Source organism: Halalkalibacter krulwichiae (assembly GCF_002109385.1).
GTDB lineage: Bacteria > Bacillota > Bacilli > Bacillales > Bacillaceae_D > Halalkalibacter > Halalkalibacter krulwichiae.
Window position 1 is genome coordinate 2021887 of the sequence record NZ_CP020814.1, and the last position, 115343, is coordinate 2137229.

At 36.7% G+C, this 115343-nt stretch carries 111 protein-coding genes, 1 other RNA gene, 9 pseudogenes and 2 riboswitches (2 of these 123 only partly in view); of the genes and pseudogenes, 96 read left to right on the plus strand and 25 right to left on the minus strand.

Going from position 1 to position 115343, the window contains the following annotated elements; all coding sequences use genetic code 11:
• The 15 genes from trpB to BkAM31D_RS10210 form a co-directional block, all read left to right on the plus strand.
• A protein-coding gene (gene trpB, locus BkAM31D_RS10140; RefSeq protein ID WP_066151495.1) for a tryptophan synthase subunit beta crosses the window boundary here: on the plus strand, window positions 1-1047 show its 3' portion. The gene continues 156 nt to the left of window position 1, outside the view; the window shows 1047 of its 1203 coding nt (coding positions 157-1203); its start codon lies beyond the left edge, outside the window; the stop codon is at window positions 1045-1047.
• Entirely contained in the window at window positions 1037-1840 is an 804-nt protein-coding gene (gene trpA, locus BkAM31D_RS10145) for a tryptophan synthase subunit alpha (RefSeq protein ID WP_235820322.1), read from the plus strand. Before trpB ends, trpA begins: the two co-directional genes overlap by 11 nt.
• 42 nt (window positions 1841-1882) lie before the next feature.
• Complete coding sequence (gene hisC / locus BkAM31D_RS10150; protein WP_066151493.1) at window positions 1883-2983, plus strand: histidinol-phosphate transaminase; 1101 nt, start codon at window positions 1883-1885, stop codon at window positions 2981-2983.
• A gap of 68 nt (window positions 2984-3051) precedes the next feature.
• Window positions 3052-4149, plus strand: a complete 1098-nt coding sequence (locus tag BkAM31D_RS10155) for a prephenate dehydrogenase (RefSeq protein ID WP_066151491.1) — start codon at window positions 3052-3054, stop codon at window positions 4147-4149.
• 11 nt (window positions 4150-4160) lie between these two features.
• Window positions 4161-5450 carry a 3-phosphoshikimate 1-carboxyvinyltransferase gene (gene aroA, locus BkAM31D_RS10160; protein ID WP_066151489.1) on the plus strand — a complete coding sequence of 430 codons (1290 nt, stop codon included), beginning with the start codon at window positions 4161-4163 and terminating at the stop codon, window positions 5448-5450.
• Between the two features lie 282 nt (window positions 5451-5732).
• The gene (locus BkAM31D_RS10165; protein WP_066151487.1) at window positions 5733-6692 is read left to right on the plus strand and encodes a hypothetical protein; all 960 of its coding nucleotides are present in this window, start codon (window positions 5733-5735) and stop codon (window positions 6690-6692) included.
• A 114-nt stretch (window positions 6693-6806) separates the two neighbouring features.
• A complete protein-coding gene (locus BkAM31D_RS10170; protein ID WP_066151486.1) occupies window positions 6807-8060 on the plus strand; it encodes a tetratricopeptide repeat protein in 1254 nt (417 codons plus the stop codon).
• A gap of 105 nt (window positions 8061-8165) precedes the next feature.
• A complete protein-coding gene (locus BkAM31D_RS10175; RefSeq protein WP_066151485.1) occupies window positions 8166-8711 on the plus strand; it encodes a ReoY family proteolytic degradation factor in 546 nt (181 codons plus the stop codon).
• A gap of 131 nt (window positions 8712-8842) precedes the next feature.
• Window positions 8843-9301, plus strand: a complete 459-nt coding sequence (locus BkAM31D_RS10180) for a YpiF family protein (protein ID WP_066151483.1) — start codon at window positions 8843-8845, stop codon at window positions 9299-9301.
• Between the two features lie 186 nt (window positions 9302-9487).
• A complete protein-coding gene (locus BkAM31D_RS10185; protein ID WP_084372042.1) occupies window positions 9488-9988 on the plus strand; it encodes a Rieske (2Fe-2S) protein in 501 nt (166 codons plus the stop codon).
• 15 nt (window positions 9989-10003) lie between these two features.
• Window positions 10004-10675, plus strand: a complete 672-nt coding sequence (gene qcrB / locus BkAM31D_RS10190) for a menaquinol-cytochrome c reductase cytochrome b subunit (RefSeq protein WP_066151480.1) — start codon at window positions 10004-10006, stop codon at window positions 10673-10675.
• Window positions 10676-10767: 92 nt separating this feature from the next.
• On the plus strand, window positions 10768-11547 hold the full coding sequence (locus BkAM31D_RS10195) for a menaquinol-cytochrome c reductase cytochrome b/c subunit (protein WP_085449783.1): 780 nt from the start codon (window positions 10768-10770) through the stop codon (window positions 11545-11547).
• Between the two features lie 64 nt (window positions 11548-11611).
• Window positions 11612-12211: a lipoprotein heptaprenylglyceryl N-acetyltransferase LhaT gene (lhaT, locus tag BkAM31D_RS10200; RefSeq protein ID WP_066151477.1), complete on the plus strand. Its 600-nt coding sequence runs from the start codon at window positions 11612-11614 to the stop codon at window positions 12209-12211.
• 148 nt (window positions 12212-12359) lie between these two features.
• Window positions 12360-13148: a sporulation protein YpjB gene (gene ypjB / locus BkAM31D_RS10205; protein WP_066151476.1), complete on the plus strand. Its 789-nt coding sequence runs from the start codon at window positions 12360-12362 to the stop codon at window positions 13146-13148.
• Window positions 13149-13266: 118 nt separating this feature from the next.
• Complete coding sequence (locus BkAM31D_RS10210; protein WP_066151474.1) at window positions 13267-13944, plus strand: zinc metallopeptidase; 678 nt, start codon at window positions 13267-13269, stop codon at window positions 13942-13944.
• Window positions 13945-13978: 34 nt separating this feature from the next.
• Here BkAM31D_RS10210 and BkAM31D_RS10215 read toward each other — a convergent pair whose 3' ends face one another.
• Complete coding sequence (locus tag BkAM31D_RS10215) at window positions 13979-14851, minus strand: YitT family protein (RefSeq protein ID WP_066151473.1); 873 nt, start codon at window positions 14849-14851, stop codon at window positions 13979-13981.
• Between the two features lie 185 nt (window positions 14852-15036).
• Between BkAM31D_RS10215 and BkAM31D_RS10220 the strand changes: the two genes are divergently transcribed.
• The 13 genes and pseudogenes from BkAM31D_RS10220 to BkAM31D_RS10280 all read left to right on the plus strand — a co-directional run bounded on the left by BkAM31D_RS10220 (window position 15037) and on the right by BkAM31D_RS10280 (window position 27681).
• Complete coding sequence (locus tag BkAM31D_RS10220) at window positions 15037-15384, plus strand: nucleotide pyrophosphohydrolase (protein WP_066151472.1); 348 nt, start codon at window positions 15037-15039, stop codon at window positions 15382-15384.
• Window positions 15377-16177 (plus strand): 4-hydroxy-tetrahydrodipicolinate reductase, encoded by an 801-nt coding sequence (gene dapB / locus BkAM31D_RS10225; protein ID WP_066151799.1) that lies wholly within the window; start codon window positions 15377-15379, stop codon window positions 16175-16177. The genes BkAM31D_RS10220 and dapB overlap by 8 nt, the downstream gene beginning before the upstream one ends.
• Before the next feature lie 29 nt (window positions 16178-16206).
• Complete coding sequence (gene mgsA / locus BkAM31D_RS10230) at window positions 16207-16614, plus strand: methylglyoxal synthase (RefSeq protein WP_066151470.1); 408 nt, start codon at window positions 16207-16209, stop codon at window positions 16612-16614.
• A complete protein-coding gene (bshB1, locus tag BkAM31D_RS10235) occupies window positions 16611-17336 on the plus strand; it encodes a bacillithiol biosynthesis deacetylase BshB1 (RefSeq protein WP_066151468.1) in 726 nt (241 codons plus the stop codon). Before mgsA ends, bshB1 begins: the two co-directional genes overlap by 4 nt.
• Window positions 17326-18453, plus strand: a complete 1128-nt coding sequence (gene bshA, locus BkAM31D_RS10240) for an N-acetyl-alpha-D-glucosaminyl L-malate synthase BshA (protein ID WP_066151466.1) — start codon at window positions 17326-17328, stop codon at window positions 18451-18453. Before bshB1 ends, bshA begins: the two co-directional genes overlap by 11 nt.
• Before the next feature lie 12 nt (window positions 18454-18465).
• Window positions 18466-19599 (plus strand): CCA tRNA nucleotidyltransferase, encoded by a 1134-nt coding sequence (locus BkAM31D_RS10245; RefSeq protein WP_066151465.1) that lies wholly within the window; start codon window positions 18466-18468, stop codon window positions 19597-19599.
• Window positions 19593-20573, plus strand: coding sequence for a biotin--[acetyl-CoA-carboxylase] ligase (locus tag BkAM31D_RS10250; RefSeq protein WP_066151464.1), 981 nt, complete (start codon window positions 19593-19595; stop codon window positions 20571-20573). Before BkAM31D_RS10245 ends, BkAM31D_RS10250 begins: the two co-directional genes overlap by 7 nt.
• Window positions 20574-20863: 290 nt before the next feature.
• Window positions 20864-21702: pseudogene (gene panB, locus BkAM31D_RS10255) on the plus strand (3-methyl-2-oxobutanoate hydroxymethyltransferase).
• Complete coding sequence (panC, locus tag BkAM31D_RS10260) at window positions 21699-22541, plus strand: pantoate--beta-alanine ligase (RefSeq protein WP_066151461.1); 843 nt, start codon at window positions 21699-21701, stop codon at window positions 22539-22541. The pseudogene panB and the gene panC overlap by 4 nt, the downstream one beginning before the upstream one ends.
• Window positions 22542-22554: 13 nt before the next feature.
• On the plus strand, window positions 22555-22938 hold the full coding sequence (panD, locus tag BkAM31D_RS10265; protein ID WP_066151460.1) for an aspartate 1-decarboxylase: 384 nt from the start codon (window positions 22555-22557) through the stop codon (window positions 22936-22938).
• A 63-nt stretch (window positions 22939-23001) separates the two neighbouring features.
• The gene (locus BkAM31D_RS10270) at window positions 23002-23982 is read left to right on the plus strand and encodes a tetratricopeptide repeat protein (protein WP_066151458.1); all 981 of its coding nucleotides are present in this window, start codon (window positions 23002-23004) and stop codon (window positions 23980-23982) included.
• Between the two features lie 21 nt (window positions 23983-24003).
• A pseudogene (gene dinG / locus BkAM31D_RS10275) lies at window positions 24004-26816 on the plus strand (ATP-dependent DNA helicase DinG).
• 19 nt (window positions 26817-26835) lie between these two features.
• On the plus strand, window positions 26836-27681 hold the full coding sequence (locus BkAM31D_RS10280; protein ID WP_066151455.1) for a ComEC/Rec2 family competence protein: 846 nt from the start codon (window positions 26836-26838) through the stop codon (window positions 27679-27681).
• 191 nt (window positions 27682-27872) lie between these two features.
• On the opposite strand, the gene BkAM31D_RS23535 is transcribed toward BkAM31D_RS10280, so the two are convergent.
• On the minus strand, window positions 27873-28022 hold the full coding sequence (locus tag BkAM31D_RS23535; RefSeq protein ID WP_157076766.1) for a hypothetical protein: 150 nt from the start codon (window positions 28020-28022) through the stop codon (window positions 27873-27875).
• Window positions 28023-28130: 108 nt separating this feature from the next.
• Between BkAM31D_RS23535 and BkAM31D_RS10285 the strand changes: the two genes are divergently transcribed.
• From BkAM31D_RS10285 to BkAM31D_RS10325, 9 genes are all read left to right on the plus strand, one after another.
• Window positions 28131-28301 carry a YpmA family protein gene (locus BkAM31D_RS10285; protein ID WP_084372041.1) on the plus strand — a complete coding sequence of 57 codons (171 nt, stop codon included), beginning with the start codon at window positions 28131-28133 and terminating at the stop codon, window positions 28299-28301.
• A gap of 9 nt (window positions 28302-28310) precedes the next feature.
• On the plus strand, window positions 28311-28793 hold the full coding sequence (locus BkAM31D_RS10290) for a cell wall elongation regulator TseB-like domain-containing protein (protein WP_066151453.1): 483 nt from the start codon (window positions 28311-28313) through the stop codon (window positions 28791-28793).
• Window positions 28794-28886: 93 nt separating this feature from the next.
• On the plus strand, window positions 28887-30071 hold the full coding sequence (locus BkAM31D_RS10295; protein WP_066151451.1) for a pyridoxal phosphate-dependent aminotransferase: 1185 nt from the start codon (window positions 28887-28889) through the stop codon (window positions 30069-30071).
• Between the two features lie 124 nt (window positions 30072-30195).
• Window positions 30196-31488 (plus strand): asparagine--tRNA ligase, encoded by a 1293-nt coding sequence (gene asnS / locus BkAM31D_RS10300; RefSeq protein ID WP_066151449.1) that lies wholly within the window; start codon window positions 30196-30198, stop codon window positions 31486-31488.
• A 140-nt stretch (window positions 31489-31628) separates the two neighbouring features.
• The gene (locus BkAM31D_RS10305; RefSeq protein ID WP_066151447.1) at window positions 31629-32336 is read left to right on the plus strand and encodes a DnaD domain-containing protein; all 708 of its coding nucleotides are present in this window, start codon (window positions 31629-31631) and stop codon (window positions 32334-32336) included.
• Between the two features lie 21 nt (window positions 32337-32357).
• The gene (gene nth, locus BkAM31D_RS10310; RefSeq protein WP_066151445.1) at window positions 32358-33014 is read left to right on the plus strand and encodes an endonuclease III; all 657 of its coding nucleotides are present in this window, start codon (window positions 32358-32360) and stop codon (window positions 33012-33014) included.
• Window positions 33011-33508, plus strand: coding sequence for a YpoC family protein (locus tag BkAM31D_RS10315; RefSeq protein WP_066151442.1), 498 nt, complete (start codon window positions 33011-33013; stop codon window positions 33506-33508). The genes nth and BkAM31D_RS10315 overlap by 4 nt, the downstream gene beginning before the upstream one ends.
• Window positions 33509-33808: 300 nt before the next feature.
• On the plus strand, window positions 33809-36946 hold the full coding sequence (locus BkAM31D_RS10320) for a dynamin family protein (RefSeq protein ID WP_085449785.1): 3138 nt from the start codon (window positions 33809-33811) through the stop codon (window positions 36944-36946).
• Window positions 36916-37383: a hypothetical protein gene (locus tag BkAM31D_RS10325; protein ID WP_085449786.1), complete on the plus strand. Its 468-nt coding sequence runs from the start codon at window positions 36916-36918 to the stop codon at window positions 37381-37383. Before BkAM31D_RS10320 ends, BkAM31D_RS10325 begins: the two co-directional genes overlap by 31 nt.
• A gap of 53 nt (window positions 37384-37436) precedes the next feature.
• On the opposite strand, the gene BkAM31D_RS10330 is transcribed toward BkAM31D_RS10325, so the two are convergent.
• Together BkAM31D_RS10330 and recU are read right to left on the minus strand one after the other, a co-directional pair.
• A complete protein-coding gene (locus BkAM31D_RS10330) occupies window positions 37437-40049 on the minus strand; it encodes a penicillin-binding protein 1A (protein ID WP_066151439.1) in 2613 nt (870 codons plus the stop codon).
• Between the two features lie 25 nt (window positions 40050-40074).
• Window positions 40075-40683, minus strand: a complete 609-nt coding sequence (recU, locus tag BkAM31D_RS10335; RefSeq protein WP_066151437.1) for a Holliday junction resolvase RecU — start codon at window positions 40681-40683, stop codon at window positions 40075-40077.
• 158 nt (window positions 40684-40841) lie between these two features.
• Here recU and BkAM31D_RS10340 point away from each other — a divergent pair, with 158 nt between their 5' ends.
• The 3 genes from BkAM31D_RS10340 to BkAM31D_RS10350 all read left to right on the plus strand — a co-directional run bounded on the left by BkAM31D_RS10340 (window position 40842) and on the right by BkAM31D_RS10350 (window position 43198).
• Window positions 40842-41783, plus strand: coding sequence for a DUF2515 family protein (locus BkAM31D_RS10340; RefSeq protein ID WP_066151435.1), 942 nt, complete (start codon window positions 40842-40844; stop codon window positions 41781-41783).
• 444 nt (window positions 41784-42227) lie between these two features.
• The gene (gene racA, locus BkAM31D_RS10345; RefSeq protein ID WP_066151431.1) at window positions 42228-42773 is read left to right on the plus strand and encodes a chromosome-anchoring protein RacA; all 546 of its coding nucleotides are present in this window, start codon (window positions 42228-42230) and stop codon (window positions 42771-42773) included.
• Between the two features lie 44 nt (window positions 42774-42817).
• Complete coding sequence (locus BkAM31D_RS10350; protein WP_066151429.1) at window positions 42818-43198, plus strand: YppE family protein; 381 nt, start codon at window positions 42818-42820, stop codon at window positions 43196-43198.
• Between the two features lie 34 nt (window positions 43199-43232).
• On the opposite strand, the pseudogene BkAM31D_RS10355 reads toward BkAM31D_RS10350, so the two are convergent.
• Window positions 43233-43873: pseudogene (locus BkAM31D_RS10355) on the minus strand (trimeric intracellular cation channel family protein).
• Window positions 43874-43946: 73 nt separating this feature from the next.
• On the minus strand, window positions 43947-44144 hold the full coding sequence (locus BkAM31D_RS10360) for a hypothetical protein (protein ID WP_066151426.1): 198 nt from the start codon (window positions 44142-44144) through the stop codon (window positions 43947-43949).
• Window positions 44145-44381: 237 nt separating this feature from the next.
• Between BkAM31D_RS10360 and ilvA the strand changes: the two genes are divergently transcribed.
• The 8 genes from ilvA to BkAM31D_RS10400 all read left to right on the plus strand — a co-directional run bounded on the left by ilvA (window position 44382) and on the right by BkAM31D_RS10400 (window position 49853).
• Window positions 44382-45629 carry a threonine ammonia-lyase IlvA gene (ilvA, locus tag BkAM31D_RS10365; protein ID WP_066151424.1) on the plus strand — a complete coding sequence of 416 codons (1248 nt, stop codon included), beginning with the start codon at window positions 44382-44384 and terminating at the stop codon, window positions 45627-45629.
• 269 nt (window positions 45630-45898) lie between these two features.
• Window positions 45899-46531: a YitT family protein gene (locus BkAM31D_RS10370; RefSeq protein ID WP_066151422.1), complete on the plus strand. Its 633-nt coding sequence runs from the start codon at window positions 45899-45901 to the stop codon at window positions 46529-46531.
• Window positions 46532-46668: 137 nt separating this feature from the next.
• Entirely contained in the window at window positions 46669-47190 is a 522-nt protein-coding gene (locus tag BkAM31D_RS10375; protein WP_174521900.1) for a type 1 glutamine amidotransferase domain-containing protein, read from the plus strand.
• A gap of 9 nt (window positions 47191-47199) precedes the next feature.
• Window positions 47200-48111 carry a ribonuclease Z gene (rnz, locus tag BkAM31D_RS10380; protein WP_066151418.1) on the plus strand — a complete coding sequence of 304 codons (912 nt, stop codon included), beginning with the start codon at window positions 47200-47202 and terminating at the stop codon, window positions 48109-48111.
• A gap of 65 nt (window positions 48112-48176) precedes the next feature.
• Window positions 48177-48437, plus strand: a complete 261-nt coding sequence (locus tag BkAM31D_RS10385) for a DUF2524 family protein (protein ID WP_066151416.1) — start codon at window positions 48177-48179, stop codon at window positions 48435-48437.
• Window positions 48438-48559: 122 nt separating this feature from the next.
• Entirely contained in the window at window positions 48560-48901 is a 342-nt protein-coding gene (locus tag BkAM31D_RS10390; protein WP_066151414.1) for a thioredoxin family protein, read from the plus strand.
• A 16-nt stretch (window positions 48902-48917) separates the two neighbouring features.
• Window positions 48918-49355: a BrxA/BrxB family bacilliredoxin gene (locus BkAM31D_RS10395; protein ID WP_066151412.1), complete on the plus strand. Its 438-nt coding sequence runs from the start codon at window positions 48918-48920 to the stop codon at window positions 49353-49355.
• Window positions 49356-49427: 72 nt separating this feature from the next.
• Complete coding sequence (locus BkAM31D_RS10400) at window positions 49428-49853, plus strand: TlpA disulfide reductase family protein (protein ID WP_066151410.1); 426 nt, start codon at window positions 49428-49430, stop codon at window positions 49851-49853.
• Here BkAM31D_RS10400 and BkAM31D_RS10405 read toward each other — a convergent pair.
• Window positions 49850-50572, minus strand: a complete 723-nt coding sequence (locus tag BkAM31D_RS10405) for a metallophosphoesterase family protein (RefSeq protein WP_066151408.1) — start codon at window positions 50570-50572, stop codon at window positions 49850-49852. The two genes, BkAM31D_RS10400 and BkAM31D_RS10405, sit on opposite strands and share 4 nt — an antisense overlap.
• Before the next feature lie 166 nt (window positions 50573-50738).
• Here BkAM31D_RS10405 and BkAM31D_RS10410 point away from each other — a divergent pair, with 166 nt between their 5' ends.
• From BkAM31D_RS10410 to BkAM31D_RS10425, 4 genes are read left to right on the plus strand one after another with little or no spacing between them, the layout of a single operon-like run.
• On the plus strand, window positions 50739-51866 hold the full coding sequence (locus tag BkAM31D_RS10410) for a conserved virulence factor C family protein (protein WP_066151406.1): 1128 nt from the start codon (window positions 50739-50741) through the stop codon (window positions 51864-51866).
• 10 nt (window positions 51867-51876) lie between these two features.
• Window positions 51877-52095: a hypothetical protein gene (locus BkAM31D_RS10415; protein WP_066151404.1), complete on the plus strand. Its 219-nt coding sequence runs from the start codon at window positions 51877-51879 to the stop codon at window positions 52093-52095.
• A 20-nt stretch (window positions 52096-52115) separates the two neighbouring features.
• The gene (locus BkAM31D_RS10420) at window positions 52116-52592 is read left to right on the plus strand and encodes a PH domain-containing protein (protein WP_066151402.1); all 477 of its coding nucleotides are present in this window, start codon (window positions 52116-52118) and stop codon (window positions 52590-52592) included.
• The gene (locus tag BkAM31D_RS10425) at window positions 52585-54093 is read left to right on the plus strand and encodes a PH domain-containing protein (RefSeq protein ID WP_066151400.1); all 1509 of its coding nucleotides are present in this window, start codon (window positions 52585-52587) and stop codon (window positions 54091-54093) included. Before BkAM31D_RS10420 ends, BkAM31D_RS10425 begins: the two co-directional genes overlap by 8 nt.
• Before the next feature lie 42 nt (window positions 54094-54135).
• Here BkAM31D_RS10425 and BkAM31D_RS10430 read toward each other — a convergent pair whose 3' ends face one another.
• The 4 genes from BkAM31D_RS10430 to BkAM31D_RS10445 form a co-directional block, all read right to left on the minus strand.
• Complete coding sequence (locus BkAM31D_RS10430) at window positions 54136-55122, minus strand: DUF2777 family protein (protein WP_066151398.1); 987 nt, start codon at window positions 55120-55122, stop codon at window positions 54136-54138.
• 84 nt (window positions 55123-55206) lie between these two features.
• Window positions 55207-56166, minus strand: coding sequence for an MBL fold metallo-hydrolase (locus BkAM31D_RS10435; protein ID WP_066151396.1), 960 nt, complete (start codon window positions 56164-56166; stop codon window positions 55207-55209).
• Window positions 56167-56265: 99 nt separating this feature from the next.
• Window positions 56266-57168, minus strand: a complete 903-nt coding sequence (locus BkAM31D_RS10440) for a hypothetical protein (RefSeq protein ID WP_066151395.1) — start codon at window positions 57166-57168, stop codon at window positions 56266-56268.
• A 43-nt stretch (window positions 57169-57211) separates the two neighbouring features.
• Window positions 57212-58216 carry a toxic anion resistance protein gene (locus BkAM31D_RS10445; RefSeq protein ID WP_066151393.1) on the minus strand — a complete coding sequence of 335 codons (1005 nt, stop codon included), beginning with the start codon at window positions 58214-58216 and terminating at the stop codon, window positions 57212-57214.
• A gap of 158 nt (window positions 58217-58374) precedes the next feature.
• On the opposite strand from BkAM31D_RS10445, the gene BkAM31D_RS10450 reads away from it, so the two are divergent.
• From BkAM31D_RS10450 to BkAM31D_RS10465, 4 genes and pseudogenes are all read left to right on the plus strand, one after another.
• Window positions 58375-59136: an NRDE family protein gene (locus tag BkAM31D_RS10450; RefSeq protein ID WP_066151392.1), complete on the plus strand. Its 762-nt coding sequence runs from the start codon at window positions 58375-58377 to the stop codon at window positions 59134-59136.
• A 277-nt stretch (window positions 59137-59413) separates the two neighbouring features.
• Window positions 59414-64008, plus strand: a pseudogene (gltB, locus tag BkAM31D_RS10455) (glutamate synthase large subunit).
• Window positions 64009-64125: 117 nt separating this feature from the next.
• Window positions 64126-65613 (plus strand): glutamate synthase subunit beta, encoded by a 1488-nt coding sequence (locus BkAM31D_RS10460; RefSeq protein WP_066151391.1) that lies wholly within the window; start codon window positions 64126-64128, stop codon window positions 65611-65613.
• 107 nt (window positions 65614-65720) lie between these two features.
• Window positions 65721-66377 carry a YpjP family protein gene (locus tag BkAM31D_RS10465; RefSeq protein ID WP_066151795.1) on the plus strand — a complete coding sequence of 219 codons (657 nt, stop codon included), beginning with the start codon at window positions 65721-65723 and terminating at the stop codon, window positions 66375-66377.
• A 469-nt stretch (window positions 66378-66846) separates the two neighbouring features.
• Here the strand turns inward: BkAM31D_RS10465 and BkAM31D_RS10470 are convergent, their stop codons facing one another.
• Entirely contained in the window at window positions 66847-68196 is a 1350-nt protein-coding gene (locus BkAM31D_RS10470) for a cytochrome P450 (RefSeq protein WP_066151389.1), read from the minus strand.
• A gap of 567 nt (window positions 68197-68763) precedes the next feature.
• Between BkAM31D_RS10470 and BkAM31D_RS10475 the strand changes: the two genes are divergently transcribed.
• From BkAM31D_RS10475 to kapB, 6 genes are all read left to right on the plus strand, one after another.
• Window positions 68764-69261 carry a hypothetical protein gene (locus BkAM31D_RS10475; RefSeq protein WP_157076763.1) on the plus strand — a complete coding sequence of 166 codons (498 nt, stop codon included), beginning with the start codon at window positions 68764-68766 and terminating at the stop codon, window positions 69259-69261.
• A gap of 1 nt (window position 69262) precedes the next feature.
• Window positions 69263-70297 carry an alpha/beta fold hydrolase gene (locus BkAM31D_RS10480; RefSeq protein WP_084372035.1) on the plus strand — a complete coding sequence of 345 codons (1035 nt, stop codon included), beginning with the start codon at window positions 69263-69265 and terminating at the stop codon, window positions 70295-70297.
• A 181-nt stretch (window positions 70298-70478) separates the two neighbouring features.
• The gene (locus tag BkAM31D_RS10485; RefSeq protein WP_066151385.1) at window positions 70479-70853 is read left to right on the plus strand and encodes a hypothetical protein; all 375 of its coding nucleotides are present in this window, start codon (window positions 70479-70481) and stop codon (window positions 70851-70853) included.
• A gap of 88 nt (window positions 70854-70941) precedes the next feature.
• Window positions 70942-71193, plus strand: a complete 252-nt coding sequence (locus BkAM31D_RS10490; RefSeq protein ID WP_066151384.1) for a hypothetical protein — start codon at window positions 70942-70944, stop codon at window positions 71191-71193.
• A gap of 12 nt (window positions 71194-71205) precedes the next feature.
• The gene (locus BkAM31D_RS10495; RefSeq protein WP_066151382.1) at window positions 71206-71391 is read left to right on the plus strand and encodes a hypothetical protein; all 186 of its coding nucleotides are present in this window, start codon (window positions 71206-71208) and stop codon (window positions 71389-71391) included.
• Window positions 71392-71421: 30 nt separating this feature from the next.
• A complete protein-coding gene (kapB, locus tag BkAM31D_RS10500; protein ID WP_066151380.1) occupies window positions 71422-71799 on the plus strand; it encodes a kinase-associated lipoprotein KapB in 378 nt (125 codons plus the stop codon).
• Between the two features lie 27 nt (window positions 71800-71826).
• On the opposite strand, the gene BkAM31D_RS23940 is transcribed toward kapB, so the two are convergent.
• Together BkAM31D_RS23940 and BkAM31D_RS10510 are read right to left on the minus strand one after the other, a co-directional pair.
• A complete protein-coding gene (locus BkAM31D_RS23940) occupies window positions 71827-72123 on the minus strand; it encodes a PucR family transcriptional regulator (RefSeq protein WP_180319899.1) in 297 nt (98 codons plus the stop codon).
• An 8-nt stretch (window positions 72124-72131) separates the two neighbouring features.
• Window positions 72132-73511, minus strand: a complete 1380-nt coding sequence (locus tag BkAM31D_RS10510) for a PucR family transcriptional regulator (protein ID WP_085449788.1) — start codon at window positions 73509-73511, stop codon at window positions 72132-72134.
• A 161-nt stretch (window positions 73512-73672) separates the two neighbouring features.
• Between BkAM31D_RS10510 and BkAM31D_RS10515 the strand changes: the two genes are divergently transcribed.
• The 6 genes from BkAM31D_RS10515 to BkAM31D_RS10540 all read left to right on the plus strand — a co-directional run bounded on the left by BkAM31D_RS10515 (window position 73673) and on the right by BkAM31D_RS10540 (window position 80874).
• A complete protein-coding gene (locus BkAM31D_RS10515; protein ID WP_066151791.1) occupies window positions 73673-74857 on the plus strand; it encodes a cystathionine gamma-synthase family protein in 1185 nt (394 codons plus the stop codon).
• Between the two features lie 18 nt (window positions 74858-74875).
• A complete protein-coding gene (locus BkAM31D_RS10520) occupies window positions 74876-76060 on the plus strand; it encodes a M20 metallopeptidase family protein (RefSeq protein ID WP_066151377.1) in 1185 nt (394 codons plus the stop codon).
• Complete coding sequence (locus BkAM31D_RS10525) at window positions 76050-77087, plus strand: homoserine dehydrogenase (RefSeq protein ID WP_066151375.1); 1038 nt, start codon at window positions 76050-76052, stop codon at window positions 77085-77087. Before BkAM31D_RS10520 ends, BkAM31D_RS10525 begins: the two co-directional genes overlap by 11 nt.
• Before the next feature lie 15 nt (window positions 77088-77102).
• Entirely contained in the window at window positions 77103-78554 is a 1452-nt protein-coding gene (locus tag BkAM31D_RS10530) for an aldehyde dehydrogenase family protein (protein WP_066151373.1), read from the plus strand.
• Between the two features lie 35 nt (window positions 78555-78589).
• Entirely contained in the window at window positions 78590-79789 is a 1200-nt protein-coding gene (locus tag BkAM31D_RS10535) for a M24 family metallopeptidase (RefSeq protein ID WP_084372033.1), read from the plus strand.
• A gap of 158 nt (window positions 79790-79947) precedes the next feature.
• On the plus strand, window positions 79948-80874 hold the full coding sequence (locus BkAM31D_RS10540) for a DMT family transporter (RefSeq protein ID WP_066151371.1): 927 nt from the start codon (window positions 79948-79950) through the stop codon (window positions 80872-80874).
• 188 nt (window positions 80875-81062) lie between these two features.
• Here BkAM31D_RS10540 and dapA read toward each other — a convergent pair whose 3' ends face one another.
• Window positions 81063-81950 carry a 4-hydroxy-tetrahydrodipicolinate synthase gene (gene dapA / locus BkAM31D_RS10545; RefSeq protein WP_066151368.1) on the minus strand — a complete coding sequence of 296 codons (888 nt, stop codon included), beginning with the start codon at window positions 81948-81950 and terminating at the stop codon, window positions 81063-81065.
• 130 nt (window positions 81951-82080) lie between these two features.
• A riboswitch (Lysine riboswitch) is annotated at window positions 82081-82264 on the minus strand.
• Window positions 82265-82347: 83 nt separating this feature from the next.
• Window positions 82348-82494 (minus strand): aspartyl-phosphate phosphatase Spo0E family protein, encoded by a 147-nt coding sequence (locus BkAM31D_RS10550; protein ID WP_084372031.1) that lies wholly within the window; start codon window positions 82492-82494, stop codon window positions 82348-82350.
• A gap of 275 nt (window positions 82495-82769) precedes the next feature.
• On the opposite strand from BkAM31D_RS10550, the gene BkAM31D_RS10555 reads away from it, so the two are divergent.
• A complete protein-coding gene (locus BkAM31D_RS10555; protein ID WP_066151366.1) occupies window positions 82770-83480 on the plus strand; it encodes a YhcN/YlaJ family sporulation lipoprotein in 711 nt (236 codons plus the stop codon).
• Between the two features lie 37 nt (window positions 83481-83517).
• Here BkAM31D_RS10555 and BkAM31D_RS10560 read toward each other — a convergent pair whose 3' ends face one another.
• Window positions 83518-84081, minus strand: coding sequence for a hypothetical protein (locus tag BkAM31D_RS10560; RefSeq protein ID WP_066151364.1), 564 nt, complete (start codon window positions 84079-84081; stop codon window positions 83518-83520).
• Between the two features lie 118 nt (window positions 84082-84199).
• Here BkAM31D_RS10560 and BkAM31D_RS10565 point away from each other — a divergent pair, with 118 nt between their 5' ends.
• From BkAM31D_RS10565 to BkAM31D_RS10590, 5 genes and pseudogenes are all read left to right on the plus strand, one after another.
• Window positions 84200-84385, plus strand: a complete 186-nt coding sequence (locus BkAM31D_RS10565) for a hypothetical protein (RefSeq protein ID WP_066151362.1) — start codon at window positions 84200-84202, stop codon at window positions 84383-84385.
• Window positions 84386-84826: 441 nt separating this feature from the next.
• The gene (locus BkAM31D_RS10570; RefSeq protein ID WP_066151360.1) at window positions 84827-85798 is read left to right on the plus strand and encodes a YbgA family protein; all 972 of its coding nucleotides are present in this window, start codon (window positions 84827-84829) and stop codon (window positions 85796-85798) included.
• Between the two features lie 811 nt (window positions 85799-86609).
• On the plus strand, window positions 86610-86813 hold the full coding sequence (cspD, locus tag BkAM31D_RS10575; protein WP_034633915.1) for a cold-shock protein CspD: 204 nt from the start codon (window positions 86610-86612) through the stop codon (window positions 86811-86813).
• Between the two features lie 291 nt (window positions 86814-87104).
• Window positions 87105-88993: pseudogene (locus tag BkAM31D_RS24845) on the plus strand (penicillin-binding transpeptidase domain-containing protein).
• A 212-nt stretch (window positions 88994-89205) separates the two neighbouring features.
• Complete coding sequence (locus tag BkAM31D_RS10590) at window positions 89206-89640, plus strand: hypothetical protein (protein WP_066151356.1); 435 nt, start codon at window positions 89206-89208, stop codon at window positions 89638-89640.
• A gap of 165 nt (window positions 89641-89805) precedes the next feature.
• On the opposite strand, the gene BkAM31D_RS10595 is transcribed toward BkAM31D_RS10590, so the two are convergent.
• Window positions 89806-89991: a hypothetical protein gene (locus BkAM31D_RS10595; protein ID WP_066151355.1), complete on the minus strand. Its 186-nt coding sequence runs from the start codon at window positions 89989-89991 to the stop codon at window positions 89806-89808.
• A 210-nt stretch (window positions 89992-90201) separates the two neighbouring features.
• Here BkAM31D_RS10595 and BkAM31D_RS10600 point away from each other — a divergent pair, with 210 nt between their 5' ends.
• The 8 genes from BkAM31D_RS10600 to BkAM31D_RS10635 all read left to right on the plus strand — a co-directional run bounded on the left by BkAM31D_RS10600 (window position 90202) and on the right by BkAM31D_RS10635 (window position 97873).
• Window positions 90202-92460 carry a DEAD/DEAH box helicase gene (locus BkAM31D_RS10600; RefSeq protein ID WP_066151354.1) on the plus strand — a complete coding sequence of 753 codons (2259 nt, stop codon included), beginning with the start codon at window positions 90202-90204 and terminating at the stop codon, window positions 92458-92460.
• Between the two features lie 24 nt (window positions 92461-92484).
• Window positions 92485-93735 carry a ribonuclease H-like domain-containing protein gene (locus BkAM31D_RS10605; RefSeq protein ID WP_235820331.1) on the plus strand — a complete coding sequence of 417 codons (1251 nt, stop codon included), beginning with the start codon at window positions 92485-92487 and terminating at the stop codon, window positions 93733-93735.
• Between the two features lie 383 nt (window positions 93736-94118).
• The gene (locus tag BkAM31D_RS10610; protein WP_066151349.1) at window positions 94119-94526 is read left to right on the plus strand and encodes a spore coat protein; all 408 of its coding nucleotides are present in this window, start codon (window positions 94119-94121) and stop codon (window positions 94524-94526) included.
• Window positions 94527-94608: 82 nt separating this feature from the next.
• On the plus strand, window positions 94609-95169 hold the full coding sequence (locus tag BkAM31D_RS10615; protein ID WP_066151348.1) for an SLOG family protein: 561 nt from the start codon (window positions 94609-94611) through the stop codon (window positions 95167-95169).
• Between the two features lie 80 nt (window positions 95170-95249).
• Entirely contained in the window at window positions 95250-95561 is a 312-nt protein-coding gene (gpsB, locus tag BkAM31D_RS10620; protein ID WP_066151344.1) for a cell division regulator GpsB, read from the plus strand.
• 11 nt (window positions 95562-95572) lie between these two features.
• Window positions 95573-95965 (plus strand): reverse transcriptase-like protein, encoded by a 393-nt coding sequence (locus BkAM31D_RS10625; protein ID WP_066151342.1) that lies wholly within the window; start codon window positions 95573-95575, stop codon window positions 95963-95965.
• 63 nt (window positions 95966-96028) lie between these two features.
• Window positions 96029-96417, plus strand: an RNA gene (rnpB, locus tag BkAM31D_RS10630) — RNase P RNA component class B.
• 307 nt (window positions 96418-96724) lie between these two features.
• On the plus strand, window positions 96725-97873 hold the full coding sequence (locus tag BkAM31D_RS10635) for a THUMP domain-containing class I SAM-dependent RNA methyltransferase (protein WP_066151338.1): 1149 nt from the start codon (window positions 96725-96727) through the stop codon (window positions 97871-97873).
• Window positions 97874-98245: 372 nt separating this feature from the next.
• Here the strand turns inward: BkAM31D_RS10635 and BkAM31D_RS10640 are convergent.
• Window positions 98246-99189: pseudogene (locus BkAM31D_RS10640) on the minus strand (IS30 family transposase).
• Window positions 99190-99965: 776 nt separating this feature from the next.
• Between BkAM31D_RS10640 and BkAM31D_RS10645 the strand changes: the two are divergent.
• A complete protein-coding gene (locus BkAM31D_RS10645; RefSeq protein WP_066151336.1) occupies window positions 99966-100220 on the plus strand; it encodes a DUF2564 family protein in 255 nt (84 codons plus the stop codon).
• 57 nt (window positions 100221-100277) lie between these two features.
• On the opposite strand, the gene BkAM31D_RS10650 is transcribed toward BkAM31D_RS10645, so the two are convergent.
• Window positions 100278-100586: a HesB/YadR/YfhF family protein gene (locus tag BkAM31D_RS10650; RefSeq protein WP_066151334.1), complete on the minus strand. Its 309-nt coding sequence runs from the start codon at window positions 100584-100586 to the stop codon at window positions 100278-100280.
• Window positions 100587-100726: 140 nt separating this feature from the next.
• On the opposite strand from BkAM31D_RS10650, the pseudogene BkAM31D_RS10655 reads away from it, so the two are divergent.
• From BkAM31D_RS10655 to BkAM31D_RS10685, 7 genes and pseudogenes are all read left to right on the plus strand, one after another.
• A pseudogene (locus tag BkAM31D_RS10655) lies at window positions 100727-102243 on the plus strand (carboxypeptidase M32).
• A 60-nt stretch (window positions 102244-102303) separates the two neighbouring features.
• Window positions 102304-102603, plus strand: a complete 300-nt coding sequence (locus BkAM31D_RS10660; RefSeq protein WP_066151330.1) for a hypothetical protein — start codon at window positions 102304-102306, stop codon at window positions 102601-102603.
• Between the two features lie 136 nt (window positions 102604-102739).
• Window positions 102740-103072 (plus strand): hypothetical protein, encoded by a 333-nt coding sequence (locus tag BkAM31D_RS10665; RefSeq protein ID WP_066151328.1) that lies wholly within the window; start codon window positions 102740-102742, stop codon window positions 103070-103072.
• 166 nt (window positions 103073-103238) lie between these two features.
• Complete coding sequence (locus BkAM31D_RS10670; protein WP_066151325.1) at window positions 103239-103733, plus strand: small multi-drug export protein; 495 nt, start codon at window positions 103239-103241, stop codon at window positions 103731-103733.
• A 12-nt stretch (window positions 103734-103745) separates the two neighbouring features.
• Entirely contained in the window at window positions 103746-104468 is a 723-nt protein-coding gene (locus tag BkAM31D_RS10675; protein ID WP_066151323.1) for a hypothetical protein, read from the plus strand.
• A 12-nt stretch (window positions 104469-104480) separates the two neighbouring features.
• On the plus strand, window positions 104481-104864 hold the full coding sequence (locus tag BkAM31D_RS10680) for a GntR family transcriptional regulator (RefSeq protein ID WP_066151321.1): 384 nt from the start codon (window positions 104481-104483) through the stop codon (window positions 104862-104864).
• Window positions 104864-105745, plus strand: a complete 882-nt coding sequence (locus BkAM31D_RS10685) for an ATP-binding cassette domain-containing protein (RefSeq protein ID WP_066151320.1) — start codon at window positions 104864-104866, stop codon at window positions 105743-105745. The genes BkAM31D_RS10680 and BkAM31D_RS10685 overlap by 1 nt, the downstream gene beginning before the upstream one ends.
• Before the next feature lies 1 nt (window position 105746).
• Here the strand turns inward: BkAM31D_RS10685 and BkAM31D_RS10690 are convergent, their stop codons facing one another.
• The 3 genes from BkAM31D_RS10690 to uvsE all read right to left on the minus strand — a co-directional run bounded on the left by BkAM31D_RS10690 (window position 105747) and on the right by uvsE (window position 108193).
• The gene (locus BkAM31D_RS10690) at window positions 105747-106463 is read right to left on the minus strand and encodes a YwaF family protein (protein ID WP_066151317.1); all 717 of its coding nucleotides are present in this window, start codon (window positions 106461-106463) and stop codon (window positions 105747-105749) included.
• Complete coding sequence (locus BkAM31D_RS10695; protein WP_066151314.1) at window positions 106463-107095, minus strand: 3'-5' exonuclease; 633 nt, start codon at window positions 107093-107095, stop codon at window positions 106463-106465. The genes BkAM31D_RS10690 and BkAM31D_RS10695 overlap by 1 nt, the downstream gene beginning before the upstream one ends.
• A gap of 156 nt (window positions 107096-107251) precedes the next feature.
• Window positions 107252-108193 (minus strand): UV DNA damage repair endonuclease UvsE, encoded by a 942-nt coding sequence (gene uvsE / locus BkAM31D_RS10700; RefSeq protein ID WP_084372029.1) that lies wholly within the window; start codon window positions 108191-108193, stop codon window positions 107252-107254.
• Between the two features lie 173 nt (window positions 108194-108366).
• On the opposite strand from uvsE, the gene BkAM31D_RS10705 reads away from it, so the two are divergent.
• The gene (locus BkAM31D_RS10705) at window positions 108367-109029 is read left to right on the plus strand and encodes a Crp/Fnr family transcriptional regulator (protein WP_235820312.1); all 663 of its coding nucleotides are present in this window, start codon (window positions 108367-108369) and stop codon (window positions 109027-109029) included.
• 64 nt (window positions 109030-109093) lie between these two features.
• On the opposite strand, the gene ric is transcribed toward BkAM31D_RS10705, so the two are convergent.
• Window positions 109094-109807, minus strand: a complete 714-nt coding sequence (gene ric, locus BkAM31D_RS10710; RefSeq protein WP_066151310.1) for an iron-sulfur cluster repair di-iron protein — start codon at window positions 109805-109807, stop codon at window positions 109094-109096.
• Window positions 109808-109998: 191 nt separating this feature from the next.
• Here ric and BkAM31D_RS10715 point away from each other — a divergent pair, with 191 nt between their 5' ends.
• Window positions 109999-111090, plus strand: coding sequence for a TIGR04053 family radical SAM/SPASM domain-containing protein (locus BkAM31D_RS10715; RefSeq protein ID WP_066151308.1), 1092 nt, complete (start codon window positions 109999-110001; stop codon window positions 111088-111090).
• Between the two features lie 32 nt (window positions 111091-111122).
• Here the strand turns inward: BkAM31D_RS10715 and BkAM31D_RS10720 are convergent, their stop codons facing one another.
• Window positions 111123-111833 carry a YwiC-like family protein gene (locus BkAM31D_RS10720; RefSeq protein ID WP_066151306.1) on the minus strand — a complete coding sequence of 237 codons (711 nt, stop codon included), beginning with the start codon at window positions 111831-111833 and terminating at the stop codon, window positions 111123-111125.
• A 200-nt stretch (window positions 111834-112033) separates the two neighbouring features.
• Between BkAM31D_RS10720 and BkAM31D_RS10725 the strand changes: the two are divergent.
• The 4 genes and pseudogenes from BkAM31D_RS10725 to BkAM31D_RS10740 form a co-directional block, all read left to right on the plus strand.
• Window positions 112034-113019 (plus strand): annotated as a pseudogene (locus BkAM31D_RS10725) (acrylyl-CoA reductase family protein).
• Window positions 113020-113130: 111 nt separating this feature from the next.
• A riboswitch (TPP riboswitch) is annotated at window positions 113131-113232 on the plus strand.
• A gap of 94 nt (window positions 113233-113326) precedes the next feature.
• Window positions 113327-114615, plus strand: a pseudogene (locus BkAM31D_RS10730) (acetylornithine deacetylase).
• 2 nt (window positions 114616-114617) lie between these two features.
• Entirely contained in the window at window positions 114618-115292 is a 675-nt protein-coding gene (gene tenA / locus BkAM31D_RS10735) for a thiaminase II (protein WP_066151300.1), read from the plus strand.
• A protein-coding gene (locus BkAM31D_RS10740; protein ID WP_066151298.1) for an ABC transporter ATP-binding protein crosses the window boundary here: on the plus strand, window positions 115285-115343 show its 5' portion. 718 nt of this gene lie beyond the right edge of the window; 59 of the gene's 777 nt are visible here — the first part of the coding sequence; its start codon is at window positions 115285-115287; its stop codon lies beyond the right edge, outside the window. Before tenA ends, BkAM31D_RS10740 begins: the two co-directional genes overlap by 8 nt.

A 115343-nucleotide genomic window follows, 5' to 3' on the forward strand; every position in this document is an offset into this window, starting at 1 on the left:
AAGGAATATGCTGGACGACCAACAACTTTGTCATATGCGGAAAATGTGACGAAGGAACTAGGAGGAGCCAAAATATACTTAAAACGTGAAGACTTGCTTCACACAGGCGCGCACAAGTTAAATAATGCAATGGGACAAGCACTTCTAGCTAAAAAGATGGGGAAAACAAAAATAGTCGCAGAGACAGGTGCAGGCCAGCACGGTGTAGCTTCAGCGACGATTGCAGCTAGATTTGGCCTTGAGTGCAAAGTATTTATGGGTGCCGAAGATATGGAACGTCAAGCATTAAATGTGTTTCGAATGGAGATGCTTGGAGCGGAGGTTGTTCCTGCGACGTCAGGAAGCAAAACATTAAAGGATGCCACAAACGAGGCGATTCGTTATTGGGTAGCGAACGCTGAAGATACATTCTACTTAATTGGATCAGTAGTTGGTCCTCATCCGTACCCGAAGATGGTTCGAGATTTTCAAAGAATCATTGGTGATGAAGCAAAGGCACAGTTTTTAAATAGAGAAAAACACCTCCCAAATGAAATAATTGCATGTGTAGGTGGAGGTAGTAATGCAATTGGTATGTTTTACCCGTTTCTCGAAGATGAAGTTACGTTAATTGGAGTAGAAGCCGCTGGTTTAGGTGTGGAAACAGATAAACATGCTGCCACAATCACTCATGGTCGAAAGGGAGTAATACATGGCTCTCTAACCTATTTATTGCAGGATGAAGCCGGCCAAATTATTGAGCCATATTCGATTTCTGCTGGGTTAGATTATCCGGGTATTGGACCTGAGCATGCCTTTTTAGCGAATAATGGACGGGTTAAATATGAGGCAGTTACTGATCAGCAAGCACTTGATGCTTTGAAGCTACTATCGGAGAAAGAAGGGATTATTCCAGCAGTTGAGTCAGCTCATGCTTTAGCTAAAGCATTTGAACGTGCGCAAGAACTATCACCAGATGATACAATTCTTGTTTGTCTATCAGGGCGTGGAGACAAAGATGTTCATACTTTAATGAAACATTTCCGAGGTGAGACAGATGGCAAGTAATCGTATGCAAATAGCAACAGAAAGTGAGAAGCCATTATTCATCCCTTTTATCACGGCGGGGGATCCAACGGCAGAAGTAACAGTTGAAATTGCTCTAAGTTTAGAAGAAGCTGGAGCGAGTATTTTAGAACTTGGTATTCCATATTCAGACCCTCTCGCTGATGGACCTACAATTCAGGAAGCATCAAAGAGAGCACTAAGTTCTGGAATGTCATTAGAAAAAGCTTTAAAACTAGTTCCTTTAATGAGAGAACGAGGGTTATCAATACCAGTGGTTATTTTCACTTACTATAATCCATTGTTGCAATATGGGGAAGAGCGCTTTGCGAGTGTTGCAGCTGAGTTAGGAATTGATGGGGTGCTTGTCCCAGATCTACCATATGAAGAAAGTGAATATTTAGACCAACTATGTGAAAAGAACCATCTTTCCTTAATTTCTTTAGTTGCTCCTACTTCAAAGCAACGAATGATTAAAATAGCAAAACGAGCTAAAGGATTTTTATATTGTGTTTCATCGTTAGGTGTAACAGGGGTACGTAATCAATTAGACCCTCGTATTTATGACTTTTTAAAAACAGTAAGAGAAGCAAGTACGATTCCGACAGCAGTCGGCTTTGGGATTTCGTCAAATGAGCAAGTGAAAGCGATGAGTGAGCATGCCGATGGTGTCGTTGTTGGTAGTGCACTTGTAGCCGAAATTGGTGCGAGACAAAAAGAACTTACCGATAGTAACACGCGTCCTGAAGCACTTCAAGAAATAAAAAGGTTTGTTTCGACACTGATTTCATCGTAACATAATAATGTAGGACATTTCTGATAAATGAGGTGCTAATGAATGCAAGCAAAACCACAGTTGCTTGGTTTACCTTCGTATAAACCAGGTAAACCGATCGATGAAGTAAAAAGAGAGTTAGGATTATCTAAAGTTATAAAGCTAGCTTCCAACGAGAACCCATATGGTTCATCCAAGAAAGCATCAGAAGCAATTCAAAGTATAGCTTTCGATACGGCCATTTATCCTGATGGATATGCGGCTACTATTCGTGAAAAAATTGCGGCTAAAATAGGTGTTAATGAGAACCAACTTGTCTTTGGCAATGGTTCAGATGAGGTCATTCAATTTTTATGCAGAGCGTTTCTAACGCCAGACACGAATACGATAACAGCCGATCCAACTTTTTCACAATATAAATTAAACGCAACGATTGAAGGGGCTGAGGTGCGTGAAGTACCGTCTGTAGACGGTGTTCATGATCTTGAGGCAATGTTAGAGGCAATTGACGAAAATACTCGTATTATTTGGGTGTGTAATCCGAATAACCCTTCTGGTACATATGTGAATGAGGATGCGTTTGTTGACTTTTTGGAGCGTGTACCTGAACATGTTCTAGTCGTATCTGATGAGGCTTATTATGAGTATGTTACTGCTAATGATTATCCAGAGACAGTTCCTTTACTTGAAAAGTTTGACAACTTAATTATTCTACGTACTTTTTCAAAAGCTTATGGATTAGCAGCTTTACGAATAGGATACGGAATAGCTAATCCACAATTGATTTCAACACTTGATCCTGTAAGGCCGCCATTTAATAACACAACTTTTGCTCATGCAGCTGCTGTTGCTGCTTTAGAGGATGAAGGTTTTATTGCAGACTGTGTAGAGAAAAACACGAAATCATTGAAGCAGTTTGAAGATTTTTGTGATAAATATAATCTTAAATATTACCCATCACAAACAAATTTTATTTTAATTGACTTTAAACGCTCTGGTGATGAGGTATTTAACTATTTGTTAAAGAAAGGTTTTATCATTCGTTCAGGCGAAGCACTTGGTTTTCCAACGTGTGCTCGTATTACTGTAGGAACAGATGAGGAAAATAAAGAATTGTTCTCAGTATTAGAGGAGATGCTTACGGCCCACCCAGTAGAACAATGATTCAGGATAAGAAATCGTCTTTCTAACTGAGAGACGGTTTTCTTACTAGGTGTTGAGGAGAGTATAAAATGGAGCGAACGGTTTTCATTGTTGGCCTTGGATTAATTGGCGGTTCTATTGCTCTTGCTATTCGTAAAGAGCATAACGTTAACATCTGTGGCTTTGACATTTCAGAAGAACAGCTGAAAATGGCTTTGTCTCTTAAAGTAATTGATGAGGCATTTCAGACGATTGAAGAAGGTGTAAAGAAAGCGGATTTAATTATTCTTGCGACACCTGTTACAAAGACTGAACGTTTAATGCGGGAAATATCGACTTATGAGTTGAAACCTGGTGCAATTATAACGGATGTTGGTAGTACGAAAAAACGTATCGTTAAAGAAGCAAGTTGTTTAAAAGAAAAAGGCGTTACTTTCATTGGTGGTCACCCTATGGCAGGTTCACATAAAAGTGGAGTTGAAGCTGCAAGAGAGCATTTATTTGAGAATGCATTTTATATTTTAACACCAGCTGAAGGTACGGATGTCCGCGCAATCATTCAGCTTCAAAATTGGCTTAAAGGAACAAGAGCGACTTTCATTGAATTAACGGCTGAGCAGCATGATAGATTAGCTGGTGCGATTAGTCATTTTCCACACGTAATTGCCGCAAGCCTTGTTCATCAAATTGCAAAAATTGAGGGAGAAGATCCACTCGTTTCAAGGTTGGCTGCAGGTGGATTTCGAGACATTACACGGATAGCCTCAGCAAGTCCAACGATGTGGCGTGATATTCTTTTACATAATAAAGAAAGTCTATTGCAACTTCTTAAATCATGGACTAATGAAATGGAACATGTCAAAACTTTAATAGAAGAAGAGAGTGCAGACGAAATATTTTCATATTTCCAAGTAGCTAAAGAATTTCGGGATGGCCTTCCAGTAAGGGAAAAAGGCGCAATTCCATCTTTCTATGATTTATTTGTCGATGTTCCAGACCACCCTGGTGTTATTTCTGACGTGACGAGTATTCTCGCGCAACATCAAATTAGTTTGACAAATATTCGTATTTTAGAAACAAGAGAGGATATCATGGGGGTTCTTCGATTAAGTTTTCGTTCAGAAGAAGACCGGGAAAGAGCACAAATAAAACTACATCAAGAAATGTATGATACGTATATTTTGTAAGGAGTGGTAAAATGAGTACGACAATCGTAAAAAAAGTAGAAAGTGGCCTTACAGGATCAATTAAGATTCCTGGCGATAAATCTATATCTCATCGAGCGGTCATGTTTGGTGCTATCGCAAACGGAACAACGACTGTAGAAGGTTTCTTACCTGGGGAAGATTGTCTCAGTACAATTGACTGTTTTCGTAAACTTGGAGTTAAGATCGAACAAGAAGAAGAGAAAGTAACGATTGAAGGGAAAGGTTGGGAAGGACTAACAGAACCTTCAGAAATTCTAGATGTAGGAAACTCAGGAACAACAACTCGCTTAATGCTAGGTATTTTAGCTACACGTCCATTTCATTCAGTTGTTATTGGTGACGATTCAATTGCAAAAAGACCGATGGCGCGAGTGACAGACCCTCTTCGTAGTATGGGTTCAGACATTGATGGAAGAGATAATGGCAATTACACCCCTTTATCAATTAGAGGCGGAGAAACAAAAGCGATTGCTTTTGAGTCTAAAGTTGCAAGTGCCCAAGTTAAGTCTGCCATTCTGTTGGCTGGTTTGCAAAGTGAGGGAGTTACATCCGTTACTGAACCTGCACTGTCTCGTGATCACACAGAAAGAATGCTTGAAGCTTATGGGGTAGAGGTAAAAAGAGATGGTTTAACGGTTTCAGTTGAAGGTGGCCAAACATTAACTGCTCAACATATTGTAGTTCCTGGTGACATCTCATCTGCTGCGTTTTTCTTAGTGGCAGGTGCTATTGTCCCTAATAGTAAAATTACTTTAGAAGCAGTTGGTCTTAATCCAACCCGCTCGGGAATTATTGATGTTTTGAAACAAATGGGAGCAGACCTTGTCATTCATAATGAAAAAATGGTTGGTGGAGAACCACTTGCAGATGTCACTATTTCAACTTCGCATTTAAAAGGAATTGAAATTAGTGGAGATTTGATTCCAAGGCTAATTGATGAAGTTCCAGTGATTGCTGTTTTAGCAACTCAAGCAGAAGGGCAAACGGTTATCCGTGATGCAGAAGAACTAAAAGTAAAAGAAACTAACCGAATAGATACGGTTGTAAGTGAGCTTAAGAAACTTGGAGCAAACATTAAAGCAACTGAAGATGGCATGATCATCGAAGGTAGAGCTTCTTTAAATGGTGCATCGGTTAGCAGTCATGGAGATCACCGTATTGGAATGGCGATGGCGATTGCTGGATTAATTACAAACGGAAATGTTACGGTTAATAGAAGTGATGCCATAGCGGTTTCTTACCCTAGCTTCTTTGAGCATATTGAGGCATTAAAAAAATAAATAATCTGGGATAAAGCTTAGATCTAATGATTTAAGCTTTTTTTATGTGGAATAAAAAAATCTCCTTATCAAAAACGAAAGCGTTTTCAATAAGGAGTTTAGCAAAAGCTAAAATTTGTATGGATAGGAGTGGAGAGAAACCATACGCTTAATTCATATTATAGACGAATTGAAATTATTGTCAATAGAGTTATTAAAAATTCTGAAATCATTTATTCCCTGTTCTGATTTTTCATTGCTATACATAGCTTGTCTATAACATGTTTGATAGGAGGAGTGGCGATGTATTTATTAGATAAGGCAATTAGAGTTGAAGACTGTAAAAGAACGTTACGTTCCTATTTAATTAAAGATGGACAAATACAATATGTAACGAAAACATTTGAAAAGTGGAATAAAAGAAGAGTAGCAATGAATGGAATTGCGATGGCTGATGGAAGAGTTATGTTTGATGATGGTATCTTAAAATGTACGGACTTTCATGGATTTCAAAAACGACAGATCGAATTGATACGAAAGGGCTGTACAACCATTGCTGCGGCTCCTAACGTGAAATATGAAAAGGATATTGAAGCTGAATTGAAAAGAGCAAAACATTCGATGGCAAGTAGCACGCTAGACTATACTATCGGTTTAACCATTCCTATAAAGTTATTACGGCCATCTCTTTTAAGAGTTTGCCAACAACATCGTATCCCTTTTTTAAAGGTGCAAATTGAATCATTCTCTGACATTAAACACTTACCTTGGACACACATATCTCAAACACTTCTCACTTACCATTCTGTCTTGATTCCTGATTTCAACTTGGTTTCTGAGAAGTTCAAGGACCTAGCATTTAAAGAATGGATGAGATGTTGTGAAAGATTTCAAATTCATACAGATGCTCCTATGCAATCATTAAAAAGGTGGTCAAAAACTAGTTTACAAAAAGTGGGGTTATATCCTAAGAAAGGGGTATTGCTCAATGGAAGTGATGCAGATTATTTATTATTCCATATAAATGAAACTCAAAATCAAATTTCGCTAGAGCAAAATGTTGCACGTCAAGCGCAGAATGTTTATGATGAGAAAGAACCGGTTATAGTAGTTTTAAAAAGTGAAATTATAAAATCGAATGAACAGATTACCCTTCGTCCTGGTTTTGGTCGTTTGGTTGAAGTGAAAAGGCCTGGACGATTTCTATCTTTATCGGACGTTTCGTATTATGAACAACTACACCGGCAGCTAAGTAGTAGTTGAGTCAAATTTTTATGTGCCGTCATTCCTAGAATGATGGTTTCTTCATTTTTTGCAAGGGTTCCGGGGAAGGGCTGTCGAAAAAGTCTAGACGGTAAATACATTGGAGGAATATAGATGAATGCAATTGAAAGGGCAATTCAGGAAATAGAAAACGGGCATATTGAAGAAGGGCTGAGTAAGCTTAATTCTTTAGAGAAAACAGCCGATCATCAAATGAAGTATGATATTGCTCAAGTGTATCATGAATTAGGGCATATCGAAAAAGCTAAAGAGATTATTGATGAATTATTAATGTTGTACCCTGATGAAGGGAGTTTATACGCGCTGGCTGCTGAATTATTGATTGATCTAGATCAAGAAGATGAAGCAATTGAACTTCTTTTAGAAATAAAAGAGGATGATCCCGCTTATCTTCAAGCGCAATTATTGCTTGCTGATTTGTATCAGATGCAATCTTTAGATGAAGTAGCAGAGCAAAAGTTACTTTTAGCAGCAAAAAAGGCACCTAATGAAACGATTATTTCATATGGACTTGGGGAATTTTATTTAGAGCGCGGCGATTACATAAAAAGTATTCCTTATTTAAAAAAAGCTGTTCATGCAAAAGGGGAAATCCCTAATCTTCATGTGGAGTTACTATTAGCTGAGGCATATAGTGCTAGTGGTCAATTTGAAGATGCTCTACATTATTATAAAGAAGGATTACAAGATCACCTAGATGCGAATGCATTGTTTGGTTATGCTTTTACCGCCTATCAAATTGGTGATATGATCTTAGCGATAGAGCAGTTTGAGGCTTTGCTCGCTCTTGATCCTGATTATTCTAGTCTATACCCTTACTTAGCAAAAGCATATGAAGCTGAGGGAAGGTTAGAAGATGCTAATGAAGCCCTTGATAAAGGCATAAGTGTTGATGAATACAATGAGCAACTTTATGTCTTAGCAGGAAAATTAAACTTTAAACGTCAAAACCCCGAAGATGGAGAGCACTATTTAAGAAAAGTGATTGCATTAAATCCATCAAATGTCGAGGCCGTACATACATTAGCAGCATACCTTAAGCATAGTGAACAATATGATGAATTACTTGAGTTGATGGAACATATGAAAGAATATGGTGAAGAAGACATTTTATATACATGGTTTAAGGCGAGTGCTTTAAAAGAACTAGATGATTACGAAGCGGCATATACGTGTTATCAAACCATTGAACTTGCATTGCAAGAAGATATTGACTTTCTGGAAGAATATGGTTACTTTTTATTGGAATTTGGAATGAGAGAAAAAGCAAAACTTACATTCGAAAAACGATTAGCGATTCAACCAGAGAACCCAGACATTATTGAGCTATTACATTCATTAGAATAATTTTTAAACATAATAAAGGAAATAAAAGAAATTTAGAGAATATATCATCATACAATCTTATTCATGAATAACCATGAAATGAATGACCTTAAGGAGGGGTGAAGCGTGGGCAACATCATTCCAGTTGTAGATAAAAAGGAGTTTCTGAAAAGTTTTTTACAACAGTTTGAGTTGAAGCGGCGTGAATGTGCTTGGTTATTAAATTATTTAATGAGTGACGATGAATTAATGGAAAGAGTTCATTTTGTTGAACAAGCGGCACATTCTCCTAAAGCCTTAATAATCTCAGCAAAAGGGGTCGATAGCATACCGTTTTCTTTCCATAAAGAAAAGCATATAACCACCGATGCAGAAAAAGCATTTCATGATATTCGTTTAAATCAACATGAAGATATTTATATTGAGTTGCATTTCAATGGGGCTAAACAGTATCCTCCTTATTTGGTTGTGTTGGAGGATAATCCGCATATACCTGAAAATATGGAATTAGCTGCTGCTTTTCAAAGAGAAGCCGAGTTGTTGTTGGAACGCTCTATTCGAACATTCAGAAAAGAGCAACTTTTAGCTGAAATTGACCGTGCTCTTGATCACCAGAATGAAGCTTACTTTCGAATACTTGTAGAACAATTAAAGATGTTAGATGAACAATAAATGTCCTAACAATTAAGTTGATGAGGGCATTCAAAAGTTTTTTACTTTTGAATGCCCTCTTTTATTTGTTTGTTTTGATTTTTATAGGTAAAATAATAGAATGAAATTTTTTGGAATATGAGGTGTATCAAATGAAATGGCAGGCAACTGAAATGGATACCTATTTAAAGGAGAAAGAATATGTTGATACAGCATTAATTACATTAACGCCTATTTCGTGGGAGAAAGATGTAAAGCAAACTGTGGCAATGGGAGAATTTATTTCGATCATTGCATTAGAGGTTGAAAAACAGTTCCACGGTCGAGTGATTCAGTTTCCCGAATTTTCCTATTTAAAAAAGGAAGATCGAACAAGCCGCATTGATAGAATGAAAAGTTGGGAGGAAGAATTGAAGGCGGGAGGGATCAAGCACCTTATATATTTAACATCAGATAGTGATTGGAAGATCGTTGAAGATGAGCTAGGAGGAATGTTAGTCTGGCTCCCGACTTTGCCACTTGAGCATATGGATTCTGAGTATAAGCGTGATGTTGTAAAAGATCAAATGAAGCAACTAATTCCTATCATGACAAATAAGTGGCGAGAATAATAACGAGATAAGGATAGAGTCAAGAAACAATGAAATAGATCACAGAAAATATGCCGATTTTGTGCCAAATTGCGGAAATTGTTGCTTATTACTTCATGTTGTATTATCATGGGTATGTCCTAGTATAATATGTGTTTAATAATGCCCATTAGTGGGTTTACCTATTGTGTAAGGGGGGGAAGACGAGTGAGCGAAAAAGACCACAAAGTTTCACGAAGACAATTTTTAACGTACACACTTACAGGTGTAGGTGGTTTTATGGCTGCGAGTGCAATCATGCCTATGGCACGATTTGCATTAGATCCGGCATTAAAGGCTGGAGCAGAAAGTGACCTTAAGTATGTATGTGATGTTGCAGAATTAACGGAAGATCCTCAAAAGTTTAGCTTCTCATTTGAGCAAGTTGATGCTTGGTATGAATCTGAGGTTACTCGTGAAGCGTACATTTTCATTCGTGATAATACAGTAACAGCTTTATCACCGACATGTACCCATTTAGGTTGTACCGTAGCCTATGGTACTCAAGAAGAACATCCAGACCGTTTCTTCTGTCCATGTCACTTTGGAATGTTTGATAAAGACGGTATTAACATTCCAGGTACACCTCCGCAACGTCCACTAGATGTGTATGATGTTGTGGTTGAAGATGGAAAAGTCTACTTAGGTCAAATTAATCAGCGAACATAAGGAGGGGCGTAATCGATGCTTCAAAAAATTTACGACTACGTTGATGAGCGTCTAGATATTACGCCTATGTGGCGCGATATTGCTGACCATGAAGTTCCTGAGCACGTTAACCCGGCTCACCACTTCTCTGCGTTCGTTTACTGTTTTGGAGGTTTAACTTTCTTCATCACAGTTATTCAGATCTTATCTGGAATGTTCTTAACGATGTATTATGTTCCGGATATTGTCAACGCTTATCAATCAGTAGCATACTTACAAAATGAAGTCGCTTTCGGTGTGATCGTACGTGGTATGCACCACTGGGGCGCAAGTTTAGTTATCGTAATGATGTTCTTACATACATTGCGTGTATTCTTTACAGGTTCATATAAAAAACCTCGTGAATTAAACTGGGTAGTTGGTGTCCTTATTTTCTTTGTTATGCTTGCATTAGGAGTAACGGGTTACTTATTACCTTGGGATATGAAAGCATACTTTGCTACAGCAGTTGTTCTTCAAATTGCTGAAAGTGTACCTTTAATCGGTGGATTTGCTAAGACGCTACTTGCCGGTGGTGAAGTGATCGGTGCAGCTACACTAGCACGATTCTTTGCGATTCATGTCTTCTTCTTACCAGCAGCATTGCTTGGTTTATTAGCGGCTCACTTCTATATGATCCGTAAACAAGGTATTTCTGGTCCGTTGTAAAAAATATTAGGTTTTGCAAAAGAGTAACCAACTGACAAAGTTTGATTCTCTTTTGTACATACTTGCAGACAAATGAAAAAGGAGGGAACGAGATGGAACGTGGTAAAGGGATGAAGTTTGTCGGTGACTCTCGTGTCAAGGCAAACAACCGAAAACCCAATATTCCTAAAGACTACTCGGAGTATCCAGGTAAAACAGAAGCGTTCTGGCCGAACTTCCTCTTGAAAGAGTGGATGGTTGGTGCTGTTTTCTTAATGGGTTACTTGCTTATTACAGTTGCTCATCCAGCGCCGCTAGAGCGTATGGCTGACCCTACTGATGCTGGATATATTCCGTTACCTGACTGGTACTTTTTATTCTTGTATCAACTTTTAAAATATCAATATGCTTCTGGTGACTATAATGTTATCGGAACAATCGTTATGCCAGGTTTAGCTTTTGGTGCTTTATTACTTGCTCCTTGGTTAGACACTGGTAGAGAACGTCGACCGTTTAGACGTCCTATTGCAACAAGTATGATGCTTCTAGGATTTATCTCTGTCTTCTACTTAACATGGGAATCAGTGGACCAACACGATTGGGAAGCCGCTGCTGAACAAGGTGCAATTGTAGAAGAAGCAGACATTAATACAGATGCTGAAGGATATTCTATTTATGCTGTTCAATCATGTATTGGCTGTCACGGTGACACAATGGCTGGTGGAGCTGGTGGTCCTTCAATCCTTACTACTGAGAAAAATGCTGAAGAAGTTAAGGATGTCATTATTAATGGTATTGGTGCAATGCCAGCAGGATTATTCGATGGATCTGATGAAGAGCTTGAGATTCTAGCAGAATACATCGCAGCACATGGTAATCCTGAAGACGAATAAGATTTAGTAGAGCTGACTGTTACAGTCAGCTCTTTTCATATCATGACAGAAGGTAGGATACGCGATGATAACAAATTTACTTCGTTTTTTTGGTCAAAAGTGGGTTATCATTTTAATGCTAGTAATAAATATTCCAGGAACGATCTTTGGATATGTTTGGTATGGAAAGCAACTCGAGCAGACCCCTTGGTACTTTTTACTTTTTGTACCTGATAGTCCAACAGCAAGTTTGTTTTTTGTCTTTGTTTTAATTGCCTTCTTATTTCATAAGAATTGGCCGCTAATGGAAGCGTTAGGTGCTGTAACTTTGATTAAATATGGCATTTGGGCGGTTGCCATGAATATTTCTGGTGGAATTGCTGGGGCAACATTAACTTTTGATAATTATATGCTGATCTTTTCTCATTTAGGAATGGCAATTCAAGCTGTCCTCTATGCACCTTATTACCGAATGAAACTTTGGCATTTGCTTGTTGCGGCAATATGGACGTTACATAATGATATAATCGATTACGTATTCATGATGCATCCATGGGTGTCGCATCAGTTACTTCCGAATATTGATTTAATTGGTTATTTTACATTTTGGTTAAGTATTATTTCTATTTCTCTCGTATATGTTATTGGTGTTAGAGGAAATCGTTTAACTCTAGAAATCAAATAGAGCAGATTATTCAAGGGAGCTTACTAGTGAGCTCCCTTATTTTTGGTGATTTCTTACAATCTCACGTTAATGTAACGTTTGTCTCTCTTTCTTGGTCTACTCTTGTCCATTTCTTCATAGGATGAAAATAGAAGAAGGAGGGACAAACATGCGTAAACGAATCATATTAATGATCTTAATACTAGTATTCTCTGTACCACAAAGTATCTTAGCTGATGAAAATTCATCCGTACATACATGGAAAAGTTTAAACAACACATCTGATCAAATCCTTCAGCTAGTCAAACAACAAGAATTTGAAGAAGCGAAGCAATTGTTGGATTATTTTTCAGCTTCTTTTCTTGAAGTTGACTTCCAAAAAGAAGGGGTAACGATGAGTGCTTTACGAACAGTGACTAGCTCTTTTGAAAGTGCTGTAGAAGCTGTTACAGCTATGGATATGTCTCTTGATCGGAGGATTTATAAAGTGACAGCGTTTAGGTTAGCTGTGGACGCCTTGTCGAGTGATTACCATCCTCTCTGGCTTCACACGGAAGAATCCATTATGAATGCACTGTCAAGGATGAAAGAAACAGTAGAAGAAAGTGAAATACAAGCATTTCAACATCGTTTTAATGAATTTTTGCGACACTATGAAATGATAAGACCAGCATTGTTTATTGATATCGAACCACAACAATTACAAAGAATCGATTCACAAATCAATTATTTAGAAAGTATAAGATCGGGGCATGTAGATGAAGATAAAGTATTGTCTCACTTAACGATTATGGAAAGTGAATGGAGTAATCTGTACAAGAGAGTGAAGGAAGATAATGCGGACCCTTCACTCTGGTGGGTCATGTTTTCTATTGGCGGAATGATTACTCTATCTCTATCGTATGTCGGCTGGAAAAAGTATAAAGCAGAAAAACAGAAAGTTAGACAGAAAGACTAATGTGACAAAAATGTGAGAACTTCACGAAGCCACTACGTGAATAGTGTTTTTGTTTTGACTTTGTTTGATATTCCTTTTAAAATAAATAGTAAGAAATACTTATAGAGGTGATACATCAATGGCTTTTTTGATTTACTTTATCTTGTTGCTCATCATCCCGATTTGGGCACAAATGAGAGTAAAAGGCGCTTATCGCAAATATTCTCAAGTACATGCTTCATCAGGTTTAACGGGAGCGCAAGTAGCTAGAAAGATTTTAGATGATAACGGTTTATATGACGTGAGAATTGAAGAAACACGTGGAACATTGACAGACCACTATGATCCTCGTTCAAAGGTTGTTCGTCTCTCCACGGATAACTATCATGGAACGAGTGTTGCAGGTGCAGCAGTTGCTGCTCACGAAGTCGGTCACGCAATGCAGGATGCAGAGGGGTATGCTTTCTTAAGATTCCGTCATGCATTAGTTCCGGTTGCAAGTTTTGGTTCCAATGCATCCTTTTTCTTAATTCTTGCAGGTATTTTGATGGGCGCTTCTGGTTTTATACTATTAGGAATTTTTGCGATGGCAGCAGCAGTTCTTTTCCAGCTTGTTACATTACCGGTTGAGTTCAATGCATCTAGTCGAGCGATGGAACAGATTGTATCGACTGGTGTAATTCGAAACGATGAAGAACGTGAGACTCGCAAAGTGTTAAATGCAGCAGCTTTAACGTATGTTGCAGGTGCACTTGTAGCGTTATTAGAGTTAGCTCGTTTTATCCTTATGTATATTGGGATGAATAATGATGATTAAGAAGCTTGGGGCATTAGCTCCAAGCTTTTTTTGTTTATATGTTTAATGGTTTTTTATTTTCATCTAAAGTGAAACCTTCTCCAATGACATCTTGAACATCATTTACAGTAACAAAGGCATGTGGATCGATTCTCTCTACCAGGGTCTTTAGGCGAATCAATTCATTACGACCAACGACACAATAGAGGATTTCTTTATCAGTACCAGTGAAGCTTCCTTTGCCTTTAAGTATTGTAGCTCCACGGTCCATCTCTTGCATGATGGCTGATGCAATTTCTGGAACTTTATCTGAGATGATGTGAGAAGCTTTTGCTGAATAAGCACCTTGTTGGATAAAATCAATTACTTTTGCAGCGACGAAAACAGCAAGAAGTGTATACATAGCTTCACGATAATTTAAGTATATTAAAGAAGTTGCAATCACTAACGCATCAAACATAAACATTGTTTTTCCCATACTCCAACCTAAATACTTATATCCAAGTTTGGCTATTATATCAACCCCACCTGTTGTCCCGCCATAACGAAAAACAATTCCTAATCCAACGCCAATAAAGACCCCAGCGAAAAGAGCAGCTAATGTCATGTCGTCATGTAAAGGGATATTGATTACACGATATCGTTGAAAAATTTCAAGAAAAAGGGAAACACCAACTGTCCCGATAATTGTATAAATAAAAGTAACTTTGCCAAGGACTTTCCATCCAATGAAGAAAAGAGGTATATTTAAGATAAGATTTGAAATCGCTGGATTAATAAGAAAAATAAAATAAAGTATTAGTGTAATGCCTGTAAAGCCACCGTCAGCTAAATTATTTTCCATATTAAAATAAACAAGTCCAAAGGATAAAATGGCAGAGCCAAACAATATAAATAATATATTTTTTATACGCACCTTATAAGCCATGAAGACCTCCTTATGATAAAATAATATTGGAATTTCATGCCTATTATATAGAAACTATCTGACAACGGCAAATCCAAAGATCAATCGTTTTCTTTTTGGCCCTCGGACTCTATAACAGGTGTATGTATTTGTCAAAATGGTCACAATTCGTTAACATGGATTTCGAGAGAGTAGAGGTGAAGTAAATGTCAGAGAAATCAATGAAACAAATGCAAGAAGAAGTTGATACATATATAAGTCAATTTAAAGAAGGTTATTTTTCTCCGCTAGCTATGCTTGCACGAATGAGTGAGGAGGTAGGAGAACTAGCAAGAGAAGTGAATCATTATTATGGTGAGAAGCCAAAAAAGGCTAATGAAGAAGCGAACACGATGGAACAGGAAATGGGCGATATCTTATTTGTGTTAATCTGTTTTGCCAATTCCTTGAATATTAATTTGGATGAAGCTTTCGATTTAGTAATGAAAAAATTTGAAGTACGTGATAAAAATAGATGGACAAGAATAGAAGGAGACGGTAAAGATGATGAATAAAGTTAAGATTGTAGTAGCTGGGCCTCGGGGGAATATGGGAAAAGAAGCTGTGAAAATGGTATCGGAAACAGAGCATTTTAGTCTTGTAGCAGTTGTTGATTCAAAACATGAGGGAATGAATTTAAGTGAAATAGAAGGATTTCACGGTATAGACGCACCTGTTTATATAGATATGCAAAAGTGTTTTGAAGAATTGGACGTGGATGTACTAATTGATTTAACGGCACCGGCCTTTGGTCGTAAACATATGGAGATTGCTTTTGCAAATGGAGTACGTCCAGTTGTAGGAACAACAGGGTTTACGGATTCTGATATTTCTGAGTTGAGAGCAATCGCTGAAGAGAAAGGACTCGGAGCGATTATTGCTCCAAACTTTGCTATAGGAGCTATCTTAATGATGAAATTCTCACAATTAGCTGCTAAGTATTTACCAGATGTAGAAATTATTGAACAACATCATGACCGGAAATTAGATGCCCCTTCTGGTACGGCGATAAAAACCGCTCAGCTTATCTCGGAAGTACGTGCAGAGAAAGCTCAAGGCCACCCAAATGAAACAGAAGAATTACAAGGGGCAAGAGGAGCAGATTTTGAAGGGATGCGTATACATAGTGTTCGATTACCTGGGCGTGTCGCTCATCAGGAAGTGATTTTTGGTGGGGAAGGTCAAACATTAACGATTCGTCACGATTCGATTAATCGTGCTTCATTTATGCCTGGAGTAAAATTAGCAGTTGAATCTGCTTTAAAGATTGATACGTTAGTCTATGGATTAGAGCACATTATTGAATAAAGAATTCATTTATTAAGGGGGAGAAACAAATGAGAATTGCACTAATTGCACACGATAAGAAAAAGCCAGATATGGTTCAATTTGCGATAGCCTATGAAAAGATTTTAGCAAAACATGAGCTTTATGGAACAGGAACGACAGGTACTAAAGTGATGGAAGCAACCAATTTAACAGTAAAAAGATTTAAATCTGGCCCATTAGGGGGAGACCAGCAAATTGGTGCGCTTGTTGCTGACAACAAATTTGATCTTATTTTATTTTTCCGTGATCCTTTAACTGCCCAACCGCATGAGCCAGATGTTTCTGCTCTTATCCGCCTTTGTGATGTTCGTCAAGTTCCTCTTGCAACCAATATGGGAACAGCTGAAGTATTAATTAAGGGATTAGAGAGAGGAGATTTTGCTTGGCGAGAAGAAGATAAGGATGGGTTTGAATGATGAAGCTTGATATTCTGGCTTTTGGTGCCCATCCTGATGATGTTGAAATCGGGATGGGGGCTACTTTAGCCCAGTATTCTGCAAATGGATACAAGATTGGCATATGTGATTTAACAAAGGCTGAATTATCATCAAATGGGACCGTAGAAATTAGACAAAAAGAAGCTAAAGCTGCTAGTACAATTCTCGGGATCACTACTCGTGTTCAGATGGAAATACAAGATAGAGGTTTAAAATACATTACCCAAATGGAATTAGCTGAAGTTGTTTCGGTCATTAGAGAATACCGTCCTACTTTTGTTTTTGCACCATATGAAAAAGACCGTCACCCTGATCACGGGGCGTGTGCTTCAATAATTCGCGAAGCGGTTTTTAACGCAGGAATAAAAAACTATCAGTGTGCTCGTCGTATAGAGGCCCATCGAACGGACGACTTATTCTACTATTTTATTAATGGTTATGAGCACCCTGATTTTGTGATTGATGTTTCTAACGAGATGGAACAAAAGGTCAATGCGTTGCAGGCGTATAAAAGTCAATTTACCTCAACTGCTCAATCTATTTCTACGCCATTAACTGATGATTATATTGCAAGTGTAAAAGCTCGAGAACGACTGTTTGGAAAAGAAGTGGGAGTTAAGTTCGCAGAAGGATTTATAACATCTAAACCGCTCATTCTATCAGATCTATTTAATAGGCAGGGAACGAACGATGAAGCTTAAGATTGGAATTAGTTGCTATCCTACAGTTGGGGGATCGGGTGTTGTTGCAACGGAACTTGGGAAATTGTTAGCAGCACGTGGACACGAGGTACATTTTATTACCTCAAGTGTGCCGTTTCGTCTTGACCGTGTATATCCAAATATCTATTATCATGAAGTTGAGGTTAATCAATATTCGGTCTTTCAATATCCTCCATACGATTTAACACTTGCTAGCAAAATAGCAGAAGTTGCAAAAAGGCAAAAATTAGATTTAATTCATGTACACTACGCTGTACCACATGCAATTTGTGCGATTTTAGCGAAACAAATTTTAAATGGAGATTTAAAAATTATTACTACACTACATGGAACAGATATAACTGTATTAGGGTACGATCCCTCAATGAAAGACTTAATTAAATTTGGGATTGAACAGTCAGACCTTGTTACAGCAGTATCAGATGATTTAGTAAAACAAACAAGAGCTCTTATCGCAACAAATAAAGAAATTCAGACGGTTTATAATTTTATTGATGAGAACGTATATAAGAAGCTCAACGTTGATGAACTAAAGAAACATTACAAAATTGAAGAAGATGAAAAAGTCGTTATACATATTTCTAACTTTAGACCAGTTAAGAGAATACCTGATATTATAAAAAGTTTTGCTCTTATTGCCGAGAAGGTAAAAGCAAAATTACTCTTAATTGGCAATGGACCTGAGTTGGCGATTGCAAGACAACTAGTAAATGATTTTAAAATAAAAGACAGAGTATTGTTTTTAGGTAACCAAAAACATATTGCTGAATTACTTTCAATGAGTAACTTAATGCTGTTGTTGAGTGAGAAAGAAAGTTTCGGACTTGTAGCTCTAGAAGCAATGGCATGCGGTGTGCCAGTTATCGGTACAAATGCTGGCGGAATACCAGAAGTAATAGTTGATGGTCAAACAGGTTATTTATGTGATATTGGTGATGTGAATTGTGTAGCAGACAAAGCAGTGTCTCTACTATTAGATCAATCGAGTTACGAAGCGTTCTCGTTGAGAGCGATGGAGCATGTTCAGTCGGTCTTTCACTCTGAGACAGTTGTTTCCGAGTATGAAAGACTTTATTGTCAAGTCATTCAGAAATGAGGGTAAGTTGTGATGCAGCATTGGCAAGAAGCACAGGCAGTCATTCAGACGTTGAAAACAAATGGTTATGAAGCTTATGTGGTAGGTGGGGCTGTACGTGATTTACTATTACAACGGCCAGTAGCTGATATTGACATCGTCACCACTGCTAAGCCTAATGATGTATCACAAATATTCTCTAGTGTTCATCAATTGAATACAGAGCATCAAACAATCCTCGTTAAAGTTAAAGGAATTCTTTTTGAAGTAACGACAATAAAAGGTTCAAGTCTTGAAGAAGATCTAAAAGCTAGGGATTTAACGATCAATAGCTTAGCTCTAAATGAGAAGGAAGAACTCGTTGACCTTGTAAACGGAAAACAAGACCTATCCCTGAAGCTTTTGCGTTCAGTTGAACCAGAAAGGCGGATGACAGAAGACCCGTTACGCATGTTGAGAGTGTTTCGTTTTGTTAGCGAATTAGGATTTGTTATTGATGAACAGTTATTGAATACAATCAATAAGCATCGTGGAGCAGTAAAGGAGATTGCAATTGAACGGGTTGTGAAAGAATGGTTAAAGCTAATAAAGGGAAGTTACCGTAATGATTCCCTTACTTTGATGCAAAAGGCAAAACTTCACCATTCACTTCCAGGATTGAGGCTTACCTCAATTGGCATACAGAAACTTTCAATGTTAAGAAGTTTGGCGGGGCAATCTGAAATTGTTTGTTGGACTGCTTATTGTATTTGTATGGGGCATGAAGATGAAAAGCCTTTAAAACGGTTAGCGCTTTCGAATCAAATACAAAGAGCAGTTAAGCTGAGAATGAAATTTTATAAATTAAGATTAGAGAAAAGTTGGACTCCTTTTGAACTTTATAATGCGACCTTAAATGTGGCACTAGACGTGGAGAATTTACGTTTTCTATTTAACTTAACATCCATTAGTAAAGATAATGTATCTTCAATGTGGACGAGCCTACCGATTCAAAGCAGAACCGAACTTGCTATTACAGGTAGTGACTTATTAAGAATAACAAGGAAAGAGCAAGGGCCTTGGATAAGGGATGCTTTAAATCAGGCTGAACGATTGGTTGTAACAGGAGAATGCCCGAATTCAATAGAAGACCTTATAAAGGCATTGAGGAGGTGTGAGCAATGTTAAAAGAAGAATTATTGAAAGTTTTTGCAGAACACCCAGGTGAGTTTGTTTCAGGTGAGAAGATTAGTCAGAAATTAGGATGCTCAAGAACCGCTATTTGGAAACATATTGATGAACTAAGAAAAAATGGTTACCAACTTGAATCTGCTCCACGTAAGGGCTATCGTTTGGTAAGCAAAGGGGACGGCATTCAACCCCATGAAGTAAAGGTAGCCTTAAAGACCAATCGCTTTGGAAGCGAAATTACTTATTTTAATGAGATAGAGTCAACTCAAACGGTTGCTCATGAACTTTCACATAAGGGCGTAAAAGAAGGTCATGTTGTAATTGCAAATGAGCAAACTGCTGGGAAAGGACGCCTAGGGAGAAAATGGTATTCAAAATCAGGTACTAGTGTTTCGATGAGTATTATTTTAAGACCAGAACTCCCTCCCCAACAAACACCGCAACTTACTTTATTGGCAGCAGTTGCTGTTGTCCGAGCTATCAAAAGTAACGTTGGGATTAGCTGTGATATCAAATGGCCGAATGATATTTTATTGAATGGAAAGAAATTGGTTGGCATCTTAACCGAAATGCAAGCTGATCCAGATGTTGTTCACTCGATCATTATTGGAATCGGTTTAAACGTAAACCAAGATTCAAGTGAGTTTGATGACGAAATTAAAGAAGTAGCAACTTCATTACGGATTGTTAAAGGTAGAGTAATTGAGAGAGCTCAGTTAATTGCTGCTATATTAAACGAACTAGAGACATTATATGATTTATATTTAGAAGAAGGTTTTAAGCCAATAAAATCGCTATGGGAAGCTAATTCCATAAGTGTTGGAACATATATATATGCCAGAACAATGAGAGAAGTAATTTATGGATTTGCTAAAGGCATAACCGATGATGGCGTATTGTTGGTTGAAGATCAGCAAGGTGTTACACATAAGATTTATTCTGCAGACATTGAAATTGCTTCCCAAAAGTAATAGATGCTGTTATACTTTTTGTGATGGGCGGTATCCATTTGGAACTGCACCGTAATACTTATTAAAATAGCGGATCTGCCTTGATCCAGTTTGGACTAGGACAGAGGGGTTGCATAACTTAAACGTACGCAAGGCCAATTTTTGGCTTTGATTTTTATTCAAGCCAATATTGGCTATGAGAGTTACCTCTGTGCTCAAGGTTACGTATGTATCTTGTTCTCTAGGTAACTTTTTTTAATTGGTGCGTTTTTCGTTACATGAGCCCCTCCTTTAAAAAAGGAGGATATGAAATGAAAACTACTGCAAGCTTTTTTAAGATGAAAAAGGAGAAGGAAAAGATCACAATGATGACAGCGTATGATGCACCTGCTGCAAAACATGTTGAAGACGCTGGCACAGATATGATTCTTGTTGGAGATTCTCTTGGAATGGTCGTATTAGGGTATGATTCAACCATTCCTGTTACACTTGATGATATGGTGCTTCATACTAAGGCGGCTCGTCGAGGAGCAAAAGATACTTTTATTGTGACGGACATGCCTTTTTTAACGTACCATTCAAGCATTGAAGAAACGTTTAAAAATGCGAGCCAATTAATGCAAGAAGCTGGAGCAAATGCTGTGAAGCTCGAAGGTGCAGGTGATGTCATTGGAACCATTTCCAAGCTGACAGCTGCAGGTGTTCCGGTAATGGGACATTTAGGTTTGACTCCCCAATCGGTGGGGTTTTAGGTGGATATCGTGTTCAAGGAAAGGATGTACAATCTGCATTGACACTTGTCGATGACGCTAAAGCTCTTGAAGAAGCTGGAGTATTTGCGATTGTTGTAGAGTGCGTGCCTGAACAAGTAGGCAAAATGCTTTCAGAGGCTTGCAATGTTCCTATTATTGGAATTGGCGCGGGAGTCGATACTGATGGTCAAGTTCTGGTTTATCATGATGTCATAGGCTATGGAAATGTTCATGTACCTAAATTTGTTAAAAGTTATACGAAGATTTCTCCAATGATTGAAGATGCATTAAAAATGTATGTTACAGAAGTAAAGGAAAAGAGATTTCCAGCGAAAGAACATTCTTTCACAATGAGTGAAGAAGCCCTAAGAGGATTATATGGGGGAGTTCATTCGTGAAAATCATAGAAACGATAGAAAAAGTAAGAAGAGAAGTTCAAAATGCAAAGAGCAAAGGTCAAACAGTTGGTTTTGTGCCAACAATGGGTTATTTACATGAAGGGCATCTTAGCTTAATTGATGAAGCTAGAAAGAAACACGATATTGTCGTTGTTAGTATTTTTGTTAACCCTTTACAATTTGGACCTAATGAAGATCTTGATCGCTATCCACGTGATATAGAGCGAGATGAACGTTTGGCAAATGGAGCAGGCGCAGATTTATTATTCTATCCTTCCGTTGATGAAATGTATCCTGTGGAGATGCCCATGACAATACATGTTAATAAAGGTGTTGACGTTTTATGTGGAGCAAGCAGACCAGGTCATTTTGATGGAGTGGCTACCGTCGTCATGAAGTTATTTCAAATTGTTCAGCCGACGGAAGCGTTTTTTGGTCAGAAAGATGCTCAACAAGTAGCAATTATTATGAATATGGTTTCGGCATTTAATATCCCTGTTGACATAGTTATCTGTCAGACAATAAGGGAAGAGGATGGATTAGCTAAGAGCTCTAGAAATGTCTATCTTTCTGATGGTGAAAGAAATGAGGCGTCTTTCCTTTATCGTACACTTTTGTATGGGAAAGAGCTTATAGAGAATGGAGAAAGAATCCCTCAATTAGTATTAGATAAAATGAATACGAAGTTGCAATCGGGTTCTGGCAAACTTGATTATTTATCAATTCTTCGTTATCCAAGTTTGGATCGACCTGAAGAACTTAACGGAACTATAATCTTGGCAATTGCCTACCAATACAAAAATGCGCGATTAATTGACAATCTTATTTTGGAAATCTAGGGGGAAAATATTCATGTTTCGTACAATGATGAAAGCAAAAATCCATCGTGCTCGTGTAACAGAATCCAATTTAAATTATGTTGGTAGTATTACGATAGATGAAGACATTATGGACGCGGTTGATATTGCAGAAAATGAAAAAGTTCAAATAGTTAACAATAATAATGGTGCTCGCTTCGAGACATATGTAATTAAAGGTGCAAGAGGCAGTAATGTATTTTGTTTAAATGGTGCAGCAGCAAGACTTGTTCAAGAAGGTGATGTTATTATCGTGATTTCTTACGCGCTAGTTGCGGAAGAAAAGGTTAAGAATCATCAGCCAAAAGTAGCGATCATGAATGAAAACAATCAAATTGTTGAAATGGTACACCAAGAGCCAGCTTCTACCGTTCTTTAACTCGCATATTCCTCTCCTCTTCGATAAACACTTATTTATAAGGATCGAGAGGAGGGGATTTTTTTGAATGACTGGTTATTCACATGGCAGTCCATTTTTAAAGAAACAGAAAAGAAATGGGCACTTTTGTCAAAAGATGAGCAAGACGAACAAATTAAATATTTAGAGGAAGCTGCAGGAACGCTTTTAGATACATGGACAGAATTAGATGAAAAATTAAATCAACTTCGTGTAGAAGTCGGAAATAAAAGTTCCATTTGTTATCACTCGAAAGGGACCCTTTACTACGAGCTAGAAATGTTTGAACACGCGATTTATGAACTAAAAAGAGAAAAAACAAATGGAGATAAAGAAGAGCTTAGAAGGTTGTATTTAGGTTTTGCATTCCTTTTTGCAAATAAGTTTGCAGAAGCGAAAGAAATGTTTCTGTATTTAGTTCATATAAGTCGACAGACAGTCATAAAACATTTTGCTCATGTTGGTCTTGGGTGTGTTTTAACGAAAGAAGAACGATTTGATGATGCAATTGCTTCCTTTGAAGCGGCTAAAGAACTTACTTCTACTGTAGATGTCGTGTATAATTTAGGAATATGCAACTTCCTGAAGGCAGCCTATCCACTTGCTAAAGACTATTTTATCACTTATTGTGAACAAATACCTGAAGATGGTGAAGCGTTATTTTACCTAGGGTGCTGTCAATGGGAAGAGGGTGACAAGGATGCTGCATGGGCTTCTTGGACAACCAGTATCCACTTATTAGACTCACAACAAGCATTGCTATCTTTAGCCTATGTCTGTGAGTGGCATGGGTATCATTATGCAGCTATTCATTGTTATAAAAGGATTCAAGAAAAACATGGAAATTCTATTCAAGTACTACATGGTTTTGCTTGGAATTATGCTTTATTGGATGATAAGGAAAATGCTTTTAAATTTTTCCGCGAAGTATATGTGCTTGACCCAAGTAATCAAGGTGCAAAAGATTCTCTTAACTGGCTTGAAAAATCCTGGCCAGACATTAGAGAACGCATGCTTATGGAATAGGTTTTATAGTTGAGGTGAAAGATGAAAGAACGATATACAGTAGTAGATGTGGAAACAACGGGACATTCGGTCACAAAGGGTGATCGGGTGATCCAAATAGGTGCAGTTGTTATTGAGGATGGGGAGATTGTAGAAACATTTGCTTCATTTGTTAATCCAGGGAAGCCGATCCCACCCTTTATTAAGGACTTAACAGGAATTTCAGATGAAACAGTAGCAACTGCCCCTACTTTTTTTGAGATTATCCCGAATTGCTTTCACTTTTTGAAGAGAGTGCATTCGTTGCGCACAATGTTGATTTTGATTTATCTTTTTTGCGTAAGCAAGTTGAACATGAAGGATACCAATTTCCCAGAATGCCCGTATTTGATACAGTTGAATTGTCGAGAATTTTATTGCCGCAACAAGAAAGTTATAAATTAAGTCACTTAGCAGAGCATTTAGGTTTTTCTCATGATCGACCTCATCAAGCGGACAGCGATGCTGAGGTAACAGCAGCTTTATTCTTAAAACTAATACATACATTAAAACAGTTACCGGTATTAACTTTACAACAATTAGTCCCGTTAGTACGGAAATTTAAAAGTGATTTAGAACCAGTTTTATCTGAGATGATTCATGAAAAATTAAATAAAGGTGAAGATAATGAGGAGCGCTTTGATTGCTATCGACAATTGGCCATTAAAAGAATTCCTGAAGGTTCATCAAATGTAGAAAATACTCAGACTTATTCCTTTTCCAGTTACTCCCAAAAGTTATTTGCGGAAGAAGGGACATTACAAGACGCATTTACAAATTATGAGTTAAGACCTGGTCAGAGACGAATGATGAAAGAAGTAGATTATGCCTTTCAATTAAATGAACACTTAATGATTGAGGCAGGTACTGGTACTGGGAAATCTTTAGGTTACTTGGTTCCAGCTGCTTTTTATGCACACGAACACCAGCAACCGGTTATCGTAAGTACTCAAACCATTCCATTACAGGAACAGTTATTAACGAGAGATTTGCCTTTATTAAAAACGATACTGCCTTTTTCCATTGATGTTACGCTACTCAAAGGGAGAAGTCATTATTTATGTTTACGAAAATTTGAACAGTCCTTATCGACAATTGATAGTGATAGTTATGATGTCATTTTAACTAAGGCATTGCTGCTAATTTGGATAACAGAAACTGAGACAGGTGATGTTGAAGAATTAAATCTACCCTCTGGGGGAAAGGGCTTTTGGTTTGAAGTTCAAAGTGATGCTGCATCAGATCTAGGCCGTTATAATCCATGGTTCCAAAGATGTTATTATCATAGAGCAAGGAGAAAGGCACAAAAAGCCGATTTAGTCATTACCAATCACGCACTATTATGTACAGATATAATGAACGAACAAGGGTTACTTCCAACGTATTACTATGCTGTAATTGATGAGGCTCATCATCTTGAAGAAACAGCAAGCGACCATTTAGGAGCAAAAACTGATTATTTTACTTTTACCTATTTAATTCAGCGACTTGGGCTAGATGTAGAGGATGAAATGTTAGGATATTTATATCAGCTAATCGAACAATATCAACTTCCCTCGGTGAAGAAAGATTTGCCAGACTTATTAGGCAGCCTAAAAGAAGAACTCGATGAGTTATTTAGAATGCTACATGGGTTTGTTCTTCAAAAGCAAAAAACAAGTTCTTCTGATGTCGGAAGAATCAGGTACCGATATCAAAGTTACCTTGAAAAAGATCTTGTTTGGCAAGCAATTTTGGAATGTTCTATGAGAGTTCATATGATTGCAAAAGATTGTCTTGTTCAATTAAAAAGGGTCCTTAAAACAATGCAAGAAATGAGAGAAGATATGACTTATCAAGATCGTGGATTTGTAGCTGATCTGGATAGTGTCGTTCAATCTTTATCCGAACAAGAGGATATTTTGTATGATTTGTTGCTCGAATACGATCCAAACTATGTTTATTGGATTGAAGTTGAACCTAGAGGGGCAAAGAATGCCACTTTTCTGTTTAAAAAACCAATAGATGTTTCCGATTTATTGGCAGATCATTTTTTCACCAAAAAGAAAAGCGTAGTGTTAACATCTGCAACATTATCCGTCAATGGGACCTTTCGTTATCAGGAAAAAAGACTGGGACTTACCGATTTCGGTGTCAAAACAACAATTATCCCATCACCATTTTCTTACATGGAACAAGTTCGACTGCTTATGCCAACTGATATCCCAGCTATAAAAGAGGTTGGTGAAGAAGCATTTGCCGAGGAACTATCTTTAAAACTGTGGAGAATGATGGAAGTCTCAAAAGGAAAAATGTTAGTGTTATTTACATCTTATGATATGTTGAAACAAGTATATAAACATGTTAAACATTTAAATGAAATTGGAACGTATCAAATAATCGGCCAAGGAATAACAAGTGGAAGTAGAGCGAAGTTAACAAAGATGTTTAAGCAAAGTGAAGAAGCCGTCTTATTTGGTACGAGTAGTTTTTGGGAAGGAATTGATCTACCAGGTGATGAACTCAAAACGCTTGTCATCGTTCGACTCCCTTTCGCTCCTCCAGATCAACCTTTGCTACAAGCTCAATATGATAAAGCAAAAGAAGATGGGCGAAATCCTTTTATGGAAATATCCTTACCACAGGCGATTATTCGGTTTAAACAAGGGTTTGGTCGTTTAATAAGAACGACCCATGATCGCGGTTGTGTTTTTGTGTTTGATCGAAGAATTTCTACTACTCGATATGGGAAACAATTTATTCGTTCTTTACCAGATGTTCCTGTTTATGAAGATGATCTAGAAGCATTACTTGAACAATTTCAAGACTACATGTAATTTTGGAGGCGAACGTGTCATGCATAGGCGTCTTTTCGGGATAATGTTAGCTCTACTCCTTTTAGTGGTTGGGTTTGATATCCGTATTACTACAAATGAAACGGATGAAGAAGTCCAATTAGACTTGCAATTGGAAGAGCAGGATATTGGTGTTGTATTTCTTGATATTACAGATGGAGAGGCGACCTACGTTGAATTTCCAAACAATGAATCAATGCTGATTGGAACTGGATCGAAAGCATCATCCGATGAGTTATTGTTTCGGTTGAGGAAACTAAATGTCGATCAAATTGAAACGGTCATTCTTCCGCGTTTTGAAGAAGAATATAGTGGGAATGTTCAACTAATTATTAACGAGTTTCAAACAGAGGAGATTATTGTTCCGGAAGAAGGACTTGAGCAAGCGATTAATCAATATCAAAAATTAGGAATCGATATTAAGGGGTTTGAAGCGGATCAAAAGTATGACTTTAACGAACAAGTATCTTTTCAAACGATGCCTTCTCAACCGTCACTTATGCCGATGCTTTCTTTTATTATGTCTATACACGAGAAGCATCATATTTTCTTTTCATCAGAAGCTAATGAACAATTAGAAAGAAATTGGATTGAAAACGGATTAACACGTGTTTCCCTATTAAAAGTAGCTGAATTTGGAGCAAATGAAGGAACATCACAACGATTTCTAAACGAGATCGATCCAGAAGTTGCTATTTTATTCTCAAAACAAAACTCAGAGGTAAGTGGTCAACTATTAGAAAGATTACAGGAAACTTGGATTGATACGTATGCACTAAAACAAAATGGCTCCGTTATTATGAAGATTAATGATTTTGATTATGAAATAGTTACCGTCCATTTTTAATTAACCTGTAATTAGGGGTTTTTTTGGGCTGTATTGATAACGACGGTATAATAGTAAGCAAGAGGAATGCAAATGGTAAATTCAAAATAAATGTTCTGCACTGGGCATTGTGCAGAACAACTTGAGGTGTGAGTAGGAAATGTTGTTGTTTGTTTTTTAACTATGCCGTATGATGAAACATATCGACGTTTTTACTCGCGCTTCGTCTGGAAGATCGTTGGAAATAATGTTTGGCGAATGGAAACTGGAAACACTTTAGGCCATTCCAACCCATTCCGACGTAACAATGCAATTTCATTCTTTTCTTTTTGGAATCGTTTTGCAGTAGATTGTATGGACAAAGGTACGCCTCCTTTCAACGGCGTACTTTTATTATCACCTTTTTCGATTTATCTATGTTTAGCAATACTTGTACATCAAGGAATAACTTTAATTGGTAGGAGGAAAAAATGGAAGAAAAAATGGTCGTATTATCAACAGTGCGTGTTAATAAAGCACCTGATCTTTATAAAATTGTTGACTCATTAAACAGAACACTGAAAGAAAAGGATTTAATGTTTGGTTTAGCTTTAGATAAGCAAGATCAAGAGAAAATGGTTTTTACCATTTACCGAACATAGGGGCTCCAAATGAAGAAACTAATTATTTTCATTGTAATAATACTGGTTTGCTCAATGGTGGGAGCTGGAGTCTATGCTTACCAAATGGTTCGTGACCCTTTATTAGAACAATACGAGCGAGCTGAACAGTACATCAAGGCAGAAGACTTGTTACAATCTGTAACAGATATTTCCTATTACCATGGAACAAATTCTTATTATGTCGTTACAGGTTTATCACAAGATCAAGAAGAGAAAGTAGTATGGGTGAGGGAGGATTTCAATTCACATCATTTAGAGTTCCAGAAAGATGGGATCTCAGAAGAGGATGCTATTTCGATTGTTTATCAAGAAGACCAAGTGAAGGAAATCCACTCTGTTAAATTAGGGTTTGAAAGAGGCCTACCGATTTATGAAGTGACTTATTTAAATGAAGACAATCGTAAAGGTTATTATTATGTAACTTTTGAAGACGGGACATTTATGAAACGGTATGTATTAAGAACAGATTGAAAATTAATTTTTATTAAATTATTCAAAGTACTTGAATGATTTTAGATGAAACACTATAGTGTTATATATATTATTTTGGAGGGACAATTAACAATGAACTTAGCTAAAAGAGTGTCAACATTAACACCGTCTTCAACGTTAGCAATTACTGCAAAAGCAAAAGAACTAAAAGAGCAAGGACATGATGTGATTGGGCTTGGTGCTGGTGAACCAGATTTTAATACACCAAAATATATCATTGATGCTGCTGTAAGATCCATGGAAGAAGGACATACAAAATATACGCCATCAGCTGGTTTGCCTAAGCTAAAAGAAGCCATTATCGGCAAATTTGAACAAGATCAAAAACTTACATATAAACAAAATGAGGTATTTGTAGGCTCAGGGGCAAAACATGTCCTTTACACACTTTTTCAAGCGATTTTAGATGAAGGTGATGAAGTTGTTATCCCGACACCGTACTGGGTTAGTTATCCAGAGCAAGTTAAATTAGCTGATGGAAATCCTGTATATATTGAAGGGTTTGAAAGCAATGATTTCAAAGTAACGGCCGAGCAACTTGAGCAAGCAATTACAGAAAAAACGAAAGCATTTATTTTAAATTCACCGAGTAATCCAACAGGATCCATGTATTCTCCTGAAGAATTAAAAGAATTAGCAGATGTATGTGTAAAACATGATATTCTTATTGTTTCTGATGAGATTTATGAGAAGCTCGTTTATGGGGGAGCCGTTCATACATCTGTAGCTCAATTATCAGAACAAATAAAAGAGCAAACAATTGTAGTTAATGGGGTATCCAAATCTCACTCAATGACAGGCTGGAGAATTGGATATGCTGCAGGAAATGCAGATATTATCAAAGCTATGACGAATCTTGCTAGTCATAGCACTTCAAATCCTACTACAACGGCACAGTACGGGACGATCGCAGCATATACAGAGGAAGATGGTTCTGTTGAAAACATGCGTCAAGCATTTGAAGAGCGTCTAAATAAAGTATTTGATCAACTCATCGCTATTCCAGGTGTTTCTTGTGTTAAACCAAAAGGTGCGTTTTACTTGTTCCCTAATGTAAGTGAAGCAGTAAAGTTAAATGGCTTCAATGATGTTGATGCATGGGTTGAGGCAATCTTAGAAGAAGAAAAAGTAGCATTAGTTCCAGGTTCTGGATTTGGAGCACCAAATAATGTTCGTTTATCTTATGCTACTTCTTTAGATGCGATTGAAGAAGCGCTAACTAGAATTGAACGTTTTGTTCGAAACAATACTATATAATAGAATTATACAAATATACGAAAGAGGCTGACATTTTGTCGGCCTCTTTCATTTCATTGACTTAAAAAATTAATGAAGGGTATAATGGAGGATGTTATACATAGTAGTTGATGGAGGTAAAAACGTGAAAACGACTATAGCTAAAGTAGGTCAATTTGTTGAACGAGAAGTCACAATTGGTGCCTGGATTGCAGGTAAACGTTCAAGTGGTAAAATCGCTTTTTTACAACTTAGAGATGGAACAGGCTTTATTCAGGGCGTTGTTGTAAAGGCAGAGGTAGGAGAGGGAATTTTCCAACAAGCTAAAAACATAACACAAGAAAGTTCATTATATGTATCAGGAGTTGTACGGGCAGATGATCGTGCACCTTCAGGATATGAACTAACGATTACAAAAATAGAAGTGATCCATGAGGCAACAGATTATCCAATTACACCGAAAGAACACGGTACTGAATTTTTAATGGATCATCGTCATCTATGGCTTCGTTCTAAGCGTCAACATGCCGTAATGAAAATTAGAAATGAAATCATTCGTGCAACATATCAATTTTTCAACGAAAACGATTTTGTTAAGATTGATCCACCTATTTTAACAGGAAGTTCTCCTGAAGGTACTTCTGAACTGTTCCATACAAAGTATTTTGATGAAGATGCTTATCTCTCTCAAAGTGGACAGCTTTACATGGAAGCAGCAGCAATGGCTTTAGGCAGAGTGTTCTCTTTTGGTCCTACATTCCGAGCTGAAAAATCGAAAACACGGCGTCATCTGATCGAATTTTGGATGATTGAACCAGAAATGGCTTTTGTTGAATTTGATGAAAATCTTGAAATTCAAGAACAGTATGTTTCATATATTGTTCAATCAGTTATAAAAAATTGTCAATTAGAACTTAAAGTCCTTGGAAGAGATATTTCTAAGCTAGAACAAATAAAAGCACCATTCCCTAGAATTACATATGATGATGCGTTAGCGTTTTTGCATGAAAAAGGTTTCGATGATATTTCGTGGGGAGATGACTTTGGAGCGCCGCATGAAACAGCAATTGCTGAGCATTATGACATGCCTGTGTTCATTACACATTACCCAACTTCTTTAAAACCATTTTATATGCAACCAGATCCAAACCGTGAAGATGTAGTTCTTTGTGCGGATTTGATTGCGCCAGAAGGGTATGGTGAAATTATTGGTGGGTCTGAGCGAATTCATAATTATGAAATGCTCAAGGAAAATATTGAATCCCATAACCTTTCACTGGATGCTTATCAGTGGTATTTGGAATTACGTAAATATGGATCTGTGCCCCATTCTGGCTTTGGATTAGGTCTTGAACGGACAGTTGCTTGGATCTCTGGAGTAGAACATGTCCGTGAAACGATTCCATTTCCAAGGCTGTTAAATCGCTTATATCCTTAAGCGCAAGAGGATTTCTAGGATGATTAAAAAAAGGTCGGTAATTTCCTTTTTTAGTCATCCTTTTTGCGTTGTTTCAGTAAGGAAAAGGAAGTACTTATGTTTGCATCACATGTTATAATAAAGAGTAGAGGTGTTTGCTAATGGATCAGAAATTATTAATCAAATGGACGACACAAAGACAATTATCCATTCCTACATTGCTGCTTAAGCATTATAAACAATTAGGTCTTATAGAATATGAATTAGTTGCTTTATTGCAAATTCAATCTTGTATAGATGAAGGCGATGGCTTTCCTACGCCGGAGTTATTAAGTGAAAGAATGACACTTTCTATGAATGAATGTGCTGACATGTTAGGAAGGCTCATTCGAAAAGGATTTTTGACATTAGATAAAAAGTGGGATGAGCAGGGAGTGTTATTTGAATTTTACACGCTTGAACCATTATGGGCTAAGTTGATCCAGCTATTAAAAGGGGAACAAGTTACCGTACAAGAACAACAAAAGCAAAACGATGAAGGAAGTTTGTATAAGAAGTTTGAAGAAGAATTTTGTAGGCCCTTATCCCCGATTGAAGCAGAAACGTTATCGATGTGGTTGGACCAAGATCAACATGCGTCAGAACTCATTCTCGCTGCATTACGTGAAGCGGTAGTTTCTGGGAAATTAAATTTTCGTTATATTGATCGAATATTATTTGAATGGAAACGAAATGGCATTAAAACAATTGATCAAGCCAAAGCGCATGGAGAAAAGTTTAGAAAATACAACCAGGCACAATCAAAACAAACACAACAAAAAACGCGGACTGAATCCTATCCAACTTTTAGCTGGCTTGATCAGAGGTAAGATCGTTAAGGGAGAGAGTTTATGCTATCAAAGAAACAGACAATGGAAGCACTAGATGTTATTGCAGAAATGTACCCAAATGCGGAATGTGAACTAGTTCATTCCAATCCTTTTGAATTAGTTATTGCGGTACTACTATCTGCTCAATGTACCGATGCCTTGGTAAATAAGGTGACTCCTAACTTATTTGCTAAATACAAGGAGCCAGAAGATTATTTAGCTGTTCCGTTAGAAGAGTTAGAGCAAGATATTCGTTCCATTGGTTTATTCCGTAGCAAAGCAAAAAATATAAAAAAGCTTTGCGAAACATTGCTACAAAATTATAATGGAGAAGTACCTAAAGAAAGAGATGAGCTTGTTAAACTTGCTGGAGTTGGAAGAAAAACGGCAAATGTAGTCACATCGGTTGCGTTTGGTGTACCTGCTATTGCGGTTGATACACATGTTGAACGTGTCTCAAAACGTCTAGGCATTTGTCGTTGGAAAGACAGTGTCCTTCAAGTAGAAGAGACTCTAATGAAGAAAATTCCGAAAGAACGCTGGTCTGATTCGCATCATCAATTGATTTTTTTCGGTCGATATCATTGTAAAGCACAGTCGCCACAATGTAATGCATGTCCATTATTAGATCAATGCCGCGAAGGGAAAAAACGAATGAAAGCAAATGTAAAAAAATGACAGATTTGCCCAAATCTTTTCAAGTAGATCCATTTTATCAACAGTCAATAAGCAATGTACCAAGTTCAAGTAAGTCATTAAGAGACATTTTGAATCTATATCCCTTTTATTATGATATTACAGAGGAGCAAACTTACTGGGTTGAACCAAACCATTACATCATTCAGGAATTACTTGATTGGTGGGAAGAAGAAGAACCTAAGCTCAAAGCTTATTATCAGGAACGTGATACTAAAAAAGCGAGAACACTAATAATCACAATGTCAGCTGTTTTTATTGATTTGTTATTTTGGATAAATCATCAAAAGGTTCCAGGGTTAATCGAAATTGACTTCAAAATAGAAGAATTACCTTACAAGCCTGTTAATTGTAACGAGAGAATCCATTACGTCATTTCCTCTCCGAGCCAGTACCATGCATATATTCAATTAAATGCATTATTTAATGAAATCAAAAAGATATACGCGAGGAAGAGAGTATTGGAAGATAAATAAGAAAAGGAAAGAGGCTGGGGAAAAAAGAGTTTTTATTACGAAAATGCGAACGTAAATAGATACATTGAATCCGCTCTGGAAATTCACATCGTTTTCCCGGTGCGGCTGGTGAGCCTCCTCGTGCTAAAACGCTGTGGAGTCTCACCCTTGCCTTTTAATCCTGCAGGAATCTACTTATAATTCCTCTGCTAAGATTGTCATAGTTCGTATTTTCAATAAAACCCTTTCGTTATGTCCCAGCCTTCTTCCTTTTATAAGTAGTCAGAATACATAGGAAACTAAAGAAAAGCGGGTGGGAATATGAATAAAGCAATAGCATTGCAAGAAATAAATGTGGTTGATAAGACTGAACAAGAGGTAGAACGTGAGAGGTTAGTTAAAGAAAAATATAAAGAGGATTCTTTTCAAGTATCGTTTTGTGGTCACTTCTCTGCTGGTAAGTCAACTATTTTAAATCATCTTTTAGGAGCAGAAATGTTACCTACAAGTCCAATCCCAACAAGTGCAAACATTATTGGAATTAAAAATGGGGAATTAAGTTTATCTGTATATGCTACAGAAGGCGATGAAAAAACATGGCAAGGAGAGATTCCTTGGCAACAGGTTAGAGAATGGGGAATGAATGGAAGTGATATTTCATCGATTACCATTCAAGCACCTTTACCATTTTTAGGGGACCACAGTACAATATACGATACTCCTGGAGTTGATTCGACAGACCCCACGCATCAAGCGGTCACATTGGAAGCACTTTACACAACTGACTTTATTTGTTATGTGATGGACTACAATCATGTCCAATCGGAAACAAATTTGTTATTTTTAAAACAACTATCTGATGAAAAGAAACCATTGTACTTAATCGTTAATCAAGTAGATAAGCACGATGAGAGTGAATTGTCGTTTGAGCAATTTGATCAATCTATTCGAGCTACATTTGCTTCTTGGGGAATTAATATCTTGAAGCTCCGTTACACAAGTATGAAAGTAAAGGATCATCCTTTAAATCAACTGTCTTTATTTGAAAATGAGATGAAAGCTATTCTATTTCGTGGCAAAGAGCTTTTACCATATGCCAAACAACGTTTACAGCAAGGCTTTTATTTAAGTATGATCAACCGCTTAATCGAGGATAAAGAAGATGATTTAGAGCAAGTGAAAGAACAGATGAAACAAGAAGGCTTTTCTGAAAATCAACTTGAACAAAGGCAAATCCTTTCGGTTGAATACGAACAAGCCCTTAATGCAAAAAGTCTTTTTGAAGAGAATTTTGAAAGGGAATGGCAAAAACTTGTAAAAGACATTACCATTTTTCCTTATACAACAACCGAACTTGTAAGAAGTTGGTTTGAAAGTATTGAACCTGGATTTAAAGTAGGTTTTCTATTTGCTAAGAAGAAAACAGAAGAAGAACAAGAAATACGCTTAAATAAATTAATTGAAGAAACACAGGATAAAGTAAAAAGTCAGTTAGAGTTCCACTTGCATAAATTGTTCCAAGCTTATGATTATACGTTGCTTTCAAACCGTGAACAAGTAGAGCAAGAACTCAACCGCTTTCATCTAACCATTGATGCAGCCTTTTTTAAGGATGCTGTAAAACCAGGTCCTAAAAACAGAGAGTATGTTTATACATTTACAAAAGAAAGAACTCAAGCAGCGGTTCGAACTCTTCGTCAAAAAGCAGCTTCTATTATTGATTTAATGACCAAAGGTATGGAAGAGTATTGGGAACAAAATCAGCAGAGTATAGAAAAACAATTAGAACAGTTACAAGAAGTAGATGCATTTGTGATTCACTTATCTAACATTGAAGATCGTTACAATGAGAAGATAAAAGCATATCAAAAGCACGTAAATGATTATCAAGATGCTGGTGCGTATGAACGTGTCATCGGTGAAGCGATGGGCAAAGGTGTTCCGAGCTTGAATGTTTCGTCTCAACTAGCTGCTATCACAATGCCAGAAGAAACGGTTATTGATACAAATTGGCAGCAAGAAGAAGTCGGTCGAAATGACGATTTTAATCAAGTGGAAGCAAATGAATGGGCAATAAAAGTAGAAGCGGCACTTGAGGGTTTTCAATCTGAAGATCGTATGAGCTACGAACGTTCTATGCTTTCTGAAAGAGTAAAAAGGTTTAAGAATCAAACTTTTACTATTTCTTTATTTGGAGCGTTCAGCGCTGGGAAGTCAAGTTTTGCTAATGCGCTTTTAGGTTCAACCGTTTTGCCTGTGTCACCACATCCAACAACGGCAACAGTCAATATTGTGAAACGATCAGAGAAAGGTCATCCTTCTCGGAGCGCTATTGTTCAAGTGAAGACAAGAAAACAATTGTCTGAAGAAATACAATCAGTTGCACAGCAGCTCGATCAGAGTGTGACTTTAGAAACAATTTCCTCTTGGAAAGAGGACCCAACAGTTACAACAAGTTGGCAAAAAACGTATCAAGCGTATTTATCAACATTAAAGCATAGTCTCGCAGATGAAAGATGGGAATTAGGTTCGTCATTTCAAGTTTCTTTAGAGGAATTACAACCGTTCGTAGCAAATGAACATGATGCTTGTTTAATTAATCAGGTGACGTTATTTTACGATTGTCCTTTAACTGAACAAGGAATTATATTGGTTGATACACCAGGGGTTAATTCAATTCACGGCAGGCATACAAACGTTGCATTTAAACAATTGAGAGATTCTGATGCTATTTTCTATTTGACTTATTATAATCATGCTTTCTCAAAAGCGGATCAACAGTTTTTACAGCAAATGGCAAAGGTAAATGAAGGATTTAGGACTGATAAATTGTATTTTATTTTAAATGCAGCTGATTTAGCTAGTAGTGAATTTGAATTAAACGGAGTAAGAAAACATGTCTATGATCAATTAATTTTAAATGGTATAAATGAACCGCGATTATACCCACTATCAAGTAAGCAGGGGCTAAAAGGCAAGCAGCAACAAGGCCAAGGTGATCAATTATTCTCAACTTTTGAGAAAGCATTTTATGATAAAACAATTTTAGAATTGAAGCGTCTTAGCTTTGAATTAGTTGTTGAGGAATTTGAGAGATATAAGGCGTTGCTTGTAAAAGGGTTAGAATATGCCACAGGAGAAGAAGTGAATCGTAATCAGCAACTTGATGAATTAACAAAGTCTCTCATGGTGTGGAAAGAGAAGATTGATGCGACTAGGCCAATGACTGCATTTCAGAATAGTAGGCAAGAAGTTATCCAACTTTACTTGTATTTACGAGATCGGGTTCGTTTTGTTCTTGGAGATCAATTTTCTGAAGCTGTAAATGTGACTACTGTTGTTGGTTCAAGTAAGAAAGCACAGCAGCAAGCATTACTAACGGCGTTAAAAGAATGGAGAAGTGAGGGGAGCACTTTATTAAACAAGAAGTGCAGGCTACCTTTGTCCGTATTGAAATAGCATTAGAAAATGCCATTCAAGATTGGATAAAAGAACAGATAGAAGATATAAGAAAAGAGTTTCCTGGTTTTTCGGCATTTTATGGAGCAGAAAAGCTTGAGCTTGATTTAACAAAAGGCAGAAAGTTCATTTCCCTCGAGTTAGAAGAATTCAAGAAATATTTCCATTCTGCAAAAGCTTTTTTTGAAGAACGTCATGTTAAGAAATTAAAAGACGATGTTGTCCAAAAAGGAACAGAACTGGCTAGCAAAGAATTAAGAAATTTGGAAAAAGAAACACTTGTCGAAGTAGAAAAAGGGTTTAATGAAGCGAGTGAAAAGGCAAAAGAAGCTTTAGCTAAAGGGTTGATTCGAGAGAGAGAACGTTTTGAAGCTTTAACAGATCCTAAACAAATCGCTACTTTAAAAGAAGAAATTACCGTACTTCAATCAGTTTAACAAAAAGAGGCCCGCATATGCGGGCCTTATTTTTGTAACTAGAAAAGATAAGCTTACTGTTCCTCTTCTTCAACCTCTTCTTCTTCTGTAGTTGTTTGGTCTTCAAAAGTAGGTTCTTCATCAGCAGGCTCTTCTTCATCAGCGTCATCTTCGACTTCATCAAGAGGATCTGGAATAACTTCTTCTTCTTCGATATCCTCTTCCTGTTCAGGCTCTTCTTCCACATTCTCTTCAAGTTCTTCTTCTTCTTCTTCTTCTATTTTCACTTGAACAGAAACTGGGTCACTTCGTAACGAGCTATCGTCATCTGATATAGCTCTGACAGTAAAGACATAGGTCGAACCTGGCTGTGGATTTCCAAATACATATTGCATATCTTTTTGACGATCAAGTGTTTGAGGACTACCACCGTCTACAGCCATTTGAATTTCAAAGGTGACGTTAGAGCGTTGTTCTTCAGGGTAGTTCCATGTAACAACAATTTGATTTGAGTCTTCTTGATAGTTTGCATTTAAACCAGTTGGGGCATCTAGCTTAGCAAATTGTTCAGACACTCGAGTTGGTTCATTTCCACGAACAAACAATTCTTGAATAATCTCACTTTGTGGTGTCCAATCACTTGGTAGTAGGCCGGTTGAACGCTCAACTCCTACACGAACAACTGAATTTGGCATTGTGAAATCTTCTGTTTCCACCCCGTTGGATACTTCTTGCATAATAGCTTTGAAGATTTGTTGGGCTGCTTGACGTTCGTTTGAACCGCTAGGGAAGTAATTAATACTTTCATTTTCCTTGTTGCGGAGAAAACCAGTCCATACTGAAATCGTGTAGTTTGTTGTGTAACCTGAGAACCAAATATCTGGTACGCCACCTTCAGGGATGCCGCGTCTTGTTCGTTCATCTTGAGAAAAGTTTGTTGTTCCAGTCTTTCCTGCCATCGGTAAACCTGCAATGTTTGCTACGCCACCTGTACCATTTGTGACAGCCGTCTTTAACATATCAGTAATCATATAAGCTGTATAATCACTCATGGCGACTTTTGACTCTGGTTGTAAGTTAATGATTCTACCGTCTGGAAATTCAACACGGCGAACTGCGTGAGGTTCAACGTAATTCCCATTGTTCCCGAATGCAGCATATGCACCTGCTAATTCTTTCGTGGTCACACCGTCAGCGAAACCTCCAAGCCCATAAGCTTCAGGCATTTGTGATTCATTTTCTAAAAGTTGTTCTTCAATTGGTATGCCAAGCCCTTCTGCAAAAGCTTGAGCACGGTCAACGCCAACTTCTTGTAACGCCTTTATTGCGGTAACGTTACGAGAGCGAGCCAATGCAGTACGCATCGACATTGGACCATCATATCTACGGTCAAAGTTTCTGACAGGTGTACGAGATGTGTCATTATAAGTATGTTCTTCATCGACAAGGCGATGAGCAGTCGACCATTGTAAGTATTCTATAGCTGGACCATAATCAAGTATCGGCTTAATCGTTGACCCAGGCTGACGGCGCTCATCAGTAGCTAAGTTATAGCCACGTTGATGACCTGTGTCTTCACGACCGCTTCCTAAAGCTTTAATTTCACCCGTTTTCGTATCTAACAGAGTAACAGCAGCAGTGAAATCTTCTTTATCTGGATAAACATTAACATATTCTTCTGACTGTAATACTCTCTCAACGTGTTCTTGCGCATCGACATCAAGCGTTGTGTATACTTTTAACCCTGCATTGTAAATATCACTAATCGTTATGCCTTCCATAGCTTCAAGCTCTGATAGAACTTGATTGTAAAAAGCCTCGTAAGGATAGGACTCACGTTCTGTTAATTCTAATTGTTCTTCTAAAGGTATAGCTTGTGCTTCAGCAGCTTCTTCACTTGTAATTTTCCCATGTTGTTCCATTAGGGAGAGAACAAGATTTCTTCTGCTTTCAGCAGCTTCTGGATTTTGAGTCGGATCATAAAAACTAGGGCGACGCGGAATTCCCGCTAATAAAGCTGCATCAGCTAATGTTAAATCTTGGACAGATTTATTAAAATACGTTTGCGAAGCTAGCTCAACACCATAGACACCAGATCCCAAATAAATTTGGTTTAAATACATCTGTAAAATCTGATCTTTAGAATAATGCTGTTCAAGTTTAATGGCTAAGTATTGTTCTTGTACTTTTCTAGTTAATTTCTTTTCGTCGTTAAGGAAGAGGTTTTTTACTAGTTGCTGAGTAATCGTACTGGCTCCTTCAGCACCGAATCCTCCTGTGATATTAGCGCGTACGGCACCAAATAGTCTTCTAATATCTATTCCGAAATGTTCGCGAAATCTAATATCCTCAACAGCAATAAAGGCATCTTCAACAACTGGCGGAATATCCTGAATACTTACATTTACTCGACGCTCTGATGTTTCAAGTTGTGAAACAAAGGAGTCATTTTGATCATGAACGAGAAGACCTTGAGTAAGAGTAAGTTTTTCTTCATCTAGTTCTGGTGCTCCTTGAATCATAGCAAAAAAGGTAATGCCTCCTGCTAATACAGCAACAAAAGCTGCAATAATAAAAGCAATAAATATTTTTTTCCACAAACCTTTTTTTGATGTTTTTTTATTTTTGTTTTTGCTTTGTCGTGCTTGTCGACGCCCTTGTCTAGTGTTATTCATTTCATTTGACATCGTATTTCTTCCTTTCCTTTTGCGATTATAACTCGTCCGGAAAATAAACTGAGTCAACCACTTGCAAATAGTCAATACGTGGATGATATCCTATTTTAATCAAAAATCCGTATTTTTCAATATCTGTTTTTCGAATGGACTTTCGATTTGAGTCTTTTTGATCATAAAAGTGAATTAAATGTGTCGCATCAAGTAAAAAAATTTGATCTGTAACAACAAACTTTAAAATTACAAAGGCAATTCCGTTTTGTAAAAGTACTTGCTTCATATGTTCAATTTGATGTTCATGAAAATTTTGTAACGGAAAAGAGGTTTTATTTTTCGTTTCTTTCGCCTCAAAGTCTAAATAACGACCTCGATAAACACCGTTATAGTCAGTTGTCGATGCTTGTTTAAAATATGCTTCCTTAATGACCGCAGCACTTCTTTTTGGATAATCTACTTGAACAATTTGTACTGGAGTAGGCTTTTTATGAATGACGGCTTGCTTTTTTTCTAAATAGTACTGATTTGTTACATTTAAGTCTTCCTCTAATGTCATCCCCCGATTGCTATAAGTTAATTCTTTAGAGGAAGTTTGTTTTTTTTGTTGCTCACCTTTGAATTGCCGCCCATTTGGGTAACGTATGACCATGTCACTTTCAAACCTTTCCAAAACTTAATAACCATGTATGGATCTCTTCCTAAATGAAGACAGTAAAGATAGATTCCATCATTTAATCTTACCATAAGAAGGTAATCTTTAGATATAAGATTTTATGTAAAAGTATTGAAAATGAAGGAGGTTCTGCATTGCTAACTAAATTAAAAACAGAAATTGTAAACCAGTCAGAAAAGGGCAATGTCGATAATATTTCACGTACCATATTTTATGAACAATTTTTTAAAAATCATCCTGAAATAATCTGGTCGTTATTAGCTGGAATCGTTTCTAGGAATGCTGGCTGGAATATGACGGATTTAAAAAGTGAATGGTTTCAAGTTTTATTAAAAAAAGACTTTAGGAATTTATTATTTCATACATATGAACGAGCTAACTGGACCATTTTTGCTGATGCTTATCCACAACTACTTTGGTATGCAATAGCCAAAGAAACGGGGAAACCCGAGTTTGAATTATTAGAGCAGTTACAAGTTTCGCGTTTCATGCAGAGAGAGTGGAGGCATTTCTTAAATAAAAGAGATAAAAGGAGACTTTGTACAGCACTTATTATTAATGAACAATACATGCTTGAACAAACAGTTATGAAAAACCCTTTGTATCGCGATAAAGTATTTTCGTCACTTTTGTATAATTTAGAAGAATATGCACACATGAGTTATGTGATCTTTCCTACTGTTAATGGTCAAGTTTTTGGGCTTTATGTAAGAAACTTTAAAAATGTTACTTCTAGAATTTGGTTAGGGAAACAGTTGCAGCAATTACTATTTCATCCATTTGTTCATCAAGATATTCTTCAATTTACCATTGAAACACCACCAACTGGCTCTAGGGATGATTATCAACAGTACATGAAATGGAAGCCGAGTAATACAAGTCCTTTATTAAGAGAAGTGTATCCGGTAGTTACCCATCATTGGAAGGACAGGTATGATTGGTCAGAATTTTTCTTTGGAACTGAAAAGCTATTCGCTGACACAAAAACAATTAAGCCAGTTGAAAGAACAAGATGGTTACACCTGAAGTGGGTAGAATTGTTTTGGTTAAAAAAAATGAAAGAGGTTGTCTTCTAAGGTCGATTTCCTGACCTTAGAAGACAACCTTGTAGCAATTTATTATAGAATTTACGTTGATTGGAATATACCAATCAAAAAGTATGTTTATTCTGCAGGACGGTTTGGTCCTCCAAGCTTTTTATCGCCTGTATAACCTTTATTGGTTTGCTGCTTTGCTCTTTCTTGAGATTGCAATTTGTTTTGTTGTTTTTTGTTTTTAGCCAATATAAATGCCTCCTTTACTATTCTTTCAACTTTAGTATGCGAGTCCTACATGTTCGACATACACCACAATTAACAGCAAATGTTAACAAGTTTTGTCAAAAAGCGAACACCTTCTTCATTCAATGGGGGATTGACACTTTCTTTGGCGAAACGATTCTAGTTTTGTCAGTAGTGGAGGATTCTTTAAAAGAAGGAAAGAATACTTTGACAACTAGGAATTTTAGGAGGGAACGCTTTATGGAATGGACTTTGAAAACAAAGGAAGTATCTGAACAATTAGGTGTGAATCCGACAACAATCCAAAGGTGGGCAAAATACTTCGGTTTAAAATGTGAAACGAATGAGCACGGACATTACCTTTATACAAAGGAGCATGTGGCGATTATGAGAGAAGTTCAGCAGCAACTTCAGCAAGGGAAAAGAATGCGAGAGATTAAGGTTGGTCAAAATGACCAACACCATGCAGAGATTGCACAGGATGGTAGGAAAGTAGAAACGTATCTATATGAAGAGAAATTAGAGAAAGTTATGAGCCGAATTGAAGAATTAGACGAAAAAATATCTAAAAAGGCAGATGAAGTGGTTAGCTATCAATTATTAAAACATCGTACAGAACTTGAAGAGATGATGAAAATGATTAAGAGCTTAGAAGAGAGAATAATCCAAATGGAAGAAAGAATGCAGGACAATGAATATCAGGTGGAGCAAGAGTTACCGATGGTCGTTGGTGGGAACGAATCAAAAAAGAAGTGGAGATCATTTAAGCAAATGTTTTCCTTTTAACTTCTCGGTTGATTTGCTAAGATGAGGGAACGGAGGTGCTGAATATGACTGAAGTGAACCGTTCCGAATTAAAAAAACTAACAGAAGAGTTAATCCAGTTGAATCAACAAGCCGAAAACCATTATTTAAAAGCTAGACAAGGACAAGCTGAAGTGGATTTTTGGGGAATGGTTAAACCTTTTGCAGAACATGTAGCAAATATTCGTGAACAATGGTTGCCGTTGGCACAAGCATTTGTTAGAACTGAAAAGCCACTGCATATACATCCTAATCAATTACAACAAACAGAGGAGAATCTAGAAATAGTGGCAATTAAATCGTTTTATAAAGAAACAAGCTTGAAAAGACAGATGGAAACATTCAAATCCGTTGAATTTGTTCTTAAGCAAATTTTGGTTTCTTTAAATAAAAAACAACCGAACTAATATTATTCGTTCGGTTGTTTATTTAGATAATATATTAGTTTGTTGTTGTAATTGCTTTTGTTTTCGGTCTTTCGTTTGTTGATATTAGTTTTCTACGTGGGAGCTGCCAGCTAAAATGCACAGAACACATTCGAAGTACAATGATGACAATAAAGAGTATAATAAGTCCAATGGTTCCGGATAGTAAGTTAAGTCCAATGATAATTCCAGCTAACATTGCCCAGCCTAGATATATTTCTTTCTGTAGAACGAGTGGTTTTCGCCCCGCTAAAATATCACGAACCATTCCACCCCAGCCCCTGTTAAAGCCGCTGCAACAATAACTGCAGAGATTGGATGACCCATCTCTGTTGCGTATAAAGCTCCTTGAATGGCAAAAGCAGAGAGGCCAATGGCATCAAATAAATGACCAAATTTTCCCCATTGATTAAGTACTAGAGTAGGGAAGATAAATGCGATACTCATTGCGATTATGGCAATTGTAAACAGTGAGCCTTGCTCCCATAAAGCTGAAACAGGAACACCGATCAAAAGGTTACGAATAGCCCCTCCCCCAAATGCTGTTACGAGCCCTAGAATGTAGACTCCCATAAGATCATAGTCTTCTTCCATTGCAATAATTGCCCCACTTAGAGCAAAAGCAATTGTACCGATAATTGTTAGTATTTCCCACATGTTGTTCTCTCCCATGCCTTTACTTCATCAATCAAAAAAAGTGGACAATTGGATTGATTGTCCACTTTTCTAATTAACCATTATCGCGAAACGAGAAAAAAATCATTACGACTAAAGTTAAAATAGACATAATGGTTAATGTTGCCAATAACAGTCCAGATGGTTCTGCGTGAGCAGCATCTTCTGCTCCGCCTCCTGCTGCAAGAATTTGTCCAGGTGCGATGACAAAAGCCAATAAAATGGCTGAAAGTAAAGTGCAAAGTCTTCTCATGATCAACCCTCCTTGAATGAAACAGATGTGTTAACTATGTATTTCAATACATCTTGTTTGTCTTCTCTATTATAGTTAGGACGTTTTAAATAATCAATGACGAAAATATCTATTTGCGAAAGCGCCAACTTTAACTTCTTGTATTTCACTTAATCTATAGGGTTACGCAAACATCAACGGTTATGATAAGATAAACATATTATTTATTGAAGATTTTGAAGTGAAAGGATTAAAACAATGGGAACCGTACATATTGAGGATATCATTATTGCTAACCAACGCTTAAAGGACGTTGTTACTCATACACCTTTACAGCTAAATCAAGTATTATCTGAAAGATATGAATGTAATGTTTATTTGAAGAGAGAGGACTTGCAGGTTGTTCGTTCATTTAAAATTCGTGGAGCATTTCATCAAATTTCTAGTTTAACTAGAGAAGAGTTAAATAATGGTGTTGTTTGTGCGAGCGCTGGTAATCATGCGCAAGGTGTTGCATATTCTTGCCGTACTTTACGTATTCAAGGGAAAATATTTATGCCAACAACTACACCACGTCAAAAAGTTGATCAAGTGAAGTTTTTCGGTAAAGAGTATGTAGACGTTATTTTAGTAGGGGATACATTTGATGATTCTTATAATGAAGCAATAAGTTATTCCGATGAACACCAAATGGCCTTTATTCACCCTTTCGATCAGGAGAAGATCGTTGCAGGACAAGGAACTGTTGGAATGGAAATTATGAATGATATTGATGAGAACATTGATTACTTATTTGCATCAATAGGCGGTGGGGGCCTAATTAGTGGTGTGGGTACATACATTAAAAGTATTAGTCCTAGCACAACGGTAATTGGTTGTGAACCATTAGGTGCACCTTCAATGAAAGAATCAATTAAACAAGGCAAAGTAATCGAGTTGGAAAACATTGATAAATTTGTGGACGGTGCCGCTGTTAAAAAATCTGGAGAAATACCTTTTGAAATTTGTAAGAACTTGCTAGATGATATCGTTCTCGTTCCAGAAGGTAAAATTTGTACGACGATCTTGGAGTTATATAATCAAAATGCCATTGTGGCGGAGCCAGCAGGAGCAATGCCGATTACAGCATTAGATTTCTATAAAAATGAAATTAAAGGAAAAAATGTCGTATGTATCGTAAGCGGAGGAAATAATGATATTGGACGGATGCAAGAGATGAGAGAACGCTCATTAATCTATGAAGGTTTACAGTATTATTTTATTATTCAATTTCCGCAACGCGCCGGTGCTTTAAGAGAGTTTATTCAAGAAGTTGTTGGGCCTGATGATGATATTACTAGGTTCGAATATACAAAGAAAAACAATAAATCTAATGGGCCGGTATTACTTGGTATTGAATTAAAACATCGTGAAGATTATCCAGGATTAATTGAACGTCTCGAAAAGAAAGGCTTTGATTATCAAGAAGTCAATAAAGACGAAAGCCTTTTCCATTTGCTAATTTAACTAGAAATTAATAGTAGCGAGAAATCGTGATTTTGATCAAGGGTTTAGCTCAATTGGTAAAGAACGAAGTGTAATTAGAATACTTCGTTCTTTTTTTATTTATTAATGAATAAAAAATGTATATTTCTATGATTGGAATGATAAAGGTGCACGATAAAAGTTGACTTTTCAGACAATTCTGATGAATAATAATTCACAAAATTGCATTGACGATAGGTAGTGGATGACGTAAGGTAGATAGTGTAATAGAAAAATAGGGGGGTGGTTCGATGGCTGAAAGAATTAAGAGTGTTACTTTTGTTCTATTAGGGTTGATTCTTACATCACTTGGCCTGAAATTTTTATCTATTAATGAGTTAACTTTTGGAGGAACAGCAGGACTTGCGACAGTATTAACATTTGTAAGCTCTTGGTCGTGGGGTGTGCTGTTTTTCTTAGTCAATTTACCATTTTTTTGGATGTCTTTTAAAAAGCTTGGTAAATGGTTTACTGTTTCAAGCTTTATGTCCATTATTGGGATTTCTATCATTCGTGATGGATTTGAGTTACTATCATTTTTTTCTATGCCTACATGGATTGCTCCATTAATAGCAGGTCTTTGTATTGGTATAGGGGTAACACTTGTACTAAATAATGGTTCTTCGCTTGGTGGTATACACATTTTAGCTTTGTACTTAGACCAAAAATGGAACATCAATCGTGGAATTACTATTTTTATAAGTGACCTAGCCATTATTATATTTGCGGGCTTATTAGTTGGATGGGGAAATGCTCTCCTATCAGTAATCACGATTTTTATAGCGAGTGCAATTATTGGCAGATATAAAAAGTCACCAATTAAAGTACCTGAGCAGCAAGAGGAGTATGAAGGAGTCAGGTCTAGGTCAGTCAGTACTAGATAAATTCACTTAAGCAAGGGATTCGTTCCTTGCTTTTTTATATGGAATTGGATCGTGATGAGTAACTTTTAATTATCATTTTTGTTAAAAGGCAAGTCATGCTATACTTGCAGGAAAGAAATTGAATTGGAGGCAGGATTATGCGATTACAAGGGAAAAAAGTGATGGCAATACTTGATGAAGAATTTGAAGATCTTGAATTATGGTATCCGATTATGCGTTTGCGTGAAGAAGGAGCAACTGTTGATTTAGTAGGATTGGAAGCAGGGAAAACATACATTGGTAAATATGGAGTTCCTGCAACTGCAGATTTTTGTTATGAACAGGTTCGTTCAGAAGATTATGACGGAATACTTGTGCCTGGAGGCTGGGCACCAGATAAATTACGTAGATATCCGGATGTTCTTCGCTTTGTCAATGAGATGAATGTAGCAAAAAAACCAATTGGTCAGATTTGTCATGCCGGCTGGGTATTAATCTCTGCAAAAATTTTGGATGGGGTAAAGGTTACAAGCACACCGGGGATACGGGATGATATGGAAAATGCTGGGGCAATTTGGGTGGATGAAGCAGTTGTCGTAGATGGGCATATTATTTCGAGTAGGAGGCCGCCTGATCTTCCTCCGTATGCTAAAGCTTTTGCAGATGCATTAGCGAATTAGGTGGCTACGATGGAATTTCATTTTTTAGGAACTGGTTCTGGAGTTCCTTCAACTTCGAGAAATGTCAGTAGTTTAGTTATTAGATTCCTTCAAGAAAAAAGTACACAGTGGTTATTTGATTGTGGAGAGGCTACACAGCATCAAATTTTGCACAGCCCTGTAACCTTATCAAAAATTAATCGGATTTTTATTACGCATTTGCATGGCGACCATATATTTGGTTTGCCGGGTCTGTTATGTTCCCGTTCTGCTCAAGGAGCTACTTCGCCATTATTCATTTATGGTCCTGCTGGAATTGAACAATATATCCAGTCTTCTTTAAGTCTGTCTCGATCATATTTGAGTTATGAGCTTGAATTTAAAATTATTGAAGAAGGAATAATTTTTCAAGATAATTCAATAAAAGTAGAGACGATTGAATTAGAACATGTGATGCCGAGCTTTGCGTTTAAAATAACGGAAGCTGACAAACCAGGTGCACTTCTGGTTGATCAATTAGAAGAGCTAGGTATTATGCCTGGTCCAATTTATAAAAGAATAAAAAATGGGGAAACAATTCAACTAGATAATGGACTCTCTATTAATGGGAACGATTTTATAAGTGCGAAAAAAAAAGGCCGGGTAGTCATAATAGCTGGAGATACTAAACCGATTACTAAGATGAGAAAGTTCAGTGAAGGAGCTGACCTTTTAATTCATGAAGGAACTTTCCGACATGATAAGAAAGGACATGCGGAACAATTTGGCCACTCAACTATTACGGATGTTGCTACTCTCGCTAAAGAATCAGAAGTTAAACAACTAATTATTACACATGTAAGTTCACGTTATGCTGGAGAAGAAAAATTGCTTCAACAAGATGCTGAAGAGATCTTTCCTAATTCATTAATTGCTTATGATTTAATGGTACATAAGATATGAATAAGGCCTTTGCAAGATGTGCAAAGTAAGATTAGGACTTCACATCGATAGTAGGAGGAATGATCATGGCAGAACGCACTCATGTAGCGCAGTTTCTTGAACAGGTAGAGATGACATTGCAAGGGGCACAAAAAGTATTTGATGATTCGCAACGTGTAGAAGCGGGTGATCCTGAAGAATATACATTTATGCAAAATCAGTTGCAAGAAATGGATCAAGAACTTGAAACGTTACTTCATGCTGCAACACCTGAACAACGTGATGAGTTATACCGAGCGCAGATTCAAGTCCGTCAAATGCAAAATCATTATATTTTAAAGCGCTAAGTAATGGAAGGTGATTGACAAGCACGCTTGTGAATCACCTTTTTTACATGTAGTCGTTAGTAATTTTATGCAAACATCATTATTTTCTGTTAAAATAGAAAATGATGAAATGAGGGAGAGTAATGGAGGAGATTTCAAGCAAAAAACTAGCTGAAAAATTAGCTGACAGAGACCCTATCACTATTGTATTTGTGTATAGTCCATTGTGTGGGACATGTAAATTAGCAGAAAAAATGTTAAGGGTGGTTCAGTCTAGTTTTGATGCGTTGCCTATGTATTCTCTAAATATTAATCATTCACCACTATTTGCACAACAATGGAAGGTTAAAAGCGTACCTTGCCTATTCATTTTTCAAAGAGGACTAGGGGTAGAACGTATTTATGCTTTTCGATCAATTAGTTACGTGCATGAAATAGTCAAGCGATATGCGACAATTCTGAGTCTACAGGAAAAGAGCAAGTAAGAAAGGGGAAATAATTATGTCAATGGCTTATGAAGAATATATGAGACAAGTTGTTTTGCCAATGAGAGCAGAACTAACAGAAAATGGCTTTAAGGAGCTAACTACCGCTGAGGAAGTCGATCAGTATATGAGGGCAGCAGAAGGAACGACTCTTGTTGTCATTAATTCCGTATGTGGCTGTGCGGCTGGGCTTGCCCGTCCGTCTGTTGTGACATCTTTGCAACATGACCAAACTCCAGACCACCTTGTGACGGTGTTTGCTGGTCAAGATAAGGAAGCGACCGCTCAAATGCGTTCTTATTTTTCAGATATCCCGCCATCTTCTCCATCAATGGCCTTGTTAAAAGGAAAAGAGGTTGTTCATTTTATTCCTAGAGAAGAGATTGAGGGCGCGACTCCGGAAAGTATTATTCGTAATTTAGCAATGGCTTATAATGAGCATTGTACTAAATAATGCAAAAAAAGGTGACTCTACTTATTGAGAGTCACCTTTTTAAGTAAGTACCAGTTGATAAGGATGATGAATATGATTAAAGCACCAAATTTCACATTGGCTTCTGTAGATGCTAAGACTAACTGGTCATTAGATGATGCCTCTAAAAAAGTTACAATGCTCACTTTTTGGACTTCTTGGTGTCCTGATTCACAAAAAGACTTAGTAGCAAAACAAGCCTTATTCGAATCAATGGCAACTAGTAATGAATTGGAAATGATTATGATTCATGTGACGGGAAGAGATCCCGGTATCCATCTTACTGAATTTCTAAAGAAACAGCGTTTCACATTCCCAGTTTATCAAGATGAAGGAACTAAAGTTTATGATCTATATCGTTGTATGGGTGTACCAACAACTGTTCTAATCAATAAGGACAAAGAAATTGCTTTTGTATATCATGATAAAGCAACGATCATGGATATCATGAAAGGTGTCTCTAACCTTATTATTAGTTAAGGTCTAACGCCATAGAAAATGACTCTTCCCATCGTTTCAATATTTGGATAACCGCCTTGTTTATAGATTTCAACAACATGCTCTCGGTTATATGGAATACGATTAAGGTGGAGACGGTGTCTGCCCTCTTCAATATCTGCGATTACATAAGAAGCTAGAGGGTGTCCATCAAATGGCATTCCTACACTCCCAGTATTCACAACATTTTTGCCGTGCATGGACCTTATAAAAGGATTGTGGATATGTCCATAAACGTACAGGTCAGCTTCATCTCGTTGCATTAATGTATTTTCAATTTTAGTCGTATTATCAGGTAATACGACATCAAACAAACTGTCTGGTGTCGCGTGGAAGGCGTGAACGATTGAATCTAGTCCATCTTCGAGAATTAATTCAGTCGGTAAATTTGCTAAGTAATCTAAATCGTCTTGATTAAGTCGTTGGAGTGTCCAATCACGCTCTTGGTTCATAATGGCAAGTGCGTTATCAGGTACTTCACCTTCCTTAATTCCACGGACTAGCCACTCGTCAGCATTCCCTTTTATTACTTCCGCATCTAGACTACGGACAATATCTAGAACACGCTTAGGTTCAGGTCCTCGGAAACATAAGTCACCTAGAAAGCAAATCTTATCTACTTGTTGTGATCGAACGTCGCTCAATACAGCTTCTAAGGCTGTTGCATTTCCATGAATATCAGATAAAAAAGCTATTCTCATTTTAAAAAACCTCCCTTTTCTATCTATTATAACAGACAAGCTCTATTTTTTGATGGAATTGCTTTACATTTCCTATTTTTGTTTAACTCGGTTAACCCGTGTTATTGGCACGTTTTTTTCAGCTGTGATAAGATCATGTAGAAGATCACTGATAGGAGGATTATCTATGTATATAAAATCAATTGAACCCACTCCAAGTCCAAATACAATGAAATTAACATTGAGTGAAAGCCTTGGAGAAAGTGCAAGAAATAGTTATACAATTAAAAATAAAAATGAAGCACCAGCTTACATACAGCAATTATTTGAGATTGAAGGTGTTAAAGGGGTCTATCATGTTGCAGACTTTATTGCGATAGACAGACATCCCAAAATTGACTGGAAAGCCATTCTCCCTCAGGTTCGATCTGTGTTTGGTGAGGATGTTTCCGACCAATCAAATCAAGATCAAGTGAACGATCATTTTGGGGAAGTTAATGTTTCTGTGCAAATGTTTAAAGGGATCCCTATGCAAATTAAATTAACTGATGGGGAACAAGATAAAAGAGAAGGGTTGCCTGAGCGGTTCATTCAAGCAGTTTCAAAGGCTCAGAAACCAGAAGACAATGTTGTAATTGCTAGAAAATGGGTGGATAAAGGTATTCGTTATGGTGAATTGGATGATATAGCGAAAGAAGTTTCTGATGAATTGTCAGCGGCATATTCTCAAGAACGTTTAGATAATTTAGTTGCAATGGCAAATGGGTCTGAGGAAATTCAAGAAGCTCAAAGAGAAAGGTTCATAGAAGTAACTGTAGAGATGTTAGATAAAGAAGATTGGCGTGATCGATATGCTGTTTTGGAGAGAATGGATCCAAAAGAAAAAGACATTCCAGTACTTGAAAAAGCGTTGCAAGATGAAAAAGCTTCTATACGTCGCTTAGCAACTGTATATTTTGGCATGATTGAAACGGAAGCAGTATTACCCTACTTATATAAAGCATTAAAGGATCCTTCTGTAACAGTAAGAAGAACAGCGGGTGACTGTTTGTCAGATCTAGGGAATGAGGATGCTATTCCGGCAATGATTGAAGCGTTAAAGGATAAGAACAAGTTAGTTCGTTGGCGTGCAGCGATGTTTTTATATGAGGTGGGCGATCAACGTGCAATAGAACCTTTGAAGGCTGCTCAAAATGATTCTGAATTTGAGGTAGCTCTGCAAGTGAAAATGGCTCTTGCAAGGATTGAGGGTGGAGAAGAAGCGAAGGGATCGGTCTGGAAACAAATGACTGAATCTCGAAAAACAAATGAATAGAGGTGTTCAAATGAACAGAGAAGAAGTTGTAGCTAAACTGAAGCAATCTGAAATGGAAGATCTGTTGGAATTAATTGAAGATGCTGAAAATGGTTATTTAGAAGAGTTGGAGTTAGTTGAATCGGTTGGTCTTGTTTATGATAAAGAATTAAATGAATCTCTTATTAAACTTCTTAAAGGTTTAGGTGTCTCAATTATCTATGTAACAGATGAGGAAGAAAGCTCCTAACATATAGAGGAGGTTTTACAGTGCGAGTTGAACCCTCTCAAGTCTTACCGAGAAAAGCCTTGCCGCTTTGGAGGTGGCAAGCATTTTTTGAAAGTCTTTTCGTGGCGATTTTCCCGCTTGTATATGGAATATTATTGTACTTCTTTGAGATGCCTTTTTGGATTCTATGGTTGCTTATTGCTAGTTATATTGGGTACGCAAGTGTCACCGTGTTAGTGTTGCCCCCTATTAAATGGAGGCGTTGGCATTACGATGTCTATTCTAATGAGATTGACCTTAAACGGGGAGTTTTTATCGTAAAAAGAACACTAATCCCAATGGCTAGGGTGCAGCATGTTGATACGGAACAAGGACCGTTAGCCAGAAAGTACAACTTAGCAACAGTTTCGATCTCAACTGCCGCTACCGTTCATCATATTCCTTCGTTGACGATGGAAGTAGCGGATGAACTAAGAGATCGGATAGCTGAATTAGCAGCGGTGGCAGAAGATGAATGAACTCCATAGGTTACACATTGCTGCTATTTTTGTCTCTTTTTTAACTGCTCTAAGAAGTTTTCTAATCCCTCTTGTACTAAGTTTCTTTCTAGGTAATACAAATGAACCTGCAGGTTTATTTCGCTTTGAGTACATATGGATGGCGATATTAACCTTTGTTTTTATTCAAGGAATAGGTCATTGGTTAACATTTCGATTTCGCATCTCGGAAGGTGAGCTCTATATACAAAGAGGCATTTTCATAAAAAAGAAGCGCTATATTCAGCAACAGAAAGTGCAAAGCATTGATATCACAGCTGGTTTCTTTCAACGCCTTTTTGGTTTAGTCAAATTAAGAATTGAAACAGCCGGAGGAGGAGCAGAGCCCGAAGTTAATTTAATTGCTATCTCTAGAGAGAATGCTGAAAATATTCGTTCCTTATTACTTAAGAAACATAGAAATACAATGGAATATGAGAAAGAGGGTAGCGAGGAACAAATAAATAACACAAAAGAAGAAACTTCATTTACATGGTTATTATCAAGACGTCATCTATTGATCGCAGCGCTGACCTCGAGTGGAATTGGGCTTGCGATTTCAGCTGTTGCTGCACTTTTTAGTCAAGTTGAACAGTTTTTACCTGAATCAATTTATGATTTAATTTTTGGTTTCTTAGGTCAATCAGGGTTCTTTTTAATTGTAACTCTGTTGTTCACCGTTGTCCTACTATCTTGGTGCATTTCATTTGTTGGAACATTGTTAAAATATGGTGGGTTTAAAATTGAAAAACATGGAGAAGAGCTTGTAATCTCAAGAGGCTTAATTGAGAAGCGGCAATTAACGATTCATACGAATAGAGTCACCGCTGTCAGAATTGTAAGGAACATTTTTAGGCAACCGTTTGGTTTTTCTGCAATATATGTTGAAAGTGCAGGCGGTGGTACAAATGAAGAGCAATTATCTACAGTATTATTACCAATCGTTAGGCACTCTGACATAAAAACAATTTTAAATGAGTTATTGCCGTCATATGCTGTTAGTTACTCTTTACACTCTGTACCTAAGAGATCGCGTCTGCGTTTTATAATTAGAAATATAGTAACTCCGCTACTTTTCATTATTGTTATTGGGTATTTTTTTAATCCAGTTGCTTATTATGGGTTTAGTTTCATCTTTATTTTTATTGTTTTTGGCTACTTACAATATAAAGATGCTGGTGCTGGTTATAGTGAGCGTTTACTCATTTTGCGTCATCGTAAGATAAGTCAAACGACTGTTATTTCTGAATTAAGAAAAGTTCAAGCGGTAGAGACTAGGACTTCTTTCTTTCAAGAGAAGAGGAGTTTGACGAGCTTTCGTTTTTCAATTTTATCAAGTGTAATCGGAAAATCTTTTACCGTTTTTGACCTTGATCAGACATATGCTAATAAGATTCTTGAGTGGTATTCCAAAAATAAGAAAGAGTATGTCCCAATAGAAGAGGACAATAGTTTGAAAATCAATAGGAAGAAAGGCTACTGATCTGAAATCAGTAGCCTTTCTTATAACATTAAAGATTTCTTTTTAAAGTGAGTACTCATTTGAGTAAGTAACAATAGAACGTTTGCCTTTGTCTGACGTAAATTCAAAACGATCATAGACTCGATCGCTTTTATAATTACGTAGCTCTCGCTCATAGTGATGTTGCACAATAACAAGTTCGTCATTTCCTTTATATGTTAAAAAGTTTACACCCTTAAAAGAAGTCTTTTTATCAGTAGACAGTAATTGAGTAAGAAGTGAATTGTGACACTCTAGTAAGTCTTTATGTGTTAATTGATAATGGGCTAGGTTCTTCTCTAATGATAGTAATGCTGTAGGCTCTAGCTCATTTTGAAGAATCATATAAGGATCAAATTGCTCTTTTGATATTGAAAATGTAGAACCTTCTTTTGGGTTGTATCGTTCTCCGCTTTCGGATATAAATGTCCCGTTTTCCTCGTATTTCCCTCTGACACTTTGATCTTTGTATGTCCAAGTGAATGTAAACGGACAGTCCTTTAGATCAAGACGCTCTTCATTTTCATCAATCAAAATATAGCAATCTCCATCATGATGGAATGTATAGTTTATTACGTCATCTATTTGATTGTCGTAAAGCTCTAAATCGGCCTTACTTACATCAATTCCTTGTTGCCTTAAGAAGCTCATAATTGCTTGTTGTTTAGCATCATATGTCTCTACGTCTTGTTGCAAACTTTTCGAACGAGTTTGAGCAGCTAGTACGATACTTTGTTCAAAAGTAGGTGAGATACCTTCTTCTGGGTAAGGTGATAGTTTAACTCCTGTACATTCTATTACTTGCATATGCTTATACTTAAGATCTGGTAGTTGGTTAGTTAAAGGATTAAAAGTTGGCAAATCTAGTACAACTAGAATTTGGACAACGCCTTTCCATGGTTTACGAGCCTCAGTTCTGATTTCTTTTAATATTCCTGCATAGACGCCCGCATCCCCATCATTTATTTTTACCATTTTCCCAATATGTTTTTGTGCTTTATTCCGGTCCATAAAACCCTCACTTTTGACAACTTCTTGAAGACACCTGCTAGTATATTAATTATAGTTGTGAATGAATTCGTAAAGCAAGTGCCATCATAATTTACTAGAGAAGTCTTTTCGTTGTTTTGTAAAATAATCTATGATCCCCATCGAGCAAATTTCAAGATCTAATGCTAGTTGTTCATATACGAGATGGTCTCTAGGAACATTTAGTTCGTCTAAGTACTCTGTAATAGTTGTGAGTAATCTTTTTTGAAGATCGAGATAAGAGCCGCCCTGATCAAAAACTTCTTTACCAGTTGATACGAACACTTCTAAAAATTCAGATAGCTGATTATACACTTTAACTGGCTCATGAGAGGCACTAAAATGTCCAAAATAAATCGTTTCGACATTAAGCGCTTGTATTCGCTTGAGTGAAAGTTTCGTGGCATCAGGATTAAATTGACTAGGTGATGTGGAAGGTAGAACAAAATGAATACCTTCTTTTGCTAAACTCTCATAACGAACTCCAAGAGTATCTCCTGTGAAAATACCGTTTGAAATTGGGTCATATATACTAAAGTGATGAGCAGCATGTCCTGGTGTATCATAAAAAGTAAGTTCACAATTAGGTCCAATTTTTAACGTTTCTTGGTCTTTCTTAATGATAACTAAATCTTCTTGGACTGGTACGATAGGGTTAAAAAGTTGATCAAATTGTTCCCCATAAACAGCTTTGGCGCCGGCAATTAATCGTGAAGGATCAATCATATGGCGCGCTCCTTTTGGGTGGACAACAAGCTTGGCATTTGGACATTGGCTCAGAAGAAGGCCAGCACCGCCTGCGTGGTCAAGGTGTATATGTGTGACAATTATATATTCAACCTCATTAAGGTCTATCCCAAGTTCTTTAAGACCTTTAGTGACATGGGAAACAGAGGGGCTTGGACCGCTTTCGATTAAAGTGATTTTCTGCTCTCTCAAAACGTATGTTCCAGTTCGTTCTTTAAGACCTAGATCAAATCCATCAATAAGTGCCAACCTTGAAGAAAATTCGGTTATTGTAGACATAAGTAAAAACCCCTTTATGAAAGTGTTTACAACTAGTGTAAGCATAAAGGGGGGAGTGACAAGGAAAATTTTAGAAAGAATACAATTGTCTTTGCTTTATTATTTGTTGTCATAGCGTAAAGATTGAAGTTTGAGTAGATGATCCATACGTTCGACTTTAAGTTTTTCTAAGCGTTCTACATATCCGATCAATGTTAATTCCATTTTGGATAAGGTGACATACAGATTTTCTTTATGTTCTAACTGGTTCTTTACGGATAAAGATAAAAAGGTATGAAGTAAAGTGGGAATATCATTTTTGAACATACGTCGAACGGTATGTCTTTCCTCGAAGTCCAATAAAAGGAAATCGTCTTTAAGTTTTTCTGCTTGTTTAAGAACTCTAGAAAGTCTGCTCTCGATAACAGGGTCTAACGAAAATTGTTTAACTGTATGAATATAACGATGTGACTCCTCTAATAAAATAGTTAAATCATTAGTTGGAGAAGCTTGCAAAAGTGTTTCTTGATTAGCGAGAACTTCCGTTGAAGGTTGTCCGATAGAAACTAATTCATTTGAATAAGCTAAGTCGAGCTGATGTATACGAAAGAAGATGGCGTGAAATAAAGGTGATTGTTGAATGGAACGAACTTGTGCTCTACCATCTTTTATGTAGCGAATACTAGCCTCTTTACAAACGCCAACACCATCTTTTGATTTCATGTATTTACGATAACATATAATGACAAAGCGCTTCTTGATTGGTGAAGGTGAATGCTTAAGATCCATCATAATGACAGAAATTAAATTATGATTTACTTTTACCTTAATTAACCAGTCTTTTTGTTTTCTACGCATAGAATGCTTCTTATTATAGGACGGGGCATTTGCTGCCATTCTTTCTAATAACGCTTCAGTGTCCTCAATTAAGTTTCGCGTTGTTTTTTCTCTTAATAAATGTTCATCAACTGTTTTTTTGTGTGCTGGAGTAAACCATGTCATCATTTTGTCAAACCACTCCATTTATAGATATACCTCCTCTCGCAGTTGTATAATTCTGAAATCGTTAGTTCAGTAACTTTGTTTGCATCTCTTTATTTAATGTATCTAATTCTTTAATGAATTCCTGTCCTGATTGAACAATTCTTTCATTTGATTTTTCCGTTAATTCAATTGCTTCAAAGACGTTATTGTATGCTTTGCGGAATGATTCGATTGCAATCGCAGGTTCTTCTAATGTCTTTAATGTTTCCTCTGTATTTTGTTTCAGTAGCTCTGAGTTTGATAATAGCATTGATTCTGTAGCCTCATTAACATTTTTAACTGCCTTAATAACTTTTTGTTGGTTTGATAAAGCTAATTGGATAGAAGCGGAAACAGTTATGACATTTTTTGTCATTGTAATAGCGTTAAAAATGGCCTCTTCTAGTTTATCGTTATTCTCAACAATAAGGTCAACAGAAGCTAAGGATTGTTGTAGAACCATAACAGCTTGTGACATATTTTTAACACGCGATGTCACTTTCAATTGTCCCTTCTTTAATTCATTAGGATTATCTGCCCACTGTTCTTTTATCATTTCATCCTCTAACATTTTATTTAGTTGTTGACCTATAGCAATTTGTTCATTTAAGTTGTGAATCCTCTTTGTCGCTGTTTCTTTTAACTGTTGAAGCATTAAATTGTCTTCTTGTAACTTATCTTTCCCGCTAAGAAGACCTTCAACAATAGAATCTACCTGTGCTTCAACGGTTTTGTATTTACGAGCATATTGTTCTATTGGGTTTCTTCTCAGTAATTTATTTAGCCACTTTTTAGTTTGGCTAGCTTGTAAATGACTTGGCTCTAGCTGACTGACTGTTTCTTTTAATTGATGCAGTTGCTTTGGGAGTTGATTCGATTGGTCTTGCATCATTTCTTTTACCGGGCGCTTTAAAGCCTCTAATGACTCCCCAGCTTCCTTTTGTTCATCCTCTCCTAACTTATCTAAGTTAGAAAGTAATTTTGATAGATCTGAATCTTGTTTGTACTGATCTAATAAACTGTTGTTTTCACTTGTATGTTGGCTCATTATAGTTCCTCCTTCAAATAGCTATCTATGGTATACGAATTGAACATCGGAATGTTTCAAAAGTAAGATCATCTAATATTATGAGTGATTTTTAATGTGAATACAATCGTTGAGCATAATAGAAAAGAATAAGAAGAATTACTGGTGGTGAATATAAGATGTGTTTATTAGCAGTAGCTTTAAACGTGCACTCTCAATATAAACTAATTGTTTGCTCAAATAGAGACGAATTCTACGGAAGGGCTTCAAGCAGAGCAGCATTTTGGGAAGGTGACAAAAATGTTTTTGCTGGTAAAGACTTAGTAAAAGGAGGAACTTGGGCAGGGGTAACAAAAGAAGGAAAGTTTGCTGCAGTGACGAACGTACGTGAAGCTGTAATAAATCAAGCAGAATGTAGTCGCGGGGCTTTAGTGTCAAATTTTTTAACGACAGACCTTGAAGTGAAGCACTATCTAAAACAAGTTACAAAACAGGAACAATTATACCAAGGATATAATTTCATTTTCGGAAAGGGAGATGATTGGTACTACATGTCTAATCGATCATCAACAAGAAAATTAGAAAACGGCATTCATGTGGTGAGTAATGCAGACCTGTTTACTGATTGGCCAAAAACTATAAGACTAAAAAAGCAAATAAAAGAGATTTGTCAAAAATGTGAACAAGAAAATGAATTAATAAAATTATGCATGAACGTTTTGAAGAATGATGAAATTTTTAATGATCATTTATTGCCTGATACAGGTGTTGGGTTGCACTTAGAGCGTCAACTCTCTCCAATATTTATAAAAAGTGAAACGTATGGGACGCGCGCTTCGACAATTATTTTAATTAGGAATAATGGAAAAATAAGATTTATAGAACAAGGATATGGACCGAATGGAAAGAGATGGGAAAGAATCGACCAAGAAATAAATTAGGCGATAAAAGCTTTTATAGAAAAACATTTCACAGAGAAAAAACAATGCATAAATATAAAATTATTTAGAATAAATATGCAACCATTTAAGTAGGTGAATTAAGGGTTATGTATAATTTTTCTTTAAAAACATAGTGCGGGAAGCGCTTTCATCGTTTATTGTTGAAAATTTTAATTTGCCGAAATGTCAGAAAAATGATATGATCTTGTATATTAGCTCGTGACTTTTAGGGGAGAGTTGATTGATTTTTACTTTTTTGGAGAAGGGGTTGATGCCAATGCGGTACTCACAATTACCGAAAAAACAAGGCCTATATGATCCACAATTTGAGCATGATAATTGCGGTATCGGCTTTTTAGCCCATATGAAAGGGAAGAAATCTCATCAAGTAGTAAAAGATGCTCTACATGTGTTGCGTAATTTAGAACATCGTGGAGGGCAAGGTGATGAAGTTAATACAGGAGATGGTGCTGGAATTCTTTTACAAAAACCTCACCGTTTCTTTAAAAAGGTCTGTTTGGCAGATGGAATAACTCTTCCAAGTGAGGACGAGTATGGAGTTGGGATGCTATTTTTGCCACAGGATGAAGAAGCAAGGAAAAACTGTGAAAAGGGCCTAGAAGCTATTATAGAAAAAGAAAATATGGAGCTTCTAGGATGGCGAACAGTTCCAGTTGATGATTCAATGCTTGGTAATGCGGCAAAAGCAGCAATGCCATTTATTCGACAACTATTTATTAAACGTATTCCTAGTTTGAAAACAGAGCTTGATTTTGAGCGTAAATTATATGTAATAAGAAAGCGAGCGGAGCAGGAGTTAATTCAGTTCGTACCAGAGAATGAATCGTTTTATTTTGCTAGCTTTTCAAGTCGAACAATCGTTTATAAAGGAATGTTAACAACCGAGCAGGTGGATCAATTTTATTTAGATATTACGGACGAAGATTTCCAAACGGCCATTGCACTTGTCCACTCACGATTTAGTACTAATACATTCCCAAGCTGGGAGAGAGCCCATCCAAACCGATATATGATTCATAACGGTGAAATCAACACGGTAAAGGGTAATGTTAATTGGATGCATGCACGCGAAGCGATGTTTGAATCCGATGTATTCGGTGAGGATCTAGATAAGATTAGCCCGGTTGTTGACCAAAATGGTTCTGACTCATCGATGTTTGATAACACAATAGAGTTCTTGTCACTTTCAGGTCGATCAATGGCTCACTCGGCAATGATGATGATACCTGAACCTTGGCAAAATGATGAGCATATGAGTGCGGAAAAGAAGGCTTTTTATCAATTTCATAGCACATTAATGGAACCTTGGGATGGACCGACAGCAATTGTATTTACTGATGGTAAGCAAATAGGAGCCTGTTTAGACCGAAATGGCTTACGACCATCGCGGTACTATGTTACAAAAGATGACTACATTATTATGTCATCAGAAGTTGGAGTTCTTGATATTGAACCAGAAAATATTCTATATAAAGAACGACTTCATCCTGGACAAATGTTGCTTGTTGACATTGAAGAAGGGCGTATCATTCCAGATGAGGAAATTAAGCACCAAATTGCAAGTGAACATCCATATGAGGAATGGGTGAGTGATCACTTAATTCAATTAGAGGATGTACTAGAAACTGCCCATGTTGAAAATACAGACTTTAAAAACTTAGGTACACGCCAGTTAGCTTTTGGCTACACGTATGAAGAGTTATCTAAAGTAATTCAGCCAATGGTACGTGATGGGGTAGATCCAATAGGTTCAATGGGTTATGACTCACCAATTGCGGTATTGTCTAAGCGACCTCAACTACTTTATAACTACTTTAAGCAACTATTTGCTCAAGTAACGAATCCGCCAATTGATGCAATTCGTGAAGAGGTTGTAACCGCGATGGGAACAACAATCGGAGCAGAACGTAACCTGCTAAACCCAGAGCCATTAAGCTGTCGACACATTCATTTGCCTTACCCAATCTTAAACAATGAGGAGTTAGCCAAGCTTCGTCATAATAAGATGGATGGTTTTAAATCTATTACATTACCAATTCTATTTGATGTTTCAAAGGAAGAGAATCAGCTAGCAGATGCTTTAGAATCATTATTTGTTCGTGCTGATGCTGCCATTAAAGCTGGCCATACACTTATTATTTTAAGTGATCGTGGTATGAGCCCGACTCAAGCGGCGATTCCAGCTCTACTGGCTGTAAGTGGTTTACACCATCATTTAATTCGTAAAGGTACAAGAACTCAAGTTAGCTTGCTAGTTGAATCTGGTGAGCCTAGAGAAGTTCATCACTTCGCATGTTTACTTGGATATGGAGCAGAAGCGGTGAACCCTTATCTTGTCTTCGATTCGATTGATGGACTAATTCAAGATGGTCTTCTTGAAGATGTTTCTTATGTAACTGCAGTAAATAAGTACGTTAAAGCAGCTTCTAAAGGAATTATGAAAGTTCTATCTAAAATGGGAATTTCAACAATTCAAAGTTATCGAGGTGCTCAAATATTTGAGGCTGTTGGTATACATGAGTCTGTCGTTGATAAATATTTCACGTGGACAACAACTAGGATTGGCGGAGTTAATATTGAAATCATTGAAAAAGAGACTCGTCAACGTCATAGTCGAGCATATTCAGATCAAGCTGGTGTTGATAAAGCATTAGACCCGGGTGACGATCTTCAGTGGCGTCGGAACGGTGACCCACATCAATACAATCCGCATACAATTCATATGCTTCAAAATGCATGCCGTTCCAACAACTTTGACTTATTTAAAAAATATTCAAAGGCAATTAACGAGCAGGCAAAGGAGCAAACAACGTTACGTGGATTGCTTGCATTTAAAGAAAGCCTAACTTCGATTTCAATTGATGAAGTAGAGCCTGCTGAAGAAATTTTCAAACGTTTCCGTACCGGAGCCATGTCGTTTGGATCTATCTCAAAAGAAGCACATGAAACTTTAGCTATTGCAATGAACCGCATTGGTGGAAAGAGCAATACTGGTGAAGGAGGAGAAGATCCAAACCGCTTCACAAAAGACGAGAATGGAGATTTGCGTCGTAGTGCTATAAAACAAGTTGCTTCTGGTAGATTTGGAGTTACTAGTCATTACCTTGTAAATGCTGATGAAATTCAAATTAAGGTCGCGCAAGGTGCGAAACCAGGTGAAGGTGGTCAGTTGCCGGGGAACAAAGTGTATCCATGGGTTGCTGAGGTACGTGGTTCAACTCCAGGAGTTGGGCTAATTTCACCGCCACCGCATCATGATATATATTCAATTGAAGACTTAGCTGAGTTAATTCATGACTTGAAAAATGCTAATCCAACTGCAAAAGTAAGTGTAAAACTAGTGGCAGGTACAGGGGTAGGGACAATTGCTGCGGGAGTGGCGAAAGGCCGTGCTGACGGAATTATCATAAGTGGATATGATGGTGGTACAGGAGCTGCAGCAAGAACGAGCATAAAGCATACTGGTCTTCCTTGGGAAATTGGCCTAGCTGAAACTCACCAGACTCTCTTATTAAATAATTTACGTGACCGTGTAACCCTTGAAACAGACGGGAAGCTTATGACTGGTCGTGATGTTGTTATGGCAGCTTTACTTGGAGCTGAAGAGTATGCATTCTCAACCGCACCGCTAGTTGTGTTAGGGTGTATCGTTATGAGGGTTTGTCACCTAGATACATGTCCTGTTGGTATTGCGACACAAAACCCAGAATTACGTAAAAAGTATATGGGGCAAGCTGAACACGTTGAAAACTTCATGAGATTTATAGCTGAGGAAATCCGTGAAATTATGGCTGAACTAGGTGTACGTAAAATTGATGAATTAATCGGTCGTACAGACCTTCTAGAAAGAAATACTAATGTTGAAAATTGGAAGGCTGAACATATCGATGTTTCTAACCTTCTTTATCAACCAAAACCAAATAATCGTGAAAGAAATTATTGTACAAAGAGTCAAGATCATCAGCTTGAACTATCGTTAGACATGAGGGAGCTGCTAGCTGCGAGTCAACCTGCTTTACAGCGTGGAGAGAGAGTTAATGGCACATTCCCAATTAAAAATATTGATCGAGTTGTTGGAACGATAGTTGGTAGTGAGATCAGTAAGAAATATGGTTCAGAAGGTTTGCCAGAAGATACAATTACTTTCGATTTCAAAGGTTCTGCAGGACAAAGTTTTGGTGCATTTGTACCTAAAGGTATGACACTACGCCTTGAAGGTGATGCAAATGACTATACTGGTAAAGGATTATCAGGGGTAAGATAATTGTATACCCTCCTACAGTTTCTACTTTTAAAGCGGAGGATAATATTCTAATAGGAAATACTTCATTCTATGGTGCAACAAGTGGTGAGGCTTATATTAGCGGTATAGCAGGAGAGCGTTTTGCAGTCCGGAACTCTGGAGTCAAGGTTGTTGTTGAAGGTGTCGGCGACCATGGACTTGAGTATATGACAGGCGGAGTAGTTGTTAACCTTGGAACTGTTGGGAAGAACTTTGCTGCTGGTATGTCAGGTGGTGTGGCCTATGTTTTAGATGAAGATGGCACATTTGATAGCAAATGTAATAAAGAAATGATATTACTTGAACCTGTTTTAGAAAATAAAGATATTGAACAATTACGTGAATTACTTGAAAAACATTCTTCTTATACGAAGAGCACTCGTGCAGCAGACGTTCTTGCGAATTGGAATGATTATTTAACGAAGTTTATAAAAGTAATTCCAAAAGATTATAAAAGAATGCTCGAAGCAATCGATCGAGTGAAACAAGAAGGTCTTACAGATGTTGACGCAGTAATGGTTGCTTTTGATGAGAATAAAAGCGATAAGTCACGAGTGAGCGGTAAGTAAATAGTCAGGTACCTAGAACCAATCCTTCTCTTAAGCAATTATTACTTAAGAGAGGATTGTTAGCCTGGTACAACTGTGCCTTCTAATGGTCAGAGATAGAAGATTGGAGTGAATGCGATGGGGAAGCCAACTGGATTTATTGAATATAAAAGAGAGAATCCAACTAAAAGAGATCCTTTTGAACGGACGAAGAGTTGGAAGGAATTTCAAATACTAATGCCTGAACCAGTATTACGCCAACAAGGAGCACGCTGTATGGATTGTGGGGTTCCTTTTTGTCAAACTGGAACAACAATGGACGGCTCAGGAGAAATCGGCTGTCCAGTGTACAATCTAATACCGGAATGGAATGATCTTGTATACCGCGGCAAATGGAAGGAGGCGTTGGAGCGCCTTCATAAAACGAATAATTTTCCTGAGTTTACGGGACGAGTTTGTCCTGCGCCATGTGAAGGTTCTTGTACAGTTGCTATAAGTGATGATGCTGTCTCTATTAAAAGTATCGAGTATCACATTGTCGAACGTGGTTTCCAAGAAGGATGGATTGTACCTAACCCACCAATGAAGAGATCTGGAAAAAAAGTAGCCGTTGTTGGGTCTGGGCCAGCCGGTTTAGCTGCAGCTGCTCAATTAAATAAAGCTGGGCATTCCGTTACAGTCTTTGAGAGGGAAGATCGTATTGGTGGATTGCTTACTTATGGGATACCAGATGTCAAACTGGCTAATGAAGTAGTTGAAAGACGAGTTAAATTACTTGAAGATGAAGGCATTACATTTAAAGTGAATGTTGAAATTGGAAAAGATGTTTCTGCTTCGGAATTAAAAGATGAATTTGACTCTGTTCTATTATGTACTGGAGCGACCAAACCGCGTAATGTTGAAGTTGAAGGTCGCGAGTTGAAAGGTATTCACTTTGCGATGGATTTCTTAACAGAAAACACAAAAAGTTTATTAAACTCTAATCATAAAGATGGAAAATACATTTCTGCAAAAGATAAGAATGTGATTGTTATTGGTGGAGGAGATACTGGAGTAGATTGTATTACAACTTCGGTAAGACATGGTGCTAAATCAATTACTCAATTTGATATTAATCGTCAAAAGTCTAATGTTCGCGGTGAAAACAATCCTTGGCCATTATTTCCAATTGTTCATACGGTTGAGGATGGACAGAAGGAAGCGGCAGCAGTTTATGGAACAGATCCGCGTAGCTATCAAGTGAGTACAACTAGGTTTGTTGGTGACGATAATGGTAATGTCAAAGAAATTCATACAATTGGTGTGGAAACAACCATTGATGCAAAAGGTCGAAAGATTAGAACACCAATTCCGGGTACTGAGAAAGTTTGGCCAGCCGATCTCGTTCTGTTAGCAGTTGGCTTTACTGGTCCAGAGGAGCGTATCATTGAAGAGTTATCTTTAGAAACTACATCACGCTCTACAATTGATGCGGAGTATGGAAAATATGCAACTAGTGTACCTGGTGTCTTTGCAGCTGGTGATAATCGTAGAGGTCAAAGTCTTGTTGTTTGGGCTATTCATGAAGGAAGAGAAGCAGCAAGAGAATGTGATCGTTATTTAATGGGAAGTTCTAATTTACCATAATATTTTACAATTTTAAGTGTATTAATAATGGCGTTTTCATAGATTTCATGAGAAAATATTTATAATAGATTATACTACTAATCTAGAATGAAACTATGGAAGGGCGTATGAATGTGTTTCAGCTAATGAAGCGAGGACTTGTTGTTTCATCAGCGCTTCTAACTTTTGGTTTGTTTGTCCCTACGACTGATTATGTTCGTGAGGTACAAGCAGAAGCTCCACAGAAAACAGCTGGTGAAGAAAGTGAAAAACCTTTAATATATCAGGTAAATGAACACAGTTATGAATTATTTGATGAGGTATTGCCTGCTAAAACAGATCAATATATTCATCGAAGTGCTGCATCTGCAGAATTACTTAATGATTTTATTGTAAAACAGGCAATTAAACAAAGTAAGTTAAAATTTGGTACAGTCATTACGGAAAAAATAAACAGCTCATTTGAAGAGGAAATTATCCCGAATTTAGATAAAGTTTTGCGGGAGACGACTCAAACTTTATCAGATAAAGATTGGGAGAAAGTGAAAATTTCTAGTATACCGTCAGCGGGTTTAGGTGAAAAGATTCTTCATCTCTACAATGATGAGACAGGAGAAGATATATTCCGTTTTCATGTAAGAAGGGATCAACCCCCTAAACAAGGGTATACTTTTAATTTTCATTATCATACCTATTTAGATCAGCATGAAAAACATCATGAATTAGGAAGTATTCCATGGGGCAAAGATATGCCCCCTAGATGGAATTATGTAGATCGCGTATAGTATACGCGATCTTTTTTTATAGTTTCGGAATTTTTAAGTATCTTTGTCGATGAAAATAATCACTGGAATCATAGGGGAGTCTAAGGGATAGGGATTTTGTCAAAAAGATGTTTTACAAGTGAATTATTGTGACGTGTAATATTTTTTAAACATCGATTCTTTTAAAATGACCTTATGGTTAAGGTGGTAGTGACAATTCAGCAATGGTTTAAAAAAAGTATATAGTGACTCCAGTTGTCACTAAAGGATTACATAATTTTGGAACGCGTATAATTTCTAATGCTCATCCCTACACGAATAAAACCGAGGTTTGGACAAACTAAAACTGTGTGATAATACACAGTGTATGAGAAGAGAAAAATGACTATAACAACATTTACGCTTTCATATCAATCTGTTCAGTTCATATGATTTGCTATCTGCAATATACACAGTGCAGCATTACTTCTGTATATTGCAGATGGAAACATTATGAATCTCTTTTTTCTACAAGCATTTGTATGCCGCGCTTTGGTCTTAAAGTGATCAAAGGTTGATGTTTGATTTCTGATATTGGTTGTGCGAGTGTTAAACGAAAACGTTTTAAGATACTAACTAGAACAAGGACGGCTTCCATAATAGCAAAATGATTCCCGATACATACTCTCGGACCTCCACCGAAAGGGAAATATGTGTAAGGAGGGAGTGAGCTTAGAAGGTTATTATCGAACCTTTCAGGGATAAACTTATCAGGTTCTTCAAAGTATTTCTCATTTCTATGCATGGCATATTGGCTTAGTAATATCATATCTCCTTTTTTAAAAAAGTAATTACCAATTTCTACATCCTTATCAACTTGACGACCAATGACGTAAGCTGGTGGATATAGTCGAAGCGATTCATTTATAATGTTTTGAGCATATGTTAGCTGCATAAAATGTTTGGGTTGAAGTTCTGAATCACCCAAGACATTGTTGATTTCTTCGTTTAGTTTCCTTTCAACTCTAGGATTTTGAGAAAGTAAAAATAGGGTCCAGGATAAGGCATTGGCAGTTGTTTCGTGTCCTGCCAAGAATATCGTCATTAATTCATCTCTAAGTTGTTGATCTGGCATTCCTGCTCCGTTTTTTTCATCGCGAGCGTCCATTAATATCCCTAGTAAATCATTAGTTGTTTGTCCAGAATTTCTTCGTTTATTGATTATACTGTATATCTCTTTATTAAGTTCATTAATTGCATTTTTGTATTGACGATTTACTTTAGTAGGAATCCAAAGCGGTGTTGGTATAATTGACCTCATACGTTTTACTGCAAGAGTCATGACGCTTTCAATAGGTTGGCCAATGGTATCATAGCTTTCTTCAAATTCCATACTAAACATAGTTTTAGTAATTATTCCGAGAGTGATGTTCATCATATCCTCAGAAATCATTCTAATCTCTTTATCTTTCCATTGATTGATATAGTTATTAGTAGTTTTGATCATATCTTCAGCATAACTAGTAATATGTGTCTTTCTAAAACTAGGTTGAATTAATCTTCTTTGTTTCAAATGGTGGTCCTTTTCACTCGTTAATAGGCCTTCTCCTATAATCGGTTTGAGTATCGTTAAGTCTCTAGATTTAACAAAATGCTTTTGTTTAGTGACGAGTACTTCTTTTATCAGGTAAGGATTTGAAATGAGATACACTTTTTGAAATGGACCAAAGCGAAAATGAGCAACATCCTCATATTGTTTTGATAATTTTCTTAGAAAAAGCAGTGGATCTTTTTGAAAATCTTTTAAATGACCAGTAAGTAATCTTCCTTTTGGCCCGGATGGTGTAACGTATCTCTTCATATCATAACTCTCCTTTTTAGTGTCCTATCTCATTGTATGAATGACAGAAAGAACATGTTGGTAGAAGAGTGGAAAGTTAAGAAAAATGTGGTTTGGCACAATTAAATAAAAAATGGGATAGTAACTATTTTCAGTTTGTAATAGAGTATTACACGGCGCATCACGTGGAGAAAGAGTATTTTCGTGTAGAATTAAAAAAATTGAGACGGAAGAATCCATTCCTTAGGTCGTCGTATTTCCTTAATCTCATTATAGGTGCACCAGTAAAAGATTACAGCAAAGCCTAACGCTGTACTTAAATAATTTTCAGATAAGTTAATTATTTTATAGTCTGGTAAAGCAACTATTCTTTTATTATCTCAGGCAAAAAACTCATTTTTTTAACACATGCTTATCAAATGTAATATAAATAGTATATAAGTTATTTTAACTACTGATAAAGGACTGAATTATAGGGAAAATAATGTCCTATGTTGCCAATTAGTAAGAGTGTAGATGAGGTAAGCGATATGGTTTATTATTAGCAGACATTCTGTACTGATTAGTAATTAAGAAAGGATGATGGAGGTGGATGATGTGAAACGAGATATTAACAAATTGATTTCAACTATTGGGACAACATCTGAGGATTATTTAAACAAAAAAATTAAGAATTGGTTAACTGATCCTAAGACTATAAAAAATACAAGTAAAGCTATTAACTTGCATAGTGTTCAGATTAAAACTCTTAGAGACTATATTGAATTACTGGCAGTACAATTAAATATACCAACAAAAGATGATGTTGCAAATGTTGCAAAATTAGCAATACAAATAGAAGAAAAAATAGATTTATTGGAAGAAAGACTGTTTCGTTTGACAAATGAGATTGATCGCAAAGAACCAACTTATAAGTTCAAGTCCAATGCTCTGGAAAGAAACGTTGATCAGTTATATTCGTATAATGAATCAAATAAAACTGAGCTTGATAAACGTGAAATGAGAAGGTATATTTATAAAAAATTATTAACAAACAATGATGAGTTATATGAAATTCTAGATAAAGTAGTAAATAGGAGGAAGTAAAGTGGGGAAACACCAAAAGCTTTCAGATAAAGCTAGAAAAATTTCTACTCACTTAAATGTACCGTCACAAAAAGTAGCGCTCACGCCTAAAACTATTGTCTGGAATAAAAATAAAGTAACGTTATGGCACTACCCAGCTGTTCATAAAAAATATGAAACGCCTTTATTTCTTGTTTATTCATTAATTAACGAACCATATATTCTTGATTTAGCACCAGGGATGAGCATGATTGAATCCTTTGTCAATGCAGGATATGATGTGTATCTGCTCGATTTTGGAAGGCCAGGATATGAGGATAAAGATACTACTTTAGATGATTATGTTATAAAGTACATTCAAAAAGGTGTTCATCGTTGTTTATACCATTCAAAAGCAGGTGAAATTACTCTTGTAGGTTATTGTTTAGGAGGCACGTTAGCTACGATTTATGCGGCAATTTCTAAAGAACCAATTAAAAATATTGTATTATTTGTTCCACCGCTTGATTTTGGACAATCTCCTATCCTGAAGCAATGGGAATATGTTTTAGATAATGGAGAACTGGAGCTTGATCAAGTTATAGATGAGTATGGAATCATTCCGTCAAAAATGATGGAACATATATTACGCCTAGCAACTTCTCCAGTTACGTATAGTTCATATTTATCTTTGTTACAAAACATTGAAGATGAGGATTATGTAAAAAAGTGGCGATTAATTAATAAATGGCTAAAAGATCAAGTACCTTTTGTTGGGGCAACTTTAAAACAAATAATAAATGAATTAGTAATAAAAAATAAATTAATTAATAATAATTTATTTATTGATGGTCAAAGAGTAAATTTAGCCAACATTGATGAAAATTTATTAGTTATTGCAACAAGTGATGATAAATTAGTGCCTGAAGAATTAATTAAACCTATCATGGAAAAAGTTTCAAGTGAAGATAAACGATATAAGAATGAAAAAGGCGGCCATGTCTCTTTAGCGTTGAGAGGAGAATTACCTGACTTTCTAAAAGAGTGGTTACATGAAAGATCTATACCTTTAGAGTAGAGAATTCGTCTTTGAAACTTATTGAATCGATATCGCTATATTTCGCATATGAGTCATGGTAATTAAAAAGTTATTGTGTGATTAGTATAAAAAAAGGCCCTGTAATTAGTAAAAGACTTTTAAACGCTTAGTCGTTTTAAAAGTCTTTCTTATTTCATAGAACTTTTGTAATTGTGGTATTATGTATGTATTCATAGCGATGAAAGTTGGTTCATATATGGTAAAACAATGGTTGGTAGTTGGTATGGCTTTGGTCGGCTTTGTTGGAGTCTGGTCCCTTGTCTTTTTTTCGTTGAACCTTACAAATTCCAAAATTTCAGAAGTTCGCGAGCCAGTTGTTTCTTCTAAAGCCTTGAAAGGAGAACTAAGCATCCTCGATGTAATGGAATTAAATGAGGCTAAGACGGAAGATGTTGAAATAGGAATTGATAGTGAACAGAATGTATTTATTCCCAATCAGGCAATGCTAGATTTAAGTGAGTATGATTTTAGTGACGATGAAACTACTGAAGGTGTCCCAATCGGCGACATATTGAAAAAACTTCAATTAGAATAATAAATTCAATTTATTTTCAGAAACTCGCTCTAAATTTTAAGGATTTTTTGTTAGGATAGTGTTATATGGTTTGTTAGGGGGGGTTTATTTGAGTTCACATGTTGATGAGAAAAAAAGACCTGAATGGTTAAAGTGGACGATTCGGATATTATTAGGTTATTTAGCGCTTCTTGCAATTATATTAGCAATTACTATTATAACAATCTTAGTAACCTTCACTTTAATTATTATTGATAGTTTTTCGGATACAACAAGCCTAGGGATGTTTTCAGAGCAATACCTTGTTCCTATTTCAGAATTTATGTGGAAATTATTCACATGGCTTATTCCAGGATTATAAGGTAGTTTAGCGATGGAAGATATCCAAATTATTATATTCGTTTTAGTGTTATTTTTATTAACTGGCTTGTTTGGTGGGATAGGAATATGGAACATCCTTCATCGAAATAAGAAACGGGCATTGTGGAGTTTTGGGATTGGCGTTGCTATGATCGTACTTTATTTAATTACGATGTTTTCGTTTGGCTTACTAGGATGAAGGAAATTAGTAAATAAAGGAGTTTTGTAAATGTCTGAAGTGAAGTATGTACGTGCTTTTTATAAGACTGGTGTATATATTGCAGAGTTATTAGACAGACAAGAAGAAAAACAACGTGCGCTTGTCAAGGTGTTAGCTGTGTTAAAGCATCCAACTCAAGGAGATTTGCATAATCCTAAAATGGTTGATGTTCCATTATTTCACCAGCGTAAAGCATTAGCACAATTTGAAAAGACTTGGGTTCCATTATCGTCTCTTAAAGCCTATGAAGGAGAATTACTTGATTACCAATTTTCATTGAAACAGGCAACGGAGGCTTTGCGACAATCTCTAATAGAAGACGATTCAGACTGGGCGCGAAAATCTCTAGAAAAATTAGAAGAGTGTACAGCAGAATATTCTTTCTAATATAAAACAACCGAGTAGAAGGGCTTTCTACTCGGTTGTTTTTGTTTCCATACCGTTTAACCACAATCTAGTACTCAAATCTAATATAAACAGATCTTCTGCATTATCTAATGAACAGTTCGTTAGTGCCTCGATTTTTCGTAAGCGATACATTAAAGATTGGCGATGTAAATTTAGAGCGCGAGCCGTTTGACTCACATTTCCCCTATTTTGATGGTAAACGGTAAATGTATGAAGTAAGTCTATTTGTCTTTCTTTAGAGTAACGAAGGAGAGAACCGAGTACTGAATTAGCAATATCTATTAACTCTTTATTATTAAGCAAACTTTCAATTATTCGATCGGCAGTTGTGTCAGCAAATACGGACAGCGAATTAGGTCCGTTTCTTTTTCTCCCAATTTTAAGAGCTCTGTTGGCTTCTTGATAACTAGTAGCAAAGCATGAGTACCCGTACTGCTTCGAAATCCCCAAGTTAATGAAACTGTAGGATAAAGGAATTGGTAACGTGCTCTCAGCTTAGAGATGTATGTTTTAACTTGTAAAATTACATCGGGATGGTTCACTTCTAGAAAGATAATTAACTCTTCCTGTTGATAAGTAACCATAGATTTTAAAGCCATTGATTTAGCGATGTTTTCTGCCTCTTCTTCCATATGGCGAATACATTCATGCAGCCAATGGTCAAAAGTTATTGTTAAATGTGTCATAGAATGAAAGCCTTCCTTTAATTGTTCCGGTCTTGCGACTATACAAATATAAGGAAGGTTAATTTGATAGCCTAAAGACTTGGCTCGAGAAAGTGTTGATTCGTTCGATTGGATCGCATCTCGTGATAGCTCCCAAACAAAGTCATCACGAAGTCGCCATTCGGCTTCTTTAGCAGCCTGTTCATGTAGGAAATGAATGGCAACAGCTGTGGTAACGTGTTCGAGTAACATAAGCCATTGTTGATGCTCTTCCTCACTAAAAGGTTCAGGTCCAAATCCGCCTACTACGATGTATCCTTGAATGTTTCCAGATGAGTGAATGGTTAATTGTAACGCATATCTATTAGAGTATTGCAACCATTTGAATTTATCGCCTAATGTATGGTAAATACCATCTTCCTCCAATTGTTTATGCATAAAATTAAGCCAGTTATCTTGTAAATCAATTTCTACATTTCTCGATTTTCCTCTTATCACTCCTCGCTTATCAGCAATTAATACTTCGCATTCAATTGCACTTGAAACATGTTCCGCAACTAAATCGAGCGACTGCCCGGATAAAATATAGTCTAATAATGATTTTCTAATCTCTTCGATTTTTTCAAAGTATTTACGTTTCTCTTCGTGAATAAGTTCTAGTACTTGCTCTAAAATTTCAGAAAAACGAATCGACCAATTAAGTTCTATTAAAATGAATCTCTTCTCATTCGCAAGATCAATTATCGACTTTGGAATTTCTTGAACATATGGTCCAATGGCAATTGCTAATGCAGAAGCATGTGAATCAATAACCTCTCGAACAAATGTATAGAGGTGTTGTTCATTTTGGCTGCAGCCAACTCCAGAAGTTAACACAAGCTCATTTTTTCGTACGAAGGATTCCACTGGAGTTTCTATTACAGAAACCCAGTTTACAAATTTGCTATTAAGTAGTTCTTTTCCTGTACGAACATTTGAATCCTTTAAAATATCTAAGGCTTGAACTTGCTCCATTGAAATACTCATTCAATCCCTCCTTGAGTTGTGGAGTTATTATTATTCTAACTATTTTCAGAACATTTGTAAAAAATGGATGATTGCTTCGTTCCATTTTTCATACAGATTGTTGAATGTTTTTTCACGTTAGAAGAAATAAGATGTTAGTAATTAAAGAAAGGGGTGGTGGCATGAATAAGAAACAAATTGATAATGCAACGAAATCGGTCTGGGCTGGAGAGAAAGACTATTTAGTTCATGGAGCAACTCAAGTACCTGTCGTCCATAGTGTAGCTTATAATTACAACGATATTGATGAGTGGTTTGAAGTTGCTATAGGTAAAAGAAAAGGACATATTTATGGAAGAAATACAAATCCGACAGTTCAATCATTTGAAGATAAAATCAAGGCACTTGAACATGCGGAAGCCGCTACTAGTTTTTCAACAGGGATGGCTGCAATATCCAATTCATTACTAACCGTCCTAAAACCAGGAGATCGTGTTGTATCTATTAAGGATACGTATGGAGGAACAAACAAAATATTCTCTGAATTCTTACCAAAATTGGATATAAAAGTAACGCTCGTTGAAACAGGAAATCACGAAGAAATGGAGGCTGAAATTAATAAAGGTTGTAAACTGGTTTATTTAGAGACACCAACAAATCCAACTGTGAAAATAACAGATCTATCAAGAATTACAAAAGTTGCAAAATCTGTTGGGGCATTAGTTTTTGTTGATAATACATTTGCTACGCCAATTAATCAAAATCCACTTAATTATGGTGTTGACCTTGTTATTCATAGTGCAACAAAATTTTTAGGAGGGCACGCAGATGCATTAGGAGGAGTTATTTGCGGATCGAAAAATCTAGTCCATGACGTATATCACTATCGTGAGATAAATGGGGCTACTATGGATCCGATGGCTGCTTATTTAATACTAAGGGGAATGAAAACTTTAAAACTTCGAGTTGAAAAACAACAAGAAAATGCTCTGAAAGTTGCTACATTTCTATCTAATCATGAAAAGGTTGAAGAAGTTTTTTACCCTGGATTAGAAACACATACACATCATGATATTGCGAAAAAGCAAATGAATGGTTTTGGAGGAATGCTCAGCTTCTCTCTAAAAGGAGAACTAGATGCAGTTAGGCAATTTTTACCTAGATTAGAGTTTGCTCATCGCGCGGCGAATCTTGGTGCTGTGGAAACGACGGTAGGTCCAGCAAGAACCACAAGTCATGTTGAAAATACACCTGAGGAACGTGCGGCCTTGGGCATTCCTGAAGGATTGGTTCGATATTCGGCAGGTATTGAAGATATAGACGACTTGATTGCAGACTTGAAGCAAGCCCTCGATGCAATCAATTGATAAATAGGGGGGATAATTATGGTTACGATTGAGCACCTGATTAAGTGGAGAAGAGATTTGCACCAGCATCCGGAACTTAGCTTTGAAGAGTTTAAAACGACAAAATATATTATAAATCAATTAAAAGAACTACCAGGTGTTCGATTACAACAAGGGAAGGAATTACTTGGTATTGAAACTGGAGTGCTGGCAGTAGTCGGAGACGGATCAACGCCTATTGTCGGCCTCCGGGCTGATATAGATGCATTACCGGTAAAGGAACAAACAGGAGAGCCGTTTCAATCTTGTCATGAAGGTATTATGCATGCCTGTGGCCATGATGGCCATACAGCGATGTTACTTGGAGCAGTTCATTATTTGTCGCATCTTTATCAAAGAGGAAAACTAAAAGGAACTGTAAAATGTTTGTTTCAGCCCGCAGAAGAAGCTGAGGATATTAATGGAAAGACTGGTGCTCAATATGTTTTAGATAGTGGTGCGTTATCTGATGTGGAATCCATAATAGCTCTTCATCTCGATCCAGAACTCTCGTTAGGGAACGCTAAATTGAAGCCAGGTATTGTAATGGCAAATGTAGACACATTTACCTTAAACATTTTTGGCTCTGGTGGTCATGGTGCCTACCCTGAACAAACAATTGATCCGATTTGGCTTACTTCAATGATCTTGCCATATTTCTACAGTGTAACAAGTCGAAAAGTTGCAGCAGATGAACCAGCAGTATTAAGCATCTGCCAAATTATTGGCGGTGCTTCGACGAATGTCATACCTGAGAAGGTTACGATCAAAGGTACAATTCGCTCTTATTCCGATACGGCAAGGGAGAAGTTAGTAGCAGAATGTAAAAGAGGATTAAAGTTGATTAAAGAATTGGGAGGTACTTTTACATTCCACCTTCATCAAGGAGAGCCTGCTCTAGTAAACAATCAAGAGATAACAAAATTGTTAGAAAACATCTTATATCAAAAAGGAGTTTCGATTCATCAACAAACCTTTGGAATGGGAGGTGAAGATTTTAGTCACATCACCAGAATAATCCCTGGAGCAATGATTTTTCTCGGCGCAAAAGATGAACTTAGACATACTAGTCTTCATCAGCCGACCTTTTCATTTAACGAGAGTGTGTTAGAGCATGGAATGGAAATTCTTGTGGAAGGAGCTCTTGCAATGATCAAAAGGAGGAGGGATCACAATGGCTCATAAGCTCGCATTAATTGGCTTTGGAGGAGTAGGAAAAGGGTTTGTTGAGATTTTACGTGATAAAAAGATGAAGTTAAAAAAAGATCATCAAATTGAATTTAAAATTGTCACTATTACTGACTTATACAAAGGTTCACTGCATCACCCTGATGGTTTATCTCTAGATGAAGTATTAAAAGCCATAGATGAAAACGGCTCATTGGATGCCTATCCAGAACAACCAGGCTTAATCAGAGGTTGGAATAGTAAAGAAACAATCGAAAAGACAAACGCGGATTCGATTGTTGAAATGACCTATACAGATGTGAAAACAGGTCAGCCTGCTATTGATCATTGCAAGTGGGCTTTTCTGCATAAGAAAAATGTCGTGATGACGAACAAAGGACCTGTAGCTTTGGCTTATAATGACTTAGCTGAACAGGCTCATGCTAACGGTGTAAAATGGTTCTTTGAAGGAGCAGTCATGAGTGGGACACCAGCTCTGAGACTACCCAAAATGACTTTAACTGGAAACGAAATCAATAAAATTAACGGTATTTTCAATGGTACAACAAATTATATGTTAATGCGAATGGAAGAGGGACTCGAGTATGATGAAGCATTAAAAGAAGCTCAAAGTTTGGGCTATGCTGAAGCAGACCCAACCGCAGATGTAGAAGGATATGACGTGTTATATAAAGTATTAATATTAGCAAATGTTGTATTAGGTATTCCGTTAAAAAGAGAAGATGTCTACTGTAAAGGGATTTCAACCATGACAACGGATGATATAAAAGAAGCAAAAAGCTTAGGGAAACGTTGGAAGTTAATCGGTTCAATTCAGAAAACAAAAGAGGGTGTTAAAGCAACTGTGCAACCTGTAATGCTTGACCTAGATGATCCATTAGCAGGGGTTACAGGAGCGATGAATGCTATCACGTATTCTTGTGATTTATCGGGTGCTGTTACATTAGTGGGAGCTGGAGCTGGTATAAAAGAGACCGGATTCGCAGTACTCATAGATTTAATTGCAATTGAGCGAGAAAGATAGAATGGAGGGAAGTTTATGGCGAAACAAATTGTAAAGGAGAGAATGTTAATTGGTGGTCGTTGGATAGCAAAGAAAGACTCGATTGATGTATATGATCCTGCAACGAGTGATCTGATTGCAACGGTTCCAGCGGCATCGACAGAGGATGTCATCTATGCGATTTCTCGCGCGAAAGAAGGATTTAAAAGAAGCTCTAGTTTATCTGTATTTGAAAGAACAAAGATATTACAAAGTGCCGCTTCCTATATTGAAGAAAATGCAGATATTTATATACAAACGATTGTTTTAGAAAGTAGTAAAACAGTCAAAGAGGCAAGAAAAGAAGTAAGACGCTGTATAGAAACATTAAGATTAAGTGCCGAAGAAGCAAAAAGGATAGAAGGAGAAACGGTTGCATTTTCGCAAATGCCTGGACATGAGAAGCGTGTGGGCTATGTTTACCGCTTCCCGATAGGAATTGTAGCAGCCATAACTCCTTTTAATGACCCCTTAAATCTTGTGGCTCACAAAATAGGTCCAGCCATTGCAGCGGGGAATGCAGTTATTGTTAAACCTGCTTCATTAACGCCATTAAGCGCTATTCGCTTAGCAGAAGCATTCATCCATGCTGGTTTACCAGATGGTGTTTTATCCGTTGTAACTGGAAGAGGAGAAGCGATATGTAACCCTTTAGTGGAGCATGAAGATGTACGGTTTGTTTCGTTTACGGGTGGTTATGAAACTGGAAAAGAAATTACCTCCAAAGCAGGAGTAAAAAAATTGGCAATGGAGTTAGGGTCTAATTCGCCAACGATTGTTCTGGCTGATGCCAATATAAAAGAAGCTGTAGCTGCAACAGTTGAAGGGGCTTTTGGTGTTGCGGGGCAAAATTGTATTGGCGTTCAAAGAATTTTCGTTGAGGAATCTAAATATGATGATTTTCTAGACCGATATGTCTTAGCGACAAGGAAATTAAAAATCGGTTTGAAAACGGATGAATTAACGGATATTGGCCCAATGATTTCGGAAAAAGAAGCAAAAAGAGTGGAAAAGTGGATCGATGAAGCTGCTAATATGGGGGCGACGATTTGTTGCGGAGGAAAAAGGTCAAAAGCATTTTTAGAGCCTACTGTTTTAACAAATGTACCAGAAACCTCTACTATTTCCCAAAATGAAGTATTTGGTCCTGTTGTGATTATTGAACCTGTTCAATCATTATCAGAAGCAATTAATCGCTCTAACCAAACGGAGTATGGATTACAAGCCGGAATCTTTACGACTAATTTAGAAGATGCGTTTACAGCTGTACACCAATTACAATTCGGTGGTGTTATGATAAATGACAGTAGTGATGTTCGAATTGACTCTATGCCTTTTGGAGGGATTAAAGGATCGGGTATAGGGAGAGAAGGAGTACGTTATGCAATTGAAGCAATGACTGAGCAAAAGGTTGTTGCATTTAAATTAAAAAGATCTCCATTCAGTTAAGGAGGAAAGTAGAAGAAGGAAAGAGGGTGTTTTGATTGTTCGCATTAGAGGAGTATACAAAACGGTTGGAGAATGTCAAGAAGCGAATGGTCGAAGAAGGAGTAGATGTTCTCCTTATTTCAAACCCATCAAATATGTACTATTTAACAAATTACTCAGCATGGAGCTTTTATGTTCACCAAATAATGGTCATCACATTAGAAGATGCTCAACCAATTTGGATTGGACGACAAATGGATGCAAGTGGTGTTGCGAAAACCACTTGGCTTGATGAACATCATATCATTGCTTACCCTGATTACTTTGTTCAATCAAAGGAAAGGCATCCAATTGATTTTGTGGCCAATATACTAACAGAAATTGGTCAAAGCGCAAGGACTATTGGTGTGGAAATGGATGTCCATTATTTTACAGCTCTTTGCTATGAGCGTTTAAAACATGGCTTGCCAAATGCAACATTTAAAGATACTTCTAGTCTTGTTAATATGGTTCGACTAATTAAATCGAATCAAGAAATAAAATATATGAAAAGGGCAGGCGAAATCGTTGAACGAGCGATGAGAGCGGCTTATGATTGTGTACAAATTGGAGTTAGGGAGAATGAAGTGGCAGCTGCGATCTATCTAGCGCAAATCCAGGGAACACCAGAATTTGGTGGGGATTACACATCCATCGTACCTATGCTTCCGACGAATGAGAATACGTCTTCTCCTCATTTAACCTGGACTGATCGAAAATATAAAAACGGTGATTTTCTTACTATTGAAATTGCGGGAGCTTATAAACGCTATCATGCTCCAATGGCAAGAACAATGTCTATCGGGAACGCGCCGAATGAGGTAAAAGAACTATCTAAAGTAGTAGAGGAAGGGATAGAAGCAACACTTGACTTTATCAAGCCTGGAGTCAAAGCGTGTGACGTAGAGCGAGTGTGGAGTAAAGCTATTGGAAAATATGGACATCGTAAGAGTTCAAGGCTTGGGTATTCAGTAGGGTTAAGTTTCCCTCCAGATTGGGGAGAGCATACGGTTAGTTTTAGACCAGGAGACGAGACGATTTTAAAACCAAATATGACTTTTCATTTGATGCCTGGAATTTGGTATAGTGATTATGGTGTTGAAATTACTGAAACGGTCAGAATTACAACAGATGGAGTAGAGTTACTAACAAATTTTCCGCGCAATTTGTATGAAAAACCGGTGTTAAGCATTTTACCTGATGAGCATACGTCATAAGAAACAGGTTGTTTCTAAAGGTATAACATTGTGCCTTTGGAAACAACCATCAATAATTATTCCCCCTTTTTCTTTCGAGTATCGAAAATAATCCGTGATTAAAATTGTAGTCGATGTTAAGATATAACAAAAGAGAGAAGAATGGGAGTGGACGTAAGATGAAAGGCAAATCACTCATGTTTACATATGGGATTGTCTTTGTAGTGATGATAATTTGGGGATTGAACGTTGTCTTTCTGAAAGTACTTGTTGAAGCATTTCCTCCAGTTACAATGACAGCATTTCGAATAATGGTTGCTGGAATAGCAGCTTTTTCAATCATTTGGTTTGGTCGATCAATGAAAAAATTAACAAGAAAAGAATGGAAGTTGACTTTATTGGCCACGATATTTGGTGTTTTATGTCATCATTCTTTTCTCGCGTTAGGACTTGCGAATACGAATGCTTCCAATGCGGTTTTAATTTTAGCACTCTTACCATTAATAACTTCCATTTTTGCGGCACTATTTCTAAAAGATCACTTAACTAAATGGCGCTTATTTGGAATAAGCCTTGGATTTTTTGGAGTATTGTTTATCCAAGGTGCTTCAGGAAGCTGGGCTGTTGATCTTGGAGAATTTTATGTCTTTCTAGCTGTGCTAGTTCAAGCAATAAGCTTTATTTACATAAAAAAAGCAACAGAGTCATTGGATTCGAAACAAATGACAAGTATAATGTTTTTAGTAGGGTCAATCGGGCTTTTTATGATGAGTTTTTTAGTGGAACCAGCAAGTGTGACCTCAATATTAGAAGCTCCTCTCTGGGTTTATGTCATCTTTATCCTGTCAGCCATTTTAGCGACTACGGTAGGTCACTTTTTATTTAATGAGGCAATTGCACAAATTGGAGCAGGGCAAGCAGCGATATTTAATAACTTCGTGCCATTCTTTGGATTGTTGTTTTCCGCATTGTTTTTAAACGAGAATATTTATTGGTACCAATCATTTGGTTTTATGTTTATAACAGTAGGTGTTTTGTTTGGCACAGGTTATGTAGAAAAAGCCTTTATAAAATCAAAATATCCTGTCCAAGAGAAAAATATATAAAAATTTAGTTGTTAAAAAACTGGTATTAATGCTTATCTAAGCGACATGTATAGTTTTATTTGTTACATGTTGAAAGTGAATAGAAAAGGAATTTCCTTATTTTGAGGAAAGATTAGATTCTAATAACTAGAACTATAAAGTAAAAAGGGTGTCTAAAGTCAAAGCTAGACTTTAGACACCCTTTTCTATTAACTCACAAAGAAATTCATACTCGGTTGAATAACAGATTGTAGTTCTTGTTGTTGCTCTACAGTAAGAGGTACAAGTGGCAAACGAACTGGTCCTGCTTTTATTCCTTTCATTTCAAGTGCAGCTTTTACTGCAGTTGGATTCGGAGCAAGGAAAAGTGTTTTCATTACTGGTAATAGTTGCCTATGTTGCATTGCAGCAGCTGTAACTTGTCCTGCTTGATAATTACGTACCATTTGTTGCATTTCATTACCGACAATGTGAGATGCAACTGAAACGACCCCAGTACCACCGATAGCAAGAATAGGTAAAGTTAAACTATCGTCACCGCTATAAACAGAGAAGCCTTCAGGCGCTTGCTCAATTATAGAAGAAATTGCTTCTAGATCGCCGCTAGCTTCTTTTGTAGCTACAATATTTGGAAGCTGTGCTAAGCGAATAGTCGTTTCCACACTCATGCTAACCACACTACGTCCAGGAATATTATAAAGCATGACTGGCAATTTAGTCACTTCTGCAATGGCGCTAAAATGTGCATACATGCCTTCTTGTGATGGCTTATTATAATATGGTACGACAAGCATGATTGCATCTACACCGATTTCCTCAGCTTGTTTCGTTAGCTCAATTGAAGCTTGTGTGTTATTTGACCCAGTGCCAGCTATGACGGGAATTTGTCCGTCGACAGTATCAACCACCGTTTTAAATAGTAGAAGCTTTTCTTCCGTTGTAAGTGTCGGGGATTCGCCCGTAGTACCGGCAACGACTATTGCATCAGTACCGTTAGTTATTAAATGATGTACAAGTTCCTTTGTTGCTTCTACATCAATTTGTCCGTGTTGATTAAATGGTGTCACCATTGCGGTAACGATTCTTCCAAAATTCATCCAATTCACCCTCAATTCATCAATTTTTCCACGTCTGTTTTGAGATGGGCTACTAGGAGGCACAAAAAAACAACAATGAGGCCTCTACTCATTGTTGATAGGTTAAGCAAAATAAGCGAAACCATTCAATGTGTGAGATAGCCCTCCATATAGCTTCCAGCTATATGACAGTACTGGTCTTATTCAGAACAGTCCCAGCTCTATAAGGAAATGAGTCACTTATAAGCTTCGGCAAGTACCCCTTTTTGTTAGCTTCAATGGTTCTCATTTTCCTCGACTAACATACTAATGGTAATTGCACCTCTACCCTCACTTCAATTTATGAAGTAAGATATAACGTAATTTGAATCTACCTTACCAAATGTTTGATGTTAATGCAATGGTTTATCCAATTTTTTTATTTTTTTAACGGTGTTATTTGAATTAAATTTAAGAGCTTGTCCAACTCTTGACTACATTGAACAGTTACTTCTGCTGTCATCCCATATTTTTTGGCTGACTTTAACATTTCTAATCGTTTTTGCTCAATTTCTACGCATAGCATCTTTCTTCCAACTCCAACTTTAATATTTATAAAAACAGACCGGCTTTGTCGCTGTTGCTGGAAAAAATTTAAATGTAGTTAAGGCTAATCAATCTGTTCATAACGCTAATTATAACCAAAAGAAAAGTGTTGAAAAGTGTTTCCACGAAAGTAGTCATAATTAGATTGAATAAGAAAAAAATCGACATCTTTCTCGTTTGCGGTTGTCCGATTTCTAAATATTTTCAGTTTGAAAAACGAAAGAGAATCGCACAATAGAAGTAGGAGGGGTTCCAATGAAGTTATCAATTTTCCTGATTTTAGCAATGATGCTAGCAGGATGTACAATTCCGCAACAAGCAGAAATGGGTGCCAATTCGAATAGAGAAGAAGGGTTCAATGGATATGGTGTAGCTCAAACAAGACAATTTGAAGGGCCTTTGTCCGACTTAATGGTTCCTGATAACGCTCCAAAAGGGTTGACCGACCCAGCTTCAAAATTAGACAAAGAAGGAGCATATGTAACAGGTAGACGTGATCTTAGTATGGACAATGAGGGCACGCGTTATGGTCAAAGAATTTTAAGCAATCGACCAGGGGTTATAAGAGGTAGATACGTACACAGTAATAATCCTAATGTGGATCGGAAGGCAAAAGTTCAACAGTTTGATTCTCAAGCCAAAGATGGAATTACAAGAGAAATTGAACAAAGAGTCGAGTCATTGGAAAATGTGCGAGATGCCCATGTTATCACAGATGGTCAAAGAATTGTTGTTGCACTTGAATCAAGTGAACAAGATCGTCCTAAACTAATCGGTACTGTAAAAGAAGAGATCAAAGAAGTAGCTGATCTAAGTAATATCTACATTACAACGGATCGAAGAATTATTAATCGTATAAATGCGTTAGAGCATCACGTAAATTTACCACGACCATTCGAATCAATCGGTGGTGCCGTTGGAGATATAGCAGATTTAGTTGATGATGCTGCGCATGGCCGTAGATAATGAGCAGGAAGTGACAACTCCCTGCTTTTTTTGATTCTTAATAGATACCTAATTCCTCGGTAATCGATAAATATTCACGTTCCATTAATTTATGAGACTGTACAGCATTTTCATAATACACTCTGGCATTAGTTAATTGTAATGGGTGTATGGGATTTTTCATATCAGACATAACCCTCTTAAGAGCATCAACCTCAATTAATGTAGCTAAGTGAACATGGTGGAAGCCGTCAAAAGGTTCAGGGCGGTCCAAGTTCATAAATGATTCACTCTCACTTTGAATTTGTTCAATCAACGATAACGTTTGATTAAGCTTATTGGTATTCACGTTATTCTTATCAAAGATAGGGGCAATCTGTTCTAATAAAGTGGCTGTTTGACTAAGATAAAATCCAGCTTCGTTTGCATAAATTGAATAATCATTATCTTGCCTATTTCTTTCACGGTTTTGTTGTCTAATACTAGGTGCTTCAGGAGCAATCTGTTCTGTTTGAAGTTGTTGAGCTTCGACATCATTGACAATGTTTGCTTCGTCTTCTGCGCCACAACTTGACAACACAATACTTGCCCCAATTAAAAGGATTACACTGTTCTTTTTCAAGGTACATCAACCTCCGTATAAACAAACGTTTCCATTAGTATGGAACGAAAAGGAAAAACTATGCATCAAACGATAAGTTCCCTCGTATTATGTATAAAAGGGCGAGGGGGCTGTTCATATGTACTTAGCTACATTAATTATTTTGCTATCCGCTTTTTTCTTGATGTTTTTTTGGGTCATGATGTTAGGCAATCGAGTATCTCATACTATTGAGCAGATTCTGGCAAAAGATGCTGATGAAGAGTTGGCGAATATTAATTTAATGATGAGCGAGTATGAACAGAAAGAGAACAAAAAGAAATAGTAAGACGAAAACATGCTTTGATAGCATGTTTTTTTATGTTTAAGGAATGAAGTATACTTTGGGTGAGCTGAACTGGAGGTAATCCAAAGCTAATTAGTTGCTCTCTTAGCCTTAAGTTCCTACGATTAAACAGAACATATTTAGTAGTTAAAAGAAAGGGCGATATAGATAGGATTGTCAAAAGAAAGGTAATTGGCCAATATGTATTTCAGTTTCATTAACACTAGTTTGGACTTTAAAGCGAAGGTTTTACCATGAATGAAGTGTTTGTATTCGGGGATAGTTTAAATGATGTTTCTGTATCCGAGGTCAACTAGTTCTTGTCATAAAAAAAGAAATAGCAGAATGGTATACAAAATCACCCTTCTTATATAGAAGATAGAGTTGCTTTTGTATTTCGTTCACATGGTATTAGATGACTAAAGTTAAGAGGTGAGGAGTTTGCGGGTATTTGCTACACCAAAGGTTATTGTGAGCAAATGTATGGAATTTGAAGCTTGTAGATACAACGGTGGTAAAATTAATGAAGCTCTAATCGCCAAATTAGGTGAATATGTTGATTTCATTCCTGTTTGTCCTGAAGTAGAAATCGGGTTAGAGACTCCGCGTGAAGCGATAAGGTTAGTTACGGATGGAGAAGCAACTCAATTAATTCAACCTAAATCTCAATTGAATCTGACCGAACAGATGAAAGGCTTTGCTCAGGAATTCCTAGCAAATAGAAAAGAAGTTGACGGTTTCGTTCTAAAAAGCCGATCACCAAGCTGTGCAATAACAGATGCGAAAGTTTATGCAAATGTAGAGAAGTCGCCTGTAATTCGTACTGGAAGCGGAATGTTTACAGAGCGTGTTCTTGCATTATTCCCTTTTCTTCCTATAGAAGATGAAGGAAGGCTCAAAAATTTTATACTTAGAGAACATTTCTTCACTCATTTATTTACAGTTGCTGACTTTCGTATAGTCAAACAAAGTAGGAAAATAAATGAATTAATAAATTTTCATGCGAAAAACAAATACTTGTTTATGGCATGTAATCAAGAAAAGGTAAGAGAACTTGGCAGAGTGATTGGTAACCATTCGGGTGAACAAATGGAGCGTGTTTTTCAAGTGTATGAAAAAGGTCTTTATGAATTATTCTCCATTCCAATTAAGGCGACTTCCCATATAAATGTTTGTCAGCATGTGTTCGGATATTTTTCTAAATATTTAACAATAGCAGAACGAACGCACTTTATTCAGCTACTCGAACAATACAGAGAGAAAAAAATACCGTTAAGCAGCCTAATAGGAATCTTAAGGTCTTGGTGTTATCGTTTTGAGAATAAATACTTATTGAATCAGACATATTTTGAACCGTATCCTGAAGGACTTATAGCTATTAGTGATTCAGGGAAGGGAAGGGCATTCTCTTAAGCATAACTTATCATAAAATATCCAATAGTGTTTGAAAAGATCATTCATATGATCCGTTCAAATGCTTTTTTTATATCACTGTTCTTAAAAGTATTGCAGTGAACAATAAGTCGATGTGCAGAAGTGAGCTAGGTATTTCACAGTATAAACATGAAGCGGAAAAAATGTATTAATACAATTGTTAAAAATGTGTTGACTATTATAGTACAGAGGCATATAATAAAAACAAGAAGAGTAAAACAATTCAAACAATTTAAAAAGGGAGATGGAAAATATGCAAAAAGCACAGACGGGAACGAACAGAAAGCCAGTTGAAATTAAGGAAGATCAGTCCATTCTTCAATCTATTAATGACTATTACAGCAGAAACTAACATTTTAAAAAAACAGAGCATCTACGGAAAATGCTCTGTTTTTTTCTTTTTTTATTGTGTTGTGGTACAGGTTGTGTGTGACTATTTACAGATAAAAGTTGGTTGCATTATTTAGTGAAATGAGGTATATTGATATCAGAGGTCGTCGATAACCTAGTGAAAAGCGCTTTTCATTCAGCTGGCGCGGTCAAGGAGCCGCAAGGATGAACGAGAGGTAGGGCTTTCATCGTGTGGGAATTGATGATGGATCCTTAGATTTACCCATAAGAACAATTGCATCAATAGCAACACTTTTAAGAGTTTATTATTCACATGTTATAAGGGATATTCACTCGATTCGTGGTTGATGTTCCTTATAATATGTGAATTTTTATTTACCTCGGATTGTAAATACGATTGCATATTAAGTAAATTATTTTAAGATTGGGGTTTTAAAGCATGGCACAAACTGGTACAGTTAAATGGTTTAACGCAGAAAAAGGATTCGGTTTCATTGAAGTAGAAGGCGGAAATGACGTATTTGTACACTTCAGCGCTATTACTGGTGAAGGTTTCAAATCACTTGACGAAGGTCAATCTGTTGAGTTTGAAATCGTTGAAGGCGACCGTGGACCACAAGCAGCTAACGTTGTAAAACTATAAATGATACTACTATCAAGACATTGTCCATATGGACAATGTCTTTTTATTTAAATTTGATTTACATGTAGGACAAACAAAATTGTTGAAAAGAGGAGGAGAATTACCTAATATAAAATGTATATATTTTACTTATTTGGGAAGGGGAGAGAAATGCTTAATAAAAAAATTTATATAGGCTTCTTTATTTCTGTTTTATTTCTTGTTTTGGCAGCGTGTTCAGAATCGATTACGCCACCTGAGGAAGTATTTCAAAATTTTATCAGTAGTTGGGAATCTGGGGATTATGAAGATATGTACGAATATCTTACTTTAAGCTCACAGACAAATCTATCGGCAGAAGAATTCAAGGAGTTATTTCAATCTACATATGATGAAATAAAAGCTAGCGATATTGCAATCCAACTTTTGCAACCGGAAATAGAAGAAGATGAAAGCGCAAGGGGGACAGAGGTACAATTACAGTATGAAAAGAGTCTATCCATGTTTACAGGAGACTTAACCTTTGATTCAATTGCAACAATGATTTTTGATGAAGAAGAAAAGAAATGGGGTGTCGAATGGACACCGTCAATGATATTTCCTCTAATGGAAGATGACGATCAAGTTAAGTTGAGAATTATGTTTCCCGAAGAGAGAGGAGAAATCTACGACCGGAATGGAAAGCCGCTTGCTATAAATGCTGAAATCTATGAGATAGGGCTTGTTCCAGGACGGATGGAAAATGAAGAAGAGATCGATGAAGTAAGTGAGAAAGTTGGTGTATCAGTAGAATATATTCAAGCCCAATTGGACCAAAGTTGGGTTGGGCCGGATACTTTTGTACCGATAAAAAAGGTAGGCTCCAATGAAAAAGAATTCGTCGAAGAATTGTACGAATCTATTCCTGTCGCTACGTATCGAGAAGTTTCTGCTAGAGTATACCCAGCTGGAGAAGCAGCGGCTCATTTAATTGGATATATTGGAATGGTGAGGCAGGAAGAATTAGAAAACGATACAGATTACAAGTATCAGAATGATTCGACTATCGGTAGAACGGGACTTGAAGCTATTTTTGAAGAGCGATTACGTGGTCAAAGCGGTGGTGAAGTATATATTGAATCAATTGACGGAATAGAAAAACATATTATTCAGAAAAAAGAATCCGTCAATGGCGAATCGATTCAATTAACGATGGATTTAGGTATTCAAGAAGCTATGTTTGATAAATTTGATCAAGATCAGGATATGGGAACAGGAGTCGCTATCCATCCAATTACAGGTGAGGTTCTTGCCCTTGTTAACTATCCTTCTTATAACCCAAATGATTTCATTTTAGGGATGTCGTCAGAACAGTATACTGAATTAGAAAGTGATCCAGATAGACCGTTAACGAATCGGTTTGCCCAATCATTTATTCCAGGTTCCACTATTAAACCAATCACGGCTGCTATTGCGCTTGAAAATGGGTTGGACCCAGAAGTTAGAATAGAAAGCTCTGATGCTGGTTGGAAAAAGGATGAGTCATGGGTAATCATTCTGTTAGACGTGTCTCTAATCCGCTTTCGCAACTTAATCTAAATGAAGCGATGATGTATTCGGATAATATTTACTTTGCGAAAGTTGCAACTGACTTAGGGATTGAGTCGTTTGAGGAAGGTTTGCAACAGTTTGCTTTTAACGAAAAGTTGCCTTTTTCTTATCCTAATTTTGCTGAATCGCAAATTGCACAAAATCAAATTGATTCTGATGTTTTGCTAGCTGATACAGCATATGGTCAAGGTCAACTTTTGGTCAACCCTCTTCACCTGGCGCTGATGTATTCGACCTTTGTAAATAACGGCTCGATACCGAATCCGATTCTTTTGGAAGAAGAACAACCGACATTTTGGTTGGAAGGGGTCATTAGTGAACAAAATGCATCAATTGTCTTAGATGCAATGATTGAAGTTATTCAGAATCATAATGGAACAGCTTCTCATGTAAATTTGGATCAGGTGAAGCTAGCGGGGAAGACAGGAACGGCAGAACACAAAGCTTCCCGTGATGCGGAGAGTGGTGGCGCAGAAACGGGTTGGTTTATTGGGATGGATGTAGAAGACCCTGAATTGCTTATTCTCATGATGATGGAAAACGTAGAAGATAAGCGCAGTAGTTATTATGTGGCTTCGAAAGTAAAGGAGCTCTTCATGGAGATATATTAAAAAATGTTAAGGCAATCTAAGTTTTGAATCTTAGGTTGTCTTTATTTTTCTCATCTTTAAATAAAAACTTTAGCATGATTTCAAAAAAATGAATATAATAGTATTGTAAGGGCTTACATTTATTTTTTTGAACATTTAAGTTAATGTTTGACGTCTACGATGAATATCTTTGTATACACACGATCAAAACCAATAGGTGAGGAGTGTATGAAATGGAAGCGACACATTACAATGACCTGTCTATTCATGTTCCTAAGAAGCAGTTGGATAAACTAATTAGTGGAGTCCTTGAAAATAAATATCGTATTTTTTGGGGATTTAATAAAGGGAAAATGATATTAAACATTTATAATAGTGAAGTAAATAATAAATTAATTTTCAAGCGACATAAAGGTTATCTTGAATTAATTGAAGCAAAGTTAAAGAGTGCTAATGTTCTAAAGGTGTTGGATAATGATATTGACTTTACAATTAAAGCGGCATCAAAACAAATTGATGTAAAAAGAAGTAACGAATCTGTTTATCGTGAAATTGATTATTTTTTAATAGAACTATCTCATTTTCAAAAGATAGGCGATTTAAAAGCAGTTGAAAATATAAAATCGAAGTTAAGAGAACTTTCCGATGAATGGAATAGTTTAAACTAGTTTTAAAACCACTTAGATATGTGTTCTAAGTGGTTTTTCAGTTTTGGCTGAAGGTATGTAATAACAGAGAGTTCAAGAGCGAGAACAGAAACGCACCGCCCATTTTGGGAAGGGGGGAAATTGCTTAGAAGAATAGGGGTTTGGTTAGCCCCTATTCATGGTCTGTTAAGATTGGTCACGGTTTTGTGAAATCATGTCTTTAATAGGTTCCATCATATTGTTCATATTCATTCCGTTTCCGTTGCGATTTCTCATCATGCTGTAAGCTGCAGCTCCAATCCCAATACCTACCATTGACATCATTAAACCATTTCCATTTTTCTTTTTGCGTTTTCGACCGAACATTTCCATTTTTCTTCCCCCTTTAAATATGTGTTTGATCATTATCAAACATTTTATATAATCAGTAATTTGCGATGTTTTTATTCGTCGTTTGCATAGTTGTAAGATAAAGGATAAATGGAATACATATATTTTTCCAAATTCTAATTTAATGGTTATTATAGAAAAACAAACAAACATTCGCTAAAATGAAAGTAATTGAAATTGAGGTGGAGCGGAATGTTTAAACAAAATTTAGAGCATGTTTTAAATGAACTAAAATATGATCAACAATGGAAAGAACAAATTGTGCACTGGCATGAAATCGATGCGGTCGACGCTAAAGTCAAACCATTTCCTGAGGCATTGGATACGCGGATTGAAAAAGCTTTATCAAAGCGTGGGATCGGCGCTTTGTACTCGCATCAACTAGAAGCCTTTTTGTATACGAGGAACAAAGAAAATGTTGTTGCAGTAACTCCAACAGCATCAGGGAAAACACTGTGCTACAATTTGCCTGTCCTTCAGGAGATTGTCGATAATGAAGAAAGCAGGGCGTTGTATCTGTTTCCTACAAAGGCTCTAGCTCAAGATCAAAAGAGTGAGCTTAATGAAATGATTGATGAAATAGGGATCAATGTAAAATGCTTCACATATGATGGAGATACAGCCCCTAATATTCGTCAGGCTGTTCGGAAAGCAGGCCATATTGTGATAACGAATCCAGATATGTTACATTCAGCTATCTTACCCCATCATACAAAATGGGTTGCTTTTTTCGAAAACTTAAAATACGTTATCGTTGACGAACTGCATACATACAGAGGGGTTTTTGGTAGTCATGTTGCCAATGTCATTCGGAGGTTGAAACGTATAGCAAAATATTATGGAAGTGATCCTGTTTTCATTTGTACGTCTGCTACAATTGCTAATCCTAAAGAATTAGCTCAAGAATTAACAGGCGATCCTATGAGGCTTATTGATCAAAATGGGGCTCCTAGGGGAAAGAAGCATTTTTTATTTTACAATCCACCCATTTTAAACAAGGCTTTGAATATTCGACAAAGTGCAACCGTTGAAGTGAATCAATTAGCTAGAAAGTTTTTAGAAAATAAAATTCAAACGATTGTATTTGCTAGAAGTCGTGTGCGTGTAGAAATTATTTTAAGTCATCTGCAGCAGTTAACAAGGAAGTATCTAGGCCCTGAAACCATTCGAGGATATCGTGGTGGATATTTACCGAAACAACGTCGGGAGATTGAGCGGGGTTTACGTCAAGGTGAGATAGTAGGCGTAGTTAGTACTAATGCTTTAGAGTTAGGTGTTGATATCGGACAGCTTCAGGTTTGTATTATGACAGGCTATCCTGGTTCTGTCGCTAGTGCTTGGCAACAAGCGGGTAGGGCGGGAAGAAGACAAAATGAGTCTGTCATCATTATGGTAGCTGGTTCAAATCCAATAGATCAATACATTATTCAGCATCCAGAATACTTTTTTGAGCGCAATCCTGAGTCAGCTCGTATTAACCCAAATAATTTAATTATTTTAGTTGATCATTTAAAATGTGCCGCTTATGAGCTCCCATTTAAGCGTGGCGAGACTTTTGATGGAGTGGACATTGAAGAGATACTAGAGTTTCTTACTGAGGAGCAAGTGTTGCTTGAACGAGCGAATAAATGGTATTGGATGAACGATGCATTTCCAGCGCACGGAATTAGTTTGCGTTCAGCTTCGCAAGAAAATGTAATCATTATTGATCAATCTGATGTAAGCAACTCAACTGTTATTGGTGAGATGGATCGCTTTAGTGCAATGACCTTGCTACATGATGAGGCTATTTACTTACATCAGGGAGTACAATATCAAGTTGAATTTTTGGATTGGGATGAAAAAAAGGCATTTGTACGAGAAGTAAATGTTGAATATTTCACAGATGCTAATTTGGCTATTCAACTCCGTGTCTTGGAGGAAGACCAGAAAAGACCTGAAGATGACATAACGGTGAGTTATGGTGATGTTATGGTAAATGCTAAAGCTACAATTTTCAAGAAAATTCGACTTTCTACTTTTGAAAATATAGGCTCTGGTCCGATTCATCTACCTGAAGAAGAACTTCACACAAATGCTATGTGGATAAGCTTTTCACAAGAAATAACAAATCGTTTTGGGGAAGGAACTTTTGACCAAGCGTTAACTGGTTTAGCTCAATTGTTACAACAGGTAGCGCCTGTATTTGTTATGTGTGATCGTCACGATCTTCATGTTGTGCCGCAAATGAAAGCCGAACATTCGGAGTTACCTACTATTTTTCTTTATGACCGTTATCCAGGAGGAATTGGTTTAGCGAAAGAGGTATTCAATAATTTGTCAAAAATCTTAAAGCAAGTTGAACATTTAATTACAGCTTGTCCTTGTGATCAAGGATGTCCTTCATGTGTAGGAGCAAGTGAAGTGAATTCAAAGATGTTAGTAAAACGTTTCATTAACTTATTATCATAGGGAAGGGGAGGCAAATAAGTGACAATGAAAAATAAGCTATCTCGTATGAAAAATCATATGGGAATAAAAAGCAATGCCGATCCTACAAGTATGAAAGAACAACTAGAACAAAAACAGGAAATTCCCTATGAAAGAGAATGGGAAGCGTTACAAACAAAACCGTACTGGTTTGAAGATGGCTATACACTTATTCGTGAAAAGGACTATGATATAAATCACCCACATGGAAGATATTTGTTTTCTGATATTAAACAAGTATTGGAGAAATGGCAAAATCACCAAAATGATCATCCATTATCAGCAAAAGGGAGAAAATTAGAGGATTTAGTCTTTTTTGACACGGAAACAACTGGCTTAAGTAGTGGAGCTGGGAATACGATTTTTATGCTAGGGTACTGTAGAGTACAGTCGGAGTCGGTGAAAATAAAGCAGTATTTTCTTCCTGGGCCTGAATCCGAAGTTGCTCTTTATCATTATTTTTTAACAGATATTGGTAATTTAGGGAACTTAGTTACTTATAACGGAAAAGCATTTGATTGGCCCCAAGTAAAGACTCGCCATACTTTTGTTCGTAATCAAGTACCACAATTACCGAAGTTTGGCCACTTTGACTTATTACATGCTTCAAGAAGATTTTGGAAAGATGTATTGCCTTCTTGTAAGCTTTCAATTGTTGAGCAAGAGATTCTGAAATTCAATCGAATTGAAGATACACCCAGTTATATGGCCCCGATGTTATACTTTGACTTTTTAAAAGAACAAGACCCTGAATTTGTTAAAGGGATCTTTCAACACCATGAGTGGGATGTTTTATCATTAATGACTTTGTATACTCATTTATCTAAAGTGATATTAGATTGTGATAGCGATGCAGTATTGCCTCGGGAAAAATTTGAAGTAGCTCGCTGGTACGAAGCGATAGGAGAAAGAGAAATAGCAATGGAGCTATTTAATCAGCTTAAAGGACTAGGTAGCTACGAAGCTGAGTCGAGTATGTTTTCGTATGCGAAAGCAAGGAAACAACGTGGTGAGTTTGAAATAGCACTGTCAGCATTTCAAAAGTTGATCGGCACAGAAGCATTCACATATTTTGCAGCTATTGAAAGCTCAAAAATATGTGAACATAAACTAAAAGACTATGAAAAGGCACTATTCTTTAGTTATGAAGCTTTAAAAGGCAGTTCCTTCCTATCGAAGAGCTCGAAAGAAAAACAAAAAAAGTTAATAGCAGATGCAAACCAAAGAATAAGTCGATTAGAAAATAAGCTCCGTTAAATGTGCATTTCCTGGGGAAGCGCAAAAATACCAATTTTCAGACAAGTTTCAGCATCTAGAGGGAGAGCTTTGTAAGTTTATGTATTTAGAAAAAAAGAATTGTCATTATGTGTAGGAACTATTACAATATGTTCGATATTCTTTTTATGAAATGAGTGAACGAAATGTATCGGGCAATTTTAGTCTTGTTTTTTTTGATGATTGGTTTTACTTTATATGTAATGAGTGAAATGCGAGATTCAGCTTTCTTTCTTTTATAAGTTATTTGCCTATTTTCCTTTCTGTAAAATGATTAGGCGCTAATTTGGACATTCAACTAGTACACCTGTTCCTTACATTACATAGGTTAATAGTGACTCAAAAATAAAAGGAGGAATTAATCTATGTTTTGTAAACCTAGACCAAACGTTTGTAAATTACCAACAACAACGCAAGTTATGCCTGCGCAAGTAGCGCCAACTCAACAACAAATAGTAGATAAAACATGTGAATATATCGTTCCACATGTATTCCCTTCACACACGCACTATAATACGAATCATGTGTATAAGCATGTCGCGAGCTTCCCGCACACAACTTCACAAAGTCAGCAAGTGTTTAACCAACAATTTGTCGGAGGCCCGCAAGTAGCAGGAGCAATGTCGCCAGGACCGGGAATGGGGCCAGGAATGGGACCAGGATTCGGCCCGCAAGTAGCAGGAGCAATGTCACCAGGACCAGGAATGGGACCAGGATATGGTCCACAGGTAGCAGGGGCAATGTCGCCATACGGCAAAAAGTGTGGCCGCTAAAAGCTTAAGATGGAAAGAAAGAAGCGAACGTAGTTCTTGTTTGCTTCTTTTTCCTTTATGACAGATCAAGGAGCGTATTCTAATGAAATCAATTGTTGTTTCAGGCTATAAAAGTCATGAATTAGGGATTTTTGATCAGAAGCATAAAGGTATTTATTTTATTAAAAAAGCATTTGAGCAAAAGTTGAGAGGATTAATTGACGAAGGGCTTGAATGGGTAATCATTAGTGGGCAACTAGGAGTGGAACTTTGGGTTGCTGATGTTGTTCTTGAGCTTAAAAACGAAATTCCTCAATTACAATTAGCGGTATTAACCCCTTTTTTAAACCAAGAGGAAAATTGGCAAGAAACTTCACAACAATATTATCATGAAATTATTTCTCAAGCTGACTTTGTAGATAGTATTACTAGAAGACCGTATGAGAGTCCATTGCAACTCAAACAAAAAAATGAGTTTTTAATTTCAAAAGCAGAAGGATTACTGTTGCTCTATGATGAAGAGAAACAAGGGTCGCCTACTTATTATTTGGAAGCAGCTAAGAGACGTGCCGATAAAGAGTATTTTCCAATTTTAATCATAACGCCACTAGATCTTGATATACTAGTACAAGAAGAGCAATTTGAGAATTTTGATGGATTTTGAATTGAAATAATTCAAATTGACAAGTTAGCAAATCTTTGGAAAAATAGAAATGAAGCCGTACATATTAAGAGGTGATGGGAATGAGCCAACAAAGTATCCGTTTTACTGCTAAGGAAATTTTAGAAAAAGATTTTAAAACAAGTATGCGGGGATATAGTCCAGATGAGGTTGATAAATTTTTAGATGCAATTATACAAGATTACGAACTGTTCCAAAGAAAAGTAGAATTATTGGAACAAGAAAATGCAACATTAAAGCGTGAAGTGAAGAAACTTTCTGAACGCTCTCAACGTCAGGCTCCTGCACAAACAGTAGGAAGTACAAACTATGATATTCTACAACGACTTTCAAATCTTGAAAAGAAGGTTTTTGGCAGTAAATTGTACGAGTAGGAGAATGATTCATGGTTGAGGTATACATTGATGGAGCGAGTGCTGGTGATCCAGGATGGTCTGGGGCTGGCATATTTATAAATTATAAAAATGGACAAGTAGAACATCACGCTGTTCCATTAGGTCCGATGTCAAATCATGAAGCTGAATATGAGGCGTTAATTTATGCTCTTGAAATTTGTTTAGAGAAAAAAATTAACATGGTTTCTTTCCGAACAGATTCAAAATTAATTGATGATGCGATTGAAAAGCGATATGTTAAAAATAAAAAGTATCAACCTTATCTAGAAGAAGCAGTTAAAATGATTGATCAGCTGGACCTATTCTTCATGAAGTGGATTCCAAGTAATCAAAATAAAACAGCTGATGCATTAGCTAGACAAGCGATAAGAAAAAATAAATAAATTACCATTGAAATTGTTTATTGCTTGAGGTATACTATGTTTTGTCGCTTTAGACAGCATTAAGTATTCAGGTAACCGCTGCACGATCTTCGTGTAGAGGAAAGTCCATGCTCGCACGAACTGAGATGTTCGTAGTGATCGTGCCTAGCCAATTCATAAGCTAGGGTAGTCTGGTTGAGACTGGGCTAACGGCAAGGGAAGCACCTAAGTCTTTAGATATGGTGTGATACCTTTGAAAGTGCCACAGTGACGAAGTCTAATCGGAAACGATTAGAGTGGAACGAGGTAAACCCCACGAGCGAGAAACCCAAAATATGGTAGGGGAATCTTCTTATAAACTGGAAATGAACAGTATAGAAGGACAAGGAATACCTTGTAGATAGATGGTTACCACCGGAGTACGAGGTTCATCACCGTTTGCAGTACAAAGGAACAGAACATGGCTTATCGAATACTTAATGGATGAACAACCAACCCCCTTTAAGGGGATTTTTTTGTAGAGCTTATAGAAAAAGGCCGGTCTTGCCTTTTTCTATAAGCTCTAAGCATGAGCGGAGCCCCTGCAAGATTTTAAAGCCACTCTGAGTGGTTTTCTCAGAGTGGCGCGCAGGGAGAGAAGCCATGCACTTCTTAGAAATGCTAGGAAGGTTCAATAAGAAAAAGGCCGGTCTTGCCTTTTTCTATAAGCTCTACCTCGTTTGTTTTCACTCACATAACAACGTATAATAAAGGCAATAACTCATTTTGAAGGAGTACATAATGGAAAAAGTTACATTAATTGCAACAGCAACAATGGGACTCGAAGCACTAGTTGCTCGTGAAGTAAAGGATTTAGGGTATGAAGATGTTCAAGTAGAAAATGGAAAAGTAACATTTACTGCGGATGTTTCAGCTATTCCTAGAGCGAACTTATGGCTGCGAACAGCTGATCGTGTAAAACTTAAAGTTGCTGAGTTTAAAGCATTCACATTTGATGAATTATTTGAAAAAACTAAGGCATTACCTTGGGCAGATCTCATCCCTGTGCATGCAGAATTTCCGGTGATTGGAAGATCGGTTAAATCAAAACTATTCAGTGTTTCTGATTGCCAGGCAATTGTAAAAAAAGCAGTCGTTGAAAGCATGAAAAAGCGCTATAAAAGAGGCTGGTTTGATGAAGATGGACCTTTGTATCGTATAGAGGTTGCGCTTCATAAAGATGTTGCTACACTTACTATTGATACAAGTGGTCAAGGACTTCATAAACGTGGATATCGTTACTTACATAACCAAGCGCCATTAAAAGAAACATTGGCTGCAGCAATGATTATGCTTACGCCTTGGAAAGCCGATCGACCTTTTGTTGATCCGTTTGTAGGGTCGGGTACGATCCCGATAGAAGCCGCAATGATCGGTCAGAATATTGCTCCTGGGTTCAATCGTGATTTTGTTTCTGAAGATTGGCATTGGATTGGGAAAAAGGTTTGGAATGAGGCTAGACAGGAAGTAGAAGATGTTGCTAACTACGACCAAAAGTTAGATATTTTAGGAACGGATATTGATCATCGCAGTGTTGAGTTAGCAAGTAATAATGCAATGGAAGCTGGCTTTGGAGATTTGATTCAATTTAAGCAGATGCAGGTTAAAGACTTACGCCATCGTGGTGAATATGGAATCTTAGTTGGAAACCCACCTTATGGGGAGCGCCTAGGAGAACGACCTGAAGTAGAGCAAATGTATAAAGAAATGGGAAATGCGTTTTCACAACACTTAGATACGTGGTCTATTTACATTTTGACATCTCATGAAGGCTTTGAAGAGTTATATGGCAAAAAGGCAACTAAAAAGCGAAAATTATATAATGGGAACTTAAAAGTCGATTATTATCAATTCTTTGGTCCGAAGCCTCCTAGAAAAGAAGAAAATTAATTTAACCCCATCGTCTAACAAATAGCGGACGATGGGGTTAAATTATGTTACTTTCGTTTTGGGGAGAATTATTATTGAAATTTACTCATGAAATGATGGTATAGTTCTATTAATGAAAACACAATCTAAAGGTGAGGTCGATAAATATCGACCCCTGAACCTATTCCCATCAAGTTGATGTTCACATATACAACAGGAACGACGATGTTATTCTACGTGCTTATGCTCTTGCTGAATGGTAGCAGGGGAGATAGGTTGAAAAATCGTTTGCCCCAATTGTAACTTGAATTACGATACTTGAATTAGGTTATTGGTCAGAAAAAAGAAGGAAGGTCAATTATTTGACCTTTCTTTTTTTTATACGACGGTTTGTCAATCTAACTGCGACACTTCTTCCCAAAATGCTTCGTATGAAGTTTTCCAACCAAGACATTTTCTTGGACGGGATTAATTAAATGCAAGGCTAACTCTAGCTCTTCTTCTGTAATTAGAGCTAGATCAGTCTTCTTAGGGAAAAATTCACGTAAGAGACCATTAGCATTCTCATTCGTTCCACGCTGCCAGGAAGCATATGGATCGGCAAAATAAACAGACATATCTACTTGTTCTTCAATGCTTGAGTAGCACGCAAATTCTTTCCCACGGTCAACCGTTGATGTCTTAAAAACCCCTAGGGGATAGTTGTCAAACGTGGTTAAAATGGCTGTTTCCATGGATGAAGAACTTCGATTCTCCATCTTTACAGCAAGGTACATTCGTGTTTTTCGTTCCGCAAAGGTAGCCAAACACCCTTTACTTTTTCCTCGACTTGAAACAATCGTATCAAGTTCCCAGTGACCAAATGTGGTTCGTTTTTTTACTTCTTTTGGACGCTGGTTAATCGAGGTTCCAATGTTAAAACGCCCCCTAGTTTCAACGGGTTTTTGTCGTTTACCTTTGTGACGAAGGACGGTTAGATCTGACTTATTTAATAAGCCTAGATAGAGCCAACGATAAATGGTCTTAAAAGAAATATGTAGTTCTGACAAGCGCCCAATAATCTGTTCAGGCGACCAGGTTAATTGAAGTTTTTCTTCAATAATTTCAGCTAAGGAGACAGACCATTTCCCTTTTGGTTTACAGTCTTTACGGCGCTCTATGTACTTTTCTTGAGCCACTGTACTAGCATATTCATGGGTACTATTTCGTTTCAATTCTCGAGCAATAGTTGAATGGTGACGATTTAGTTCTTTAGCGATTTGTCTAGTAGACCAGCCCAGCTTTTGAAGGGCTTCTAGTCGTCCACGTTCAAACGTGGTAAGATGGGAGTAGCTCATGATATACCTCCGTGTAAGGGTTGTGTGGTAACTTCATTTTACACGAAGGATCATGGGTTTTTTATGTTTATTTTTAGGTGTCGCACTTAATATTACAATTCGTCATACTAAAAAAGGAGATGACCAACGAGAACGTGGTCATCTCCTTCCAAATCACTTACAACTTCTCCAATACTCTGCGGCCGTATCGATTATTGTCTTCCACAGACACCCCTCATTTCCTTTATGTTCTAGGAACACTCTTGAAAATTCTGGACGCTGTACAATGCAATCACCTCATTAGATCGTATTACGGTTATATGATCTGCGGTCGTAACGATTATTGTCTTTCACAGACACCTCATTTCAATTTAGTTCTAAGAACATTCTTGAAAATATCGGAAACTGCGCAATGGTATCACCTCATAGAGTTGATAAAATCGACAACCACTTCATAAACTATAGTAACACTATCTGCGGCCGTAACGATTATTGTCTTTCACAGACACCCCTCATTTCATTATGTTCTACGAACACTCTTGAAAATCGTGGATCCTGTTCAACGTAATCACCTCAAACTGAGTTGATTTAAATCGTAATCATTGTATTGAATACTTTGTATAGTGTTTGATGAGAAAGCAATTTTACTTGCTCCTCGGTTATTATGATGTCCGTTCAGCATTTTTTTATTCTTTTTATTTCAATTTTTTTTTCAGAAATGATAAAAGCTTCAATCGTATTTTTTCGTTTAGAGATGGATAACCTTAATAAGAGTGGCATATAAGGAGGAGATAACAATGACAAATCCGTCTGGGTTTAATGATATTAAACAAGTAGAAATGTCAATTTTATCAGCTGAACACATGGTTGGTCAGGCGACAAGAAGTATGGATGAGGAACAGCTTCAAGCAGCAACAAATGCATTAAATGATGCCAAAGTTCAGTTGCATAAAGCGATGTCTCATCAGACAGGGGTTGATGAAGCTTTTTTTGAAATGTCTCAAGAACTCCTAGCGAAAGCAGATCATCAATTAAAAGAAGCAAAAAAATAAAAGAAGGCTGCCGATTTTAATGGCAGCCTTTAAGCTTTATATAAATTTAAAAGGTCCCTAGTGGTTCTCAGGATGATCTAGCTGAGAGAACCGAGGGTTTATAAAATCAAGATAGCCTGTGTCCTCATTATAGTCAATAGTCATATCATCCAAATACCAAAAGTCGTCTTCATTAACAAAAAACGTAATTCCTTGCTTTTTAACTTTAAAAGATGTGTCAGATGGCTGTTCTTTCATTACACCTACCGAAAATCCTCCAGAACCAATTCCTCCTACTCTAACATATAAACGTATGGTTTCCCCATCACTTAAAGGGATTTCCTTTTTATATAAACTTGCTGCTGAATCAGTGATTGTAAAGTTCATGGTCGTGCCTCCTTATCACTCCAAAGATAACATAGCTATAAATAATTTTCTAGAAGTATTTAACCAAAGGAAGGGTTAACCATTCGAATGGCGAAATACTTAAATGGAAATTAATTAATTTTTATAAAGGTGGTTATAGGATGACTGAACGTGTACAAACACTTGAAAATGATTTTAGACAATATATAAAGAAAATACAAGATTATGTACAGGCTCTTTCTTTGCTTGCTTGGGACTCACGAACAGGAGCGCCTAAGAAAGGGGTTGTTCAACGATCAGAGGTTATTGGTACATTATCAGCAGAAGTATTTTCGCTTTCTACGTCAAGTCAGATGGGAGAGTATTTACATGAGTTAAGAGATAGTAGTGTGTATAATCAACTATCTCCCATTACGCAAAAAACAATAGATGATTGTTTTAAAACATATGAACGAAATGTGAAAATACCAAAAGAAGAGTATAAAGAATACGTAATGTTACAATCCCAATCGGAATCTCTATGGGAGGAAGCGAAAGCAAAAGCAGACTTTGCAATGTTTCAACCTAAACTTGAGAAACTGGTAGAGTTCAAAAAAAGATTTGTCGGTTACTGGGGTATGAAAAACATCCTTATAATACATTATTAGATGATTATGAACCAGGTGTGTTCGTAGATACGATAGATAAAGTTTTTGGCGAATTAAGAGATCAGTTAATTCCGCTAGTAAAAGAAGTGACAGATTCTCCTCATCAGCCTAAGACAGACTTTTTGTATCACAACTTTCCTCGTGCTAATCAAGAAGCACTGAGCTTAGAAATATTAAAAGAAATTGGATATGACTTTGAAGCTGGTCGATTAGATGAAACGGTTCACCCATTCGCTATAGGAATTAATCCGAATGATGTCCGTGTTACAACGAAGTATAATGAGAAAGATTTTCGTGTTGCTTTATTTGGAACGATACATGAAGGTGGTCATGCACTTTATGAGCAAAACATTTCTCAAGAGCTCATTGGGACACCATTAGCTAGCGGCACATCAATGGGAATTCATGAATCACAGTCTCTTTTTTGGGAAAAATTTGTAGGGAAAAATTATGGTTTCTGGGAACGTAACTATAAGCTTCTGAAAAAGCATTCTGTTGGCCAGTTTGGGGATGTATCTCTAGAAGATTTCTACTTTGCTATCAACCAAGCGAAACAATCACTCATTCGAATTGAGAGTGATGAATTAACTTATTGCCTTCATATTATTTTACGTTATGAGCTTGAAAAGGCATTAATGGCAGGTCATATTACTGTAGCAGAGCTTCCGCAAATATGGAATGATAAGATGGAAGAATATTTAGGTGTTCGTCCATCAAATGATGGGGAAGGTGTACTTCAAGATGTTCATTGGTCTTTTGGTGCTTTTGGATATTTCCCTTCGTATGCCCTAGGGTACATTTATTCAGCACAAATAAAAGAAGCAATGTTGAAAGAAGTAACTAATTTCGATGATTTGATTAGAACGGGTGACTTTGCCCCGATTCGTCAATGGCTTACGAAAAATGTGCATCAACATGGTAAGATGAAGCAGCCAGCAGAGATTATTCACTCTATTACGGGAACAGGCATAGACTCGAAGCCATTGATCAACTATTTAACAGAGAAATACCGTCGGCTTTATAAAATCTAAGTATATTATTACTCCTTTTTGGCAATACTACATTCACTAAGTATTGTTGGAGTGAACGTAATGCGTATTGTAGAATTGTTACCTAGAGAAGGATGTACGATAACAGCGATTGATAATGATTTAAATCGTTATTTCAATGGAGAGTCGATCATGTTACAGTGTACATTTGCGGGAAAATCATATAACTTTATTTGTTATCAGGAAGGCGTACAAGTTAAGAATAACCAAGTAAAAGCTTTATATGGTCCTGCTATTGTCTGTGATGAGGGGTTAGTCGGGTTAAGTGAGCAAGAAGCTCAATTTATTAAAACTTGTGTAAATGAAAATCAATTTGATTTGAACCAAATCTCTCTTAAATAAAGAAGAAGGAGTCTTAAAAGGGTAGCCTGCTAAGACTCCTTTTTTATTTTCAACCTTTTAAATTATATAAGGAAATCTTGAAACGTTAATTAGAAGATGATCGTTTCATCAGTAATTAGGAAGAAGGTGAAACGAAATGTTATATTTTACGAAAATTTCCACTGTGCTTTCATATTTTTTACCGTTTGTAACGAAGAATAAAAAGGATGATTCTTGGGTTCCCTCTCTAGTTCCAACTTTAACAGGCAGAGTAACAAAGGTTGAGGAACAGTGGTTACTAATTGACCATACTGTATATATTGATATAAAGGAGGCGAAGATGTTCGATCAGGAGCATGTTTCCTTAAAATTAACAGATATTGAAGAAGGAGATGTTGTTCACATTTGGACAATTGAACGTAATTTAATTCAAACAACTCCAGCGCTTGGTACAGCAAGCTATGTTGAACTCCAGGAAAAAGAAATGTGATAAAACGACCTATAAATTCATTTATTAATAGTTGATGTGTCAAAAAGATATTTGGCACATCTTTTCTTTTTTTTTTGCTAGTTTCCAAAAAAAGGTTTTATCCTTCGTGAATACATGTTATAGTGTGTATATAGATATATACACTATAACAGTTGGAGGGGAAAGAATGGATTTACTTAATGTCATTTGGGCGTATGTGCTTGTATTTATTTTATCAGCTATTCCTTTTTTTGAAGCATTAGTCGTGGTTCCACTAGCGATTCTTGGTGGATTACATCCACTACTAGTTACTGTAATTGCAGTCATTGGAAATTTATTAACCGTTTATTTAGTGATTGTATTTATTGAAAAAATTAAAAGTTGGCGTAAAAAGAAAAAGAAAGATGAAGATCAAAAAGAAAGTAAGAGATCAAGAAGAGCACAAGTGATTTGGAAAAAGTACGGATTACCAGGTTTAGCATTAATTGGACCATTTTTTGTTGGAAGTCATTTAACGGCGTTAATGAGCATTACGTTAGGAGGCACGAAAAAAGGAGTTGCTTATTGGATGACGATAAGTTTAGTTGCTTGGTGTATAGGATTGGCTATTTTAGCTTATCTAGGTTTTGATTTACTTGGCTCGGGAGATCGAGGGTTTATCATAGAAATTTTCAATCGTTAAAGGAGAAAGAGTATGTGGATGCAAACATGGTGGTTAGTCAAAAAAGAAATGATTAATAAAGCAGGTAGTATATTCTTAACAGCTTTATTCGTTATGTTAGTAGGAGTTATCACAGCAACGATGTTGGGTCAATTCATAGAAGGGCAAAGATCTAATCAATTTTTGTTAGATTTGATTTTTATCGGGATAACTCCTTCATTTGCAGCTTTAGTTATGTCTGGTCCCTATTTAACGTTTCAAACGATTAAGACTGATCCTTTTACAAAGGTAATGGGTTTTTATCGGTCGTTGGCTATCCCATTTCGTGTTCTTGTATTAAGTAGGACTGTCTTTATGTTGTTTACTTTAGTTGCCATGTCAGCTGTATATTATCTGACTATCTTTTTAAGGCTACAAGTATCGTTTATAGCATTATTTGAAGTTAGTAATTACCTGATGTTTGCACTTTTTTGGTTTGGTTACGCATTAGCCTTAGGGGGGATTAATTCCTTTATTGAATATGGAACGAGTGGCAAAATGCTGTATATCTTTAGTTTTGTTATGACAATAAGTGTAGTAGCGTTTGTATTGTTGTTTTCATTAACTTTTCATGTTGGTTTCGTTGAGCTCAGTATTCGGTTACTTGAACAATATCAATGGTATGCTGTATGTTTATCTTTAGTCCTTGGATGTTTAGGTTTTACCTTATGGTATAAACTCTTATATATCAGGTTAGGGACACGAGATTATGTGTAGGGAGAGGAATAAATGAAGCTGCCAATTCGTGTTTCAGAAGAAAGCAGAGAACCTATTTATCACCAAATTGAATCGCAAATTAAAGCACTTATCGTAGGCGGGCAGCTTTCACCAGGAACTTCACTTCCTTCTATTCGAGCTCTAGCAACAGAATTAGGGTGTAGTGTCATTACGACAAGAAGAGCATATCAAAACCTTGAAATAAAAGGGTTTATTAAGACTGCTCAAGGAAAAGGAACATTTGTTAGAGAAGTAGAAGATACTGTCCAAAAGGAAACTAAGCATAAAGCTGCATATGATGCTTTTAGAAAAGCGATCTCACAAGCAGAACAACTAGGTTGTTCAAGAGAGGAAATGCAAATGATCTTTCAGCAACTAATGAAGGAGGGGAAATAATGGTTTCTGTTTTAACATTGAAGGAAGTAGTCAAAACCTATCCTAGGTTTACGCTCGGACCGTTAAACCTAAACATTGAACAAGGAACAGCAGTAGCTGTTATTGGACCTAATGGTTCAGGTAAGAGTACTTTGTTTAAGTTAATCATGAATATCATAAAAGCTACTGATGGAAAAGTTGAGCTATTTGGTCAAGTAGTTTCGACTGAAGATAGTATATTAAAACAGCAGGTTGGTTATGTAGGTGATCGTCTCACACCTTTTGGGGATTTGAACGTAAAGAAGTTAGCAGCATTCATTTCCTATTGGTACCCCAATTGGGATCAGAAGAAATATGAGCATTTGGTCAACAGATATGAAATAGATGAACAAGAAATATTTCAAAAATGTTCGAAAGGAACTCAGAAGAAGATCGAGTTTATTTTTGCGTTAGCCCATAATCCAAAACTCCTTTTATTGGATGAACCATCAGCAGGAGTGGATCTTCTTTCACAACGGAAAATGAAAGAAGATTTAACTAACTATATGGAAAGCGGATTTAACTCAATTATGATGTCTAGTCATACTTTAGATGAAATAAAGCATCTCTGTGATTATTTATGTATGATGGATAATGGTAAAGTCCTTGATGTACTAGAAAAGGATGTTATACAAGATAATTGGGCTAAATTGTGGGTAGATCATTTACCTGAGGCGCTATTAAATGAATCTTGGATACTGAAAATTGAAAATGAACCGCTTCAAATTATATCGAATAACCGAGAAGAAGCAGAACAAGTTTTGGCGGAAAATAATGTAACTATTCAGCACATGCAAAAATTAAATATTGACGAAGCCATTGAGTACTTATTATATAGATCCCGAGAAAAATCAAGTAATTAAGTTAAAAAACTTTTCGTTTTTGATTAAGGATGAAAGGGAGATAAAGGAATAAAAATATGAAAAACACTAGAAATTCTAGTGAAATAATATACCAAGGGTAAGGTCCTAAATAGTCAAGAATACTTGGATTTGTAGGCTTGCGCGCAAGAAACATGTAGTTTGTCCCCGTATATATATTAACAATAAAAGCTAGAATGGCAAGAACATTTAACAAAGCGAATGATTTTATTAATGACCTAAAAGTTACTCTGAATTGCATAACCCAGACCATATACAAAATTGAGAAAATGATCGCTATATGTGCGACAAAGAAATGAATAAAACGAAAATGGGGAAATGTATAAAAAAGATCAGGCGTTAGAATTGCTTGTATAGCGCCACCTAGGCCAAAGAAATAAACAAACTCAAAAAGTAAAAAGTTTTTTGTCGCTAACATGAAAATACAAAGGTACAAACTTATTGTACATAACTGTAAAGGCAAGTTATAGCGAATGTCCCATTGGCCGACAGCAATACTCCAAGCTACAATACTAATTTCAGAAATCACTAACAGTACTATGAACAGCAGGTGACTATATTTCCTCACAAAATAGTGATTTCTGAGATGATAAAAAAGAGTCGTAACCAAAACAAATGAACTTATTGTATAAATGTGCACAGGTGATAAGAAAAAGTTTTTGTCCACGTGCGTTGTCATATCAAAAATGGAATCCATCATTACACCTTCTTCGTAACAGACTCTAAATGACGAAAACGGGAGCGTTTATACTTTTTATAGTGAAGTTTTATTTCTTTTTCGGATAATGAATTTTTTTCTAAATCAAATCGATCAAGAAATTTAATGAAAAGAGCAGCGGTATTAATCGCATCATCAATTCCTCTATGAGATTTACCTGTGAGTTCAATTCCGGCAATATTCAAAGCATTTTTTAAACCGATCTGATTATTAATATCTTCTGAAAGCATCTTGCTAATAGGCTTTTGAATGTCATTATAATTAACTAACCAATCTAATGGGATCTTATATTGTACAGATTGATTTATAAAATGGGCCCGATCATCTTTTCCCCAAGAACATAAATAATATTCATCGGTACCTAACCATTTTCGAAATTGTTCAATCCCTATATTAAACGGAACAGCTTTTTTTGTGTCCTCTTCACTCATTTTAATGAATTTTCTCGTACTTTTAGAAATTTGGCCCCTTTTGGGAGTGATATAAACTTGAAATTGATCAGTAATCGATCTTGATTGCAGATCAACTTTACATGCTCCAATTTCAACGATTTCACTTGGCTGCCCTTTTCTAAAGCGTTTCATAAGCTCAAGATCAAAAATTACAGCTATCATTATTGACTCATCCCTTTACAGCAATTATTTTCAGTCTCTAATGGAGCAGGATGTTTCGTAAAATAACTTGTCACCTGCCCCCAAAAAAAGAGTAAGTTAGAACCAAAAAGTACACACAATTAATTTCACGTACTGTAGTACTTTTAATAATGTGGATTACGATTCATAAAGGTTAGGAGCCAGTTCAACAGTAATCCCATGTTCTTCCGGCACAATCGTTCCTTTTTTTAGATGTTGATATATTCGTAATACAGATTCATCTTTACGTTTGGATTCAAACATGATATCCACTTCACGGCTACCGATTAAACGTAGAAAATCAATAAAGTCTTGTTCTAATATAAAATCATGATGGGCTGTATCTGTCTCTGCATTTCTTCCTGAACTTATATGCATTTTTGGGCGTCCAACAGATTCCCATGATTTAAACACTGTGGTTAGAGCTTCAGTTAATTCTAATTCACTAGATGGGTTACAGCGATTATGGTGGTAATCGAATAAAATAGGAATACCTGTCTTTTGGTAAATATCGATTACATCTTTGATATGGAAAGTTTTATCATCGTTTTCAAGGCGTAATTTCGATTTAATGTCTTTTGATAAGGTTTGATAGGTTTCAATAAAACGTTCTTTTGCTTCTTCTTTATTCCCGTAAGCTCCTCCAACATGAATAATCATATCAGTTCCCTTTACTAAGTTTAAAACTTTACTATGATACTCTAAATCCAAAATCGCTTTGCGAACGATTTCAGGGTTAGGGGAATTTAAAATGCTGTATTGACCTGGATGCATTGTGAGTCGCAAACTATATTTGCTTGTTAAAGTTTTGATTTGTTTTGTTATATTTAAAACATCAGGGTCTTGTTCCCATACCCAAGTCATTATTTCATGTGTAGCAAAAGGAACTAAGTCACTACTTATTCGATAGAAATAAATGCCCTGTTCAATATTCCAGCTAATGTTTTTTAGAACTTCATTAAAGTTATGTATCGTAAGTTCTTTAACTTTATTTAAGCCTTCATTTTCTACCGTTTTTAATCGACATGTTTTAAATTTTGAAGGAAGTGTTAAGTTAATACATGCATATCCAATCTTCATCAAAATGCCTCCAACTTGTCTTAGTGATCATGATGTTAGTATGCCACAGGAAAGGGCAATAATGAATAACAACATTTCGGTCTGTTGATTTTTTGTCGTCATACCATTTATAGGTGAAATGATAACCTGCTTAAAGAGTGTTAGAATAGCTATTAGTAAAAGGGGGGCGGAAGTTGAGAAAGGTAATAATGAACATTCCACTTTTTAAACATTTAACAAACCAAGAAATCGATGAACTTTTATTGATAACTCATGAAAGACGATATAAAAAGAGAATGGTTATCTTCATGGAAGGGGAACAACGAGAAGCTGTCTATTTTATTAAGTATGGAAGTGTAAAGGCTTATAAAATAGATGAAGAAGGAAATAAGCAAGTAATTTCTTTATTGAAGGAAGGTGATATGTTTCCGCATGTTGGCTTTTTTGATCAATCGCCCTATCCTGCAACTGCTGAAGTCGTTAGTGATACGGAGCTATTAGTGATAAGGATTAAAGATTTTGAACAGTTATTACTTAAACGGCCACAAATGTCTATTAAGGTTATGACTGTGATGGGACAAAAAATAATCGATTTACAAAATCGAATTCAAGACTTCATCTCAAAAGATGTACAGCAACGCTTTATACAAGTAATTATCAAAATGGCAAGCGAACATGGAAAAAAACACGAAAAAGGCATTTATTTGGAGGTACCTTTAACAAATCAAGACTTTGCTAATATGGTGGGTACTACAAGAGAAACAGTGAACCGAATGTTGACACAATTAAGAAAGAGAAAAGTTATTCACTTAGAACGAGATGGAATCTTAATATACAATATAAATGACCTATCATAAAACCCATGCTGACTTAAAGATTTCGACTTTAAATTAGCATGGGTTTGTTTATCTTTTTCGTTTGTTATTCGTTACTAGCCTCTTGCTCTAATCTTGGAAATAGGATGTTATTCTCAAGATGGATATGCTCAAATAAGTCAGCTTCTAATTCTTGCAACTTTAAGTACATTAGTGTATAGGTTGTGCAAGCTCCTTCTGGTAGGCTATAGTCATTTGTAATTTGACGTAATTCTTTTAATAATGTCCCTGCTGATTCGTGTTCATCTTCTAATTCAGAGATGGTTTTCAAGGTGGCATTTAGTTTTGTTTGAGCCCTGCTACTTTCGTAATCAATAATGTTTGGGAACACCCTTTCTTCTTCTTCAATTAGGTGATGTTCTAGTTCAAGCTTTAATTGATGAAAGAGGTGATAAACGTCTTTCAATTCTTTTCTTTTTTTACCATGGACTCGATATACTTTAGTAACGAACTTTGCAAGTTCAGGTAATGTTTCATTTAGATAAACATGATGTGTTGTTATTATATAATTGATAAGGGTCGGATAGCTTGCTTCTCTCCAATTAATAGACTCATTGCTTGAGTAGGCTTCAGAATAGAGAGAGTTCAGTTTATTTAATACTTCTTCTTCATTTAGATGTCGATCTTTTATAGCCTCTGAAATTGGTTGGTTTCCTCCGCAACAAAAGTCAATTTTGTATTCCTTAAGCACCTGACTCGCTTTAGGAAATTTTGTTACTATATCACCCGTTTTTGTTGTTCTGAAAAATACTTGTTCCATTTGATAACCTCCTCGTATTTTATTACAAATTAACTCTAACTTTTTCTGTCTTAACAAAAGGTGATACAGCTCACATAAAAAGTGACAATCTCGTGAATGGAGTTATTGCCAATTTTATTGTGATAGACTTCACTCCTTTTTTCTTTAATTACCATTATCATGTCTTTAGAAAGAGAAAGGAGTGGTTATCTGTGATCCAGCAATATCATCAAAATCCTTTTATTGTTATTTGGGAAGTAACAAGAGCGTGTGCGTTAAAATGTCTTCATTGTCGTGCTGAAGCACAACATTTACGGGATTCTAGAGAATTGACTTTACAAGAAGGGAAAGCGTTAATTGATCAAATCTATCAAATGAATAATCCATTACTTGTTCTTACCGGAGGAGATCCATTAGTTAGAGAGGACCTTTTTGAATTAATCGAACACGCAGTTAAACGAGGAGTCCGAATCTCTATGACACCGAGCGCTACTCCTCGAGTTACAAAAAAAGTGATGGAAAAAGCTAAAGTAGCTGGGTTATCTCGATGGGCGTTTAGTCTAGATGGCCATAATAGAGATATTCATGATCATTTTAGAGGAACAAAAGGGTCATTTGATTTAACAATGAAAGCCATCCGACATTTAAAAGAATTGAAGATGCCATTACAGATTAATACGGTTGTTTCGAAATTTAATGTTAAACATATGAGGGAAATAGCTGAATTAGTAAGTGAGTTAGAGGCAGTACTGTGGAGTGTATTCTTTCTTGTACCTACAGGAAGAGGTAAAAACCTTCAGCCTATTACCCCAGATCAACACGAGGAAGTGATGAATTGGTTAGTTGACTTGAAGAAAACAGCATCTTTTGATATTAAAACAACTGAAGCACCGTTCTTTCGAAGAGTCTTGATTCAAAGACAAGGAGAAAATAGTAACTATAAAATGAACTCAAGCCATTTAGATCGCGATTGCTTAGGTCGAGCTCAAAATGTTAATGATGGTAATGGCTTTTTGTTTATTTCACACATTGGTGATGTTTTTCCTAGTGGCTTCTTACCAATTAATTGCGGTAATATACGTATAAATGACCTTGCAACTATTTACCGGGAGCATCCTGTGTTTACTTCGCTAAGAAATCCATCACTTTATAAGGGAAAATGCGGAACGTGTGAATATAAATTTATTTGTGGTGGTTCTCGTGCTAGGGCTTTTGCAGTAACAGGTGATTATTTAGAAAGTGAACCGTATTGTAACTATATACCAAGAGCTGTGCAGTTTGGAAAGGTTGAAAAGGCTGACTAAGGAAAAGCGCGATTCCTAGTCAGCCTTATGAATTACATCAGAACAAGATAGAGAACAAAAAATATACAACCATTTACAATTTCAATTATACCAATTTTCATTGGTTGTAATTGTTTCTTTCTTGAAGTTAACCAATCTTTTAATGCACTAGGCAAATAGGCAAACGTAAAAAGGGGAATGCAGAGCAGCGTTGGAACTAGTAATAAAAGTAGATGGAATAAATGAGATTTTTTCTTGAATTGTATGTTTTTACGTTCACGAATTAATGACTTTACATAGAACGCACTTGCTGTAAAATAAAAAGCTACGAGTATCAATAATAGAATGACTTCTATTGTATAGGGTGCAACGATTGCATAAGACGCAACTCCTCCAAGTGTAAATGTTATGATTCCGCTAAGGTTGTTCCATAAGCTTCTTTCATTCTTTTTATTAATGAAATAAATATTAACTAAAAGAAGAGGAAAAAGGCATAATCCAAGCCAAAGTAAAAACGGATAAATCCAAATGATCGGTATTAGAAATATACAAGCAACAACTGCATACAAAATTAGCCATCGGAACATTTCTTGATTACGTTTTTTATTGCGGTAAATAGTTAACAGTGGTGTAGAAGCTAAATAGAGAAAAAACCAACCGACAAATAACGGGATGTGGACGAGGCTAGGTGTTGAAGTAATGACTCCAAGTAAGAAAGGTAAGAAAAACATCATCCACGTACCGTGTTCTTTTGGTAAAACCATTAAAATTCCTCCTTGCTGTATAAAAGCCTTTATCAATGTTTTCAATTTAACGAATTAGATCATTTATGACTGTAATAAAGATCACACTGTACTCTTTAAACTAAGCTTCAGTTAGTAATCATGTTTAGGAAAAAGAAGGGAATTCAGTGGAAAAGAAAGAAGTAAGTGGTCAATATTTTATTTTAAGGAGTTGTAGTATATTGAATCATTATCGAGCCTTGGTATTTGATTTAGCTAAAGATCAGAGCGTTATAAGCATACAAGAAAGAACGAAAAGAGACCTTGCCGAGGGTGAGGTTACAATTAAGGTTTCTTATTCAAGCGTGAACTATAAAGATGGTTTAGCAACCATTCCTAAGAAAATTATTCAATCTTATCCCTTAGTGCCGGGCATTGACTTAGCGGGTACGGTTATTGAATCGCGTGATGAACGCTTTTCAAAAGGAGACGAAGTGATTGCCACAAGTTATGATATAGGGGTATCACATGATGGAGGTTTTAGTGAATTAGCAATTGTCCCAGCCAATTGGGTTGTGTCTTTACCAAACGGGTTAACGTTAAAAGAAGCTATGATTCTTGGGACTGCAGGCTTGACAGCAGCTTTATCGATCCAACGCTTGGAGGAAAATGGCCTGTCACCCGAACAAGGATCGGTGTTGGTGACAGGTGCAACAGGTGGAGTTGGTAGTTTAGCTGTAAACATGTTAGCTCAAAGAGGGTATAAAGTAACAGCAAGTACGGGAAAAGAAACGGAGCATGATTACTTAAGAGAACTAGGGGCTACTGACGTAATTCACCGTGATCTATTTCTTAGTGAAGAGAAAAGAGTATTAAGAAAAGAACTATATGCAGCAGCGGTGGACCCAGTTGGCGGGAGGACGTTAGAGCATATATTAACTCTAATTAAATATGGTGGTTCGATTGCTAATAGTGGTTTAACTGGAGGAACAAAGGTAGAAACAAGTGTTTTTCCATTTATATTAAGGGAGTAAATTGGCTAGGAATAGATTCTGTATATTGCCCAATGCCACTAAGAGAAAAAGTATGGGCAAGGTTGGCAACTGATTTAAAACCAACACATCTTCATTCTGACATTGTAAACGAAATTACATTAGACGAATTACCAGTGACTCTTCAAACCATTTTAAACGGGGATGCTCGAGGAAGAACTATTGTGAGATTATAGTCCACTCTTATAAATAGAATGGTATAATTCAGAGAAAATGGAAGATCTATGTTGAAGTTATATTCTAAGTATGTTACAAATAGAAGTATATTTATACACAATTTAAAATGTTTTCGCTGCTAGGGGTGCAAAATTTGCTGAGAGAGACAGTAGTCTTAACCCTTAAAACCTGATCTAGTTCGTACTAGCGTAGGGAAGAAGTGTAAAAATCTATTATTCAATTTGTCTAATGTTTTTAGTCTTATTGATAGTAAAGCCACTTCTTTAATCTTGGAAGTGGTTTTTATTTTTTCTGAAAAAGGAGGGGATGAAATTGAGTGCAAAGATTGAGGCAATTATTGACCAAGTTGAGGAACGCCAAGAAGAGTTAATCAATCTATTAAAAACGTTAATTTCATTTGAAACCCCAGCTCCGCCTGCGAGGAATACGAAAGAAGCTCAAGAGTACGTAGCTAGCTTACTAGAAGAGATGGGCTTTGATATTGATATGTGGGATGTGTATCCGAATGATCCGAATATTATCGGAACATTAAAAGGTAATCAATCTAATGAGTATAATAGTCTGATTATTAACGGTCATATCGATGTTGCTGAGGTAAATGAAGATGAAGAGTGGGAAACAAATCCATTTAATGCTGTAGTTCGAGATGGAGTAGTCATTGGCAGAGGTGCCGCTGATATGAAAGGTGGACTAGCAGGCGCTCTTTTTGCGATTCAGTTACTTCGCGAAGCAGGGATAGAATTGCCAGGTGATCTTATTTTTCAATCAGTCATTGGTGAAGAAGTAGGGGAAGCTGGGACACTTCAATGCTGCAAAAGAGGAAGTACGGCTGATTTTGCTATAGTTGTTGATACAAGTGAGTTACATATTCAAGGTCAGGGCGGAGTTATCACTGGGTGGATCACAATAAAAAGTAACCAAACTTATCATGATGCTACTAGGAGGAATATGATTCATGCTGGTGGTAACTTATTTGCAGCAAGCGCGATTGAAAAAATGACAAAAGTCATTGATGGTTTACAAGAACTTGAACGTCATTGGGCGATTACCAAAAGTTATCCTGGAGTTCCTCCTGGAGCAAACACGATCAATCCTGCTGTCATTGAAGGTGGACGTCATGCAGCATTTATTGCTGACGAGTGCCGACTATGGATAACGGTTCATTTTTATCCGAATGAAACATATGAACATGTAGCCAAGGAAGTTGAAGAACATATTTTAAAAATAGCAGAGGCGGATATATGGTTACGAGAAAATCCACCTACCTTTACGTGGGGGGGACTTCGATGATTGAGGATCGTGGTGAAATATTTCCTTCACTTGAAATTAATCCAGCGAATCCTGCTATTCAATTACTTGCAAATACGCATAAGGAAATAGTCGGACAAGAAGCGATTATTGACGTTTCACCTACCGTAACAGATGGCGGATGGCTTGGTGATGCAGGAATTCCAACTGTTATTTACGGACCTGGAGATTTACTTAATGCGCATTCAGTAAACGAACAAGTTTCAATTAAACAACTTGTAGAGTATACAAAGACACTTATGAAGTTTATTCACGAATGGACAAATCAAATAAGAAGAGGTGCTTAAGAATGAAATTTAGTGAACGTTTACACAAAAAATTACAGCCAATTTGGAGGAAAAACCACGCGCATCCGTTTGTTCAAGGGATTGGCGATGGATCATTAGATCAAAATAAATTTCGTTTTTACATGATTCAAGATTATTTATATTTAACAGAATACGCTAAATTATTTGCTTTAGGTGTAATGAAAGCAGAAGATCTTGAAACAATGGGGAAATTTGCAAACTTACTTGATGCAACTTTAAATGAGGAGATGTCTTTACATCGCGAATACGCCAAAAAGTTTGGAATTGAGGAAAGTGAATTTGAAAACGCCAAGCCCGCTCCAACTATGTTAGCGTACACTCATTATATGCTTCATGTAGGTCAAAATGGAACACTTGCGGATTTAGTAGCTGCTGTTCTTCCTTGTACTTGGAGTTATTGGGAGATTGGGAAAGAATTAAACGACATACCGGGAGCAGCTGATCATGAATTTTATGGTGAATGGATTCAAATGTATCGTTCAGATGAGTTTGGTCAGTTGGCAAAGTGGTTAATTGACTTATTAGACACTTTAACGGAAGGGAAACCAGAGACAGAACTTTCTAAACTCGAAGAAATTTTCTTGAATACAACTAGATTTGAATATATGTTTTGGGAGATGTCTTACAACCAAGAGATGTGGCCAACGGATGAGTAAAAAGTCTTTAAATTTTAAAGATGTAAGCTTTTCCTACACCAAAGGACAACG

Bases quoted from the DNA above. Each gene is read 5' to 3' on its own strand.
- trpA (WP_235820322.1), top strand. From the start codon at position 1,037: ATGGCAAGTAATCGTATGCAAATAGCAACAGAAAGTGAGAAGCCATTA.
- hisC (WP_066151493.1), top strand. From the start codon at position 1,883: ATGCAAGCAAAACCACAGTTGCTTGGTTTACCTTCGTATAAACCAGGT.
- BkAM31D_RS10155 (WP_066151491.1), top strand. From the start codon at position 3,052: ATGGAGCGAACGGTTTTCATTGTTGGCCTTGGATTAATTGGCGGTTCT.
- aroA (WP_066151489.1), top strand. From the start codon at position 4,161: ATGAGTACGACAATCGTAAAAAAAGTAGAAAGTGGCCTTACAGGATCA.
- BkAM31D_RS10165 (WP_066151487.1), top strand. From the start codon at position 5,733: ATGTATTTATTAGATAAGGCAATTAGAGTTGAAGACTGTAAAAGAACG.
- BkAM31D_RS10170 (WP_066151486.1), top strand. From the start codon at position 6,807: ATGAATGCAATTGAAAGGGCAATTCAGGAAATAGAAAACGGGCATATT.
- BkAM31D_RS10180 (WP_066151483.1), top strand. From the start codon at position 8,843: ATGAAATGGCAGGCAACTGAAATGGATACCTATTTAAAGGAGAAAGAA.
- qcrB (WP_066151480.1), top strand. From the start codon at position 10,004: ATGCTTCAAAAAATTTACGACTACGTTGATGAGCGTCTAGATATTACG.
- BkAM31D_RS10195 (WP_085449783.1), top strand. From the start codon at position 10,768: ATGGAACGTGGTAAAGGGATGAAGTTTGTCGGTGACTCTCGTGTCAAG.
- lhaT (WP_066151477.1), top strand. From the start codon at position 11,612: ATGATAACAAATTTACTTCGTTTTTTTGGTCAAAAGTGGGTTATCATT.
- ypjB (WP_066151476.1), top strand. From the start codon at position 12,360: ATGCGTAAACGAATCATATTAATGATCTTAATACTAGTATTCTCTGTA.
- BkAM31D_RS10210 (WP_066151474.1), top strand. From the start codon at position 13,267: ATGGCTTTTTTGATTTACTTTATCTTGTTGCTCATCATCCCGATTTGG.
- BkAM31D_RS10215 (WP_066151473.1), bottom strand. From the start codon at position 14,851: ATGGCTTATAAGGTGCGTATAAAAAATATATTATTTATATTGTTTGGC.
- BkAM31D_RS10220 (WP_066151472.1), top strand. From the start codon at position 15,037: ATGTCAGAGAAATCAATGAAACAAATGCAAGAAGAAGTTGATACATAT.
- dapB (WP_066151799.1), top strand. From the start codon at position 15,377: ATGAATAAAGTTAAGATTGTAGTAGCTGGGCCTCGGGGGAATATGGGA.
- mgsA (WP_066151470.1), top strand. From the start codon at position 16,207: ATGAGAATTGCACTAATTGCACACGATAAGAAAAAGCCAGATATGGTT.
- bshB1 (WP_066151468.1), top strand. From the start codon at position 16,611: ATGATGAAGCTTGATATTCTGGCTTTTGGTGCCCATCCTGATGATGTT.
- bshA (WP_066151466.1), top strand. From the start codon at position 17,326: ATGAAGCTTAAGATTGGAATTAGTTGCTATCCTACAGTTGGGGGATCG.
- BkAM31D_RS10245 (WP_066151465.1), top strand. From the start codon at position 18,466: ATGCAGCATTGGCAAGAAGCACAGGCAGTCATTCAGACGTTGAAAACA.
- BkAM31D_RS10250 (WP_066151464.1), top strand. From the start codon at position 19,593: ATGTTAAAAGAAGAATTATTGAAAGTTTTTGCAGAACACCCAGGTGAG.
- panD (WP_066151460.1), top strand. From the start codon at position 22,555: ATGTTTCGTACAATGATGAAAGCAAAAATCCATCGTGCTCGTGTAACA.
- BkAM31D_RS10280 (WP_066151455.1), top strand. From the start codon at position 26,836: ATGCATAGGCGTCTTTTCGGGATAATGTTAGCTCTACTCCTTTTAGTG.
- BkAM31D_RS10285 (WP_084372041.1), top strand. From the start codon at position 28,131: ATGGAAGAAAAAATGGTCGTATTATCAACAGTGCGTGTTAATAAAGCA.
- BkAM31D_RS10290 (WP_066151453.1), top strand. From the start codon at position 28,311: ATGAAGAAACTAATTATTTTCATTGTAATAATACTGGTTTGCTCAATG.
- BkAM31D_RS10295 (WP_066151451.1), top strand. From the start codon at position 28,887: ATGAACTTAGCTAAAAGAGTGTCAACATTAACACCGTCTTCAACGTTA.
- BkAM31D_RS10305 (WP_066151447.1), top strand. From the start codon at position 31,629: ATGGATCAGAAATTATTAATCAAATGGACGACACAAAGACAATTATCC.
- nth (WP_066151445.1), top strand. From the start codon at position 32,358: ATGCTATCAAAGAAACAGACAATGGAAGCACTAGATGTTATTGCAGAA.
- BkAM31D_RS10315 (WP_066151442.1), top strand. From the start codon at position 33,011: ATGACAGATTTGCCCAAATCTTTTCAAGTAGATCCATTTTATCAACAG.
- BkAM31D_RS10320 (WP_085449785.1), top strand. From the start codon at position 33,809: ATGAATAAAGCAATAGCATTGCAAGAAATAAATGTGGTTGATAAGACT.
- BkAM31D_RS10330 (WP_066151439.1), bottom strand. From the start codon at position 40,049: ATGTCAAATGAAATGAATAACACTAGACAAGGGCGTCGACAAGCACGA.
- recU (WP_066151437.1), bottom strand. From the start codon at position 40,683: ATGGTCATACGTTACCCAAATGGGCGGCAATTCAAAGGTGAGCAACAA.
- racA (WP_066151431.1), top strand. From the start codon at position 42,228: ATGGAATGGACTTTGAAAACAAAGGAAGTATCTGAACAATTAGGTGTG.
- BkAM31D_RS10350 (WP_066151429.1), top strand. From the start codon at position 42,818: ATGACTGAAGTGAACCGTTCCGAATTAAAAAAACTAACAGAAGAGTTA.
- BkAM31D_RS10360 (WP_066151426.1), bottom strand. From the start codon at position 44,144: ATGAGAAGACTTTGCACTTTACTTTCAGCCATTTTATTGGCTTTTGTC.
- ilvA (WP_066151424.1), top strand. From the start codon at position 44,382: ATGGGAACCGTACATATTGAGGATATCATTATTGCTAACCAACGCTTA.
- BkAM31D_RS10370 (WP_066151422.1), top strand. From the start codon at position 45,899: ATGGCTGAAAGAATTAAGAGTGTTACTTTTGTTCTATTAGGGTTGATT.
- BkAM31D_RS10375 (WP_174521900.1), top strand. From the start codon at position 46,669: ATGCGATTACAAGGGAAAAAAGTGATGGCAATACTTGATGAAGAATTT.
- rnz (WP_066151418.1), top strand. From the start codon at position 47,200: ATGGAATTTCATTTTTTAGGAACTGGTTCTGGAGTTCCTTCAACTTCG.
- BkAM31D_RS10385 (WP_066151416.1), top strand. From the start codon at position 48,177: ATGGCAGAACGCACTCATGTAGCGCAGTTTCTTGAACAGGTAGAGATG.
- BkAM31D_RS10390 (WP_066151414.1), top strand. From the start codon at position 48,560: ATGGAGGAGATTTCAAGCAAAAAACTAGCTGAAAAATTAGCTGACAGA.
- BkAM31D_RS10395 (WP_066151412.1), top strand. From the start codon at position 48,918: ATGTCAATGGCTTATGAAGAATATATGAGACAAGTTGTTTTGCCAATG.
- BkAM31D_RS10400 (WP_066151410.1), top strand. From the start codon at position 49,428: ATGATTAAAGCACCAAATTTCACATTGGCTTCTGTAGATGCTAAGACT.
- BkAM31D_RS10405 (WP_066151408.1), bottom strand. From the start codon at position 50,572: ATGAGAATAGCTTTTTTATCTGATATTCATGGAAATGCAACAGCCTTA.
- BkAM31D_RS10410 (WP_066151406.1), top strand. From the start codon at position 50,739: ATGTATATAAAATCAATTGAACCCACTCCAAGTCCAAATACAATGAAA.
- BkAM31D_RS10415 (WP_066151404.1), top strand. From the start codon at position 51,877: ATGAACAGAGAAGAAGTTGTAGCTAAACTGAAGCAATCTGAAATGGAA.
- BkAM31D_RS10425 (WP_066151400.1), top strand. From the start codon at position 52,585: ATGAATGAACTCCATAGGTTACACATTGCTGCTATTTTTGTCTCTTTT.
- BkAM31D_RS10430 (WP_066151398.1), bottom strand. From the start codon at position 55,122: ATGGACCGGAATAAAGCACAAAAACATATTGGGAAAATGGTAAAAATA.
- BkAM31D_RS10435 (WP_066151396.1), bottom strand. From the start codon at position 56,166: ATGTCTACAATAACCGAATTTTCTTCAAGGTTGGCACTTATTGATGGA.
- BkAM31D_RS10440 (WP_066151395.1), bottom strand. From the start codon at position 57,168: ATGGAGTGGTTTGACAAAATGATGACATGGTTTACTCCAGCACACAAA.
- BkAM31D_RS10445 (WP_066151393.1), bottom strand. From the start codon at position 58,216: ATGAGCCAACATACAAGTGAAAACAACAGTTTATTAGATCAGTACAAA.
- BkAM31D_RS10450 (WP_066151392.1), top strand. From the start codon at position 58,375: ATGTGTTTATTAGCAGTAGCTTTAAACGTGCACTCTCAATATAAACTA.
- BkAM31D_RS10460 (WP_066151391.1), top strand. From the start codon at position 64,126: ATGGGGAAGCCAACTGGATTTATTGAATATAAAAGAGAGAATCCAACT.
- BkAM31D_RS10465 (WP_066151795.1), top strand. From the start codon at position 65,721: ATGAATGTGTTTCAGCTAATGAAGCGAGGACTTGTTGTTTCATCAGCG.
- BkAM31D_RS10470 (WP_066151389.1), bottom strand. From the start codon at position 68,196: ATGAAGAGATACGTTACACCATCCGGGCCAAAAGGAAGATTACTTACT.
- BkAM31D_RS10485 (WP_066151385.1), top strand. From the start codon at position 70,479: ATGTATGTATTCATAGCGATGAAAGTTGGTTCATATATGGTAAAACAA.
- BkAM31D_RS10495 (WP_066151382.1), top strand. From the start codon at position 71,206: ATGGAAGATATCCAAATTATTATATTCGTTTTAGTGTTATTTTTATTA.
- kapB (WP_066151380.1), top strand. From the start codon at position 71,422: ATGTCTGAAGTGAAGTATGTACGTGCTTTTTATAAGACTGGTGTATAT.
- BkAM31D_RS10510 (WP_085449788.1), bottom strand. From the start codon at position 73,511: ATGAGTATTTCAATGGAGCAAGTTCAAGCCTTAGATATTTTAAAGGAT.
- BkAM31D_RS10515 (WP_066151791.1), top strand. From the start codon at position 73,673: ATGAATAAGAAACAAATTGATAATGCAACGAAATCGGTCTGGGCTGGA.
- BkAM31D_RS10520 (WP_066151377.1), top strand. From the start codon at position 74,876: ATGGTTACGATTGAGCACCTGATTAAGTGGAGAAGAGATTTGCACCAG.
- BkAM31D_RS10525 (WP_066151375.1), top strand. From the start codon at position 76,050: ATGGCTCATAAGCTCGCATTAATTGGCTTTGGAGGAGTAGGAAAAGGG.
- BkAM31D_RS10530 (WP_066151373.1), top strand. From the start codon at position 77,103: ATGGCGAAACAAATTGTAAAGGAGAGAATGTTAATTGGTGGTCGTTGG.
- BkAM31D_RS10540 (WP_066151371.1), top strand. From the start codon at position 79,948: ATGAAAGGCAAATCACTCATGTTTACATATGGGATTGTCTTTGTAGTG.
- dapA (WP_066151368.1), bottom strand. From the start codon at position 81,950: ATGAATTTTGGAAGAATCGTTACCGCAATGGTGACACCATTTAATCAA.
- BkAM31D_RS10550 (WP_084372031.1), bottom strand. From the start codon at position 82,494: ATGCTATGCGTAGAAATTGAGCAAAAACGATTAGAAATGTTAAAGTCA.
- BkAM31D_RS10555 (WP_066151366.1), top strand. From the start codon at position 82,770: ATGAAGTTATCAATTTTCCTGATTTTAGCAATGATGCTAGCAGGATGT.
- BkAM31D_RS10565 (WP_066151362.1), top strand. From the start codon at position 84,200: ATGTACTTAGCTACATTAATTATTTTGCTATCCGCTTTTTTCTTGATG.
- cspD (WP_034633915.1), top strand. From the start codon at position 86,610: ATGGCACAAACTGGTACAGTTAAATGGTTTAACGCAGAAAAAGGATTC.
- BkAM31D_RS10590 (WP_066151356.1), top strand. From the start codon at position 89,206: ATGGAAGCGACACATTACAATGACCTGTCTATTCATGTTCCTAAGAAG.
- BkAM31D_RS10595 (WP_066151355.1), bottom strand. From the start codon at position 89,991: ATGGAAATGTTCGGTCGAAAACGCAAAAAGAAAAATGGAAATGGTTTA.
- BkAM31D_RS10600 (WP_066151354.1), top strand. From the start codon at position 90,202: ATGTTTAAACAAAATTTAGAGCATGTTTTAAATGAACTAAAATATGAT.
- BkAM31D_RS10605 (WP_235820331.1), top strand. From the start codon at position 92,485: ATGAAAAATAAGCTATCTCGTATGAAAAATCATATGGGAATAAAAAGC.
- BkAM31D_RS10610 (WP_066151349.1), top strand. From the start codon at position 94,119: ATGTTTTGTAAACCTAGACCAAACGTTTGTAAATTACCAACAACAACG.
- BkAM31D_RS10615 (WP_066151348.1), top strand. From the start codon at position 94,609: ATGAAATCAATTGTTGTTTCAGGCTATAAAAGTCATGAATTAGGGATT.
- gpsB (WP_066151344.1), top strand. From the start codon at position 95,250: ATGAGCCAACAAAGTATCCGTTTTACTGCTAAGGAAATTTTAGAAAAA.
- BkAM31D_RS10625 (WP_066151342.1), top strand. From the start codon at position 95,573: ATGGTTGAGGTATACATTGATGGAGCGAGTGCTGGTGATCCAGGATGG.
- BkAM31D_RS10635 (WP_066151338.1), top strand. From the start codon at position 96,725: ATGGAAAAAGTTACATTAATTGCAACAGCAACAATGGGACTCGAAGCA.
- BkAM31D_RS10645 (WP_066151336.1), top strand. From the start codon at position 99,966: ATGACAAATCCGTCTGGGTTTAATGATATTAAACAAGTAGAAATGTCA.
- BkAM31D_RS10650 (WP_066151334.1), bottom strand. From the start codon at position 100,586: ATGAACTTTACAATCACTGATTCAGCAGCAAGTTTATATAAAAAGGAA.
- BkAM31D_RS10660 (WP_066151330.1), top strand. From the start codon at position 102,304: ATGCGTATTGTAGAATTGTTACCTAGAGAAGGATGTACGATAACAGCG.
- BkAM31D_RS10665 (WP_066151328.1), top strand. From the start codon at position 102,740: ATGTTATATTTTACGAAAATTTCCACTGTGCTTTCATATTTTTTACCG.
- BkAM31D_RS10670 (WP_066151325.1), top strand. From the start codon at position 103,239: ATGGATTTACTTAATGTCATTTGGGCGTATGTGCTTGTATTTATTTTA.
- BkAM31D_RS10675 (WP_066151323.1), top strand. From the start codon at position 103,746: ATGTGGATGCAAACATGGTGGTTAGTCAAAAAAGAAATGATTAATAAA.
- BkAM31D_RS10680 (WP_066151321.1), top strand. From the start codon at position 104,481: ATGAAGCTGCCAATTCGTGTTTCAGAAGAAAGCAGAGAACCTATTTAT.
- BkAM31D_RS10685 (WP_066151320.1), top strand. From the start codon at position 104,864: ATGGTTTCTGTTTTAACATTGAAGGAAGTAGTCAAAACCTATCCTAGG.
- BkAM31D_RS10690 (WP_066151317.1), bottom strand. From the start codon at position 106,463: ATGATGGATTCCATTTTTGATATGACAACGCACGTGGACAAAAACTTT.
- BkAM31D_RS10695 (WP_066151314.1), bottom strand. From the start codon at position 107,095: ATGATAGCTGTAATTTTTGATCTTGAGCTTATGAAACGCTTTAGAAAA.
- uvsE (WP_084372029.1), bottom strand. From the start codon at position 108,193: ATGAAGATTGGATATGCATGTATTAACTTAACACTTCCTTCAAAATTT.
- ric (WP_066151310.1), bottom strand. From the start codon at position 109,807: ATGGAACAAGTATTTTTCAGAACAACAAAAACGGGTGATATAGTAACA.
- BkAM31D_RS10720 (WP_066151306.1), bottom strand. From the start codon at position 111,833: ATGGTTTTACCAAAAGAACACGGTACGTGGATGATGTTTTTCTTACCT.
- tenA (WP_066151300.1), top strand. From the start codon at position 114,618: ATGAAATTTAGTGAACGTTTACACAAAAAATTACAGCCAATTTGGAGG.